The following is a 115,343-nucleotide window of genomic DNA, read 5'->3' on the forward strand; positions in this document are numbered from 1 at the left end:
TGGGCAGACCCGAGACGAGGTCGCGGCCGCGGATCTCGGTGTGCTCGTCCTTCTCCAGTTCGAAGGCCGAGCCGATGGTGATCTTGATCTGTTCGGCGGTGCGCTCACCGAGCAGGAGCGAGTACTCCTTCTTGATGTGCTGGATGATCGCGTTGTCCAGTTCGTCACCGGCGACCCGGATCGACTGGGCGGTGACGATTCCGCCGAGCGAGATCACCGCGACCTCGGTGGTGCCGCCACCGATGTCGACGACCATGTTGCCGGTGGCCTCGTGGACCGGCAGGCCGGAGCCGATGGCCGCCGCCATGGGCTCCTCGATGATGTGCACCTGGCGCGCGCCGGCCTGCGTGGACGCCTCGATGACGGCGCGTCGCTCGACCCCGGTGATGCCGGAGGGCACGCAGACGACGACCCGGGGGCGGGCCAGGTAGCGGCGCTTGTGGATCTTCAGGATGAAGTAGCGGAGCATGCGCTCCGTGATCTCGAAGTCGGCGATCACGCCGTCCTTCAGGGGCCGTACGGCAACGATGTTGCCCGGCGTACGGCCGATCATCTTCTTGGCCTCGGAGCCGACCGCGAGGATGCCGCCGGTGTTGGTGTTGATGGCCACGACGGACGGCTCGTTCAGAACGATGCCGCGCCCCCTGACGTACACCAGCGTGTTGGCAGTCCCGAGGTCGATAGCCATGTCACGGCCGATGAACGACATTGAGTTCCCCTTGTTCCCCATGAGGATGCGTCGGGCCTTCCCAAGCGAAAGCGATGGCTTGTTTTGGTAGGCGAGATGAGCGCTGCGGGCGTGGAAGCTTCCATCGTAGTGCCGGAGACACCGACTCAGCGCGAGGGTCCTTCGCCATGCTGAGCAGAACGGGTGGCTGTTCCACTCATGGTGACGTTACGTCGGGGGGATGCGTTCCCGCCATCGGGGACCCTATGCCGAAGGGCGACCGAATTACTTCGGTCGCCCCAGGTCATGAGCGCTGTTCGGCTGACCCGAGGTCAGGAAAGACCCGGGAAGAACAGCTTCATTTCTCGCTCTGCGGACTCCTCGGAGTCCGAGGCGTGGATGAGGTTCTCCCGGGTGATCGTACCGAAGTCGCCACGGATCGATCCGGGCGCGGCGGCGATCGGGTCCGTGGGGCCGGCCAGGGCGCGCACGCCCTCGATGACCCGCTCGCCCTCGGCCACCAGAGCGACGATCGGACCGGACTGCATGAACTCGACGAGCGGCTCGTAGAACGGCCTGCCGACGTGCTCGGCGTAGTGCTGCTCCAGCGTGGCGCGGTCGAGGGTGCGGAGCTCCAGCGCCGTGATCTTCCAGCCGGCCTTGCGCTCGATGCGGCCGACGATTTCGCCGACCAGACCGCGACGGACGGCGTCGGGCTTGAGAAGAACGAGGGTGCGCTGGGTCATGTGCGGCTCCTTGCAGGCATACGGGTGCGGTGAAGCGAGATTACAGGGGGACGGTGACGGGCCTGCGGCCGGGCTCAGCCGTCCGGCAGCCCGCTCCCTCAGCCGCCCGCTGCCGCCTGCGCCGCCTCCTGCGCGGCCCACCGGGCCTTCGCCTCGTCGATCTTCCGGCCGTAGTGCACCGAGGCCCACCACAGGGCGCCGAAGGCCACGCCGAGGATGAACATCATCGGTACGACGAAGCCACTGGCGACCAGGGCGATCTGGAGCGCCCAGCCGAGCTGTATGCCCCCGGGACGGGTGATCATCCCGCAGAGCAGCACGGAGAGCAGCATGCCGATGCCGCAGACCGTCCAGACCGTGGCGGAGGTCAGGTCGTCGGACTTCATCGCGACGAGTCCGGCGAACCCGATCACGAAGAACTCACCGATCAGCGTGGATGCACAGAGCGTACGCACGGAGGTCAGCCCCTTCCCAGAAGCAGCCGGGCCTCGCCGACCGTGATCACGGATCCGGTCACCAGCACCCCGGCGCCCGCGTACTCGTCCTCCTCCTCGGCGAGGGTGATCGCCGCCTCCAGCGCGTCGTCCAGCCGGGGTTCGACCTGCACCCGGTCGTTGCCGAAGACCTCGACGGCGACGGCGGCGAGCTCGTCGGCGTCCATCGCGCGTGCGGTGGAGTTCTGGGTGACGACGACCTCGGCGAAGATCGGCTCGAAGGCTTCCAGGAGCCCCCGCACGTCCTTGTCGCCGCTGGCGCCGACCACACCGATCAGCCGGGAGAAGCCGAACGCCTCGGAGAGCCCCTCGGCGGCGGCCAGGGCTCCCGCCGGGTTGTGCGCGGCGTCCAGGACGACGGTCGGGCTGGAGCGGACGACTTCGAGGCGGCCCGGGGAGACCACCGAGGCGAAGGCCTTGCGGACGATGTCGGCGTCGAGCGATCCGGTCTGCTCGGCGCCGATGCCGAAGAACGCCTCGACCGCGCAGAGCGCCACCACGGCGTTGCGCGCCTGATGGGCGCCGTACAGCGGAAGGAAGACGTTGTCGTACTCGCCGCCGAGGCCGCGCAGCGTCAGCAGCTGGCCGCCGACCGCGATCTCCCGGGAGGCGACGCCGAACTCCATGCCCTCGCGGGCCACGGTGGCATCGACCTCGACCGCCTTCTTGAGCATCACCTGGGCGGCGTCGACGGGCTGCTGGGCCAGGATGACCGTCGCGCCCTGCTTGATGATCCCGGACTTCTCGACCGCGATCTCGCCCGGGGTGGAACCCAGCCGGTCCGTGTGGTCGAGCGAGATGGGGGTGACGACGGCGACCGAGGAGTCGATCACGTTGGTCGCGTCCCAGGCACCGCCCATGCCGACCTCGACGACGGCGACGTCGACCGGCGCGTCGGCGAAGGCCGCATAGGCCATGCCGGTGAGCACCTCGAAGAAGGAGAGCCGGTAGGGCTGCTGCGCGTCGACCATCTCGACGTACGGCTTGATGTCCTGGTAGGTCTCGATGAACCGCTCGGGGTCCATCGGGGAGCCGTCCAGGCTGATCCGCTCGGTGATCGACTGGACGTGCGGCGAGGTGTAGCGGCCGGTCCGCAGGTCGAAGGCGCCGAGCAGGGCCTCGATCATGCGGGCGGTGCTCGTCTTGCCGTTGGTCCCCGTGATGTGGATGGAGGGGTACGCGTGCTGCGGGTCGCCGAGCACGTCCATCAGCGCGGCGATGCGCGTCACGGACGGCTCCAGCTTGGTCTCGCCCCAGCGCCCGGCGAGCTCCTGCTCCACCGCGCGCAGCGCCTTGTCCACCTCGGGGTCGGCGGGGCGGGCTGGGACGTCGTCGCCCTGGGGAGGTCCGGAGGCGGCGCGCAGCGTACGGCTCCCGGCCTCGATCACCGCCAGGTCGGGGTCGCGCTGGGTCGCTTCGTCGACGATCTCCGCGAAGGTCTCGTCGGAGTCGGACGCGTCGTGCCGGTCGGAAGGGCGGGGCTCACTCACGGGGCCCAGTCTACGGACCGGCACGGACATCGCGCGCAGCGCCCGGCGTCGGTGATACGGGGAAGCCCCCGGCCCCCTCGCGCGTGCGAGGGGGCCGGGGGCTTCAGCGGTCTCAGCTCTGCGGCAGGGCCGCGAGCTGGCCGGCGATCCGCTCGATGTCGGCCTCGGCCTTGGCGAGCCGGCCGCGGATCTTGTCGACCACGTTGTCGGGAGCCTTGGCCAGGAACGCCTCGTTGCCGAGCTTGCCGGTGGCCTGCGCCTTCTCCTTCTGCGCCGCCTCCAGGTCCTTCGTCAGGCGCTTGCGCTCGGCGTCGAGGTCGATCGTGCCGGACAGGTCGAGCGCGACCGTGGCGCCCGCGACCGGCAGCGACGCGGTGGCGTGGAAGCCGTCGCCGGCCGGCTGGAGCCGCGCGAGCTGGCGGATGGCCGCCTCGTGCGGGGCGAGCGCGGTCCCGGTCAGGTCGAGCTCGGCGGGGACCTTCTGGCCGGGCTGGAGCCCCTGGTCGTTGCGGAAGCGGCGGACCTCGGTGACGACCTGCTGGACGAGCTCGATCTCCTTCTCGGCCGCGTCGTCACGGAAGCCCGAGTCGGTCGGCCAGTCGGCGATGACGACGGACTCGCGACCGGTGAGCGCGGTCCAGAGGGTCTCCGTGACGAACGGGACGACCGGGTGCAGCAGTCGCAGCATCACGTCGAGGACCTCGCCCAGAACCCGGCCCGAGACCTCGGCCGGGCGGCCGCCGCCGAAGAACGTGGTCTTGGAGAGCTCGACGTACCAGTCGAAGACCTCGTCCCAGGCGAAGTGCCGGAGCGACTCGCTGAGCTTGGAGAACTGGTAGTCGTCGTAGAACGCGTCGACTTCGGCGACCGTCTTGTTGAGGCGGGACAGGATCCAGCGGTCGGTCACCGACATCTCGTCGGCGGACGGCAGTTCGCCCTCGATCGTCGCGCCGTTCATCAGGGCGAAGCGGGTGGCGTTCCAGATCTTGTTGGAGAACTTGGCGGAACCCTGGACCCACTCCTCGCCGATCGGGACGTCGGTGCCGGGGTTGGCACCGCGCGCGAGGGTGAAACGGAGCGCGTCCGAGCCGTACTTGTCCATCCAGTCCAGCGGGTTGACCACGTTGCCGAAGGACTTCGACATCTTCTTGCCGTGCTCGTCGCGGACCATGCCGTGCAGGACGATCGTCTCGAACGGCGGGACGCCGTCGTTGACGTACAGGCCGAACATCATCATCCGGGCGACCCAGAAGAAGAGGATGTCGTAGCCGGTGACCAGGACGGAGTTCGGGTAGAACTTCGCGAGGCTGTCGGTCTGTTCGGGCCAGCCGAGCGTGGAGAACGGCCACAGGCCGGAGGAGAACCAGGTGTCCAGGACATCACTGTCCTGGGTCCAGCCCTCGCCGGTGGGCGTCTCGTCGTCGGGTCCGACGCAGACGACCTCGCCGTTCGGGCCGTACCAGACGGGGATGCGGTGGCCCCACCAGAGCTGGCGCGAGATGCACCAGTCGTGGAGGTTGTCGACCCAGTCGAAGTACCGCTTCTCCATCTCCTGCGGGTGGATCTTGACCTTGCCGTCGCGGACGGCGTCACCGGCCGCCTGGGCGAGCGGGGCGACCTTGACCCACCACTGGAGGGAGAGGCGCGGCTCGATGGTGGTCTTGCAGCGCGAGCAATGGCCGACGGAGTGGACGTACGGCCGCTTCTCGGCGACGATCCGGCCCTCGGCGCGCAGGGCGGCGACGATGGCGGAGCGGGCCTCCAGACGGTCCAGGCCCTGGAAGGGGCCGGGGGCCGTGATGACGGCGCGCTCGTCGAGGACCGTGAGGAACGGCAGGTCGTGGCGCTTGCCGATCTCGAAGTCGTTCGGGTCGTGCGCCGGGGTCACCTTGACGGCGCCGGTGCCGAACTCGGGGTCGACGTGGTGGTCGGCGACGACCGGGATCGTACGGTCGGTCAGCGGCAGCTTGATCTGCTTGCCGACCAGGTGCTTGTAGCGCTCGTCGTCGGGGTGGACGGCGACCGCGGTGTCACCGAGCATCGTCTCGGCGCGGGTGGTGGCGACGACGATGGTCGCGTCGCCCTCGCCGTACTGCATGGAGACGAGCTCGCCGTCGTCCTCCTGGTACTCGACCTCGATGTCCGAGATCGCGGTGAGGCAGCGCGGGCACCAGTTGATGATGCGCTCGGCGCGGTAGATCAGCTCGTCGTCGTACATCTGCTTGAAGACGGTCTGGACGGCCTTGGACAGGCCCTCGTCCATGGTGAAGCGCTCACGGGACCAGGCGACGCCCTCGCCGAGGCGGCGCATCTGTCCGGAGATCTGGCCGCCGGACTCGTTCTTCCACTGCCAGACGCGCTCGACGAAGGCCTCGCGGCCCAGGTCGTGGCGGGACTTGCCCTCCTTGCCGAGCTCGCGCTCGACGACGTTCTGGGTGGCGATGCCGGCGTGGTCCATGCCGGGCTGGTAGAGCGCCTCGAAGCCCTGCATGCGCTTGCGGCGGACGAGGGCGTCGATGAGCGTGTGCTCGAAGGCGTGCCCCAGGTGCAGGGAGCCGGTGACGTTGGGCGGCGGGATGACGATGGAGTACGGCGGCTTGTCGCTGTTCTCGTCGGCCTCGAAGTAACCGCGTTCTACCCAGCGCTCGTACAGCTTCCCCTCTACATCGGCCGGCGTGTACTGGGTCGGCAGTTCGGGGGTGCTGGCTGGCTGCTGCGCTGGGTTCTCGGTCACGCCCCACAGTTTAGGGCCGTCACAAGCGTGCACTGAAACCGGTTTGTTCAGTAACGGTCCGCCTCCCGGTGCCCCACGCCCGCGGACCGTCCGTCAGGATGTTCGGAACGCATAAGAACTCATGAGCATCACGAACAGGGGACTCCGCAGATGAGCTACAACCAGCCGGGCCCGTACGGTGGCCAGCCGCCGCAGGGCCAGCCCGGACCGTACGGCGGCCCCCCGCAGGGCCAGCCGGGGCCGTACGGCCAGCCGCCGCAGGGCCAGCCCGGTTACGGCTACCCGCAGCAGGCTCCCCAGGGCGTCCCGCCCCAGCAGCAGCCCCCGCAGCCGGGCTACGGCTACCCTCAGGCCCAGCAGCCCGGCCCGTACGGCCAGCAGCCCCCCACTCCCCCGTACGGCGGCCAGCCGGCCTACGGCCAGCAGCCGGGATTCCCGCCGGCCCAGCCGCCGAAGAAGAAGACCGGCCTGATCGTGGGCGGCGTCATCGTCGCGCTCGCGGTGATCGGCGGCGGGGTGTACTTCCTGACGTCGGGCGGCGCCAGCAACAGCGATGTCGCGGACTCCACGAAGGGGTACAAGCTGACGCCGCCGAGCGCGGTGGACTCGTACAAGTCCAGCTCGGGCGCCAAATCCGTCAGCCCGCTGACCGGCGCCGAGAAGACCAAGATCGAGACCTCGGGGGTCAAGAACCCCAGCAAGACCACCGCCAACTACCAGGGGGGCTCGGAGAAGGACCTGAGCATGAAGGTCCTCAGCTTCCAGGGCTACTGGGGTGACGTCAGCGACCCGGCCTCGGTGATCAACCACTCGTTCGACGAGGCCAAGGCCAACATGGCGAAGGAGGACGACAAGACCACGGCCGAGCTGGTCGGTTCTCCCAAGGACGTCACGCCGGCCGGGTTCAAGGGCGCGCTGATGCGGTGCCAGAACCTGAAGATGGACAACCCCGAAGGCGACGGAAGCGTCGACAAGGGGCCGAAGTCCCTGGAGATGCCCATCTGCATCTGGGCGGACTACAGCACCGTCGGCATCGTCACCGGCCTCGACATGGGCCTGGCCATGACCAACAAGGCCATGTCGCAGGACGATGTCGCGGCCCTCGCCGCCAAGCTCTACAACACCTCCCGCACCAAGATCTGACCCACGCCACGCGAAGGGGCGCCCGGCCATTGGCCGGGCGCCCCTTCGCGTGGAGACCGAACGAACCGCTACGCGGACTTCTCGTGCCGCCCGTCGTCGCCCTTGCCGATCGTCCGCGGCTCGCGCGGGACCAGGGTCGGGTTGACGTTGTTGCGGACCACGTCCGCGGTGATGACGACGCGGGCGACGTCCTTGCGGGACGGCACTTCGTACATCACCGACTGGAGGACCTCCTCCATGATCGCGCGCAGGCCGCGCGCGCCGGTCTGGCGCAGGATCGCCTGGTCGGCGATGGCCTCCAGCGCCTCGCGCTCGAAGTCCAGCTCCACGCCGTCGAGTTCGAACAGCCGCTGGTACTGCTTCACCAGTGCGTTGCGCGGCTCGATGAGGATCTGGAGCAGCGCCTCGCGGTCCAGGTTGTGGACCGAGGTCAGGACGGGCAGACGGCCGATGAACTCGGGGATCATCCCGAACTTCACCAGGTCCTCCGGCATGACCTCCTGGAACTGGTCGCTCGCCTGGATCTCCCGCTTGGAGCGGATCGTGGCGCCGAAGCCGATGCCCTTGGCGCCGGCCCGGGACTCGATGATCTTCTCCAGGCCGGAGAACGCGCCGCCCACGATGAACAGCACGTTCGTCGTGTCGATCTGGATGAACTCCTGGTGCGGGTGCTTCCGTCCGCCCTGCGGCGGCACGGAGGCGGTGGTGCCCTCCAGGATCTTCAGCAGGGCCTGCTGGACGCCCTCGCCGGAGACGTCACGGGTGATCGACGGGTTCTCGCTCTTGCGGGCGACCTTGTCGATCTCGTCGATGTAGATGATCCCGGTCTCGGCCTTCTTGACGTCGTAGTCCGCGGCCTGGATCAGCTTGAGCAGGATGTTCTCGACGTCCTCGCCGACATAGCCGGCCTCCGTCAGCGCCGTCGCGTCCGCGATGGCGAACGGGACGTTGAGCATGCGGGCCAGCGTCTGCGCGAGGAGCGTCTTGCCCGAGCCCGTGGGGCCGAGCAGCAGGATGTTGGACTTCGCGAGTTCGATCGCGTCGTCGCGGTTCCCCCCGCCGTTCTCCCCGGCCTGGACCCGCTTGTAGTGGTTGTACACCGCGACGGAGAGCGCCTTCTTGGCGGGCTCCTGTCCGACGACGTACCCCTCGAGGAACTCGTAGATCTCGCGGGGCTTGGGAAGTTCTTCCCAGCGGACCTCGCTCGTCTCCGCGAGCTCCTCCTCGATGATCTCGTTGCAGAGATCGATGCACTCGTCGCAGATGTACACACCGGGTCCTGCGATGAGCTTCTTCACCTGCTTCTGGCTCTTTCCGCAGAACGAGCACTTGAGCAGGTCGCCGCCATCACCGATGCGTGCCACGAGGTGCTTCCCCTTCGCCTGGGAGACGCCTGGTTCAGCGGCTCCTGGTGCCTCTATCCGACGGTACCTTGCCTGGCCCCCCGTTCGGGCCCCCCTTGGCACGGTTCACACGGCCGGGGCCGGGTGACCCTGCCGTACCAAGGGGTAAAGACCGACGTCAGGCGGCCGCTCCGGCCGCGCTCTTACGGGTCGCAACGATCTGGTCGACCAGGCCGTAGGCCAGGGCGTCCTCGGCCGTCAGGATCTTGTCGCGCTCGATGTCGTCGCGGATCTTCTCGATCGGCGTGGTGGAGTGCTTGGCGAGCAGCTCCTCCAGCTGGGCCCGCATGCGCAGGATCTCGTTGGCCGCGATCTCCAGGTCGGAGAGCTGCTCCCGGCCGGTCTGCGAGGACGGCTGGTGGATCAGGACGCGCGCGTTCGGCAGTGCCAGGCGCTTGCCCGGCGTTCCCGCGGCGAGCAGCACCGCGGCGGCGGAGGCCGCCTGGCCCATGCAGACCGTCTGGATGTCCGGCTTCACGAACTGCATCGTGTCGTAGATCGCGGTGAGCGCGGTGAACGAGCCGCCGGGGCTGTTGATGTAGATCGAGATGTCCCGGTCCGGGTCCATCGACTCCAGGCACAGCAGCTGCGCCATGACGTCGTTGGCGGACGCGTCGTCGATCTGCACGCCGAGGAAGATCACGCGCTCCTCGAAGAGCTTCGCGTACGGGTCGTACTCGCGCACGCCCTGCGAGGTGCGCTCCACGAAGCGCGGGACGATGTAGCGGTTGTCCACCTGCGGGCCGGTGTAGAGGCCGCTCGCGGAGGCGCCGGGGAAGTTGTTCATGTGGGTGTTCACCATCCTGGTGGCGTTCTGTGGCTGGGTGTCTCGGCGTACGAGAGAAAGCGGTGCGGTGCGGCGCGATCCGGTGCTGACCGGGTCAGGCGCCGGTGCCGCCGCCGCCCGGAACGCCCGATGCGACCGTGATGATCTCGTCGATGAGGCCGTACTCCTTGGCCTCCTCCGCGGTGTACCAGCGGTCGCGGTCGCCGTCGCGGATGATCGTCTCGACGGTCTGGCCGGAGTGGCGGGCGGTGATCTCCGCCATCCGCTGCTTGGTGCGCAGCAGGTACTGGGCCTGGATCTTGATGTCCGAGGCCGTACCGCCGATACCGGCCGAACCCTGGTGCATGAGGATGTCGGTGTTCGGGAGCGCGAAGCGCTTGCCGGCAGCACCGCCGGTGAGCAGGAACTGACCCATCGAGGCCGCCATGCCCATACCGATGGTGACGACGTCGTTCGGGATGTACTGCATGGTGTCGTAGACCGCCATGCCGGCCGTCACCGAGCCACCGGGGCTGTTGATGTAGAGGTAGATGTCCTTGTCCGGCTCGGCGGCAAGGAGAAGCAGCTGTGCGGTGATCTTGTTGGCGATGTCATCGTCGACCTGCTGACCGAGGAAGATGATGCGTTCGCCGAGCAGTCGGCTGTAGACCTGGTCACCGAGGCCTCCACCGAGGGACGGCTCTCCGGCGGCGTAGGGCATCAGATTCGTCACGTATCCACCTGCTCGTCTCTGACGGCTCCGGCCGTCTCAGCGTCTTCGTACCGGGTGGGCCGGGACTCCCCGACCCTTCCTCTTCATGGACCCTAACGCGCAGGTGGGACAACGCCATCCCGCTTCCGCAACTGTTCGCTGGGAGCGCAAGGTCCGCAGTCCGCACAAGGGTTGTGGGGGCGTCCGCCGATACGACGACGGGCTCCGGACGCGCGTGGCGTCCGGAGCCCGTCGTGCGGGTTCAGCGCGAGGCTCAGGCCTCGGTCTTCTCCTCGGCGGCGTCGGTGCCCTCGGCGGCCTCGGCCGTCTCGGTGGCCTCGTCCGCCTCCTCGTCGTCCTCCAGCTCGACGACCTCACCCTTGGTGTCGACGACCTTGGCGGCCTCGACGACCACGGCCAGCGCCTTGCCGCGGGCGACCTCGCCGACGAGCATCGGGACCTGGCCGCCCTCGACGACGGCCTGGGCGAACTGGTCCGGGCTCATGCCGGAGGAAGCGGCACGCCGCATGAGGTGCTCGGTGAGCTCCTCCTGGTTGACGTTCAGCTTCTCCTTGTTGACGAGCTCGTCAAGGATGAACTGGGTCTTGATGCCCTTGACGGCCTGCTCGGACGTCTCCGCCTCGAACTCCTCGAGGGTCTTGCCCTGGATCTCCAGGTACTTCTCGAGGTCGAGACCCATCTGGCCGAGCTGGTGGTGCTCCAGGTTGTGCTTGCGGGTCTGGACCTCGTCCGCGAGCAGCTTTTCCGGGATCGGGACCTCGGCGAGCTTCAGCAGCTCCTCGAGGACGCGCTCCTGGGCCTGGGTGGCCTGCTCGTACTGCTTGGTGTCCTCCAGGCGCTTGCGGCTGTCCGCCTTCAGCTCGTCCAGCGTGTCGAACTCGCTGGCCATCTGGGCGAACTCGTCGTCCAGCTCGGGGAGCTCACGGGCGGCGACGGCGGTGACCTTGACGGTGACCTCGGCGTCCTTGCCCTCGGCGGAGCCGCCCTTCAGCTGGGAGGTGAAGGTGGCCTCGCCACCCGCCTCCAGGCCGGTGACGGCGTCGTCGATGCCTTCGAGGAGCTCGCCGGAACCGATGGTGTACGAGACACCCTCGGCCACGCCGTCCTCGAGGACCTCGCCCTCGACCTTGGCCTGCAGGTCGATCGTCACGACGTCGCCCTCGGCGGCGGCGCGCTCGACCGGGTTGGTCGAGGCGAAGCGCTCGCGCAGCTGCTCCACGGCCTTCTCGACGTCCTCGTCGCTGACCTCGATCGCGTCGACGGTGACCTCGATGCCGGAGTAGTCCGGGATCTCGATCTCGGGGCGTACGTCAACCTCGGCGGTGAAGGACAGCAGCTCGCCGTCCTTCAGCTCCTTGATGTCGACCTCCGGCTGGCCGAGGACGTTGAGCTCTCCCTCGTTGACGGCCTCGGTGTAGAACTTCGGGAGGGCGTCGTTGACGGCCTCCTCCAGCACTGCGCCACGGCCGAACCGCTGGTCGATGACCCGGTTGGGGATCTTGCCCTTGCGGAACCCCTTCACCGTGACCTGCTGGTTGATCTTCTTGTACGCCGCGTCGAGGCTGTCCTTGAGCTCCTCGAAGGGCACCTCAATGCTGAGCCGAACCCGGGTCGGGTTCAGGGTCTCCACGGCGCTCTTCACGGTTCGGTCTCCTTGGTGGCTGACTTCTTGGGGTTCTGCTCCACCGCACAGGAGGCGGCTTCGCGGACCGAGCCCGGTACATCAGACACACGGGCACGCATTTTGCATAGTAACGGCAAGGGGGAGAACTCCCACAATGCGATCTTGCCGGTGGTCGGGGTGGCCGGATTCGAACCGACGACCTTCCGCTCCCAAAGCGGACGCGCTACCAAGCTGCGCCACACCCCGTCGGTGCGACACGTAGGGTACATGCCGGCAGGCGGTGAGGTGGGCGCTTTACGCGGGCCCTCGCCGGACTCGGCGGCGCGCTCCGCCATCAGGTGTGCGGGCAGCCCCCGCGACCCGCTACGATGCTTCTCGTGCCGCGGTCCCGGTGACCTGCGTGCGCTGCATGCGGGCGTAGCTCAATGGTAGAGCCCTAGTCTTCCAAACTAGCTACGCGGGTTCGATTCCCGTCGCCCGCTCCATGCTTCGGGCCCGGCCCGGCGGATCCCCTCGGGGATGTCCGCCGGACCGGGCCCTTCGCGTTCCCGGGGCAGGTTGTCCGGAGTGCGTCCCCCGGTGCGGCGCGCCGCACCGGGGCCGGTGGCCTCAGAAGCTGATCTGGTTGATGGTCTCCGCTATCGAGTTCATGAACCTGTTGATCGACGGCGCCATGCCGGTCGATGCCAGGAAGAAGCCGAAGAGCACCGCGACGATCGCGGGTCCGGCCTTGATGGAGCCACCTCGGATCAGGACCACCAGGATGATCGCCAAAAGAAGCACCACGGACAGTGAAATGGCCACGACTGCTCACACCCTCGGTCGGTCCGCCTTGCCGGCCCGGAGGCGTGCGGCCGCGCACTCCTCCGTTCCGTCCATCGTGCCATCAACTCCCCCCTGGTCGCTGCCAGGTGACGAATCGATCTGGCGATATCGCGCCAACTTGCGCCCCCTGCGCCCCCTGTGCGCCCGGCACTCGGCGGTGCCGCACCCCGCTCCGGCCGCGTGATCGCGGGGCCGAGGGCCGCCCCTCGCACCGGCGGGCACTTCCGACGGAAAAGGAATTGCAACGGTGATCGTTTCTGTATCCACACAGTTCATTCACAGCCATTGCCGACGAATCGCCGAAGAGTAATTCACCCCCCTCAACTACCTGCGGATATGCACCATTTAAGGAGGATTAACACGGTCATACCGGACAGAATTTGCGGGTTTGGCATTCACTCGGACGGGCACGCGCGAAATCTGTCAGCAGTTTTACGAATGGCAATCGAGGCGTCTAGGGTGCTTGAAATGTTCCACGCTCCGAACGCATTCCAGAGGCCCACCCTCCCACCGGCGAGCCGGGAGTCGGAGCCCAGACACCACGCACCGGCGGCGACGGACGGCGGACCCGCACCGGCCTCGGGGCGGTCCGCCCAGGCGCCCGCGGCGAAGAGGCGCGACGCCTATTTCGACAATGCCAAGTTCCTGGCCATCGTGCTGGTCGCGGTGGCTCACTCGTGGGTGCCGGTCATGGACGGGAGCAGGGCCGCACGGGCGCTGTACATGGTGACGTACACCTTCCACATGCCGGCCTTCATCCTCATCTCCGGCTATTTCTCACGCTCGTTCGACATGAGCCCGGCCAAGGTGAAGCGCCTGATCACGGGCGTCGCCGTGCCGTACGTGGTGTTCGAGACGGCCTACTCGCTGTTCCGGCGGTACGCGGACGACCCCACCGCCGCGATCAGTCTCACCGACCCCTGGTACCTCACCTGGTTCCTGGCCGCCCTGTTCGTCTGGCGGCTCACCACACCGCTGTGGCGCACCCTGCGCCACCCTCTGGCGGTCTCGCTCGTCATCGCCTGCCTCGCCTCGCTCGCACCCGGCATCGGCGACGATCTCGATCTGCCGCGCGTCCTGCAGTTCCTGCCGTTCTTCGTTCTGGGGCTCCAACTCACGCCCGAGCACTTCCAGTTGGTCCGTCGCCGCGAGGTGCGGATGCTCGCCCTGCCGCTGTTCGCGGTCGCGGTGGTCTTCGCCTACTGGGCGGCGCCCCGGATGGAACTGGGCTGGTTCCTGCGTGATTCGGCCGCCCAGGACATGGGGAACCCCTGGTGGTCCGGCGTGGTGATGACGCTCGCGCTGTTCGGCTGCGCGACGCTCCTCACCGCCGCGTTCCTGTCCCTGGTCCCCCGGCGCCCCATGTGGTTCACGGTGCTCGGGGCCGGCACGATCTGCGGCTACCTGCTGCACGGATTCCTGGTGAAGGGCGCCGGCTACGCCGGTGTGTTCGACCGGAACGAGTGGATGATCTCGCCGATCGGCCTGGTACTGGTCAGCGTAGTCGCCGCGGCCGGGGTGACGCTGATGTGCACGCCGCCGGTACGACGCGTCCTGCGCTGCGTGACCGAACCGGACATGAACTGGGCCTTCCGGCGGGACGCCGCCAGGCTCTGAGGGCGGGAGCCACGGGGGAGCCCGGCCCGTCGCGGGCCGGGCTCCCCCGTGTTGGCTCAATCCCGTCGTCCGGCGTGCGGCTGCGGGGCGGCGAGGCCGAGCAGTGCCCGTACCAGCGCATACTTCTCGGCCAGCCGGGTACGGGTGGCCGGATCCAGGGCCGCGAGGCGGGCCGGGTCGGCGTTGTGCGCGAGGTCGGCCTCCTTGACCAGCAGGGCGCCGGGCGTGGCCAGGATGCGCCGGGAGTACGCCGCCAGGTCCTCGCCGTCCCGCTTGGTGAGGGCGAGGACCATGTCCTTGACCTGCTGCGGCAGCGCGGCCCCGGCCAGCCACCGCTCCGACAGCGCGTCGTCCTCGACCGCGTCGTGCAGCCAGGCCGCGGCGACCTGTTCGTCACTGCCGCCCCGGGCCCGCACCCCGTCCGCGACGGCGGCGAGGTGCTCGCTGTACGGCCTGCCCGCCTTGTCCCGCTGCGCGGCATGGGCCTCGCGGGCGAGGGCCTCGACCTCGGGCAGGGTCAGCTGTGCTCGTGATGGGGTCATGACCCGACCCTAGGCCGGTCGTGGCCGGCCTGCGGCAGACGGACGTGTTCGCGGGCGCTCCCGATCCACTGCCGTTCCCGACCGGTGGCGTTCCCGATCCGGTGACGGCGCGGCCTGCGTTGACGTGCGTCCGGTTCCACCCGGTTGCGGACGGTTCGGGGTTCAGGACTTGCGGGACAGCAGCAGCAGCGCCCGGTCGTCGTTGACGTCCTTGGCGCAGGCCTCGATGAGGTGCCAGGCCGCGCCCTCGAAGCCCGTGGTGACATAGCGGTCGGCGGCGCCCGTGAGCCGGTCGATGCCCTCCGCGATGTCACGGTCCGAGGCCTCCACCAGTCCGTCGGTGAAGAGCATCAGGACGTCCCCGGGGGCCAGATGGCCCTTGACCGCGTCGAACTCCGCCCCGTCGTACACCCCGAGCAGCGGGCCCTCCGCCGCCTTCTCCTCCCACTGGCCGCTGCCCGCGTGGAGCTGGAGCGCCGGCGGATGGCCCGCCGAGAGGATCTCGTAGTCGCCGGACTCCAGGTCCAGCACCAGATGGATCGAGGTGGCGAAGCCCTCGTCCCAGTCCTGGCGGAGCAGATAGCCGTTGGCCGCGGGCAGGAAGCCGTGCGGCGGCAGCGAACCGAGGAGGCCGCCGAAGGCGCCGGACAGCAGCAGCGCCCGGGAGCCCGCGTCCATGCCCTTGCCCGAGACGTCGGTGAGCACGGCCTCCAGGGTGCGGCCGCCGTTGGTGCGGGCCGCGACGACGAAGTCCCCGGAGAAGGACTGCCCGCCGGCCGGGCGCAGCGACATCTCGCGGTGCCAGCCCTGCGGGAGGCGGGGCAGCGCGCTCTGGACCCGGATGCGTTCGCGCAGGTCGAAGAGCATGGTGCCGCCGCGCCGCCACGGCACGCCGACCCTGGCGCGGAACTGGGCGAGGATCAGCCCCAGGAAGCCGCACGCGGCGACGGTGAGCACGGTGCCGGGGGTCACCCGGCCCGGGCCTTCCTCGTACGGACCGAGCCAGAGGGCTTCCACGATCAGGGCGGCGGCGGCGGTCGCGTACAGACCGAGCAGGCTGGCGGGCCGCAGCAGCAGGCCGCCGGCGACGATCGGCAGGACGAGCACGGTCGGCGAGCACCACAGCGGGTTCAGCAGGGTGCCGCAGGTGATCGCCGGGATGGTCAGCAGCAGACCGGCCAGGGCGATCCAGTCCGAGCCGTCGCCGCGGAAGTAGTCGACCCCGGACCTGCGCAGCGTGGTGCGCACCCGGTGCGCCGATTTCCGCCATCGGGCCGGGTACGTCTCTGCTCCTGCGCGTCGGGCCATTGCGGGGACCTTATCCACCCGGCGGGCTCCGGTGCAGGGGGACCCCTGTCACCGTGCGTGCGAAAACGGCTCGCCCGGCCGTCGAAGCCCTGGTAGGGATGGCCCATGACTACAGAGCTCCGTGTACTGCAACCGTCCGAGTGGGAGAAGTGGTTCTCGTCCCTGGAACTCGCGTTCGGAGGCGACCCGGAGGCTCCCGAACAGCGGGAACTGGACCAGGAGCTCACCGAGTGCGAGCGGTCGATCGGCTTCTGGGACGGCGACGACGTGGTCGCGACGGCGGGGGCGTTCAGCTTCCGGGTGGCCGTGCCCGGCGGGGCGCTGGTGCCGGCGGCCGGGGTCACGATGGTCAGCGTCGCGGCCACGCACCGAAGGCGCGGTCTGCTGACCGCGATGATGCGCCGCCAGCTCGACGACGTACGGGCCCTGGGTGAGCCGATCGCCGTGCTGACGGCGTCGGAACCCGCGATCTACGGCCGGTTCGGGTACGGGGCGGCGAGCCGCCAGATGTCGCTGGCGATCGACACGGACCGGGTACGGCTGAGCGTGCCGGAGGGCACGGACGAGGTCCGACTGCGGTACGCGAAGCAGGACGAGGCGGTCGCCGCGTGCGAGAGCGTGTACGCGCGGCTGGTGGCGGGCCGGCCCGGCACGCCGGCGCACGGCCCGGGCTGGGAGCGCAAGCCGCTGGTCGATCCGGCGAGTTCCCGCCAGGGCGGTTCGGCGCTGCAGTGCCTGCTGGCGGAGCGGGACGGCGAGCTGGTCGGTTACACGAATTACCACATCAAGCCGGAATGGGACAAGGCGGGCCCCAAGGGCCGCGTGGTGGTGAGCGATCTGGCGGCTCTGGACCCCGCGGCGTACGCGGCGCTCTGGCGGTTCCTGTTCGGGATCGACCTGACGTCGACGGTCGAGGCCCGGAACCGGCCGGCGGACGACGCGGTGCTGCACCTGGTGTCGGACCCGCGGCGCTGCGACATCCGGCTGCGGGACTCGCTGTACGTGCGGCTGGTGGACGTGGGCGCCGCGCTGGAGGCGCGGACCTACCGGGGGCCGCTGGACGTGGTGTTCGAGGTCGAGGACGCCTTCTGCCCCTGGAACGCCGGGCGTTGGCGGCTGACCGCGGACGCGAAGGGTGGCGCGTCGTGCAAGCGCACCGGGGACGCGGCCGACCTGGCTTTGTCGGTACGGGAGTTGGGGTCGGCGTACCTGGGCGGGGAGGCGCTGGGCGCGCTGGCCCTGGCCGGGCGGGTGAGGGAGCTGCGGCCGGGGGCGGTGGCGGAGGTGTCGTCGGCGTTCCTCTCCGACGTGGCGCCGTGGTTGCCGCGGGGGTTCTAGGGCGTGTTTCGTCCGGCGGCGGAGTCCGCTCCTCCCTCGCCGGGCGGGCCCGGAACGGCTGCTCGCGGCCTCGAAGCGGACGCCTGGGACACGCGTGCGGGCCCGTCCGGCGAGGGAGGCCGGCGCCGCCGGAAGCCGCAGCCGCTACGCGGACTGGCAGTCCGGGCACCAGAACAGGTTGCGGGCGGCCAGGTCCGCCGTGCGGATCTCCGTGCCGCAGATGTGGCAGGACTGGCGTGCGCGCCGGTAGACGTAGACCTCTCCGCCGTGGTCGTCCACGCGCGGCGGGCGGCCCATCGCCTCGGGCAGGTGCTCGGGGCGCACGGTGTCGATGCGGTTGTTCCGTACGCCCTCACGCATCAGCGCGCCCAGGTCCGTCCAGATCGCGTCCCACTCGCGGCGGGTGAGGTCCTTGCCGGCCCGGTACGGGTCGATGCCGTGCCGGAACAGCACCTCGGCGCGGTACACGTTGCCGACGCCCGCGACGACCTTCTGGTCCATGAGGAGGGCGGCCACGGTGATCCGGCTGCGGGAGATCCGCTGCCAGGCCCGTTCGCCGTCGTCGCCGGGGCGCAGCGGGTCGGGGCCGAGGCGGTCGTGTATCGCGCGCTTCTCGGCGTCGGTGATCAGGGCGCAGGTGGTGGGGCCGCGCAGATCCGCGTGGTGCGCGTCGCTCACGAGGCGCAGCCGGACGGTGTCGGTGGGCGGCGGCGCCGGGACCGTACCGAATCCGAGCTTGCCGAACAGGCCGAGGTGGATGTGGACCCAGCCGGTGTCCTCGAAGCCGAGGAAGAGGTGTTTGCCGTGGGCGTCGGCCCCGTCCAGCACGCGGCCGTCGAGCAGGGCGGCGCTGTCGGAGAACTTCCCCTGCGGGCTGCTCACCCGCACCGGCCGCCCGGCGAACCGGTCCCGGTGGTCGTCCGCGAGGCGGTGGATGGTGTGTCCCTCGGGCACGGCTGGGGTTCTCCTCGGTGAGGCGGTGCGGACATGGCTGTGCCGCCGGGGGTACCGGCGGCACGGTGACGGTGGGGGCTGGTCAGCCCTGCTGCGGGTGGTGGGCCGGGATCGGGGGGAGCTCGCCGGTGTTCTCGTACGCGGTGAGCATTTCGATGCGGCGGGTGTGCCGCTCCTCGCCCGAGTACGGGGTCGTCAGGAAGATCTCGACGAACTTGGTGGACTCCTCGGCCGTGTGCATCCGGCCGCCGATGGCGATCACGTTGGCGTCGTTGTGCTCGCGGCCCAGGGCGGCGGTCTGCTCGCTCCAGGCGAGTGCGGCGCGGACGCCCTTGACCTTGTTGGCGGCCATCTGCTCGCCGTTGCCGGAGCCACCGATCACGATGCCCAGGCTGTCCGGGTCCGCGGCCGTCTTCTCAGCGGCGCGGAGGCAGAACGGCGGGTAGTCGTCCTGGGCGTCGTAGAGGTGAGGACCGCAGTCGACGACTTCGTGGCCCTGTGCCTTGAGCCACTCGACGAGGTGGTTCTTGAGTTCGTAACCGGCATGGTCGGATCCGAGGTACACGCGCATGGGAGGAGTGTGGCACGTGCGGCCCGGGGTAGCCGACGACGGGGTGCGGCGTGCCCCTGATGTGCGGGCCTTGTGTGGGCAACGCCACTGAGGCAACGATCCGGTCAACTAATCGGAGTAAAGGGTTCCGCTTTCGGGGTTCGCCGGGCTTCAATGCATCGCTTGCCGCTCCACCACCGTGGGGCGGCCGGGCACGCAACCGAGTGATCCGAAACGTAAGGATTCGATCCATGACGTCGCAGACGACTCTGGCAGGGCCGGGCCACCAGCCCGACGGGCCGGACCGTTCGGGCCGGACGGAGACCCAGGACGGGCTCCAGGCCGGTCTCAAGAACCGTCACCTCTCCATGATCGCGATCGGCGGTGTCATCGGCGCGGGCCTGTTCGTGGGTTCGGGCGCCGGCATCGCCGCCGCCGGACCGGCCATCCTGCTGTCGTACGCACTGGTCGGCCTGATGGTCGTCTTCGTGATGCGGATGCTCGGCGAGATGGCGGCCGCCCGCCCCGCCTCGGGCTCCTTCTCCGCCTACGCCGACCAGGCCCTGGGCCGCTGGGCCGGTTTCTCGATCGGCTGGCTGTACTGGTTCTTCTGGGTCGTGGTGCTCGCCGTCGAGGCCACGGCGGGTGCCAAGATCCTGGAGAGCTGGGTGCCGGGCGTGCCGCAGTGGGGCTGGGCCCTGATCGTGATGCTGGTGCTGACCGCGACGAACCTGGTGTCCGTCGGTTCGTACGGCGAGTTCGAGTTCTGGTTCGCCGGGATCAAGGTGGTGGCGATCGGCGCGTTCGTCGTCGTCGGCCTGCTCGCCGTCTTCGGGGTGCTGCCGGGAACGGACCACGAGGGATCCGGCCTGGCCCACCTCACCGACACCGGCGGCTTCTTCCCGGAGGGCCCCGGCGCCATCCTCACCGGCGTGCTGATGGTCGTGTTCTCCTTCATGGGCAGCGAGATCGTGACCCTGGCGGCCGGCGAGTCCGAGAACCCGCAGCGGGCGGTCCAGAAGGCCACCAACAGCGTCATCTGGCGGATCGCCGTCTTCTACCTGGGCTCGATCTTCGTCGTCCTGACCCTGCTGCCGTGGAACGACCCGTCGATCCTCGAAAAGGGCAGCTACGTCGCGGCGCTCGACGTCATCGGCATCCCGCACGCCGGCCAGGTGATGGACGTCATCGTGCTGACGGCCGTGCTGTCCTGCCTGAACTCCGGCCTGTACACGGCCTCCCGCATGGCGTTCTCGCTCGGCGGCCGCGGTGACGCCCCCAAGGCGTTCGCCCGGACCAACAAGCGGGGCGTGCCGCAGGCGGCGATCCTCTCCTCCGTCGTCTTCGGCTTCGTCGCCGTCTTCTTCAACTACCAGTGGCCCGACACCGTCTTCGCGTTCCTGCTGAACTCCTCCGGCGCGGTCGCACTCTTCGTCTGGCTGGTCATCTGCTTCACCCAGCTGCGGATGCGCGGCATCATCCTGCGCGAGTCGCCCGAGAAGCTGGTCGTACGGATGTGGCTCTTCCCGTACCTGACCTGGGCGACCATCGCGATGATCTCGTTCGTGCTCGTCTACATGCTCACCGACGACGCCGGGCGCGAGCAGGTGCTGCTCTCGCTGCTGGTCGCGGTGCTGGTGGTGGCCGTGTCGCTGGTCCGCGAGGCGCGCAGGCGCCGGAGCGGTGAGCCGGCGGCCGTGCGCGGGGAGAAGTGACCGCCCCCTGCCGGGAGAACGTGAAGTGATCACCCATACCTGACGCTCCTTGTCAGGTATACCGGGGAGGCTCTCCGTCGTCAGCGCATCGAGCGAACGACTGGAGAGCCTCCGCCATGACTGCCGCCCCCACCGGTTTCCAGACCGGCTTCGCGATCCGCCCGGACCTCGTGGTCGAGGCCACCGGGCCCGAGGACGTACGCACCGCCGTCGCCCGGGCGGCCGGGGACGGGCTCCGGGTGGGCGTCCACGCCACCGGTCACGGCCTGGCCGGGCCCGTCGAGGGCGGAGTCCTGATCAGCACCCGGGCGATGGACTCGGTCCTGGTCGACCCGGCGCGCCGCACCGCCCGGATCGGTGCGGGCGTCACCTGGGGCCGGGTGATCGAGGCCGCGGCCCCGCACGGGCTCGCGCCGCTGAACGGCTCCTCCCCCGGCGTCGGCGCCGTCTCGTACACGCTCGGCGGCGGTCTCGGCGTGCTGGCCCGGGAGTTCGGCTACGCCGCCGACCTGGTCCGCTCCCTCGACGTGGTGACGGGGGACGGGGTCCTGCGCCATGTCACCGCCGAGGACGAGCCGGAGCTGTTCTGGGGGCTGCGCGGCGGCGGACACCGCCTGGGCGTGGTGACCGGGCTGGAGACCGCGCTGGTGCCGGTGGCCCGGCTGTACGGCGGCTCGATCGCCTTCGACGGGGACGGGGAGGCCGGTGCGCAGGTGATCCGGCGCTACCTGGAATGGACCCGGACCCTGCCCGCTTCACTGACCTCCTCGGTCGCCGCGCTGGTGTACCCGGACCTCCCCCAGCTGCCGCCGGAGCTGCGCGGCCGGTACGCGATCTCGGTGCGGGTCGCGTACACCGGCTCGACGGCCGAGGGCGAACGCCTGGTCGCACCACTGCGGGCGATCGGCCCCGCACTGGCGGACTCGCTGCGGGAGATGCCGTACACCGACAGCCACACCATCCACAGCGATCCCCCCTTCCCGCACGCCTACTACGGGGACGGGCTGGTGCTGAACGGGATCGACGCGGACCGGGCGGCGCGGGTGCTGGAACTGACCGGGCGTAAGGCGCCGATGATGACCGTGGTGCAGCTCAACCACCTGGGCGGCGCCCTGGCCCAGGCACCGGACCCCGGCAGCGCGGTGCCGTACCGGGACGCCGGTTTCCTGCTGCGTCTGCTGTCGCCGCTCAACGGTACGGACGTGGCGTCGGTCCGGGCGCTGTACGAGGAGGTGGCCGCGGTCCTGGGGCCGCTGGTCGCCGGCCGGTCGCTGAACTTCTCCTTCGGCGGCGGGGACCGCACCGAGGGCTTCCACGGCCCCGGGACGCGGAAGAGGCTCGCCGGTCTGGTGTCGCGCTACGACCCGGCGAGCCTCTTCGGAGGTGCTTACGGAAGCGGTGGCGTCAGCCGCGACGTCCGATGAGCTTCCAGGACGCCGGCAGCGCGCCCATGGCGAGCGCCGCCTTCAGCGCGTCGCCGAGCAGGAACGGCGTCAGGCCGGCCGCGATCGCGGCGCTCGCCGACATGCCGGTGGACAGCGCCAGGTAGGGCACGCCGACCGCGTAGATGATCGCCGAGCCGAGCACCATCGTGCCCGCGGTGCGCAGCACGGAGCGGTCGCCGCCCCGGCGGGCCAGACCGCCCACGACCGTGGCCGCGAGCAGCATGCCGAGCACATAGCCGAAGGACGCGCCGCCCGCGCCGGAGCTGCCGGCCGAGAACCACGGCATGCCGGCCATGCCGACGAGCGCGTACACGGCGAGCGAGAGGAAGCCGCGGCGCGCGCCGAGCGCGGTGCCGACGAGGAGCGCGGCGAAGGTCTGGCCGGTGACGGGGACCGGGGAACCGGGGACCGGGACGGCGATCTGGGCCGCTATGCCGGTCAGCGCCGCCCCGCCGAGCACCAGGGCGGTGTCCACGGCGTAGCGGTGCCGGACGGCGGGCAGCAGGTCGGCGAGGACCGCTCCGGTACGGACGGGGGCGGCAGCAGTGCTCATCAGGACTCCGCGGGGTGAGGGCAGGTGGGGACAGACTGAGGCTGACGTTAGCCGACGGAGTGTGGCTGGATCACCATCAGCGGTCCACAAAGGGGCGGTTGAGGGATTGGTGGGGTTCGCACAACTGTCGGCATGCAATCACGCCGGGGCGTGATGCTCGTCACTGAGGTGGGAGCGGATACCGCAGCCGTCGACCGGGAAGGCGCTGCGTGTCCGGACTGTGAATTCCCTCTAAAACGAGGGCGCGTGGCCGTACCCGGCCCCGCGCGGCCGGGTGTGCGCGGCGTGTGAGCCTGGTGACCGTATAGCGGACAGTCGTTCCCGGTGACCGGCGCGCGTGTTCAGACTGGGTACACGTTCCCGTCTCACCGGGCACACCTCCCCCGTCTCACCGACCGAACAGAGCTCGTCATGCCTCGGACCTCCGCGCCTCCCCCCACAGGCTCCCCGGCCGCCGCCTCCGGCACCGGAAGCGACTCGGCCCTCACCCGCGGTCTCAAGCAGCGCCACCTGTCGATGATCGCCCTCGGCGGGGTCATCGGCGCCGGGCTGTTCGTCGGCTCCGGCGCGGGCATCGCCGCCGCCGGGCCCTCCATCGTCATCGCGTACGCGGTCTCCGGGCTCCTGGTCATGCTCGTGATGCGCATGCTCGGCGAGATGTCTGCGGCCAACCCTGCCTCCGGTTCGTTCTCCGTGCACGCCGAGCGGGCCATCGGACCGTGGGCGGGATTCACGGCGGGCTGGGCGTTCTGGGTGCTGCTCTGTGTCGCCGTCGGGCTGGAGGGCATCGGCGCCGCGCAGATCGTCGGGGGCTGGCTCCCCGGCACGCCGGAGTGGGCCTGGGTGGCGCTGTTCATGGTGGTGTTCCTGGGGACGAACCTGGCCTCGGTGACGAAGTTCGGGGAGTTCGAGTTCTGGTTCGCGGCGCTCAAGGTCGCCGCGATCACGCTGTTCCTGGTGCTGGGAGTGCTGGCGATCCTCGGCGTGCTCCCGGGCACGGACGCCCCGGGCACCGCCCACCTCAGCGGTGAGGGCGGCTTCCTGCCGAACGGCTCCGACGGCCTGGTCATCGGACTCCTCGCCTCCGTCTTCGCGTACGGCGGCCTGGAGACGGTCACCATCGCCGCGGCGGAGTCCGAGAACCCGGTGCGGGGTGTCGCGAAGGCCGTGCGCACGGCGATGTGGCGGATCGCGCTGTTCTACGTCGGCTCGATGGCCGTCATCGTCACGCTGGTCCCGTGGGACGACCCGAAGGTGGTGGAGGTGGGCCCGTTCTACGCGGCCCTGGACCACCTCGGCATCAGCGGCGCGGCGGAGATCATGAACGTGGTCATCCTGGTGGCGCTGCTCTCGGCGATGAACGCCAACATCTACGGCGCCTCGCGCATGGCCTGCTCGCTGGTGGCCCGCGGCCAGGGCCCGAAGCGCCTGGGCCGGGTCACCTCCGGCGTGCCGCGCACGGCGGTCCTGGTCTCGTCCGCGTTCGGCTTCCTGTGCGTACTGCTGAGCTACTGGCGGCCCGACGACGTGTTCCCGTGGCTGCTCAACATGATCGGCGCGGTGATCCTGGTCGTCTGGATCTTCATCGCGGTCTCCCAGCTGATCCTGCGCGCCCGGCTGGAGCGCGAGGCGCCCGAGAAGCTGGTGGTCCGGATGTGGCTCTTCCCGGGGCTGACGGTGCTGGCGCTCCTCGCCATGGCCGGCATCTTCTTCCTGATGCTCCGCCAGCCCGGCACCCGCGACCAGCTGCTGGCCACGGGCGCGCTGACGGCGGTCCTGATCGTGGTCGGCGCCGTACGGCAGCGGCGCGCCGCGACCACGACGAACGCGTAACCCCGCCGCGCGGGACGCCGGGCGGGACGCCGGGCGGGACGGATCACTCCGGCCCGCCCGGCGTTTTCGTGCGCCCGGAGTGCGCCCCGAGCGCGCGGGGCCATGGGTCCTCCGCCGAAGGACTGATCCTTTCCCTCCCCTCCTGCTGTTAGCCTGCTCTTGCATATAGGTTGCAATAACAACTGTTCAGCAGCTGGAGGGTTCGATCATGGCCACGTACACGCTCCCGGAACTCCCGTACGACTACGCGGCGCTCGAACCGGTCATCAATCCGCAGATCATCGAGCTCCACCACGACAAGCACCACGCCGCGTACGTGAAGGGCGCGAACGACACCCTGGAGCAGCTGGAGGAGGCGCGGGACAAGGAGGCCTGGGGGGCGATCAACGGGCTCCAGAAGAACCTCGCGTTCCACCTCTCCGGGCACATCCTGCACTCGATCTACTGGCACAACATGACGGGTGACGGCGGTGGCGAGCCTCTCGCCGCGGACGGCGTCGGCGACCTCGCGGACGCGATCACCGACTCGTTCGGCTCCTTCGCGGGCTTCAAGTCCCAGCTGACGAAGGCCGCCGCCACCACGCAGGGCTCCGGCTGGGGCGTCCTCGCGTACGAGCCCGTCAGCGGCAAGCTGATCGTCGAGCAGGTCTACGACCACCAGGGCAACGTGGGCCAGGGCTCGGTCCCGGTGCTGGTCTTCGACGCCTGGGAGCACGCCTTCTACCTCCAGTACAAGAACCAGAAGGTCGACTTCATCGAGGCGATGTGGCGCGTCGTCAACTGGCAGGACGTGGCGAAGCGGTACGCGGCCGCCAAGGAGCGCGCGGACGTGCTGCTGCTCGCGCCCTGACGCCGGCGCGCGGAGAACGTCCTGCCTCGTGATCGTCTTCTCAGCCTTCACCGGGCAGGCGGAATGAAGGAAGGCCCCCCGCGAGGACGTGACTCGCGGGGGGCCTTCTGCGCGCGGGGGCCGGGACCGGCCCGTAAGCGGGCCGTCGAGGGACGGCGCGGGGACGACGACCGCGGCGTCCGGCGTACCGACGCCCCCCACGTCCGCACGTCGATGTCAGACCCCTGCCTCATGCTCAGCCCATGGACACCAAGGACTTCTGGAAGCTGATCGACGACGCGCGCACCCTGGTCGTCGACCCCTCCGACGCGGAAGACGTGGCCGGGCGGGTGGCGGCCCTGCTCGCCGAGCGGCCCGCCGACGACATCCTCGCCGCGCAGCAGCTGCTGTGGGACCTGATGGCGGCTTCCTACCGGGCCCCGCTCTGGGCCGCGGCGTACACGATCAACGGCGGCTGCTCGGACGACGGTTTCGACTACTTCCGGGGCTGGCTGATAGCGCAGGGCCGGGAGGTGTTCGAGCGGGTGGTGGCCGACCCGGACGCGCTGGCCGGTCTGCCGGTGGTCAGGGCGGCGGCGGCCGAGGGCGTGGACCTGGAGTGCGAGCGCGTGCTCGGGGTGGCGTGGGACGCGTACCGGACGGCGACGGGCGAGACGTTGCCGCCGGGTTCGTTCACGATCGACTACCCCGGCCTCGACCCGGAGTGGGACTTCGACTTCGACGACGCGGAGCGGGTGGCGCTGCGGCTGCCGGAGCTGGACGCGCTGTACGGGTGAGGGAGGCGGTGGGGTGCGGGGCCGGCCGGCCCCGCACCCCGCCGCGCGGGATCAGTCGAAGACCGGGCCCTGCGTACGGGTCCGCTTGATCTCGTAGAAGCCCGGGATCGACGCGACCAGCAGGGTGCCGTCCCAGAGCTTCGCCGCGTCCTCGCCCTTCGGGGCGGGGGTGACGACCGGGCCGAAGAAGGCGATCTGCTCGCCGTCCGCGCCGGGCACCGCGATGACCGGGGTACCGACGTCCTGGCCGACCTTGTCGATGCCCTCCTGGTGGGAGGCGCGCAGCTCGGTGTCGTACGCGTCGGAGTCGGCGTACTCCGCGAGTTCGGCCGGCAGGCCGACGTCCTTCAGCGCGCCCTCGATCGCCTCACGGGTGGGGCCCTCGCCCTGGTTGTGGAAGCGGGTGCCGAGCGCGGTGTACAGCGGGCCGACGATGTCGTCGCCGTGCTTCTGCTGGGCGGCGATCACGACGCGGACCGGGCCCCATGCCTTGTTCTCCAGCATGTCGCGGTACTCGTCGGGGAGCTCGTCCAGCCGGTTCTCGTTGAGGACGGCCAGGCTCATCACGTGCCAGCGGACCTCGACGTCGCGGACCTTCTCCACTTCCAGCATCCAGCGGGAGGTCATCCAGGCCCAGGGGCAGAGCGGGTCGAACCAGAAATCGGCGGGGGTCTTGCCGGTCACCGTGCTGTTGTCAGACATCTCTCTCCTCATAGGGACCGATCGCATGCCGTGACCCAGAACACCGGCGGGCGCTCCCGCCATTCCCGAGCGCCCGGCCGGAAGTCGGCATGGGAGGATCAAAGTATTCGAACGTGACACAAAGGAGTGTGCTCGTGCCCGGTGAGAACCTGTCCCGCGACGAGGCCCATGAGCGGGCCGAGCTGCTGAGCGTCGACGGTTACGACGTCGTGCTCGACGTCCGTTCCGCGATCGGCGGGCCCGACGGGGAGGGCGAGCAGACCTCCGGTCCGCGGACCTTCCGTTCGGTGACGACGATCCGGTTCCGCTCGGCGCGCGCCGGTGCGACGACCTTCGCCGATCTGATCGCCCCGTCCGTGAACGCGGTGACCCTGGACGGCACGACGCTGGACCCGGCCACCGTCTTCGACGGGACGCGGGTGGCGCTGACCGGCCTGACGGAGGGCGAACACGTCCTCGTGGTCGACGCGCAGTGCGCGTACAGCAGGACCGGCGAGGGCATGCACCGCTTCGTCGACCCGGAGGACGGCGAGGTCTACCTCTACACGCAGTACGAGCCGGCCGACGCGCGGCGCGTCTTCGCCAACTTCGAGCAGCCCGACCTCAAGGCCCCCTTCCGCTTCCAGGTGACGGCCCCCGAGGAGTGGACGGTCTGGAGCAACGGGGCCGAGGAGTCCCGCGAGGGCGGCGTGTGGCGGTTCGCCGAGACGAAGCCGATCTCGACGTACATCACGGCGGTCGTCGCCGGTCCGTACCACTACGTGACGGACTCCTACAGCCGTACGTTCGACGACGGCACGACGCTGGAGATCCCGCTCGGCGCGCTCTGCCGCAAGGGGCTCGCCCGGCACTTCGACGCCGACGACGTCTTCCTGATCACCAAGCAGGGCCTGGACTTCTTCCACGACCACTTCGACTACCCGTACCCGTTCGGCAAGTACGACCAGGCGTTCGTGCCCGAGTACAACCTCGGCGCGATGGAGAACCCGGGCTGTGTCACGTTCCGCGAGGAGTACATCTTCCGCGGGAAGGTGACGCGGGCGGCGTACGAGAGCCGGGCCAACGTCATCCTGCACGAGATGGCGCACATGTGGTTCGGCGACCTCGTCACCATGCAGTGGTGGGACGACCTGTGGCTCAAGGAGTCGTTCGCCGACTTCATGGGCGTCTTCGCCATGGTGGAGTCCACCCGCTTCGAGGACGGCTGGATCACCTTCGCCAACAACCGCAAGTCCTGGGCCTACCGCGCCGACCAGCTGCCGTCCACCCACCCGATCACGGCCGACATCCGTGACCTGGAGGACGCCAAGCTGAACTTCGACGGCATCACGTACGCCAAGGGCGCGTCGGTCCTGAAGCAGCTGGTGGCGTACGTGGGGCGGGACGCGTTCCTGGAGGGCGCGCGGCGCTACTTCAAGAAGCACGCGTACGGCAACACCCGGCTGGGTGACCTGCTGTCGGTGCTGGGCGAGACGTCCGGGCGGGACATGACCTCATGGTCGCGCTCGTGGCTGCAGACCGCGGGCGTCAACTCGCTGACCCCGGTGGCGACGTACGACGCCGCGGGCCGGATCACCGAGCTGGCGGTCCTCCAGGAGGCGGCCGAGTCGCACCCCGACCTGCGGCCGCACCGGGTCGCGGTCGGCCTGTACCGGCGCACACCCGCCGGTGACCTGGTGCGTTACGCCCGGGCCGAGGCGGACGTGGCGGGTCCGCGTACCGTGATCACGGAGCTGGCCGGGGCCGAGCGGCCCGAGCTGATCCTCGTCAACGACGACGACCTGACGTACTGCAAGGTCCGCTTCGACGAGGTGTCGCTGGCCACGCTGCGGGCGCACCTGGGCGACATCACGGACCCGCTGGCGCGGGCGCTGTGCTGGTCCGCGCTGTGGAGCCTCACCCGGGACGGGCTGATGCCCGCCCGCGACTTCGTCGCGCTGGTCCTGGACTTCTCCGGCCGGGAGACGGACATCGGCGTGCTCCAGATGCTGCACGCGTGGACGCGGACGGCGCTGACGCACTACGCGGCGCCGTCGTGGCGGGAGGAGGGCGGCCGGGCGCTGGCCGAGGGCGCCCTGCGCGAGCTGCGGCTCGCGGCGCCGGGCAGCGAGCCGCAGCTGGCGTGGGCCCGCTTCTTCGCGGCGGTCGCCGCCTCGGAGGCGGACTTCCAGCTGCTGTCGGGGCTGCTCGACGGGACCGCCCGGATCGACGGGCTCGACGTCGACCAGGAGCTCCGGTGGGCGTTCCTGTCCCCGCTGGCCTCGCACGGCGCGGCGGACGAGTCGGCCGTCGCGGCCGAACTGGCCCGGGACGACACGGCGTCCGGCAAGCGGCACCAGGTGCGCTGCCTGGCCTCGCGGCCCTCCGCAGCGGTCAAGGCGCAGGCGTGGGCGGGTGTCGTGGAGTCGGACGCGCTGTCCAACGCGCTGGTGGAGGCCACGATCCTGGGCTTCTCGCAGCCCTCGCAGCGGGAGTTGCTGGCGCCGTACGCGGCCCGGTACTTCGAGGTGATCGAGCGGGTGTGGGCCGAGCGGTCCATCCAGATCGGGATGGCCGTGGTGAAGGGCCTGTTCCCCGCCCTTCAGGACGATCCCGCGACCCTGGCGGCGACGGACGCGTGGCTGGAGGCGCACGCGGACGCGGCGCCGGCGCTGCGGCGGCTGGTGCTGGAGGCGCGGGACGACCTCGCGCGGGGGCTGCGGGCGCAGGAGTGCGACTCGGCCGCGGTCTGACGCTGCTCGCGTGTGACGCCCTCGCCGGCGTGCGGTTCTCCTCGGCGAGGGGTCCGTCCTCGCACGCCGGACGGGCTGGGATGCCGGTGCGGGCAGGGTGCCGCCGGAGTGAGGGCCGGACCGCCCGTCCGGCGTCACCGGCCCACTGAGCCGCCCGGCACCCCCCGCAACGGTTCCGTCCTCAAACGCCGGACAGGCTGGGTACGCCGAGTGCGGCCGGCAGCCTGCCGGCACGGGCTGGGTTCGCCGAGGGTGGGCCGGCTGGCCGCCGCACCGGCTGGCGGCCGGACCGCCCGTCCGGCGTCACCGGCCCACTGAGGCGCCCGGCACCCCCCGCAACGGTTCCGTCCTCAAACGCCGGACGGGCTGGGGAGGCCGAGTGCGGGCCGGCCGCCTGCCGCACGAGCTGGGTTACCGAAGGCGGAACCGGCTGACCGCCGCACGGCTGGGTTCGCCAAGTGCGGTCCGGCTGGCCGCCGCACCGGCTGGGGGCCGGACCGCCCGTCCGGCGTCACCGGCTCGCTGCGCCGCCCGGCACCCCCCGCAACGGTTCCGTCCTCAAACGCCGGACGGGCTGCGTGGGGTCGTCGGCCATGCCTGGCGCGGCCGCGCGTCGGCGCGGTGAGCCGTGCGGTGGGACGGTGAACCCACCGCGGGCGCGGTGACCGCGCGGTGGGGCGGCGCGCTCCGTTGCGGGGCGGCGCTCGTGGGGCGTGGTGCGCCCCCGGCGGGGGTTCGTCATTCCCGGCGGGTCCGTCCTTTTCGGTTGTCGAACATGCGTACTTTAGAACGGCGTTGTCCTGGAATGTCGACGGACCTGTAACAGGGGTTAAGGCCCCGGCCGTGAGCGGGATACACCGGAGCATGAACCAGAACACCCCGCCCTCCTCCTGTGACCTCCGCATCACCTCCGAGGTCCGTCAACGCGTCCTGACGACAGCCCAGTTGAAGGATCGCGGAGTCTCCCCCGCGCAGGCCGCCGAGCGGTGCCGGACCGGCGGGTCCTGGCAGCAGCCGTTGCCCGGCGTCTTCGTCCTGCACCCGGGGCCGCTCAGCGGCCGGGAGCGGCTGCGCTCCGCCCTGCTGTACGCGGGACGGCCTCCGGCCTCCGGCCGGCGGGGTGTTCCCGCGCAGCCGGCCGGCACGGAGGACCCCGGGTACGGCGAGGCGATGATCACCGGACTGGCCGCGCTCGCGCTGCACGGCTTCGCCGCCGCGCCGCCCGCCGTCTCCCTGGACCGCGTCGATGTGCTGGTGCCCCGCAACCGCCGGCTGCGCTCGGTCCGGTACGTGCGCCTGGTGCGCGGTTCCCGGCTGCCGCGGCCGGAGTGGCTGGACGGGACGCCGGTGGCGCCGGTGGCCCGCGCCCTGGCGGACGCCGTGGTCGGACTGGCGGACGCCCACACCGTGCGCCGGCTGCTCACCGAGGCGGTCCGCGGCGGCCACTGCGAACCCGCGGTCGTCGTCGGGGAACTGAACCGCGCCAAGGTGCTCGACCGCCCCCAGGTCGTGAACGCCGTGGACTCACTGCTCGCCGAGGGCCGGGCCCTGGCGGAGGAGCGGCTGTACGACATGGTGCGCACCCACGGCCTCCCGGAGCCGCTGTGGAACGTGGACCTGCGGCTGCCCGGCGGCCCGCACCTGGGCGCCGTCGACGCCTACTGGCCCGAGGAGGCGGTCGCCGTGGAGCTGGACACCAGGTCGCCGCGCCACAGCCGGCTCGACGACGACCGCCGCCAGGAGGAGCACGAGGCCGAGTGGTCCGCGTACGCCGCGCGGCGCGAGCACCTGGAGCGGCTGGGCGTCACCGTCGTCCACCTGACACCGAGGAAGCTTCGGGACACGCGGGAGCAGCAGGCGGCCGTGGTCCGGACGGCGTTGATGGCGGCGGCCGACCGCGAACCCGCCGCGTACGTGATGATCCTGCCGCGATGAGCCCGTGAGACGCCCCGCCCCTCACGTATCCACCGTTTCGTCCCGCGTGACGCTTCGGCCCCCTTGGCGGAAGTCCGCCATGTCCGCAACTCGCCTCTCACAAGTCTCCACAAACCCCTGTCATTTACGAAAGGGTGAGCGGTCATCCGGTACCGATTTCCGGACTCTCTCTTTCACATACAGGGATGCTGATGACCTCCGAATCCCCCAGTCCCATACCCGGGGCGAGACGCGTGGCCCGCGTCGCGGCCGCCGCCGGACTGGTGGCCGCCCTGGCCGCCACCGGCGTCGCCCCCGTCTTCGCGGCCGACGACCCGGCCACCACCCCCGTCAAGTCCGCCGGCAACAGCCGGGCGGACAAGCTCGGCACGGCTGACGCCGACGTTCTCGCCAAGGCCGAGGCCAAGGGCGAGAAGAACATCACGATGATGGTCGCCACCGCTCCCGGGGCGACCGAGCAGGTCACCGCGCAACTGGACGCCGTCAAGGGCTCCGTGCTGGGGCGTGCGTACGACAAGCTCGGCTACGTGCGGGCCACCGTGCCCACCGCGGGCGCCGAGGCCGCCATCAAGGCGGCCTCCAAGCTGTCCTCCGTGCACGGCATCGATCTCAAGCAGGAGATCGTGCTGGACGACCCGACGCCCTCGGGCGACCGGGCGGCCGGCAGCCGGGCAGCGGCGAAGTCGACGGGGACCTACCCGGCGCCCGGGAAGTCGACCCCGGCGAAGAACCCGTACAACCCGTCCTTCGAGACGGGTGCGGTCGACTTCGTCAAGCAGCACCCGAAGGCCGACGGCCGCGGCGTGACCATCGGCATCCTCGACTCGGGTGTCGACCTCGGCCACCCGGCGCTGCAGAAGACCACCACCGGTGAGCGCAAGATCACCGACTGGGTGACGGCCACCGACCCGGTGAGCGACAACGACGGCACCTGGCTGCGGATGACGGACGCCGTGTCCGGCCCGACGTTCACCTACGGCGGCCGCACCTATGCGGCCCCGGCGGGTTCGTACCGGATCAGCGTGTTCAAGGAAGCCGCCACCAAGGGCGGCGACATGGCGGGCGACCTCAACCGCGACGGTGACACCACCGACGCGTGGGGCGTCCTGTACGACCCGGTCACCGGCACCACCCGGGTGGACCTCAACGGCAACGCCGACTTCTCCGACGACGCCGTCCTGGAGCCGTACAAGGAGAAGCACCAGGTCTCCTACTTCGGTCAGGACGACCCGCGGACGGACGTCGTCGAGCGCATCCCGTTCGTCGTGGAGACCCGCAAGAAGGTCGTGTACAACGCGGCGGGCGACACCTCCGACTACGTCAGCATCGGCGTCATCGAGTCCGAGCACGGCACGCACGTCGCGGGCATCACCTCCGCGAACGGCCTGTTCGGCGGCCGGATGAGCGGGGCCGCGCCCGGCGCGAAGATCGTCTCCTCGCGCGCCTGCTCCTGGTCCGGCGGCTGCACCAACATCGCGCTCACCGAGGGCATGATCGACCTCGTCGTGAACCGCGGCGTCGACGTCGTCAACATGTCGATCGGCGGTCTGCCGCCGCTCAACGACGGCAACAACGCCCGCTCGGAGCTGTACAAGCGGCTCATCGACATCTACGGCGTCCAGCTGGTCATCTCGGCCGGCAACGACGGTCCGGGCGTCAACACCATCGGAGACCCCGGTCTCGCCGACCACGTCATCTCGGTCGGCGCGTCCATCTCCAAGGAGACCTGGGCCTCGAACTACGGCTCCGGCGTCACCAAGAAGTACGACATGATGCCGTTCTCCTCGCGCGGTCCGCGTGAGGACGGCGGCTTCGCGCCGACCCTGACGGCCCCCGGCGCGTCGATCAACTCGACGCAGACCTGGCTGCCCGGGGGTCCGGTCAAGGAGTCGGGCTACTCCCTGCCGGCCGGCTACTCCATGCTCCAGGGCACGTCGATGGCCTCCCCGCAGGCCGCCGGCGCGACCGCGCTGCTGCTGTCCGCCGCGAAGCAGAAGCACATCGAGCTGCCCCCGGCCGATCTGCGCACCGCGCTGACCAGCACCGCCACCCGGATCAAGGGAGTGCCCGCGCACGCCCAGGGCGCCGGTCTGATCAACATCATCGGCGCCTGGAAGCAGATCGAGAAGAAGGGCGCCCCGGCGCACGAGTACACGGTCAAGGCCCCGGTCGACACCGCGATCGACTTCGCGCTGAAGACCCCGGGCTTCGGCACCGGCCTGTACGACCGCGAGGGCGGCCTCAAGGCCGGCCAGAAGAAGTCCTACGACGTCACGGTCACCCGCACCACGGGCCCGGACAAGGACGTCAAGCACAAGCTGTCCTGGAAGTACGACGACGGCACCTTCCGCCTGACCGGCCCGGACACCGTCTCGCTGCCGCTGGGCAAGCCGGTGACGGTCAAGGTCCAGGCGAAGCCGGGCAGCGCGGGCGTGCACAGCGCGATCCTGCAGCTCGACGACGCGAAGACCTCCGGTGTGGACCAGCAGATCCTGACGACGGTCGTCGTCGCCAAGGACCTGGTGGAGCCGGCCTACGCGTACACGGCGTCCGGCTCGGTGCAGCGCAACAGCACCACCTCGTACTTCGTGAACGTGCCGGAGGGCGCCAAGACCCTCGAGGTCGCCATGAGCGCCCTGCGCTCGGGCAGCCAGACCCGCTTCATCTCCATCCACCCGTACGGGGTGCAGGTGGAGGACAGCGGGACGCCCTACTGCTACCCGAACTACGAGAACCCGGCCAACACCTGCCGCCCCGACGTGCGCTCGTACGCCGACCCGCAGCCCGGTGTCTGGGAGATCGAGGTCGAGGCCCGGCGTACGTCGCCGCTGCTGGACAACCCGTACAAGCTGGATGTCTCGCTGCTCGGCGCGACCTTCGACCCGGCGGTGCAGACCATCGCCGAGGCGAAGATCGGCACCCCGGCCGCGGTGGACTGGACGGTCACCAACAACGCCGGCGCCCTGACGGGCAAGCTCAAGGGCGGCTCGCTGGGCTCGGCCGACGTCGAGCGTCCGTCGATCTCCACGGGCGGCACGTACGTGAAGGAGGTCACCATCGGTGCGGGCGTCGAGAAGCTGGACGTCGCCATCGGCGGCACCTCCGACGCCAACGCCGACCTGGACCTGTACGTCTACAAGGGCACCGCTCAGGTGGGCGCCTCCACGACGGCAGGCTCCGAGGAGTCCGTCAGTCTGGTGAAGCCCGCCGCGGGCACGTACAAGGTCGTCATCGAGGGCTACGACGTGCCGGCCGGCACGACCGAGTACGACTACCGCGACGTGTACTACTCGCCGTCGCTCGGTGCGATCAACGTCGACGAGTCGAAGGCCGTGAACCTGGCCCCCGGCGCGTCGGCCCAGGTCGGCGCCGAGGTCGCGGTCGCCGGTGCGGCCCCCGAGGGTCGGCAGTTCTTCGGCGAGGTCCAGCTGGTGAACGCACACGGCACCGCCGCGGGCACCGGAAGCGTCGTGATCCAGAAGGTCACGCCGTAACGGCGTCGCCGTAGGCATGTGATGCGTACGACAGTGGGGCGGGCGCGCAACGGGCGCCCGCCCCACGGTGCTGCCCGCCGAGCGTCCGCTCCCCGTCCGCCGGCCGTCCGGCCTCCGTCCGCAGGTCGGACAATGGATTGGACAAGGAAGCCGTGGACAGACGCATCATGGAGGGCAACCGTGCCCGTTCGTACGTGTGAAGGAGTCCCCGTGAAGGTCGGAATCGTCGGCGCCACCGGTCAGGTAGGCACAGTCATGCGCAGCATCCTGGCCGAGCGGAAGTTCCCGGCCGACGAGCTGCGGCTGTTCGCCTCCGCGCGCTCGGCGGGTTCGACGATCGAGTGGCAGGGCCGGGACATCACCGTCGAGGACGCCTCCACGGCCGACTACACGGGCCTGGACATCGTGCTGTTCTCGGCCGGCGGGGCGACCTCGAAGGCGCTGGCCGAGAAGGTGGCCTCGCAGGGCGCCGTCGTGATCGACAACTCCTCCGCCTGGCGCAAGGACCCCGAGGTCCCGCTGGTCGTCTCCGAGGTCAACGCCCACGCGATCGCCGACCGCCCCAAGGGCATCATCGCCAACCCGAACTGCACCACGATGGCCGCCATGCCCGTGCTGCGCCCGCTGCACGACGAGGCCGGCCTGGAGACCCTGACCGTCGCCACGTACCAGGCGGTGTCCGGCTCCGGACTGGCCGGTGTGGCCGAGCTGCACGGCCAGGCGTCCAAGGTCGTCGCCGAGGCCGACAAGCTCACGCACGACGGCTCCGCGGTCGACTTCCCCGAGCCCGGCGTCTACAAGCGCCCCATCGCCTTCAACGTACTGCCGCTGGCCGGCTCGATCGTCGACGACGGGTCCTTCGAGACGGACGAGGAGCAGAAGCTCCGCAACGAGTCCCGCAAGATCCTGGAGATCCCGGAGCTGAAGGTGTCCGGGACCTGCGTCCGCGTCCCGGTCTTCTCCGGCCACTCGCTCCAGGTCAACGCCCGCTTCGCCCGTCCGATCAGCGTGGAGCGCGCGTACGAGCTGCTGAAGGACGCGCCGGGCGTCGAGCTCTCGGAGATCCCCACCCCGCTCCAGGCGGCCGGCCAGGACGCGTCCTTCGTCGGACGGATCCGGGTCGACGAGACCGTGGAGCACGGACTGGCGCTGTTCGTCTCCAACGACAACCTGCGCAAGGGCGCCGCGCTCAACGCGGTGCAGATCGCGGAGCTGGTCGCGGCCGAGCTCGCGGGCTGACGCGGCGGGGGCGGGCGGAGTGCCGGGGGGCGGCACCGCTGAGCGGTGCTCTCCCCCGCCCGCCCCCTCCCGAAACCGGGGCTCCGGGAGCGCTCAGGGGCGCCGTACCTCGAAGTGCCAGCAGCCGTACTCCACGGCCCGCACGTGCACCAGCGCCACCTCCGGATCGGCGAAGGCCTCCTCGAACGCCTCGTCGTACCCCCGTTCCCCGTCCGCCGGGATCTCCATCAGCCGGCCGCCCACGATGTGGCCCTCCGCGTTGTAGCGCCGGACCGTCCGCAGCGCGCCCGCCCGCGAGAACGGGTAGCCGGGCCCGTCGGCCGCGGGCCCCTCGCAGTCCTCGGCGTGGATGAAGACCGGGCCCTGCTCGTCGTACGCCCCGGGGCGGGCCCACGTCGCGGCCGCCCAGCGCCGCAGCGGCGCGTACGAGACGAGGGCGATCCGCTCCCCCACCTCGTTCCCGCGCAGGCAGCAGCGCAGGGGGTCGCCCGCGTCCGTGGCGGTGTACGGGACGCAGGCGCGTCCCGCGTCGTCGGTCTCGCGGAGTTCCTTCAGCGCGGCCGGATCGATCGCGCGTGGTTCGTAACGGGTCATAAGACGAGGATGGGCCGCCCCCGCGGCGTCGTCCGGCGGAAAACGGACATCGCCCTGGCCCCGGTCACGTGGAAGGATGACCGGAAACATCACAGATCAAGGAGATGACCGCGTGCCTGGCACGAATCTGACCCGCGAAGAGGCACAGGAGCGGGCGCGCCTGCTGACCGTGGACGCGTACGAGATCGATCTCGACCTCTCCGGAGCGCAGGAGGGCGGGACCTACCGGTCCGTCACCACCGTGCGCTTCGACTCCGCCGAAGCCGGTGCGGAGACCTTCATCGACCTGGTCGCCCCGGCGGTCCACGAGGTGGAGCTGAACGGCAAGGCCCTGGACGTCGCGGCCGTGTTCCGTGACTCCCGCATCACGCTGCCGCACCTGGCGGCGGGCGCCAACGAGCTGAAGGTCGTCGCCGACTGCTCGTACACCAACACGGGCGAGGGCCTGCACCGCTTCGTCGACCCGGTCGACGAACAGGCTTACCTGTACACCCAGTTCGAGGTCCCGGACGCGCGCCGCGTCTTCGCGAGCTTCGAGCAGCCGGACCTGAAGGCGACCTTCCGGTTCACCGTGAAGGCCCCCTCCGGCTGGACCGTGATCTCCAACTCGCCGACGCCGGAGCCCGAGGACGACGTGTGGTCGTTCGAGCCGACGCCGCGCATCTCCACGTACATCACCGCTCTGATCGCCGGCCCGTACCACTCGGTGCACAGCAGTTACGAGAAGGACGGCCAGACCGTCCCGCTCGGCATCTACTGCCGTCCCTCGCTGGCCGAGTACCTCGACGCGGACGCGATCTTCGACGTGACGCGGCTGGGCTTCGACTGGTTCCAGGAGAAGTTCGACTACGCGTACCCCTTCGCCAAGTACGACCAGCTCTTCGTCCCGGAGTTCAACGCGGGCGCGATGGAGAACGCGGGCGCGGTCACCATCCGCGACCAGTACGTCTTCCGCTCGAAGGTGACGGACGCGGCGTACGAGACGCGGGCCGAGACGGTCCTGCACGAGCTGGCCCACATGTGGTTCGGCGACCTCGTCACCATGGAGTGGTGGAACGACCTGTGGCTGAACGAGTCGTTCGCCACCTACACGTCGATCGCCTGCCTGGCGTACGCCGACGGGTCGCAGTGGCCGCACTCCTGGACCACGTTCGCCAACTCCATGAAGACGTGGGCGTACCGCCAGGACCAGCTGCCGTCGACGCACCCGATCATGGCGGACATCCGTGACCTGGACGACGTCCTGGTCAACTTCGACGGCATCACCTACGCCAAGGGCGCCTCTGTCCTGAAGCAGCTGGTGGCGTACGTCGGCATGGACGCCTTCTTCCAGGGCGTCCAGGCGTACTTCAAGGCGCACGCGTTCGGCAACACGCGCCTGTCCGACCTGCTGGGTGCGCTGGAGGAGACCTCCGGACGCGACCTGAAGACCTGGTCGAAGGCGTGGCTGGAGACGGCCGGGATCAACATCCTGCGCCCGGAGATCGAGACGGACGCGAACGGCCACGTCACCTCGTTCACCGTCCTGCAGGAGGCCCCGGCGCTGCCGGCGGGAGCGAAGGGCGAGCCGACGCTGCGGCCGCACCGCATCGCCATCGGCTGCTACGACCTCGACGCGTCCGGCAAGCTGGTCCGTACGGACCGGATCGAGCTGGACGTCGAAGGCGAGCGCACCACCGTGCCCTTCCCGGCCGGCACGGCGCGTCCCGCCGTCATCCTCCTCAACGACGACGACCTCTCGTACGCGAAGGTCCGCCTTGACGAGGAGTCGCTGCGGGTCGTCACGGAGCACCTGGGCGACTTCACCGAGTCGCTGCCGCGCGCCCTGTGCTGGGCGTCCGCCTGGGACATGACCCGCGACGGCGAACTGGCCACGCGCGACTACCTCTCGCTCGTCCTGTCCGGGGTGGGCAAGGAGTCGGACATCGGCGTCGTGCAGTCGCTGCACCGCCAGGTGAAGACGGCGCTGGACCTGTACGCGGCGCCGGAGTGGCGCGAGGCCGGTCTGACCCAGTGGACCGAGGCGACGCTCGCGCACCTGCGCGCGGCGGAGCCGGGCAGCGACCACCAGCTGGCCTGGGCCCGCGCCTTCGCGGCCACGGCCCGCAACCCTCAGCAGCTCGACCTGCTGCAGGCGCTGCTCGACGGCACCGAGGCGATCGAGGGCCTGGCCGTCGACACCGAGCTGCGCTGGGCCTTCGTCGAGCGGCTGGCCGCCACGGGGCTGCTGGACGACGAGGAGATCGACGCGGAGTACGCGCGCGACCGGACGGCGGCGGGCGAGCGCCACGCGGCGGCCGCCCGTGCGGCGCGGCCCTCGGCGGAGGCGAAGGCGGAGGCCTGGGCCTCGGTCGTCGAGTCCGACAAGCTGCCGAACTCCCTCCAGGAGGCGGTCATCGGCGGGTTCGTCCAGACCGACCAGCGCGAACTGCTGGCCCCGTACACGGAGAAGTTCTTCGCCGCGGTGGGTGACGTCTGGGAGTCGCGGAGCCACGAGATGGCGCAGCAGGTGGCCATCGGCCTCTACCCGGCGCTCCAGGTCTCGCAGGAGACCCTGGACGCCACGGACGCCTGGCTGGCCTCGGCCGAGCCGGGCGCCGCGCTGCGCCGGCTGATCTCGGAGTCCCGGTCGGGCGTGGAGCGGGCGCTGAAGGCCCGGGCCGCGGACGCTGCGGCCGCCACCGCGTAGCTGCCACACCGACGCACAGGTGAGGGGCGCCTCCTTCGGGGGCGCCCCTTCGCGTTCGTGCCTCCGGGCGTGGAAACCGCCCGGCGGGCGGGCGCTTCGGCGCAGCCGTCCGCCGGGCGGGAGCCTGGGAACCGCCGGTTACGCGCCCGACTCCTCGTACCGGCGGGCCAGTTCGGCCGCTCCGGATTCCGTCAGCGAGCCGTGCAGGCGCATCCTGGCCACGCCGCCGTCGGGGAAGGCGTCGAGGCGGACGTGGGTGACCACGGCCTGGGCGCGGAGCGGGAAGCGGTGCGGGGTGTCGGGCTGGAGCCTGGTGCGCGGGATGATCTCGAACCACTCGCCGGTCTCGCCGTTGCGGCCCTGGAGGGCGATCCAGCCGGCCGCGTTGCCCTTGAGGCAGGCGGTGTCGATCTCGACCGCGCGGACCGCGCCCTGGGCGGGCAGCCGGAAGCGGACCCAGTCGTTGGTGTCGCGGACGCGGCGGCGGCGGTTCTCCCAGCCCTCGTCCATCTTGCGGGAGGTGCCGGGCAGGATGATCTGGGTCGGCGAGGAGTAGAAGCGGTCCGAGGCGTCCTCGTAACTGCCGCCGTTCAGGACCGAGACCAGGTCGAACGTGCCGAGCGTCGCGAGCCACGACGGGTCGGGGACCACCTCACCGTGCACCCGGAGGCGGGCGATGCCGCCGTCGGGGTGCTGGCAGAGGCGGAGGTGGGTGTAGCGGCGTCCGCCGGTGATCTCGAAGCCGTTGGCGGCGTGACCGCGTACGGGGGTGGGCGGGACGATCTCCTCCCACTTCACGTCGTCGGCGAGGAGCTCGGCGGGGCCGGGCGAGCCCTTGACGGACGTCGCCTGGACCGAGACGCGCTGCGGGTAGTTGCCGCGGAAGTGCGCGGTGTCGACGACGATGCCGCGGATGATGCCGGGGGCACCGAGCCGGATCAGGGCCCAGTCGTGCTCCTCCGGGGCGGGGAACGGGTGGGCGGCGTCCGCGCCGCGCCGGCGGCGGGTCTCCCAGCCGTCCATGATCTTGCCCTTGTGGCCGAAGTGTTCGGGGTCGAACGCGGCACGCTCCCGGGCCAGGAGGTTCTCGCGCTCGGCGAAGAACTCGTCGTTGGCGGCGATCACGCCCGCGCCGAGACGGCGGTCGGCGAGGTCGACCAGCTCGGTGAAGGGGAGGTCGGCGGTGCGGTAGTCGGCATACGGGTCACCGCCGCCGTACGGGGCCGCGTCGTTGGCGTGGGGATCGTCGTGGTGGTTCTCATTCTGTCCGAAGGTCATGCGGTCACTGTCGTACGAGCGGAGGTGTTAGGTCCATCGAAAGTTTTCGCATGGATTGTTAAGTCCGACTGAACGGTTCGGCCGCCTCGCGCAGTGCCGTGAGGACCCGGGCCACCGCCGGCCCGTCCTCCGCGCCCTGCCGGACGGCGGCCACCACGTGGCGGCGGGGCCGGTCCGCTTCCAGGACCCTCATCACGACACCGTCCCGGGCCTGCCGTTCGGCCGACGCCATGCGCGGGATCAGGGCGATGCCCATGCCCGCCTCCACCATGGCGAGGATCGAGGTCCAGCCGGAGGCGCTGTGCGCCTGTTCCGGGACGAAGCCCGCGGCCTCGCACGCGGCCGTGGTGATCTCCGACCAGGGACCCGAGCCGCCGAAGATCCACGGCTCGGCGGAGAGGTCCGCCAGCCGCAGGCCGGGGGCGGCGGAGAGCCGGTGGCCGGCCGGCAGGGCCACGTCCAGGGGATCGGCGAGCAGCGGCAGCACGGTGAACCGGGGGTCGTGGGCGGTCGGGGCGTGGGCGGCCAGGGAGAGGGCCAGGTCCGCCTCGCCCGCGACGAGGAGTTCGTACGCCTGCGCCGCCTCCGCCTCCCGGACCCGCACGTCCGGCCCCGGGCGGTCCCCGTCACGCAGGGCCTGCACGGCCGGGACGACCAGGGCGGGCACGGCGGTGGCGAACGCCGCGATCCGCACCTCGCCCGCCTCGCCGTGCAGATACCCGGTCAGTTCGGCGTCGGCCCGCTCGAGTTGGGCGAAGACCGCCTCGGCGTGGCGCAGCACCAGATGGGCCGCGTCGGTCAGGCGCACGCGCCGGCCCTGGGCCTCCAGCAGCGGTACGCCGAGTTGCCGGGAGAGGTTGGAGAGCTGCTGGGAGACGGCCGAAGGGGTCATCACCAGCGCTTCGGCGGCCGCGGTGACGGTGCCGCGGTCGCGCAGGGTGCGCAGGATGCGGAGCTTCTTGACGTCCCACTCGGTCATGGCCGGAACCTACCCGGTCGCGGGGGACGGGGGCCGGCTGCTCCCTCGGGGTCCAAAGCCGCGTCCGTTCGCGTCCTTCCGCGTCCGGACATGCGAGTGCGCCGCGCGGTACCTCGGTACCGGCGGCGCACCCCCGAGTTCCTGGGCGGGGACTAGACCTGCTTCTTCGACTTGTCGAGGACCATGACCAGGCCCGCGATGACCGCGAACAGGACGATGGGGGCCACGACGTACAGCCCGATCGTGTCGATCACGCTCAGGCCGGAACCCGGGTCGTCGCCGTCGTCGCGGGTGAGCGCGAGCGCGGGGGACGACATCAGCAGCATCATCAGCGTCGTTCCGGCAGCGACGGCGCCGGCGCGCATAGCGTTCTTCTTGTCCACGGTGCAAACGTAGCGAACGCCTATGAGCGCCGCTCGCCCGGGGGTGCCGTACGGGTCCCCGGCGGCTTGGGAGCGGGCCTGAGGACCTCCATCAGACGGTGCAGCCGGGGTGAGGCGGCCAGTTCCTCCAGGGTGACCGGATGGCCCTCGGCGTCGGCGATGGGCAGCCGCCAGTTGGGGTACTGGTCCCAGGTGCCCGGCAGGTTCTGCGGGCGGCGGTCGCCGATCGTGTCCGGGAGCCAGACCCCTGCCATGCGGGCGGGGGTGCGCAGCAGGAAGCGGTGGACGGCGCGGACGGCGGCCTCCTCGTCGTCGCCGCCCTCGGGGAGCAGGCCGAGGCGGGAGAGCAGACCGAGCCACTCCGCCCGGTCGGCGCCGTCCTCTGTGCGCTCCTCCGCCAGCGAGCGGGTGAGCAGGCCGAGGCGGTGGCGCAGCGTCACGTGGTCGCCGGTCAGCCGGGCGGCGGTGGACGGCAGGTCGTGGGTGGTGGCGGTGGCCAGGCAGTCCTCGCGCCACTGCTCGGGGGCGAGCGGGCGGCCGGTCCCCGACCAGTCGCGCTCGAACCAGAGCACGGAGGTGCCGAGGACGCCGCGTCGGGCGAGCGCCTCCCGGACGCCCGGCTCCACGGTGCCGAGGTCCTCCCCTATGACGACGGCCCCGGCGCGGTGGGCCTCCAGGACGAGGACGGCGAGCATCGCCTCCGCGTCGTGGCTGACGTAGGTGCCCTCGGTGGGCGGGCGCCCCTCGGGCACCCACCAGAGCCGGAACAGGCCCATGACGTGGTCGATGCGCAGGGCCCCGGCGTGGGCGAGGAGCCCGCGCAGCAGTCCCCGGTACGGGGCGTAGCCGGACGCGGCGAGCGCGTCGGGTCTCCAGGGCGGCAACCCCCAGTCCTGGCCGCGGGCGTTGAAGGCGTCCGGGGGCGCGCCGACGGACATGCCGTGGGCGAAGGCGTCCTGCTGGGCCCAGGTGTCGGCCCCGCCGGGGTGCACGCCCACGGCCAGGTCGTGGACGATCCCGACGGCCATCCCGGCGTCCTTCGCGGCACGCTGGGCGGCGGCGAGCTGGGCGTCGGTCAGCCAGGCGAGCCGGCAGTGGAAGTCGACCCGGTCCAGCAGTTCGGTGCGGGCGCGGGCGGTCTCCTTGGAGCGGGGGTCGCGCAGACCGGCCGGCCAGGTGTGCCAGTCGGAGCCGTGCACTTCGGCGAGGGCGCACCACAGGGCGTGGTCCTCCAGCGCCTGTCCCTGCTCGGCGAGGAAGTCACAGTAGGCGGCGCGGCGGCCGGGGGTGAGGGGCACGCCGGCGAGGAGGCCGAGGGCCTGCCGTTTGAGCGCCCAGACGGCGTCCCGGTCGATCAGGGCGCCCTTGTTCAGCACGGCGTCGCTGAGCTGCGCGGCCCGGCGGCGCAGCTCGTCGAGGGCGGCCGGGTCGGGCGCGTGCCCGTATTCCGGGACGGACTCGATGTGCAGGTGCACGGGGTCGGGGAAGCGCCGCGAGGACGGGCGGTAGGGCGAGGGGTCGGTGGGGGTGCCGAGGACCGCGGCGTGCAGCGGGTTGACCTGGACGAAGCCGGCGCCGAGGGAGCGCCCGGACCAGGAGGCGAGGTCGGCGAGGTCGCCGAGGTCGCCCATGCCCCAGGAGCGGGCGGAGAGCAGGGAGTAGAGCTGGACGAGGAAGCCGTGGGTGCGTCCGGGCGGCTGCGGGACCCGGGCCGGGGCGACCACGAGTGTGCAGGCCGCGGCCGGTCCGCCCGGGGGCCTGACGGTCAGCCGGTGCACACCCAGCGGCGGCTCGGTCCACCAGCCGGGCGCGGCGGGGGCGGACGGTGCGGAGGCGGTCGGTGCGGGAGCGTGCGGCGCGGAGGCGGACGGTCCGGAGGCGTGCGGCGCGGAGGCGGAGGAGGCGGAGGCGGTCGGTGCGGGGGCGGCCCCGCCGTGCGATCCGGGGTCGGGCTGTTCGGCGCCCGCCCTTCCGGCGCCCCCTGCGCCCCCAGGCCCGGAAACGGCCGGAACCGTACCCGTGGGTCGGACGCGCATCGGGGTCGGCGGGGTCGCCGTGGGCTCTTCCGGACGGACCGTCAGCTCCGTGCCGGGCGGCAGCGCGGTCAGGGCCGGGGGCAGAGGTTCCCCCGTCCACACCACCACCGTGGCCGGGAGGAGCCGGGATTCGGCGGCGGACTCGGCGGCGGCGAGCGCCTCGCGCACCGCTTCCGGCGTGGCGGCGTCCACACCGAGCGCGGCGAGCACATCGACGACCGTGCCCTCGGGGACGGGCACCGTGACGCCGGCGGAAGGGGAGAAGGAGGTGGCGACGCCGTGCAGTGCGGCGAGCCGGGTCAAACCCATTCAGACTCCTGGGGACTCCATGCCCCGAGCGCTGCCGGAAGAAGCCGGCTCGCTGGTCAGCGGGGCGAGGACGGCGAGCGGGGGTTCGCTGGTCAGAGGTGTGGCGTCGGCGAGCGGGGGCTCGCTGGTCAGGGGTATGGCGTCGGCCAGCGGGCCTTCGCTCGTGAGCGGGCCGGGCGTGCTGAGGGTGGCCGGGGGCGCGCTGATGAACGGGGCGGGACCCGGTGCCTGTTTGGACAGGGCGGAGAGCAGAAGCTGCGCTGCGGCGGGCATGGTGGCCTCCTGGCCGTGGGGAACAGGACACAGCAGACCTACCCAGCGGGACGCGGCCGCAGACGTAGGCGTTATGACAACGAGTTCAACGTGCCCGGGGTCACAATCCGTTCCCCGAAGGCCGATTATCCGCAAGACGTCCGCTCGTTTCGGCCATGCGACGCCATCTTTCGCGCGGACCGACGCCCGTGCCAGACCCGTCACCAGAGTGGCCATATCGGGCATTCACCCCAGAGTGGGCCCGCGCATTGACACCCTCGCGCGCGGGTGGTGGGCTCTGAGCCCACCGGCGGGAGCGAGGGAGACAGGGATGCGGCTCAGGCGCAGGAAGCACGCGACGGCCGTCGCCGTGGCTGTGCTCGGCGGTCTGCTCTCCGCGGGAGTCCCGGCCGCCGTCGCCGCCCCTTCAGCCCCTGGCGCCCCCGCCGTCTCCGCACGGGACCGCCACGACGACGCCGCGCCGCCCGCCGTGTGGCCGCGGCCCCAGAGCATCAAGGTGTCCGGGGCCTCGGTCCCGCTCTCCGGCGAGGTGACGCTCGTCGCCGGCGACGGGGCAGACCCCTCCGCGGTCGAGGCACTGCGCCAGGTGCTGCGCGACGCGGGTGGCCGGTCCGTCCACGAGGCGCTGCCCGGCGGCGGACCCGTGATCCGGTTCGGCGGGGACGGGGCCGTGGACGCGCTCCGCACGCTGCGTGCGCCCGACCGTGCCGATCTCCCGTCGGGCGGCTACCGGATCGCGGTCGGCCGGGTCGCGGGCCGGGACACCGTCGCGGTGGACGGCCTCGGCGAGGACGGCCTGTTCCACGCGGCGCAGACGCTGCGTCAGCTGACCTCGGGCGGCCGGATCGCCGGCGTCACCGTCCGGGACTGGCCGGCCGGCGCCGTGCGCGGGATGACCGAGGGCTTCTACGGCCGGCCCTGGTCCCACGAGGAACGGCTCGCCCAGCTCGCCTTCATGGGGCGCACGAAGCAGAACCGCTACCTCTACGCGGCCGGCGACGACCCGTACCGGCAGGCCCGCTGGCGGGAGCCGTACCCCGCCGAGCGGCGTGCCGAGTTCCGCGCGCTGGCCGAACGGGCCGCCGCCGAGCATGTGACGCTCGGCTGGGCGGTGGCTCCGGGCCAGTCCATGTGCCTGTCCTCGGACCGCGACGTGAAGGCGCTGACCAAGAAGATCGACGCCATGTGGGCGCTGGGGTTCCGGGTCTTCCAGGTGCAGTTCCAGGACGTCAGCTACAGCGAGTGGCACTGCTCGGCGGACGCGGACACCTTCGGCAGGGGCCCCGAGGCGGCGGCCAGGGCGCAGGCCCGGGTCGTGAGCGCGGTGGCGCGGCATCACGCGGAGCGTCATCCGGGCTCCGAGCCGCTGTCCATGATGCCGACGGAGTTCTTCCAGGACGGGGCGACGGACTACCGCACCGCGCTCGCGAAGGAGCTCGACGAGCGGGTGCAGGTCGCCTGGACCGGTGTCGGCGTCGTCCCGCGAACCATCACCGGCGGCGAGCTGGCCGGCGCCCGCTCCACGTTCCGTCATCCGCTGGTCACGATGGACAACTACCCGGTCAACGACTACGCGCAGGACCGGATCTTCCTGGGCCCGTACACCGGCCGGGACCCGGCGGTCGCCAGCGGTTCGGCGGCGCTGCTGGCCAACGCGATGGAGCAGCCGTCCGCGTCCCGGATCCCCCTGTTCACCGCCGCCGACTTCGCCTGGAACCCGAGGGGGTACCAGCCCCAGGAGTCCTGGCAGGCGGCCCTGGACGATCTCGCGGGCGGCGACGCCCGCAGCGGGGACGCGCTGCGCGCGCTGGCGGGCAACAGCGCGGGTTCGGTGCTGGGCGGTGACGAATCGGCTTATCTGCGGCCGTTGTTCGCCGCGTTCTGGACGTCCCGTACGGCGGACGGCGCCCCGGCGCGCGACGCGGCGGCGCGCCGGCTGCGGGCCGCGTTCACGGTGATGCGCGAGACCCCCCAGCGCCTGGCCGGACTGGCCGACGGGCGGCTCGACGACGAAGTGCGTCCGTGGAGCGAGCAGTTGGCCCGTTACGGCCGGGCGGGCGAGCTGGCCGTGGATCTGCTCCAGGCCCAGGCGCGCGACGACGGGGCGAGCGCCTGGGAGTCCTCGCTGGCCCTGGAACCGGCGCTGAAGGCCGTGAGGACGGGCGGCGCGACGGTCGGCAAGGGAGTGCTCGGCCCGTTCTTCGAGCGGGTGCGCAAGGAGGCCGCCGCCTGGACGGGGGCGGACCGGCGCAACGGCACGGTGACCGAGGCCGCGGGCAGCTACACGGTGCGGTTCGGCCGGGTGCGGCCGCTGGAGACCGTCACCGCGATGACGGTGCCCGGCGAGGACGCGACGGTGTCGGGCGCGACCGTCCAGGCGCATGTGCCCGGCGAGGGCTGGCGGAGCCTCGGCACCCTGTCGGCGCGGGGCTGGACCCAGGCGCCGGGTCAAGGGGTGCGGGCGGACGCGGTCCGGGTCAGCTGGCCGACCGCCACCCCGGCGGTCACCGGCGCACCGCCCCTGATCATCCCCCCGCTCGCGGGCACCGCGCCGTCCGCCGGCACGGCCCCCCGGGTGCGCTCGCTGGTGCCGTGGTTCGGCGACGAGCCCCCCGCTCGGCTCGCTCTCGCGCGGGGCGAGACGGATGCCGAGATCGGCGGCGGACCGTCGCGGATCGGGGCCCGGCTCTCCGCGCGCCGCCCGGCCGAGGTGCGCGGCGCGCTGACCGCGAAGGCGCCCAGGGGCATCAAGGTGCGGGTGCCGAAGCACACGACCGTGCCGCGCGGCTCCCGTACGGAGGTGCCCGTGGAGATCACCGTCCCGGCGGGCACCCCGGCGGGCGAGTACGAGGTGCCGTTCTCCTTCGGGACCGAGGAGACGACCCTGACCGTCCGGGCGTTCCCCCGCACGGCGGGCCCGGACCTGCTGCGTGCGGCCACCGCCACCTCTTCGGGTGACGAGACCCCGGACTTCCCGGCTGCTTACGCCTCGGACGGCGACCCGAAGACCCGCTGGTCCTCGCCGGCCGAGGACGGCGCCTGGTGGCAGGCCGAACTGCCCGCCCCGGCCCGGGTCGGCCAGGTGGTGCTGGACTGGCAGGACGCGTACGCCTCCCGCTACCGCATACAGGTCTCCGCGGACGGCAGCACCTGGCGCACGGCCGCCACCGTCCGCGACGGCGGGGGCGGGCGCGAATCGGTCCGGATGGACGCGAAGGACACCCGTTTCATCCGGGTCCAGGGCGACGGGCGGGCCACCGAGTACGGCTACTCGCTCTGGTCGGTGCGGGCGTACGCGGTCGCGGACCAGCGGCTGTCCGAGCCTGATCCGTCCGGACGAACCCACTCCTGATCCGCCCCGGCGGTCCGGCCCTGAGCCGTCCGACGGTCCGACTCTGAGCCGTCCGCACAGGCCCGGGCCCGGGCGGGCCCAGCCGTCCGCTCAGCTCCCGTCCGCTCAGGTCCGGTCCGGTCCGGTCCGGTGGAAGCCTTGGGCGTCAGGCCGAGATGCCGTCGATCCGGGCCATCGCGTCGTCCGCACCGAACGGTTGCAGGTAGGGCAGCCAGCGCGGGTCGCGGTGTCCCGTGCCGATGATCCGCCAGGCCAGCCCGGTCGGCGGCGCGGGCTCCTGGTGCAGCCGCCAGCCGAGCTCGGGCAGGTGGCGGTCGGCCTTGACGTGGTTGCAGCGGCGGCAGGCCGCCACCACGTTGTCCCAGGCGTGCTGCCCGCCGCGACTGCGCGGAATGACGTGGTCGACGCTGGTCGCGGCGGCGCCGCAGTACATGCAGCGTCCCCCGTCCCTGGCGAAGAGCGCCCGGCGGGTCAGCGGGACGGGCCCCCGGTAGGGGACGCGCACGAACCGCTTCAGGCGGACGACGCTGGGGGCCGGGACGGCGCGGGTGGCACTGTGTACGAAGGCCCCGGACTCCTCGAGACAGACAGCCTTGTTCTCGAGGACGAGGACGAGCGCGCGGCGGAGCGGTACGACGCCGAGTGGCTCGTACGACGCGTTGAGAACCAGGACATGCGGCACGTGGACGCCTCCTTGTACGCCGGCGGCGCGTGGCTCGCGCCGGGACGATCCGGTCTCAGTCTCCCCTCCTGCCTGGTCGGAGCGCCACCACGTGCGCGTAACGGGCCGGAAGGATTTTTCTCTCCGGGCCCCGCCGCCCGGCCGCCGGGACGCGCCGGAGCAGGCGCTTCGGGAGCCTGCCGCCGCGGGCGCGCGCGGTGTGCGATCGGCCACAGACCGCCCGCACACAGCGCCGCCACCACCGGCCGGTCCTCCCTCGTCGCCCTCGCCGGGTGAGACGCGTCTCTCCCCTCCCTCACGGCAAGGGAGCATTCCGGATGCCCCGTTAGTGTGGTCGTTCAGCGTTCGCCCAACCGGAGGTTTCGCCGTGTCCCTGTCCGCCCTGTTGGCCGCTGCACCGTCGCCCGAGCCCGGTGGCTCGCTGGACGAAGCCGCGAAGCAGGCCGGCAACGCCGCGAGCTGGGTGGAGCAGAACTGGTCCACCTGGCTGAACACCGGTCTGCGGATCGTGCTCATCGCCGCCATCGCGATCGCGTTGCGCATAGCCGTCCGCCGCACCCTGACCAAGCTCATCGAGCGGATGAACCGCAGCGCCCAGGCGGTGGAGGGCACCGCGCTCGGCGGCCTGCTGGTCAACGCGGAGCGGCGCCGGCAGCGCTCGGAGGCGATCGGTTCCGTACTCCGTTCGGTTGCCTCGTTCCTGATCCTCGGCACGGCCGCCCTGATGATCCTGGGTGCGTTCGAGATCAATCTGGCGCCGCTGCTGGCCTCCGCGGGAGTCGCCGGGGTGGCGCTCGGCTTCGGTGCGCGCAACCTGGTCACCGACTTCCTGTCCGGCGTCTTCATGATCCTGGAGGACCAGTACGGCGTCGGCGACACCATCGACGCCGGCGTCGCCTCCGGCGAGGTCATCGAGGTCGGCCTGCGGGTCACCAAGCTGCGCGGCGACAACGGCGAGATCTGGTACGTGCGCAACGGCGAGGTGAAGCGGATCGGCAACCTGAGCCAGGGCTGGTCCACCGCCGGCGTCGATGTGCAGGTACGCCCCACGGAGGACCTCGACCGGGTCCGTGCGGTGATCACCGAGGCCGCCCAGCTGATGGCCAAGGACGACCCGTGGACCGAGCGCCTGTGGGGCCCCGTGGAGATCCTGGGCCTGGACAGCGTGCTGCTGGACTCGATGACGGTCCGGGTGACCGCGAAGACGATGCCGGGCAAGGCCCTGGGCGTGGAGCGCGAGCTGCGCTGGCGCATCAAGCGTGCCTTCGACGAGGCGGGCATCCGCATGGTCGGCGGCGTTCCGGGGCAGCCGGACGAACCCTCGGCGGCCGACCCGACGGCCGCGATGGCCGCCCCCTCCGCGTACGCCTCGGCCACCTCGCCCCAGTCCCTGGCGACGACCCCGATCCCTCCGGCGACGCCGAACATCACGAAGTAGCTCATCAGCACGTGCCGAGGGGCACCCCGCGAGGTCTGCGGGGTGCCCCTCGCACATGTCCCGCCCCCGGTGGGGAATCCGGCACGGGGACCGCGCGATGCTTCCGCGACGAGCACGCGGGAAGCCCACGGTGTGAATAATCTGCGAAATCTACGCGCATCGGACCAAGTGCGATATGCCCGAGCATCCGGGGCGAGCCAAAAGCCGCATACCCGCGCACTGTCCGACGATACGCTTCGCACGCCCTCCCACCTGCAAGGGAGCGCGTTCACGAGCACGTCAGAAAGCATTGTCCGCCGTTTTCCCCGGGTGTTATCGTCTTGATCATTGCGAGGGGGGCATCCCCGCATGCACGGGGGTGGGAATGACGCATGCGCACGCTCCACCTTTCGTGCTGGATGGCATTCCAGAATGGAAGATTCGTGAAGCTTTCTGCCCGTGCAGCCATGACAGCCGGCACAGCCGCAGTTATCGCTCTTGTTCTCGCACCCACCGCCGAGGCGAACTGGTCGAGCAGCATCACAGCCGCGAGCGTTTCCTTCGAGTCCCGCCGCTGGTCCGACGAGCTGTACTCCCAGATCCTGTTCACCGGCTGCCACACCGACTCGGGTGTCACGAAGAGCACCGACGTACAGATGTGGCACGACATCAGCTTCCAGAGCGACGACTCCTACGACAACAAGACGTTCACCGCGTGCTTCAACGGCGGTACCAGCAACGGCGAATGGACCGATCTGGGCTCCGGAATGAAGGACGTATACTTCAAGATCATGAAGATCGGGGGCTCGACCTTCGGGCCGCAGCTCACCGTGAACAGCGTCAGCATCGACACCACCAAGGCCGACGGCTGACCTGATTCCCGCCCCGGGGGCCGCAGCCGCGCCCCCGGGGCACATCCTTATCCTCTGTGAGTCGCGATGAAATTCACCACCGCATTGAGAAGCAGCAGTGCGCGTTGGGCCGGTCCCGTCGTTCTGCTGATTTCGGCCTTTTATTACATGTCAGCAGAAACCGCACCGCCAAGTCAGTACCACCACTGGTCTCCGTCGATAATCGCGGCTCCACTCGTGGTTCTCTACGCACTCGCCTATGCCGCTGCCGCCGCTCTCGCCGTGTGGGAAAGCGGGCGACTCCGCCAGGCGCGCATCTGGGAATCCCTGCCCACCAGAAGCCGTTACCGGGTAGCGGCCAACGTGCTGCTTCCTGTGGTAATTCTCGCGTGGGCCGCCCTGCTGCTGCCACCGGCCATCTCTTTGGCACGGACGGGCACCGTCCCGAGCCTCGACTCCCTGCGGCTGCCCTTGATGGGCATGCTGATAGTCGTCGCCCACGCCATTGCCGGATTCGCCATCGGTGCGGTGCTGCCGCGCCTGATCGCCACACCCGTGGTCGCGGTCGTCGACTGGATCGCGGTCAACTTCACGCGAGGCACACAGCCCTACTGGCTGCGTCATGTCTCCGGCCAGTACTCGGACGTCGGCTTCGGCGAGGTCCCCCGGTTCGTGTCCGTCGCGGTTCCCGTCCTGATGGCGGGCGGCGTGGCCGTCGGCCTGCTGCTGCTGTGGCTGCCGCTCGGGCCCCGGGTGCTGCGCGGTGTGGTCGCGCTCGGCGTCGCCGCGGCCGGAGTCCTCGGTGCCCAGCACCTCGCCCGGGACTGGCCGCACGACCCTCCCACGGCCACCGGCCAGGCACCCGTCGACTGCACGGGCGTCAACCCCCGGGTGTGCGTGCCGCGCATCGCCTCCGGGAGCCTCGACCGCAGCCAGCGCGAGGCCTCTCAGGCGCTGAGCACCCTGCGTGCCGCCGGGGTCCCCGTCGTCGCCCCCAGGCAGATCGACGACCTGTACAACGGGTCGGGCGCGGCCGGCACCAGTGAGCAGGTGTGGCGGCTGGGCCTCATGTCGGCCAACCGGCCGCACCAGGTCGGCTACCAGGTCATGGTCCGCGCGCTGAAGTTCCGTTGCGCCGAGGTCCCCGCCGTCCGGGCCCACTCGGTGTGGCTGTGGGCCGCCACTCGCACCGGCCAGGTCGACATGTACCAGGAACGCCGCAGGAGCGAAGGCATCACACCCGAGAGCCGGAAGATCGAGAAGCAGGTGAACGACCAGGTCCGTGAGGTGCTGAGCAAGTCTCCCGCCGAGCAGAAGACCTGGATCCGCAGCAACCTCGACTCCTGCTCCAAGAGCGCCACGGGGAGCACGGCGTGAGGTGGTGGATCGGTGCCCGACGGGCGGGGATCACCGTCCCGCTGGCTCTGGCCGTCTTCCTGCTCCCGTTGCTCGCGGTGCAGAACACCGAGGTCGCCCTGCCCGGCATCGTCGGTACTCCCCGGGTCGCGCTGACCGTGTTCGTGCCCGTACCGCTCGTCGCCTGCCTCATGCACCTCCTGGAGTCACGGGTGCCCGCCCCCGAGGATTCCGGGGTGCGGCCCGTGGCCAGGTACGACGCCTTGCTCGTCACCGCGGTGGCCGCCGCGGCACTCTGCTGTGCGCTGCTGGTGGCCGCCGTCAGCGATACGCAGCAGGCCGCCGCCACGGGCCGCAACGTGCTGTTCCTGGCCGGGCTGCTTCTCCTCGGGCGCGCCGTGTTCGGCCCCTCCGCGGTGCTGGTCCCCGTGGCCTGGCTCGTCCTCGTCGTCGGCATCGGCTTCCGCGGCAACGTGCCCCGGGCGTGGACCATCGTGCCGGAGGCGGCTCGTGACGTCCCGGCGGCCATCGTCTCCCTGCTGGTGTTCGCCGCCGGCCTCACCGTTCTGATCTTCGCCCCGAGGAAGGCCTCGTGACCCTCGAACTCACCCGCTGCACCTACCGCTACCGGCGTGGGCGCAAGCCGGTCCTCCAGGACTTCGACTACACGCTCCCCGACGGACTCTCCATCCTGCTCGGCCCCAACGGCGCGGGGAAGTCGACCCTGCTGAAGCTCGCGGCCTCGGTGACGAAGCCCCAGCGCGGCAGCGTCCACCTCGACGGGATCCCCGCGGGAACGCGGCAGTACCGGCAGGACGTGGCGTGGATGCCGCAGGACATCACCCCGATGCCCGGGCTCACGGCGCGCGAGTACGTCGCGTACATCGGCTGGCTCAAGGGCATGAGCCGTCCGGACGCCTGGAAGCGGGCCCGGCAGGCACTCGCGCAGGTCGACCTCGCGGACCGGATGAACGAGCGCAGCGACCGCCTCTCCGGGGGCCAGCTGCGACGCGTCGGGGTGGCCGGCGCACTCGTGCACGGCGCCCGCGTCCTGCTGCTGGACGAACCGACCGCCGGGCTCGACCCGTACCAGCGGCGGGTGTTCCGCGACATGCTCGCGGGTCTGACCGGCGACATCCGGGTGCTGCTCTCCACGCACGACGTCGCCGACCTCGCCGAGGAGGCCGATCACGTGACCGTCGTCTACGACGGACGGATCATCCACCACGGGGACACCGGTTCCTTCCTCGCCCTGGCTCCTGACGGCACCGTCGCGGGGCGGGCGGCCGAGGGCGCGTACACGGCCCTGCTGCGCGGCAGCGGGGCCCGGGCCTGACGGGCCGGCCGGCGCCACCGGCCATGAGGGGCACGACGCGAGGTCGGCGGCGTGCCCCTCACCCGTGCCACGACCCGGCCCTGCGCCCAGGTAACGCTTTGGTTGCCACCGCGCCCCCGGCCATTGACGCCCCGGTGGCGTGCGCCCTACGGTCCTCTCACCGAATAGGAAACTTTCCTAACAGAGGGCAGGTGCAGTGAACATGGCCGGAACCACACCGGGCACCCCCCGCGTTCTGCGCGCCATGAACGACCGCGCCGCCCTCGATCTGCTGCTGGAGCACGGGCCCCTGTCGCGGACCCGGATCGGGAAGCTGACCGGGCTCTCCAAGCCCACCGCCTCCCAGCTGCTGGCCCGGCTGGAGGCCGCCGGGCTGGTCGTCGCGACCGGGACCGCCGCCGGACGGCCCGGGCCCAACGCGCAGCTGTACGCCGTCAACGCGTCGGCCGCCCACGTGGCGGGGCTCGATGTGAACGCCCACCGGATCGTCGCCGCGGTCGCCGACGTGACGGGCGGGACGGTCGGCGAGTTCGAGCTGCGGACCCCGGGGCGGCGCGCCGACAGCGTGGTCCGGCAGGTCGCGGAGGCGCTGGACGGGGCGGTGAAGGAGGCGGGGCTGACCCGCTCCGACGTGCACCGGGTCGTCATCGGCACTCCGGGAGCCTTCGACCCGGGCACGGGCCGGCTGCGGTACGCCTCCCACCTGCCCGGCTGGCACTCCCCCACTCTGCTGGACGAGCTGGCCGCCTTCCTGCCGATGCCCGTGGAGTACGAGAACGACGTGAACCTCGTCGCGGTGGCCGAGCAGCGGCTCGGCGCGGCACGGGGGCACGAGGACTTCGTGCTGCTGTGGAACGAGGAGGGCCTCGGCGCCGCCCTCGTCATCAACGGCCGGCTGCACCGCGGTTTCACCGGCGGCGCCGGTGAGGTCGGCTTCCTGCCGGTGCCCGGCGCCCCGCTGGTACGCCAGGTCACCAAGGCGAACGCGGGCGGTTTCCAGGAGCTGGCGGGCGCGCAGGTGCTCGCCAGGCTGGCCCGCGAGCTCGGCATCGACGACGAGGCCGTCCGCGGTCCGGGCACCCATCACGAGATCGCGGCCGGGCTGGTGGGCCGGGCGGCCGCGGCGGTGGAGCGGGGCGAGGGCGGGCCGTACGGCCGCCTGCTCGATCGGTTCGCCACCGGCCTGGCGACCGGCCTCGCCTCCATGATCGCCGTCCTGGACCCCGAGGTCGTCGTGCTGTCCGGCGAGCTGATCGCGCGCGGCGGGGAACCGCTGCGCGGCCGGGTGGCGGCCGAGCTCGCCGAACTGGCTGCGTCCCGTCCCCGGCTGGTCAGCGGCGAGGTGACGCACCGGCCCGTCCTGCGCGGCGCGCTGGAGAGCGCGCTCGCCACCACGCGCGACGAAGTGTTCGACACCTCGCGCTGAGCCTTCCCACCCCCTCACGTACGCCCTTCATCGCCCCAACCCCTCATCGGGAGAGACCACCATGTCCGGAAATCGCCGGAAGCCCGCCGTCGTGCTCGCCGCGACCGCCGCGATCGCCCTGTTCGCCTCCGCCTGTACCGGGCAGAGCAGTTCCGGTGCCAGTGATGACGCGTCCAAGGAGACGACCATCAACTTCTGGCACGGCTGGAGTGCCCCGAACGAGGTGAAGGGGATCGAGGCCACGATCGACGCCTTCGAGAAGGCGCACCCCAACATCCATGTGAAGGTCGTCGGCAACATGACCGACGACAAGATCAACCAGGCGCTGCGGGCGGGCGGTTCCAAGGCCCCGGACGTCGTCTCCTCGTTCACCACGAACAACGTCGGCAAGTTCTGTTCGTCGAAGGCCTTCGTCGACCTCAACCCGTTCCTGAAGAAGGACGGGATCGACGCGGACGCGACGTTCCCGAAGGCGATGAACGAGTACACGCAGTTCGAGGGGGTGCGCTGCACGGTGCCGCTGCTGGGTGACGCGTACGGGCTTTACTACAACAAGGACGCGTTCGAGGACGCCGGCATCACCACCCCGCCGAAGACGTGGTCCGAGTTCGCCGCCGACGCCAAGAGGCTGACGAAGAGCAAGGGCGACTCGTACGAGCAGCTCGGCTTCATGCCGAACTACCACGGCTACGAGTCGACGACCGAGCACTACCTCGGTGGCTGGAACCCGACGTACTTCGACGCGGACGGCAAGTCGAACATCGCCAAGGACCCGGCGTTCGCCACGATGCTCACCAACCAGAAGAAGCTGGTCGACTCGCTGGGCGGCTACCGGAAGCTGGAGAAGTTCCGTACGGGCTTCGGCGACGAGTGGGGCGCGAAGCACCCGTTCCACACCGGCCAGGTGGCCATGCAGCTGGACGGTGAGTGGCGGCTCGGCATGGCCGAGGACACCAAGCCGGAGTTCGAGATCGGCGTGGCCCCGATGCCCGTCGCCGACGACCAGGCCGACACCTACGGCAAGGGCTACCTGACCGGCACGATCGCGGGGATCGCCGCCACGTCCGGCAAGCAGAACGCCGCGTGGGAGCTGGTGAAGTTCATGACGACCGACACCGACGCGGTGGTGAACTTCGCCAACGCCATCCACAACGTGCCGTCCACGCTGGCCGCGCTGAAGTCCCCGAAGCTGAAGTACGACCCCCGCTTCAAGACCTTCCTGGACATCGCGGCCCACCCGAAGTCCACCACCACCCCGCCCTCGGTGAACGGCGGCGCGTACCTGGTGTCCCTGCAGAACCTCGGCTTCGCCGTCGAGAAGGGCGCCCAGAAGGACATCGGGGCGGGTCTGGAGAAGACCGCCCAGGAGATCGACGCCGCGACCGCACAGGCGAAGTAGCACCGCGATGAGCACGTACACACTCCGCTCGAAGCGCCGCCGCGCGGCGCTCCGTACAGCGGCCTTCATGTCGCCGTGGCTGATCGGGTTCTGCGTCTTCTTCGCCTACCCGCTGATCTCCACGCTGTATTTCTCCTTCACGAGCTACGACGGTTTCACCGCCCCGGAGTTCAGCGGGCTGCAGAACTGGTCGTTCGTCTTCAACGACTACCCGCTGTTCTGGCCCGCCCTGCGCAACACGCTCTGGCTGGTCGTGGTCATGGTCACCTGCCGGGTGGTGTTCGGACTCGGCGTGGGCCTGCTGATCACCAAGATCAAGACGGGTGCCGGGGTTTTCCGGACGCTGTTCTACCTGCCGTATCTTGCCCCTCCGGTGGCCGCCACGCTGGGCTTCGTCTTCCTGCTCAACCCGGGCACGGGGCCGGTCAACTCGATCCTCGGCGGCCTCGGCATGGGGACCCCCGGCTGGTTCACCGACGCCGCCTGGTCCAAGCCGGCGCTGACCGCGCTCGCGGTGTGGGGGGTGGGCGACCTGATGGTGATCTTCATGGCCGCGCTCCTCGACGTCCCCAAGGAGCAGTACGAGGCGGCCGAGCTGGACGGGGCGTCCTCGTACCAGCGGTTCCGCTTCGTCACGCTGCCGAACATCTCGCCGATCATCATGTTCGCCGTGGTCACCGGCATCATCCAGACGATGCAGTACTACACCCAGCCCCTGGTGGCGGGGAAGGTCGCCTCGGGCGTCATGGGCGGCTCGGGACAGCAGTTCGAGCCGGGCTATCCCGACAAGTCGACACTGACGCTTCCCCAGCTGGTCTACAACCTCGGTTTCCAGCGCTTCGACTACGGCTCCGCCTGTGTGGTCGCGCTCGTTCTCTTCGTCCTCGCCATGGCGTTCACCGCACTGCTGATGCGGCGCCGCAGCGGACTGATCCAGGCAGGTGAGTGACGTGGCTCAGGTTCTCGACACCCCCAAGGCCGCCGGCCCGGTGAGTGACCCCGTCACCCCGGCCCAACGCACCGCACGCCGCAAGACGCTCCTGCACTGGATCGCCGTGCACTCGCTCGGCGTCGCGGCCGCGCTCTTCTTCGTGCTGCCGTTCGTCTTCCTCTTCCTCACCTCGCTGATGAGCGACCAGCAGGCGCTGACCCGTGACCTGTGGCCGCACCCCTTCGAGTGGGGCAACTACAAGAAGGTGTTCGACACCCCGGGCTTCCTGACCTGGTGGAAGAACACCCTGCTGTACGCGGGACTGGGCACCGTCCTCACGGTCGTGTCCTCGCTGCCCGTGGCGTACGCGCTCGCCAAGTTCCGCTTCCGCGGCCGGCACCTGTCGCTGATGCTGGTCATCTCGATGATGATGCTGCCGCCGCAGGTCGTCGTGATCCCGATGTACCTGTTCTGGGCCAAGCAGCTGGACATGTCCGGCACGCTGTGGCCGCTGATCATCCCGATGGCGTTCGGCGACGCGTTCTCCATCTTCCTGCTGCGGCAGTTCCTGCTGACCATCCCGAACGAGTACGTGGACGCGGCGAAGGTCGACGGCTGCGGAGAGTTCCGCACCCTGCTGCGCATCGTGATCCCGATGGCCAAGCCGGGGATCGCCGCCGTCGCCCTCTTCCAGTTCTTCTACGCCTGGAACGACTACTTCGGCCCCCAGATCTACGCCTCCGAGAACCCGGCGGCCTGGACGCTGAGTTACGGACTGGAGTCCTTCAAGGGCGCACACCACACCGACTGGAACCTGACCATGGCCGCGACCGTACTGGTCATGGCCCCTGTGATCGTCGTCTTCTTCTTCGCACAGAAGGCATTTGTCGAGGGCGTCACACTGACCGGAGTAAAGGGCTGATTCATGAAGCTCGCAGTAGTGGGTGGCGGGTCCACCTACACACCTGAACTGATCGACGGATTCGCACGGCTTCGGGACACCCTGCCGGTCGAGGAGCTCGTGCTCATCGACCCGGCGGCCGACCGGCTCGAACTCGTCGGCGGCCTCGCCCGGCGGATCTTCGCCCGGCAGGGCCACCCGGGGAGGATCGTCACCACCTCCGACATCGACGCGGGCGTCGCCGACGCCGACGCGGTCCTGCTCCAGCTGCGCGTGGGCGGCCAGGCGGCCCGCAACCAGGACGAGACGTGGCCGCTGGAGTGCGGCTGCGTCGGCCAGGAGACCACCGGCGCCGGCGGCCTCGCCAAGGCCCTGCGCACCGTCCCGGTCGTCCTGGACATCGCCGAGCGGGTCCGGCGCACCAACCCGGACGCCTGGATCATCGACTTCACCAATCCGGTCGGCATCGTCACCCGGGCACTGCTCCAGGCCGGGCACAAGGCCGTCGGCCTGTGCAACGTGGCGATCGGCTTCCAGCGCAAGTTCGCAGCTCTGCTCGACGTGACCCCCGCCGAGGTGCACCTCGACCACGTCGGGCTGAACCACCTGAGCTGGGAGCTCGGGGTGCGTCTCGGCGGCCCCGAGGGCGAGAACGTGCTGCCGCGGCTGATCGCCGAGCACGGCGACGCCATCGCCGACGACCTGCACATGCCGCGGGCGATCGTGGACCGCCTCGGCGTCGTCCCCTCGTACTACCTGCGCTACTTCTACGCGCACGACGAGGTCGTGCGGGAGCTCGGCACCAAGCCCTCCCGGGCCGCCGAGGTCGCCGCGATGGAGAAGGAACTCCTCGCGATGTACGGGGACCCGGCGCTGGACGAGAAGCCCGCGCTGCTCGCCAAGCGGGGCGGCGCCTTCTACTCGGAGGCGGCCGTGGACCTGGCGGCCTCGCTGCTCGGCGGCGGCGGCTCCGCGGTGCAGGTGGTCAACACGTACAACCGGGGGACGCTTCCGTTCCTGCCGGACGACGCGGTGATCGAGGTGCAGGCGAGGGTCGACGGGACGGGCGCGACGCCGCTCGCCGTGCCGGAGCTGGACCCGCTGTACGCCGGACTGATCGCCCACGTGACCGCGTACGAGGACCTGGCGCTCCGGGCCGCGCTGCACGGCGGCCGCGACCGGGTCTTCAAGGCCCTGCTGGCGCACCCTCTGATCGGCCAGTTCGAATACGCCGAAGCGCTCACCGACAAGCTGGTCGCGCACAACCGGGAGCACCTCGCGTGGGCGTGAACGGATGCGTCCTCGCGATCGACGCGGGGAACAGCAAGACCGATGTGGCCCTCATCGGTGAGGACGGCGGCGTGCTGTCCACGGCCCGGGGCGGAGGCTTCCAGCCTCCGGTGGTCGGAATCGGCGCGGCCGTGGACGTCCTCGGCGCGGCGGTGGAGCAGGCCCTGGCGGCGGCCGGCGTGGACGCGGGTTCCGTGGCCCATGTGTCCGCCTGCCTCGCAAACGCCGATCTTCCGGTCGAGGAGGCGCAGTTGACCCAGGCGCTGCACGCCCGCGCCTGGGGTCGCACGGTGGAGGTGCGCAACGACACCTTCGCGATCCTGCGCGCCGGGGCCGACGAGCCGCGCGGGGTGGCCGTCGTGTGCGGTGCGGGGATCAACTGCGTCGGCATGGTGCCGGACGGGCGGACCGCGCGTTTCCCCGCGATCGGCAGGATCTCGGGTGACTGGGGCGGTGGTTCGGGGCTCTCCGAGGAGGCGATGTGGTACGCCGCGCGTGCCGAGGACGGCCGGGGCGAGCCGACGGAACTGGCCCGTACGCTGCCGGCGCACTTCGGGCTGGCCTCGATGTACGCGCTGATCGAGGCCGTGCATCTGGGCCGGATCGCCTCCGCGCGGCGGCATGAACTGACACCGGTGCTGTTCGCGACCGCGGCCTCCGGCGACGCGGTGGCGCGCGGGCTCGTGGACCGGCTGGCGGAGGAGGTCGTGGCGCTGTCCTCGGTCGCGCTGTCGCGCCTCGGACTGCTCGACGAGGTGGCTCCGGTCGTGCTGGGCGGCAGTGTGCTGGCCGCCCGGCACCCGCAGTTGGACGAGCGGATCGGTGAACTCCTCGCCGTGCGCGCCCCCAAGGCGGTGGTGCGGGTGGTGCAGGAGTCTCCGGTGCTGGGCGCCGGGCTGCTGGGCCTGGACCACACGGGGGCCGCGCCGCAGGTGCACGCGAGACTCCGGGCGCAGTTCATCTGACGGCCGCGCGACGCGAGTGTCAGGGGCGTCCCGTAGCCTTCGGGTTGCGGGACGCCTGCTGCGCAGGGGGAACCGATCAGTTGTTCCGGACGTGTTCATGAGTGGGGAGATCGATCCGCTTCGGGGATTGCGCCGCCGATCGCCTTGATCGGTGACGCCGGCCTTGATCGAATGCTGTGTGACCGCGGCTGACGACAGTCGGCCGCTTCGTGGACCGGTGCAGGATCCGGGTGTTCGCCGTGTGGGCGCCGGTCCCTGCGGCCATACTTCTGGCCGGGTACCAGTCCCCCCGATCGGCCGGGGGGCGGGCCACCGTCAGTGACCGAGGGGGAGGTCAAGTGACATACCCGCCGACGATGCCTCCGGCGCCGCACCGCGCGCCGGGGCAGCAGGCTGCGCCGACGGCCGTACCCGCACCGCATGCACCACCGCCACCGCCGCCGGCCGGCGTCCGGGCGGTCGCCACACAGCGGCTGCGTGCCGCGGCGACCACCGAGCCGGGCCGGCTCCAGATCATCGGGGCCGTGCTGGCGCTGCTCGTCGTGGCGTTCGGTGTGGTGACGGCGTTCGAGATCAGCGACCGCGCGGCCGCGGCCAATGACGTGGTGGAGCGCAGCCAGCCGCTCAGCGCGGACGCGGCGGGCATCTACCGCTCGCTGGCCGACGCCGACGCGGCCGCCGCGAGCGGCTTCCTGGCCGGGCCGCAGGAACCGCGCCCGGTCCACGAGCAGTACGTGAAGGACATCGAGGAGGCCTCCCGGCTGCTCGTGAAGGCCGCGGCCAACACGGACGCGGCGACGGAGTCCGGCCACGAGATCACCACGCTCAGCGAGGAACTCCCGCACTACACCGGGCTCATCGAGCGCGCCCGCGCCAACAACCGGCAGGGGCTGCCGCTGGGCGGCGCCTATCTGCGGTACGCGAACCAGAAGATGGCGAACGAGCTGCTGCCGGCCGCCGAGCGGCTGTACACGGCGGAGACGGACCGGCTCGACCAGGACTACCGCTCCGCCAGGACGTGGCCGTTCTTCTCCCTCGCCGTCGGCGTCATCGCGCTGGCCGTGCTGTTCTGGGCCCAGCGGCGCAACTACCGCAGGACGAACCGGGTGTTCAACCACGGTCTGCTCGCGGCGACCGCGGCGGCGACCGTGGTGCTGCTGTGGCTGGCGGTGGGCCACACGGTGGCGCGGTCCGACCTGGCCGAGTCGAACACGCACGGACAGCAGTCCCTGGACGTGCTCAACCGGGCCCGCATCGACTCGCTGAAGGCCCGCTCCAACGAGAACCTCACGGTGGTCGCCCGCGGCGCGGTGCTCACCGCGGACGGCAAGAAGGACAAGTACGAGACCGACTACGGCACGGGCATGAAGGCGCTCGGCGCGGAGCTGGGCAAGGCCGCGAAGCTCGCCGAGGACACCGGCGACGCCGAGGGCGGCAAGCCGGTCGCGGACGCCATGGCGGCGGTCACCGAGTGGCAGAGCCGCCACCGGACCGCCCGGAAGACGGACGACAGCGGCGACTACGACACCGCCCTGGAGCAGATCATCGGCTCGCAGAACTCGACGGGCGAGTCCTTCGGCCGGGTGGACGAGGCCCTGCGCAAGGCGCTCGCCCACGAGCAGAGCCAGTTCACCCGGGCCGCCGAGGACGGGCGCGGGGCCCTGGGCGGGCTGCCGATCGGGGCCGCGGCCCTCGCCGTGCTCGGTGCGGTGGCGGCGATCGTCGGAGTCAACCGCAGGCTCTCGGAGTTCCGGTGACAGGGGGAGCGATGACAGCGAAGGACCCGAGGACGGGCCCGGGGACGGCCCGCAGGGGCCGGCTGCGCGGCTGGGGCGGGGTGACCGCCATGGCCGCCGCCTGTGCGGTGACGGCATCGCTGACCCTGCTGCCGCTCTCTCACAGCGGCAAAGGCGCCTTCGACGACCGGGCGGGGGCCGGGACGGCGCACGCCGTTCAGACGCGGGCCGACGACTGCAAGGACCCCGAGGCCAGCGTGCCGCCCGGAAAGCCGGAGGGCGACGCGATCGAGCGGATCAAGAAGCGCGGCAAGCTGATCGCCGGCGTCGACCAGAACAGCTTCCAGTGGGGATTCCGCAACCCGGAGTCCGGGAATCTCGAAGGCTTCGACATCGACCTGGTGCGGGCCATCGCCAAGGACATCCTCGGCAGCGAGGACAAGGTGATCTTCCGGGCGATCCCCACCAACCAGCGCATCGCCGCACTGGAGAACGACAAGGTCGACGTCGTCGTCCGGACGATGACGATCAACTGCGCCCGGCTGGACCAGGTGTCGTTCTCCACGGCCTACTTCCAGGCCGGTCAGCAGGTCCTCGCGCCGAAGGGGGACAAGGACGCGGACGACGTGATCACCGGCTTCAACTCCTCGCTGGCCGGCAAGCGGGTCTGCACCGCCGAGGGATCCACCGCGTACGAGGCGCTGGAGAAGGAGTCGTTCGGCTCCGTGTTCAAGGACGAGCACGACGGCACCGCGGCCGACGAGGACAAGCTCACCGTCCCCAACCAGCTGGACTGCCTGGTGCGGCTCCAGATGGGCGAGGTCGACGCGGTCGTCACGGACAACGCCCTCGCGGCGGGCCAGGCGGCCCAGGACCCGGCCGTGGAGCTCAAGGGCGCCCCCTTCACCACCGAGTACTACGGCGTGGCGGCCAAGAAGGGTGCGGACGACCTGGTGTCCCGGGTCAACAAGGTCCTGGTCGACTACCGCGCCGGTGGAAGCGACAGCCCCTGGATGACTTCGTACCACGCCTGGCTGGAGGACGGACTGCCCGGGATATCGGCGCCGCCGGCACCCAAGTACCGGAACGACTAGTGGCCCCGCCGCCAGGGCCGGCCCGTGGGGCCGGCCCTGGCGGTCACGGCACCAGCACGTTGCGTTCGGATCATGGCCGGACCGGGGAGACCGACACCCGGACGGCGGGTTGGCAGCACTGATCCTGCCGGGCCCCCGCCCGGCAGGAAGAGCGGAGAGGTGATCGATGGGCGTCGCGGGCCCCTTCCCCAGCTACGCGGCCCGGCCCCCGGGCCCGGTCATGGACCGGGACGAGGCCGACCGTGCGCTGGCCCGGCTCGGCGCGGAGCACGAGGCGATCGAGACCTCGCTCCTCGCCCTCCAGGACCACGCCGGGCGCCGGCTGCTGGAGGGCGCCGACCTCACCGGTGTCACCAAGGAGCGCTGGAGCGCCACCGAGCAGTCGATCGCACTGCTGTGGACCTACTTCGACGCGTACGCGGGCGCGCTGCACCGGGCGCGCGAGGTGCGCGCCCGGCGCCGTCAGCCCAACCGCGAGGACCTCGTGGCGCTCACCGGACTGCTGCGCGACCAGGGGGTCACGGTGGCGCACGCCGCCGCCGGCCACGATCCGTCCGTCACCGGCCCGGCCCGGCTCTCCGAGCGCTTCTCGCTGGAGGAGCTGGTCCACCGGATGAACGAGCTGTACGCGCGCTCGCTCGACATGGTCGTCGCCTCCGACTCCGTGTGGTCGGCGATGCCCGCCCGGATAGACCTGCTCGCCGCCGAGCTGCGCCGCACCCATTCGCTGGCGCACTCGGTCGGCGTCCGGCCCGGGGAGCACCCGGCGGGCGACGAGCTGGAGGCGATCGTCCAGGAGCTGACCACGCTGCGGGCGCAGGTGATCTCCGACCCGCTCGCGTTCTGGCTGCCCGGGCCCGGGAGTTCCGCGCCCGGCGGCGGACGCCCGGACACGACGCGCTACGACCGGGCGGCCCGGGCGCTGGACGACGTGCGGCGCGAGGTCGAGGCGGTGCTGGCGGTCCGGCAGGACGCCGAGCAGCGCCTCGTCCAGCTGCGCGACGTCCTGTCCCGCGCCGACCGCACCCTGGCCGAGGCCAGGGCGGCGCGTGGTGAGGTGCTGGCGAAGATCGCCGCGTCCGAGGTGCCCGCGGTCAACGGCCCGCCGACGGCGCTCCAGGAGCGGCTGGCCGCCGCGTCGGAGTACCGCAGGCACGCCCAGTGGCACCGGCTGTCCCCGCTGCTGGAGTCCTTGGAGCGGCAGGCCGACGAGGAGTTGCTGAGGGCCCGGGAGCAGCTGACCGCGGTCACGGCGCCGCTGGCGGTCCGGGCCGAGCTGCGGGGCCGGCTCGACGCGTACAAGGCGAAGGTCGCCCGGCACGGCCTGGCGGAGGACCCGGTCCTCATCGAACGATACGACGCGGCGCGCCGGATGCTGTGGAGCGCGCCGTGCGATCTGCGGGTCGCCGCGCTGGCGGTGCAGCGCTATCAGGACGCGGCGCTGGACCTGATGGGCGGGCGCGGGCCTTCGGGCCCCGAGGACCGGCGGGGGAACCCATGAGGGGGACGAGGCCCTTGGGCCGGAGGGTGTGCGGGAGCAGGGACGGAACATCGTGGCCGCCGCGGCGGCGGGGCGAACAGGAGGAACGACCGTGAGTACGCAGTGCCAGCGCCCCGCATGCGAGGGCAGTTACGAGGACATGGGCGGCGGTGAGCTGTACTGCGACACCTGCGGTCTGGCCCCGGTGGTCTCGCCGAACGGGATGGTGAGCTCGCCCCCCACCGGGATCGCGGGTGGCGGGAGGGGCAGCCGGGGCAGTAACAGCGCCTCGGCCCGCAGCAGTTCCCAGGGCTCGTCGAGGGCGTCCTCGCGGTCCTCGTCCCGCTCGTCGACGTCGCGGCGTTCGGTGTCGGGGCGGCTCTCGCGCGCGCTGTCCGGAAGCTCCGCCTCGCGTTCGGTCTCGGTGCGTTCCTCGGCCAGGTCGACCGGCACGTCGAGCCGCAACCGGCTCGGCGCCGGGCTCGTGCTCGTACCGGACGTGCCGCGTCCCGATCCGCGCACCGCCGTGATGAAGAACCCGGAGGTCCCCGAGCGCAAGCGGTTCTGCTCGCGTTCGGACTGCGGGGCGCCGGTGGGCCGGTCCCGGGGCGATCGGCCGGGGCGTACGGAGGGGTTCTGCACCAAGTGCGGCCACCCGTACTCCTTCGTGCCCAAGCTCCAGGAGGGCGACATCGTCCACGGCCAGTACGAGGTCGCGGGCTGCCTGGCGCACGGCGGGCTCGGCTGGGTCTACCTCGCGGTGGACCGTGCCGTCTCCGACCGGTGGGTGGTGCTCAAGGGCCTGCTCGACACCGGGGACCAGGACGCCATGGCGGCGGCCATCTCCGAGCGCCGCTTCCTCGCCGAGATCGAACACTCCAACATCGTCCGCATCTACAACTTCGTCGAACACCTCGACCAGCGGACCGGTTCGCTCGACGGTTACATCGTCATGGAGTACGTCGGCGGCAAGGCCCTCAAGGAGATCGCCAACGAGCGCCGCACGCCGTCCGGCAAGCGGGATCCGCTGCCGGTCGAGCAGGCGTGCGCGTTCGGCATCGAGGCGCTGGAGGCCCTGGGCCATCTGCACAGCCGCAACCTGCTGTACTGCGACTTCAAGGTCGACAACGCGATCCAGACCGAGGACCAGCTCAAGCTGATCGACATGGGCGCGGTGCGCAGGATGGACGACGAGGAGTCGGCCATCTACGGCACGGTGGGCTACCAGGCGCCCGAGGTCGCGGAAACGGGCCCTTCGGTGGCCTCCGACCTGTACACGGTCGCGCGGACGCTCGCGGTGCTGACCTTCGACTTCCAGGGGTACACGAACGTCTTCGTCGACTCGCTCCCGGACCCGGACAACATCGAGGTGTTCCGGACCTACGAGTCGTTCTACCGGCTGCTGGTGCGGGCGACCGACCCCGACCCGGCACGGCGGTTCGCCTCCGCGGCGGAGATGGCGGAGCAGCTGACGGGCGTGTTGCGCGAGGTGGTGTCGTTGCAGACGGGGCGTCCGCGCCCGGCGCTGTCGACCCTGTTCGGTGCGGAGCTGCGCGTGACCGACACCGAGCTGTTCTCCACCCGGACGGACGAGGTCTCGCGGCTGGGGGCCCGAGCGCCGGAGCCCGCCCGGACCGGGCTCTTCGGGCGGCGGCGGGGCAGCGGACCGCCGGTGGCGCCGGCCGTGTCCCCGCCGGCCGCGGTCGCGCCCCCCGGTGGTGTCCCGGGCGCCCTGCCCGCGGGCCCGCCTCCTTCTCCGGCGGGCGCCGCACCGCTGCCCTCCACCACCACGCACGTCCGCGGCGGCGCCCCGGGCGGAGGGAACAGCACCCCGCCCCCGTACGGGCAGCCGCAGGCGGTCATCCCGGCACCCCGGGTCCCGGTCGTGAGTCCGGGCGGCGCGCCCGGGCCGCACAGCGCGAACGGCCCGAGGCTGGCCGGGCTCGACGTGCGCGGGACCGCGCTGGCGCTTCCGGTGCCCCGGGTCGACGCGAGCGACCCCAACGCGGGTTTCCTGGCCGGGGTGATGGCCTCGGCGCCCTCCGAACTCATCGCCGCGCTGCAGGCCGTTCCGACCGCCTCGCTGGAGACCCGGCTGCGGGAACTGCGGGCGGCCCTGGAGATGAACGACCTGGCCGGCGCGACGGAGACCCTGACCGCCCTGGAGGCGCAGCACTCGGACGACTGGCGTGTGGTCTGGTACCGCGGGCTCACCTCCTTGGTCTCCGGCGACAAGGAGAACGCGGCGCTGTCCTTCGACGCGGTCTACGACGCGTTCCCCGGGGAGCCCGCGCCGAAGCTCGCCCTCGGCATCTGCGCGGAGGTCCTGGGCCAGCTGGACAACGCGGCGGAGTACTACCGCCTGGTGTGGATGACCGACCCGAGTTTCGTCAGCGCGGCGTTCGGCCTGGCGCGGGTGCAGCTCGCCGCCGGGGACCGGGGCGGTGCCGTCAGGACGCTGGAGTCGGTGCCCGAAGCCTCGATCCACTTCACGGCGGCCCGGGTCGCGGCGGTACGTGCCCGGCTGCGGGAACGGGCCCCGGACGATCCGCTGATCAGCGATCTGACGGCCGCCTCGGCCCAGGTGGCGGGGCTGGCGGCGCTCGGCCTGGACGCGGTGCGCCGCGAGCAGTTGTCGACCGAGGTGCTGGGTACGGCGCTCGACTGGGTACTCTCCGGTAGTCCCACGGCTCGGCCCTCGGACCCGCACGCGGTCCCGTACGCCGGGGCGCAGGGGCCGAAGACGCTGCTCGGCAGTGAACTGGACGAGCGCGGCCTGCGTTTCGGGCTGGAGCGGTCGTACCGGATGCTCGCCCGGCTTGCGGAGCCCGGTGACGAGAGGATCGAGCTGGTGGAGCGGGCCAACCGTTTCCGCCCCCGAACGTGGGTGTGAACATGTCGCGGAATCACCAGGAGACTGCCGTGCCGAGGTGTCCGGGCTGCGAGGAGCCGCTGGAGCCGGGGGACCTGTTCTGCGGTGCGTGCGGGTACGACCTGTCGGCCGTGCCCGAGCCGCCGCAGGACCGCCCGACGATCCCCATCGTCACCACCCCGGCCGGGCAGCCGGCGCCCGGTGCGGGCACCGGCTTCGGCCAGGCGGCCCCTGCCCCTGCCCCTGCCGGGGATCCGGTTACGGGTGCGGGCGCCGGCTTCGGCCAGGCCCCTGCCCCCGCCCCTGCCGGGGATCCGGTTACGGGTGCGGGTTACGGCCCCGGCGCGTCCGGCGACTTCGAGCTGGCCGCGCCCGCCGCCGCGAGGGTGGCGCCCGATCCCCGTACCTCCCCCGACCTCGACCCGGGACCCGCCCCCGCCCCGGCCCCGCCGGCCGGCGCCAAGGTGTGCGTGGCCTGCCGGGCCGGCCGCGTCGACGACGACGGCTACTGCGAGAACTGCGGCCACGCACAGCCCCGCGAGCGCGACCACATGGAGCAGGAGCTCGGTTCGGTCGCCGCGGTCAGCGACCGGGGACTGCGTCATCACCGCAACGAGGACGCGTTCGCCGTGTCGACGACCGCGTTGCCGGACGGCTCACCGGCCGTCGTCGCGATCGTCTGCGACGGGGTGTCGTCGGCGAGCCGGCCCGACGAGGCCTCGGCGGCCGCGGCGCACGCCGCCAACGAGGCGCTGCTGGAGTCGCTGCCGCGCGGAACCCATCCGCAGCAGGCGATGCACGAGGCGATCGTGGCCGCGGCCGAATCGGTCAACCGGCTGGCGAACGACGCCGGTCAGGCCCCGGAGCAGGACCCGCAACGCCATCAGAACGCCCCGGCCTGCACCCTGGTCGGCGCGATCATGGTGAGCGGGCTGCTGGTCGTCGGCTGGGTCGGCGACAGCCGCGTGTACTGGGTGCCCGAGGACCGCGCCGGTGCGCCGGCCCGGCTCACCGAGGACGACTCGTGGGCCGCGCAGATGGTCGCGGCCGGCCTGATGAACGAGGCGGAGGCGTACGCCGACGAGCGCGCCCACGCCATCACGGGCTGGCTCGGTGCGGACGCCTACGAACTGGAGCCGCACACCGCGTCGTTCAAACCCGACCGGCCGGGACTCGTGGTGGTCTGCACGGACGGCCTGTGGAACTACGCGGAGTCCGCGTCCGACATGGCCGCCGCCGTCCCCGAGGACGCGTACGAGCGGCCGCTGCACGGTGCCCAGGTGCTGGTGGGTCACGCACTCGACGGCGGGGGCCACGACAACGTAACAGTGGCCCTGGTGCCGTTCGCCGTACCACCGCAAGGGGCAGGATCCGCCTGAAGCCGCAGGCAGAAGGGACCACCCCGTCCGCCCCTTGTTCTTCCCATGCCGTTGTCCGCATATCTGTCTTCATCTGACACGTGGAGCCTCAAGGAGCCGATCAGATGGCCAACTTCTCCAAGTCCAACGTGCCGCAGTTCTCCGTCGAGGTGTATCAGAACGAATATCTGCCCGAGGGCGGCCGTGAGGTCAACGGCATCATCACGGTCACCTCGACCGGCGGCGGCACCACAGGCGGCGTTCCGCTGACCGGTGCGACGCCCTCCCGCCCGCCGGCCGGGGCCGCCGACGCGGCGGTGGTGATCATGGTGGACTGCTCGGGTTCGATGGACTACCCGCCGACGAAGATGCGCAACGCCCGTGACGCGACGGCGGCGGCCATCGACACCCTGCGCGACGGCACCTCCTTCGCCGTGGTGAGCGGTACGCACGTCGCCAAGGACGTCTACCCGGGCAACGGGCGGCTCGCCGTCGCCGATGCGCAGACCAAGGCCCAGGCGAAGGAGGCGCTGCGCCGGCTCGGCGCGGGCGGCGGGACGGCGATCGGGACCTGGCTGCGGCTGGCCGACCGCCTGCTCGGCGCCGCCGATGTGGAGATCCGGCACGGAATCCTGCTGACGGACGGGCGCAACGAGCACGAGGCGCCCGAGGACCTGCGGGCGGCGCTCGACGCGTGCGCGGGCCGGTTCACGTGTGACGCCCGCGGGGTCGGCACCGACTGGGAGGTGAAAGAGGTCACAGGGATAGCCTCCGCGCTGCTCGGGACGGCCGACATCGTCGCCGATCCCTCGGGGCTGGCCGCCGACTTCACGCAGATGATGGAGAACGTGATGGGCAAGGAGGTCGCGGACGTCGCTCTGCGGCTCTGGACCCCGGTCGGCGTGGAGATCAAGTTCGTGAAGCAGGTCGCTCCGACGGTGGCCGATCTGACCGGCCGCCGCACGGAGGCCGGGCCCCGCGCGGGCGACTACCCCACCGGTTCCTGGGGGAACGAGTCCCGCGACTACCACGTGTGCGTACAGGTGCCCGAGGCCGGCATCGGGCAGGAGATGCTGGCGGCCCGCGTCTCGCTGATCCTTCCGGACCCGGCGGGCGGGACGCCGCAGACGCTCTCGCAGGGTCTCGTGCGGGCGGTCTGGACGGACGACATGGTGGCGTCGACCTCGATCAATCCGCAGGTCGCGCACTACACGGGCCAGGCGGAACTGGCACAAGTCATCCAGCAGGGCCTCGATGCACGCAAGTCGGGAGACTTCGACGGCGCGACGGCCAAGCTCGGCCGTGCGGTGCAGTTGGCATCGGCGTCCGGGAACGAGGACACTGCGAAACTGCTTTCGAAGGTGGTCGACGTCGTCGACGCGGCGACCGGTACTGTGCGACTGAAAGCCAAAGTCGCGGAAGCGGACGAGATGACACTCGAAACGCGCTCCACGAAGACAGTTCGCGTCAAGAAATAACCACATATCCGCACTGATGAGCCGCCCGACCGGCCAGGTCCGCCGGGCGGCGACGCAAGAAAAAATGACGGCCCCCGGGGCCGGACGAGGAGAGGGGGAAGCGCCGACATGCCGACCTGCCCGAACGGACACCAGTCGGGTTCCGAGGACTGGTGCGAGGTCTGCGGCCACCGCATGGCCGGGGCGGGCGCGCCCGCGGGCGCCGTTCCCCCGCCGCCTCCCCCGCCCCCCGCGCGCGGCTACGGATACCCGCAGGGCTCCGGCCCCGATGCGACCCAGCAGGCCGAGCTCTGCCCCCAGTGCCGTACCCCCCGGGAGGCCATGGCGCCGTTCTGCGAGGAGTGCCGCTGGAACTTCCTCACGAACACCGCCACCTCGTACACGCCGCTGGCTCCGCAGCACGGCGCCCCGGGCGGTCCGGTGCCCGGACTCAACCTGCCGCCGGGCTTCCAGGCCCAGCAGCCGCCCGGCCCGCCGCAGCAGCGCGAGCCCCGCGATCCGTTCGAGTACCAGGGCTCGCGCCCCTCGCAGGTGAACCGGTCGGCCGAGCCGCTCTCCTCGGGCCCGGACCGGCCCGGCCCCCCGGGACCGGGTCAGCAGCCCCCTCACCCGTTCCCGCCGCAGGGCCAGCAGGGTCCGCCGCCCCCGCCGCCGTTCCAGCAACAGGGACAGCAGCACGGACAGCAGCCGGGACAGCAGGGCGGCCCGCAGGGCTTCCCGCAGGGCCAGCAGCACGCCCAGCAGCAGAATTCGCCGCAGGGCTCGCCTCCGCCGCCGTTCCAGCAACAGGGACAGCAGGGCCCGCCCCCGCCGTTCCAGCAGCAGAACCCGCCGCCCTTCCAGCAGCAGCAGAGCGCGCCGCCCGCGTTCCAGCAGACGGCTCCCCCGGTCTTCGAGCAGCCCGGCCCGCCGGCCCCGCCGCAGCCGCAGGCGCCGCAGACCGGCGGTGACGACTGGCTGCTGTCGCCGCCCTCGCAGGCCCAGGGCCCGCAGTCGCCGATGCAGCAGCAGCCGTACCCCGGCCAGAACCAGAACCAGGGACCCGAGCAGGGTCAGGGCCAGGGTCCGCAGTCCATGAACTGGACTGCGGTCATCGCGCCCGACCGCGAGTACTTCCTGGCGATGATGCAGCGCAGCGGCCCCGAGGCCACCGGGCTGAACCTCCCGGCGTACTCCCCGGAACAGCAGCTGCCGCTCACCGGCAACCAGATCACCATCGGCCGCCGCCGGCACAGCACGGGCGAGTCCCCGGACATCGACCTGTCCGTGCCGCCGGAGGACCCGGGCGTCTCGCACCAGCACGCGGTGCTGGTGCAGCAGCCGGACGGCAGCTGGGCCGTCGTCGATCAGAACTCGACGAACGGCACCACGCTGAACGGAGCCGAGGAGCCGATCCAGCCCTACGTCCCCGTACCGCTCCAGGACGGCGACCAGGTCCACGTCGGGGCGTGGACCACGATCACGATCCGCAGGGACTGACCCCCCGCGGACAGCGCGCCGGCCGGTGAGGGAACGCCCCCTCACCGGCCGTCGCCGTATCCGTCTTCCCCGGCCCCCCGTGCCCGGCCGGCGCGTCTGCGACCATGGACGGGTGACTGAGAATCCGCGCGACACGCTGCAGGAGCTGACCTTCTACGAGCTGGTCGGCGGCGAGGACACCTTCCGGCGCCTGGTCCACCGCTTCTACCAGGGCGTGGCCGGGGACCCGCTGCTGCGGCCGATGTACCCGGAGGAGGATCTGGGTCCCGCCGAGGAGCGGTTCGCGCTCTTCCTGATGCAGTACTGGGGCGGCCCCCGCACCTACAGCGAGGAGCGCGGACATCCCCGGCTGCGGATGCGGCACGCGCCGTTCCGGGTGGACCGCGCCGCGCACGACGCCTGGCTGAGCCACATGCGGGAGGCGCTCGACGAGCTCGGGCTGGACCCGGAGCACCACCGGCAGCTGTGGGACTACCTCACCTACGCGGCCGCCTCGATGGTGAACACCGAGGGCTGAGCGGCGGTCGGATGTGTGCGGAATCCGGAACTCCGTCTTCGCATATCGATCACAATCCCATCAAGGTATGCCTGTAAGCGGTTTCCAGCGGTGACTCCCGTCTGAAAGCATCCGTACGAACGCACCGGGGGCGCAGGTGCGCGTAAGCGGTGATCAGGGGGTCAGGTGACGGGGTTCGTCCTTCTGCGGGTGCGGGCCCACCGGCTCCTGCTCGCCGCGGCCGTCCTGGCCGTCCTCCTCACCACCTCGGTCCTGGCCGCTCTCACCGCCTTCTCCGGCTCCATCGGTGACGCCGCACTGCGCCACACCCTCACCCACCGGTCGGCCGCGCCCGCCGCACTGGTCGTGTCCGTGCAGGTGGACCACGACCGGCGGGACGCCGCCGAGGCGGCCGTGCGCCGGGCCGCCCGCGACACGTTCGACGGGCTCCCGGTGACCGTACGGAAGCTGGAGTCCTCGGGGCCGTACGCCCTGCCGCGCGGCCTGCAGGAACCCGCCGCCCGGCGCGGCGATCCCGACCTCACGCACTTCGCCTCCCTCGACCGCGGCCGGGTCCGGCTCACCGCGGGCAGGATGCCCGCCGCCGGGGCGGCAGCGGCCGGCGCCCCGGTCCAGGTGGCGCTCCCCGCCACCGCCGCCGAGGCCCTCGGCCTGAAGCCCGGCGCCCGGCTGAAGGTCACCGACCGACTCGGCGGCACACCCGTCCAGCTCCTGGTCACCGGTCTCTACAAGGCCGCGGACCAGTCCGACCCGTACTGGAAGCTCGACGCGCTCGCAGGGCGCGGCATCCGCAAGCTCGTCTTCACGACGTACGGTCCGCTGCTCACCGATCCGGCCGTGCTCGGCTCCGGCCGGCTCAGCTCGGGTGAGATGTCCTGGCTGGCCTCCGCCGACTTCCGGACCGTCACCACCGGCCGGATGGACGCGCTGCGCCGGTCGGCGACCACCGGCCCCAAGGCTCTGCTCGCCGCTCCGGAGTTCAAGGACGGGGCCAGTGCGCAGACCTCGCTGCCCACGGTCCTCGACCAGATCGACCGGGCGCTGCTGGTCTCCCGCTCGACGCTGACGATCGTGGCGGTGCAGCTGGTCCTGCTCGCCGGGTACGCCCTGCTGCTGGTGGCACGCCTGCTGAGCAGCGAACGCGCCGGCGAGACCGAACTGCTGCGGGCACGCGGTGGATCACGGCTCAAGATCACCTCGCTGGCCGCGATCGAGGCGCTGCTGCTGGCGTTGCCCGCCGCCGTCGTCGCCCCGCTGCTCGCCGGACCGCTGACCCGGCTCCTGGCGGACCGCAGCGAGCTCTCCCGGATCGGCCTGAGGCTCGACGGGGGCGTCACCGGCCAGGTGTGGCTGATCGCGGCCGCCACCGCGCTGGCCTGCGCGCTCGCCGTCGTCGCTCCGGCCCTGGCCGCCAGTGCGGGGGGCCGGCGCTCCACACGTTCCGCGGCGCTGCCGGCGCCGGTGCGGGCGGGGGCGGACATCGCCCTGCTGGCGATCGCGGCGGTCGCGTACTGGCAGCTGGACCGGCAGACCACGGGTGCGGGCGGTGGCGCGCTCAGCGGCGACCGCGAGGGCCGGCTCGGCATCGATCCGCTGCTGGTCGCCGCCCCCGCCCTGGCCCTGCTGGCGGGCACCGTGCTGACGCTGCGCCTGCTGCCGCCCGCCGCCCGGCTCGCGGAGCGCCGGGCGGCGGGCGGCCGGGGACTGGCGACGGCGCTGGCGGGCTGGCAGTTCAGCCGCCGCCCCCTGCGGGGGGCCGGGCCGGTGCTGCTGCTGGTGCTCGCGATGGCGATGGGGATGCTGGCGATCGGGCAGAGCGCGTCGTGGAACCGTTCCCAGAGCGACCAGGCGGACTTCAGGTCCGGTGCGTCGGTGCGTGTGACCGGCGGTGTCAACGCGGACCCGGCGAAGTCCGGTGCGTACGCGAAGCTGCCGGGCATCCGGGACGCCGCACCCGCGTTCCGCGCGTCGGTGGAGCTCTCCGACGAGCGCACCGCCGAAGTCCTCGCGCTGGACACGGCGCACGCCGACGAGCGGATGCTGATGCGCGGCGACCTCGGCGACGGGCCCGGGAACCGGCTGTTCGACACGCTCGCCCCGCCGAAGGCGGCCCGGCCGGGACTGCTGCTCCCGAAGAACAGCACGCGGCTCCGCTTCGACCTGCGGATCTCCGACCTGCACGCGCCCGGCCACGTCTCGCCGTCCGGCATGGCGCCGCGGGTGACGGTGACGCTGGAGGACCGCTACGGCCTCCCGTACCAGGTGGTCGTGGGTTCCGTCCCCGTCGACGGCAAGGCGCATCCCGTCTCGGTCGACGTGGGCGCCGCCGGTGAGCCGGCCGTCACCGGGATCGAGCTGGACGACCAGCAGCCCGTCGGCGCCGGGCAGTCGCACCGGCTCACCGTGAGCGCCCTGCGCACCGTCGCCCCGGACGGCGCCGAGCAGCCGGTCCCGGTCCCCGACGGCTTCCGCTGGCAGGCGGCGGTGACCGCCGACGCGTTCGGTGAGGTGCGGCCCGGCGAGGCCGTCCACCCGGCCGCCTCTGCCACGGCCCCGCTGAGCCTCGACTACGCCACCGGTTTGGTCACCCCCGAGGACGCGGTGTACGCCGTACCCGCCCTGAATGTGCGGATCACCGCGGTCCGCGCCAAGGCACCGGCCCTGAACGCCGTCGCCACGGACGCCTATCTGAAGGCGACCGGGGCGAAGCGGGGGGAGGACGTCGACGTCACCCTGGCCGGGGAGACCGTCCGGGTGAGGATCACCCGGACCGTGCACCGGCTGCCCACCACCGGCCCCGGCTCGGGCTCCTCCGCCTCCACCGGGGAATCGCAGCGGGCCCGGGACGGCGGGGCCCTGCTCCTCGACCTGCGGGCGCTGGGCCGGGTCTTCGCCGAGCGCCCCAACGCCCGGCTCACCGCCACCGAGTGGTGGCTGAGCACCGACCCGGGCCGGACCGCTGACGTCGCGGCCGCGCTCCGCAAGCAGCCCGACACCGACCCCGTACAGGTCCAGGTGCGCGACGAGGTCGCCGAGGACCTGGTCAGCGATCCGCTGGGAGCCGGTCCGCAGTCCGCGCTCCTCGCGGTGGCGGTCATCGCCGCCGCCCTGGCCGCGGTCGGCTTCGCGGTGGCCGCGGTCGGTTCGCAGCGGGAGCGTTCCGCCGAGTTCGCCGTGCTGCGGGCCCTGGGCACGCCGCGCCGGCAACTGGCCCGGATGACGGCCGCCGAACAGGGCGTACTGATCACGATCGCCCTGCTGGCCGGGACCCTGCTCGGCGCCCTGCTCACCCGGGCGGTGGTGCCGCTGATCGTGCTGACCGGCCAGGCGTCCCAGCCGGTGCCCTCCGTGCTGGTCCAGCTGCCGGCCGGGCAGGTGGCCGTGCTGATGGCGGGGGTGGCGGCCCTGCCGCTGATCGTCGTCGCCGCTCTCACGCTGCGCCGCGCCGACCCGGCGATATCGCTGCGCACCCAGGGGGACCACTGACATGAGCCCGCGAGCGACAACTCACCGGACCGCGTCCGCCTGCGCCCCCTGGGTACGCACCCGGCTGCGGACCGCACCCGGTGCCGCCTGCGCCTTCGCCCTGCTCGTGCTGGTGACGGCCTTCCTCGCGGCGGCCTTCCCCCGGGCCGTCGACAGCTACGAGGACAGGGGGCTGCGCCACGATCTCGGGGACGTCGACCCCACGCGCAGCGTCCTCGAACTGAGCGGGCCCCAACCCGGCCTCGAACTGCCGGTCGCCGCGCGCGAGTCCATGGTGCGCGAGGCCGCGCTGGCGTCGGTGCAGCACAAGGTCCTGGCCGGACTGCCCGACCCGGTGCGGGCCGACGCCTCGCAGTCCGCGTACGGGGTGCGCACCTCGGAACCGATCCTGGCGGGCGAGCCGTGGCTCCCCCGCCCCTACGGCCTCGACCCCGCGTTGACGTACGTCACCCAGTCGGCCCTGCCCGACCACGCCACCCTGCGTACGGGGACGTGGCCGGCCGCCCGCGGCAAGGTGTCGCTCACCACCCGGGAGGCCGAGGCCGCCGTCACCGAGCAGACCGCGAAGGCGCTCCGGATCAAGGCCGGCGCGACGGTCTCCGTCCCGACGCGCGGCGGTGAGGCGCTGACCGTACGGATCACCGGCATCGTCGCCCCGCGGGACCCCGAGGCCTCCTACTGGTCGGCCGAACCGCTGCTCCGTACGCCGTCCCTGGTCCCCCGGCCCGGCAAGGAGACGCCGCGCTACTACTGGATCGCCGCGCTGCTGCTGCCGCCGGACGCCGCGCCGGCCCTGCTCTCCACCACCGGCCAGCCGGAGCTGTACTGGCGGATCGCGCCGGACGGCTCCCGGCTGACCGCGCGCGACGTGCCGCGGCTGCGGACGGCGGTGGCTTCCCTGGAAGGCGGTCCGGGGCTGCTGAAGATGCGCCGGGTGGCCGGTGACACGGTCACGGTGACGACCGACCTGGACGAGATCCTGACGGCGTACGACGGGATGCGTGCCGCGATCAAGCCGGTCGTCACGGTCGCCGCCGTCGGCATCGGGGCCGTCGCCGCCGTCGTCCTGCTGATGACGGGCGGTCTGATGGCCGGCCGCCGGCACGCCGAACTGGCCCTGCTCCGGGCCCGCGGGGGCTCGCTGGCCGGCATCGGGGGACGGCTGCTGGGCGAGACCGCGGTGACGGCCGTGCCTGCCGGGGCGCTGGGCCTGCTGCTCGCGGTCCTCGCCGTCGGTGAGGGGAGGCTGTGGCCCGCGGTGACCGGCGCCGCCGGCGTCGTCGTCCTGGTCTGCGCCGCGCTCCCCCTGCGCACGGCGCTGCGCCACCGCGCCCCGCGACTGCCCGGCGCCCGCGACGACCTGGTCGCCGCCCGCCCGTCCCGGCGGCGTACCGTCGCCGAACTCACCCTGCTGGTGCTGGCCGCCGGCGCCGTCGCCGCGCTGCGGCGGCGCGGTACGGACGGCACGGGCGGCACGGACCTTCTGATCAGCTCGGCCCCTGTGCTCGTCGGGCTGATCGCCGCCGTGGTCCTCGTACGGCTCTACCCGCTGCCGCTGCGGCTCGCCCTGCGCTCCGTGGCCCGGCTCCGCGGGGCGATCGGCTTCCTCGCCCTCGCCCGCGCCGGGCGGACCTCGGCCGCCGGGACCCTGCCGCTGCTCGCGCTGCTGGTCGCCCTGACGACGGCGGCGTTCGGCGGCTCGGTCCTCGCCGGGGTCGCGGACGCGCGGGACGGCGCTGCGGTGCGCGCCGTGGGCGCCGACGCCCGGGTCAGCGGCCAGGCCGACTCCGTACCCTTGCCGGCCGCTCTGATCCGTGCGGTGCGCAAGGCGGACGGGGTACGGGACGTGGCCCCGGTCCAGATCGAGTACGGGGTGGCGCTCCCGGCGCCCGCGAGCGGCTTCGAGGACGCCAAGGGGGCCACGCTGATCGGCGTGGACCCGGTCACGTACGCCCGGCTGGCCCGCTCCACCGGGCTCGGCGCCTTCCCGGCCGACCGGCTCGAGGCGACCGGACCGGCGGTACCGAAGGGCACGCTGCCCTCGAAGAACCGGGTGCTGCCCGTCCTCGCCTCCCCGTCCGTGGCCACGCGCCTCGGCGACCGGCCGCGCGAGCTCCAGTCGCTGGCCGGGGACCTCAAGGTGCGGGTCGCGGGCACGGTGACGGGCACGCCCGCCGTCAGCGACACCTCGTTCCTCATCGTGAACTCCGCCTCGCTCACCCACCGGCAGACCACCGCGCTGCTCCTCACCGGCGACCGGATCGACGCCGGGGCGCTGCGCACGACGGCCCGGCACGCGGGCAAGGATCTCGCCGTGCAGATGCGCGCCGAGGAACGTGCCACGTACGTCGACACACCGATGCAGACGGGAGCCGAGCGGATCTACCTGGCCGCGATCGCGGCCGGCGCGGGCTACGCCCTGCTCGCCGTCCTCCTCTCGCTGCTGCAGACCGCCCCGGAACGCGCCACGCTGCTGGCGCGGCTGCGCACCATGGGCCTCACCACCCGGCAGGGCGGCCGTCTCCTCGGCTTCGAGGCCATGCCCCAGGCAATGTTGGCCGCCGGAGGCGGACTCCTCGTCGGCTGGGCGACCATCGTGCTGCTGTCACCGGGCATCGATCTGGTGCGCCTCGCACTCGCGTCCAGTCCCGGCTCGGGGCTGCTGGACACCGCACCGCTGCGGACCGATCCGTGGTCGCTGGCCCTCCCGGCCCTGGGCGTGATCGTCCTCGCCGCGGCGGTGGCCGGCGTTCAGGCCTGGTGGGCCGGCCGCCGTGGATCGATCACCGAACTCAGGGCAGGAGACTCCCGATGACGCCGTCGACCGATTCCACACTGGCGGAGCTCGAACAGCGGGCGACCGCCCGCCGCGACCGGCCCTCCTACGGCCACGACGCGCTGATCGCCTGCGACCGGCTGGTCCGCATCTTCACCACGGACGGGGTGGAGGTGCAGGCCCTTCAGGGCCTGGATCTGCTGGTCACCGAGGGCGAGTTGCTGGCCCTGGTCGGCGCGTCCGGCAGCGGCAAATCGACCCTGATGAACATCCTGGCGGGCCTCGACGAACCCACGGCGGGGGCGGCGAAGGTGGCGGGCTGCGATCTGCTGTCCATGGGGCAGAAGGAGCGCCTGCGCTACCGCCGGGACGTCGTCGGATTCGTCTGGCAGCAGACCTCCCGCAACCTCCTGCCCTATCTGACGGCCCTCCAGAACGTCACGCTGCCCATGCAGTTGCGCGGCCGCGGCCGCGGTCGCGAACGGGCCGCGCGCGCGGAGTCGTTGCTGAAGATGCTGGAGGTGGCCGACTGCCGTGACCGGCGCCCCCAGCAGATGTCCGGGGGCCAGCAGCAGCGCGTGGCGATCGCCGTCTCGCTGGCCAACTCCCCCTCCGTGCTCCTCGCCGACGAGCCGACCGGTGAGCTGGACTCGGCCACCGGTGAGCAGGTGTTCGCCGCCTTCCGCCGCGCGAACGAGGAGCTCGGCACGACGATCGTGATCGTCACCCACGACCAGGCGGTCGCGAACGAGGTCCGCCGCACGGTGGCCATCCGGGACGGCCGCACCTCCTTCGAGGTGCTGCGCCGCACGGAGGTCGACGCGGCGACGGGCCAGGAGTCCCAGGTGGCGCGCGAGTACGCGATGCTCGACCGCGCGGGCCGGCTCCAACTGCCCGCCGACTACACGGAGGCGCTGGGCATGGAGCACCGCGTGATGCTGGAACTGGAGCAGGACCACATCGGCGTGTGGCCGGACGGCGCCGGGCCCAAGCCCGAGTAGACGGAGGGCGTGCCCCCGGCACACACGCGAGCGGACGCCGGGCATGCGGCCGAGGACGTCCACGTACGCGGGCGCCATCCGGCAGAGGACGCCCGCGTGCGCGAAGGTGGCATCCGGCCCAAGGCGTCCACGCACGTGGGCACGACATCCGCGCCCGAGGAAGTCCACGGGCGCGGGTGGGACGCGCCTACCCGCCCACGGAGACGGCGAGCGCCCCCAGGCCCCCGGCCGCTCCGGCCCGCCGCAGGGCGATGGATCCGTAAGGGGTACGCAGCCGCATCCAGGAGCCCGTGGCCAGCAGGGCCACGGGGAAGTCCGGGGCGGCCCGCAGGAAGCCGAGGGACTGCGCCGCGTGCACGGCCCGCAGCGGAAGCTCCGTACCGCCGACGGTCCGCGACCAGACGTCCCGCCCGATCCGGTCCCGCTCCGCGCGGGTGCGCCGCTCCTCGGGCAGCCCCGCGTCGCGCGTACGGAACTCCGCGACGGCGGCGCTCAGTGCGGTGCGCAGGTCGAGGGGCCCCGGCAGCCCCGGCCGTTCCTGCCAGCCGCCGCGCGGAGGCAGGACACCGGTCCAGGGTGGCCCGGTGACGGCCGCGGGGACGGCCCCGCTGCCCGTCGACTCCTCCAGGGACTCCAGAAGCTCACCGGCGGACACGGTCGCGTCGAAGGCGTACGGATCCGCCAGCCGCACGGCCCGGATCGCCAGGACGTCGAACGACGGCGGCCGGCCGAACACGGCCAGCGCGCCACCGCCCGCCTGCAGCCGTACGGCCGCGGCACGGTCGTAGTGGAGCAGCCGCCCGAGGAAGGCCGCGAGATCCGCGGCCTCCCTCGCGTCGGCGAACCGCAGCGTCTGCACGGGAGCGGTCATACCGCCGCCGGCTCCTCGGCCAGGTACTCCTGGAGGAAGAGCTTCTCCTCGGCGGAGATCCGCCGGGGCCGCTCCTCGGCCAGGTTGTACGGGACGACCACGGTCGACGCCCGTACGTACACCTGCTCCGGGTCCTTGATCTCGTACGCGATCGTGAGCGAGGCGGCGCCTATCTTCGTGACCCAGGACTCGACGGTCACCGGGGCGTGCCGGTGGACCAGCGGCCGCACGTAGTCGATCTCGTGCCGGGCCACGACGGAACCGCCCGCGAAGGACGGCGAGCCGTCCCCCGGCGCCAGCCGGAACATGAAGTCGATGCGCGCCTCCTCCAGGTAGCGGAGGAAGACCACGTTGTTGACGTGGCCGAAGGCATCCATGTCCGACCAGCGCAGCGGGCAGCTGTAGATGTGACGTGCCAAGACGATCAGCCTCGCGTGAGCTTCTTGTACGTGGCACGGTGCGGGCGTGCCGCGTCCGCGCCGAGACGCTCGACCTTGTTCTTCTCGTACGACTCGAAGTTGCCCTCGAACCAGTACCACTTGGAGTCGCCCTCGTACGCCAGGATGTGCGTGGCGACGCGGTCCAGGAACCAGCGGTCGTGGGAGATGACCACGGCCGCACCGGGGAACTCCAGCAGCGCGTTCTCGAGCGAGGACAGGGTCTCGACGTCGAGGTCGTTGGTGGGCTCGTCGAGGAGCAGCAGGTTGCCGCCCTCCTTGAGCGTCAGCGCCAGGTTGAGGCGGTTGCGCTCACCACCGGAGAGCACACCGGCCGGCTTCTGCTGGTCCGGGCCCTTGAAGCCGAACGCGGAGACGTACGCGCGCGACGGCATCTCGACCTGGCCGACGTTGATGTAGTCCAGCTCGTCCGAGACGACCGCCCACAGCGTCTTCTTCGGGTCGATGTTCGCGCGGGACTGGTCGACGTAACTGATCTTGACCGTGTCGCCGACCTTGATGGCGCCGGAGTCCGGCGTCTCCAGACCCTGGATCATCTTGAACAGCGTGGTCTTGCCCGCGCCGTTCGGACCGATGATGCCGACGATGCCGTTGCGCGGCAGCGTGAACGACAGGTCGTCGATGAGGACCTTGTCACCGAAGGCCTTCGAGAGGTTCTCGACCTCGACGACGATGGAACCGAGCCGCGGGCCCGGCGGAATCTGGATCTCCTCGAAGTCCAGCTTCCGCATCTTGTCCGCCTCGGCCGCCATCTCCTCGTACCGGGCGAGACGCGCCTTGGACTTGGTCTGACGCCCCTTGGCGTTGGACCGCACCCACTCCAGCTCTTCCTTGAGCCGCTTCTGCCGCTTCTCGTCCTTGCGGCCCTCGACCTTGAGGCGGGTGGCCTTCTTCTCCAGGTACGTGGAGTAGTTGCCCTCGTACGGAATGGCGCGGCCGCGGTCGAGCTCGAGGATCCACTCGGCGACGTTGTTCAGGAAGTACCGGTCGTGGGTGACGGCGACCACGGCGCCCGCGTACTTCGAGAGGTGCTGCTCCAGCCAGTTCACCGACTCGGCGTCGAGGTGGTTGGTGGGCTCGTCGAGCAGCAGCAGGTCGGGCGCCTCGATGAGGAGCTTGCAGAGCGCGACACGGCGCTTCTCACCACCGGACAGGTTGGTCACGGGCCAGTCGCCGGGCGGGCAGCCCAGGGCGTCCATGGCCTGCTCCAGCTGCGCGTCCAGGTCCCACGCGTTGGCGTGGTCCAGGTCCTCCTGCAGCTTGCCCATCTCGTCCATGAGGGCGTCGGAGTAGTCGGTCGCCATGAGCTCGGCGACCTCGTTGAAGCGCTTGAGCTTGCCCATGATCTCGGCGGCGCCGTCCTGGACGTTCTCCAGGACGGTCTTCGACTCGTCGAGGTGGGGCTCCTGCATGAGGATGCCGACGCTGAACCCGGGCGACAGGAAGGCGTCACCGTTGGACGGCTGCTCCAGGCCCGCCATGATCTTCAGCACCGTGGACTTACCGGCACCGTTGGGACCCACCACACCGATCTTCGCGCCGGGCAGGAAGCTCAGCGTCACGTCGTCAAGGATGACCTTGTCGCCGTGCGCCTTGCGTGTCTTGCGCATCGTGTAGATGTACTCAGCCAAGAGAAACCGTCCGGCAATCGATGAGTGGGCAGATACACCCCATCTTGCCTGACTGCTACCTCTTGACGGAAACCCGTATCGATGGGTGGCCCTGAGCTGGGACTACGCCCGGCCACGGCTGTAACCGACCGGTCACCGAATGTCCCGACCGATCGCCGGGGGTGCTGACGCGGTCCGCCGCCGCCCCGCGTACCGGGATCGCCCCGCCGATCGTCCACAGGACGTGGGCGGGGCGCCCGATGCCGAGACCCGCCGTGTCCTCAGCCGACCTGCTGCGGTGTCCAGAAGTGCGGATCGATGGGGGCCTGCCTCACCACGATGCGGCCGGTGACGCCGGGATCGTCCACCAGCTTCCCCCACGAGCCGGATCCGTCGCTGGGGGTGTGCTCGATGTCGGCCCACACCACGCTGCCCGGTCCGGCGGAGCCGACGGAGACGGTCCACTCGGCGTACCTGCCGTCACAGGTGTTGGCCACCACCCGGTAACTGTCATTCAGGCGCAGACAGGTACGGGGGTTCGAGCCGGCCGTGGAGACCTCCATCGTTCCGTTGGGGCGCTGCCGTACCTGCCAGTTCGCCGAGGTGTTCGCGTTGTCCGTGCAGTCACCCAGCGACACCGCGCCCCGGTACCCGCCCGGTTTCGGGTAGGTCAGGCACTTGCCGTCCTGGAGGGCCGCGAACCGGTAGACCCCGTCGACCAGCGGGGCGGCGTGGGCGGGTTGGGCGAGTACCGCGGTGGCCGCGGCCGCGGCGGCCATGACAGCGATGACGCGTGAACGCATGGGATGGGACTCCTCGAACAGCCGTCGCCGCACCGCTCGCGCGGCACGGACCCGGTCGATGTCTATTCCGCCGGAGCCGGCGGCGGCACCGATCCTGGAGCACCGGCCGGCCCCGGAGCAGCCCACGAGGGCGGCAGTCACCCGCCTGGCTGACCCACATCACCCGATGGCGTCGCCGCTCAGGGGCTACGGCTTCGCCGCATCGCCCGGATGGCAGGTCGAGCACGGCCGGGTCGCGCCGCGCGAGGAACCTGTGGGGGAAACGGAGCCCGACACGCAGCCGAAGCACCGCCGCTCCCTCTCGCGGATGCCCTGGCCCGCGGCACCCGCTCGGTGACCGGTGCGGTGCCGGCCGCCTACGCGCACACCCACGGGGTTCGCGCCCTTGACGGGCATATGCCCACCCCACGCTAAGGGCTGTCCCGCAATTCCTGGCGGGCGCGCGACGCCAGCTATGGCACCTCGCCGCGTTGTCGAAACGCCCGCATACCTCCCGTATGCGGGCGCCTCTCCGCCTTGCGATGCACCGCATCTGACGCCGCGCGCTGATCCACCAGGAATTGCGGGACAGCCCTTAGGGTCGAGCGGTGAGCCGAATCGAGAGGACCGCCGAGGGTGCGGGGCCGTTCACGACGCGGCTGACCTGGCGCCTCGGCGATGGGGGTACCGCGGTCTGGGAGTCGCGGCGAGCGCGCAAGCGCGGCCTGCTCACCGTGCGGGCGGCCGGCGATTCCGGGTCCCGCTCACGCAGGGCGGACCACGCGTCGGTCGGTCGTCTCCGCAGGCTGAACGCCATCGCGGCGATCGCCTTCACGGTGGGCGGGGGCCTGTTCGCCGCCGGGGCCGCGGTGGCACAGTTCGGGCCGGGTGACGCGACGGGGGCCTGGATCTACTTCGTCGGCGGCCTGTTCTTCAACACGGGCGGCTATGCGTCGCTCCTCCAGGCAGTCAACGCTCCTCGCCAGACCAACGGAATCGGGGCGCTTGCCGCGCGGCGCTGGAGATGGTGGAGCTACGAACCCGGCCGGATCGACTGGCTGAGCACCTTCGTGCTGTTCGTCGGCACGCTCGTGTTCGGCGTCAACCTGCTGAGTTCCTTGTTGCAGGGGCTTTCGACGCAGCAGGTGAACCGGCTGATCTGGGCCCCCGACATGGTCGGATGCACCCTGTTCCTCATCTCGGGGCATCTGGCCCTGGTGGAGGTCTGCCACGGCCGGCCGGGAATCAGGGCCGGCGATCTCGGCTGGTGGATCGTCGCGGTCAACCAACTCGGGTCCGTGCTCTTCATGGTCGCGGCCGTGGCCGACTTCACCCGCCCCACGACGGCAAGCGTCGTGAACGTCGACATCGCCGACTGGGGCACTCTCGCGGGAGCCCTGTGCTTCTCCGCCGGCGGAGTGCTCCAGTACTTCGAGCGTCCATGAGCCCCCGCTCACGGACGGCGCCCGCCAAACGCCGGTGAGGGCGGGGGCGGTGTCCCTGGGCGCGCCGGCCCGTCAGCGGCCTTGAGAACCGCCCAGCCGGTCATCCCTCCGGCCGGTTCCTGGCGACTTCGTACCGCGTAGGCCCCGGGCCGCGTCGCGAGCGAGGTGGTCCCCGCCGGTACGCCACGGCCCCGGCCGGCCGAAGCCGTACCGGGGCCGTGAGCGGGACGTGAAGGCCCGTGCGCCCGCCGCGCGTTACTCGCTCGCGGACTGGCCCTTGCGGCGGCGAAGGAAGAAGACCGCGCCGCCGCCGATGACGACCAGGGCGATCGCGGTACCGGCGATGACCGGGGTGGCGTTGGAGCTGCCGGTCTCGGCCAGGTTGCCCCCGGTGCCGGCCGTGCTGCCGCCGGCGGTGGCGGTGAGCGTGGTGGGCTGCTCGGCGGTCTGGGTGGTGAGGCCGCTGTCGGTGCTCTTGCCCGTGGTCAGGCAGTCCAGGACGCCCTTGAACGTCCGGGTGAACCCGGCGGGTCCGGTGACCGTGACGTCGTACGCCTGGTCCTCGGCGACCGGCACGGTCACCGTGTCGGACTTGCCGGGTGCGACGGTGTGCTCCGCGCCCGCCAGTTCGTACGTGAAGGGCTCGTCGCCCTTGTTGCTCGTGGTGACGTCCACGCCGCCCTTGGCGCAGTTCTTCTTGGCGGTGACCGCCGGGATGGCGCCCTTGCCGGCCCAGGTCGCGGTGGCGCTCGCGGAGACCGTGGACTCGCTGGAGCCGGCCAGGATCTGGGTCTGGCTCTTGGTGGCGCCGGCGAAGGCACGGCCGACGGGGACCGAGGTGGTGGCCTGGACGGTCAGCGAGGCGGAGCCGTCGGCGGCGCCTGCCGGGATGTCGAACCAGAGCTGGGAGCCGTTGACGGCCGTGGTGACGGCCTTGCCCTTCTCGTCGGTGATCCTGACGCCGCTCGCGGAGTCGGCGGGCGGGGCCACCGAGACCTGGCCGGCGTTGGTGTGGACGGTGACGGGGCCGACGCGCCGGCCGGAGTGGCCGGACACCGCGACCGGGTCCAGGGCGAGGGACGCCTGGGGCTCGGCGGCGTCGACGGCCTTGTCCTTCAGCCAGTCGGCGAGCTTCTCCGCCTGGGGGTCGGAGGCGGTGACGTCGGCGTCGTCCGAGTAGCGCCAGATGGCGACCTGGGTGCCTGCCGCTGCCGTCCGCTCGGTGAGCGCGCCCGTGCCGGCCGCCTTGGCGAGCGCCTGGAGGTCGTCGATCTTCGGGTAGGAGTGCTCCAGGATCCAGCGGATCTTGCCGGCGTTCTTGTTCGTGCCGAGCGAGGTCTGGTCCCAGGGGGTCTCCAGGTACTTCGCCTGGTCCTGGGTGGGGTTGTGGATGTCGATGCAGTACGTCTTGAACTTGCCGCCGCCGTCGACGGTCATCTCGAAGAGTCCCGCGGAGACCTTCTGGTCCTCACCACCGGTGTGGATGACCGCGTCGTCGTACGTCTTCAGCCCGTCCAGGGTCGCGGTGGCGCCGCCCTGGTGCGGGGGCGCCTCGTCAGCGGCCGCCCCGCTCGCGCCGGTGAGGACTCCGGCCATGACGAGGCCGGACGCCACCACGGACGCGGCCAGCCGGGCCATGCCCCGGCTCCGTCGGGGGTGGGCCGTCGTCGCGGATGACGAGGCGGTCGCTGAAGAAGCAGAAAACACAGAATTCCCCTCCGGGCGAGACCCTCGCGTCCGTTACGCGTGTGGGGATTGTCCCGCCAGCCGACTCAAGTGCCGTATGAGTACTGAGGAATCCTAAGGAACGAGCGAAGCACAGTCCCCCGTCATACCGTCCGACAACCATTCCGAATCGGAATCGTTATCCCGGGTAACGACCCGGCGGAGTACGGGGACGCGTCCCTGGTCCCGGTCCCCGCCTCCTCCGCCGGGTGCTCCGTCAAGGCGCCGACACCAGTTCGGGCTCCGCCTTCTGACGCACCGTCCGGCGGCGGGCGGCGGGACGCTGCGCCCGGTCGGGCGCGGCCGGCCGGCGCTCCGCGTCCCGTGGTTCCGCCTGGTCCGCGGGCTGTTCACCGTCCGACGGGCGCTCCCGTACGGCCCACTGGTCCGGCTCGTCGTTCTCCCGGGCGCCGGGCCGCGCCGTCAGCCCGGGATCGCCCCTGACCACGCGCCGGAAGGCCGACGTCCCCCGGGTCAGGTCGTGTCCCACCGCCACCGCCTCGATGTCCACGAAGGTCCGGCGCTGCCCCTCCCGTTCCTCCTCGCGCACCTTCAGCCTGCCGTGCACCACCAAGGGCTCCCCGACGGCCACCGAACCCGTCAGGTTCGCCGCCAGGGTGCGCCAGGCCCACACGGTGTAGAAGCTGGTGTGCCCGTCCGCCCAGAGTTGTTTCTCCCGGTCCCACCGCCGCGGCGTCACCGCGAACCTGAAGCGTGCCATCCCCCCGCTCGCGGTCTCCCGGAACTCCACGCCGGTCGCCGCGTTCCCCACCAGCGTCACCAAGGTCTCGTTCATGACTCCGCCTCCCCTTCGGTCCGGATACCAGTGACCGCGTCCTGCGCTGCGGCCACGGGTCCCATGCTGAAGGGGAGGCGGAATTCCTGCTGAGGCCTGTGGACTAACGGCCCGTTGTGGAGAACTCCGTCACCGCCACGAAGCGCTCGCGCACCTCCCGGTACCGCACCAGCTCGGCCGACACCGGATCGAGCACCCGGGCCCGCCCGCAGGCCGCCGCCGCCTCGCGCAGCCTTCGTTCGGCCTCCTGGCCGTACCGTCGCGCGGGCCCCCGGGCGGCCGCCGCGCACGACCACTCCACAAGCGGGCCGCCGATGATGCCCGCCAGCATCACCAGAGCGGGCGTCAGCAGACCGGGCGGCAGCACACCGATGATCTGGCCGGCCAGCCACAGGCCGCCGAAGATCTGCAGCAGGGTCATCGCCACTTGCGCGAGTACGGCCGCGGGCCACCAGGCGGGCCGTGGCGGCCTCGCGCTCGTACGTGCCCCTGGCTCCGGTTCCGTACGGCCCCGAGCCCCGGTGCCGCCGTCCGCACCCGCCGGGCCGGTGACCGTGGCCCGTTCCTCCGCCCCCGTGGCCCGCCCGGCGAGTTCATCGAGTGCCTCGGACAGCCCCTGCGCCCCGTGCACCGCGGCTTCGCGCACCGCCTGGGCCCACGGCCCGGGCAGTCCGTCGGCGGCGTCGTCGGCCACCGTGCGCACGGCCTGTTCGACCCGCTGGCGGGCGGTGAGCTGCTCTTCGGGGGGTGCGGTGGAAGCGCCCCGGTCCAGGCCTCCGGGCTGCCGGGTGGACTCGTACCAGCGCCACAGCCGCAGCCACGGGGTCCCGCAGGCCCGTCCGGCGTTGCGGCGCCATTCGCGTTCGGCGGCCTGTCCGGCGGCCGAGGCGCCGACGGCCTCCGCCAGCCGGTCGGCGAACTCCTCCCGGGCCCGCTCCCCCAGGCCCGGCCGCCCCTCGGCGACGTAGACGGGGCGGAGCCTCGCCGCCGCCGCGTCGACGTCCGCGGACAGCCGGCGGGTCGCCGCCGTGCGGTCCTGGACGAACCGGCCGAGCAGTTCCCGCAGTTCGCCCACCCCTTCGCCGGTGAGGGCGGACAGGGGCAGGACGGTGGCACCGGGTTCACCGTGTTCGCCGAGCGCCATTCCGTCCTCGTCGAGGAGCCGGCGCAGATCGTCCAGGACCTGGTCGGCGGCCTCGCCGGGCAGCCGGTCGATCTGGTTGAGGACCACGAAGGTGACCTCCGCGTGCCCGGCGAGCGGCCGCAGATAGCGCTCGTGCAGGGCCGCGTCCGCGTACTTCTCCGGGTCCACCACCCAGATCACCGCGTCGACGAGCGCCAGCACCCGGTCCACCTGGTCGCGGTGTCCCCGCGCCGCCGAGTCGTGGTCGGGCAGATCGACGAGGACGAGGCCCTGGAGCGCCTCGTCGGCCGCCGTGCCGCAGGGCTGCGGCCGGCGCCTGAGCCGTCCGGGGATCGCGAGCCGGTCCAGGAGACCCGCGGCGCCGTCCGTCCAGGAGCAGGCGAGGGGTGAGGAGGTGGTGGGCCTGCGCAGCCCGGTCTCGGAGATCTGGGCGCCGGCCAGGGAGTTGAAGAGGGTCGATTTGCCGCTGCCGCTCGCTCCGGCGATGGCGACGACGGTGTGACGGGAGGAGAGCCGCTGCCGGGCCGCCGCCTCGTCGAGGACGCGGCCCGCCTCGGCGAGGGCGGTCCTGCCCAGGCGGGCCCTGGAGAGGCCGACGAGTTCGCGCAGGGCGTCCAGGCGCGGGCTGAGCGGGCTGCCGGACGGCACGTACGCCTCGACCTGGGGCCGTACGTCGTCCTCCGGCACTGCGGCGGGGGTTTCGCCGCGCGTGCTCTCCTCGGTGGCGGCGGCCGCCCGGCGGGCGATGAGGCCGTCGTCCCAGCCGCGCGACGCGTCCTGGTCCTGCCCCGCCGGCGGGTCGCCGTCCGGGGCCCGCCCGGGGGCCGGCTCCTGGGGGCGGTTCCTGCCCCGGCTCTGTCCCGGACCTTCGTCAGTGACGGCAGTCATCGCTGCCACCTCTCCTTCTGCAGTACGGACAGCGCGGCGATCAGTTCGGCCTGCGGTTCGGGGGCCACGTCCAGCGCGTCCAAGGGGGCGAGCCTGCGGTCGCGTTCACCGCCGAGCACCTGGTCGAGATAGGTGGTGAGCAGCGCGCCGCCCTTGTCGCGCAGCCGCAGGGCGCCCTGCGCGCCGATGCGTTCGGCCAGTTGCTCCCCGGCGACACGGGCCCGGCGGCCGCCGAGGAGGGCGGCGGAGAGGAGGGTGGCGACGGTCTCGGGGTCGGGTGCGGCGTTGCGCTCCATGAGGCGCACCTCTTCCTCGGCCAGTTCCTCCAGGACCCGGCGCCACCGCCGTACGGTCATGTCGATCCGGCCGCGGATGTCCTCGGCCGGCCCCCATCCGCCGGCTTCCCGGCCGGCCGCCTCGTAGGCGAACGCCCCGGCCGCCGGCTCCCGTCGCCAGGTGGCGCGGATCGTCTCGTCCGCGGCGGCCACCGCGCATTCCAGGAGCGCGGCGAGGGACTCCACGAGTGCGTCGAGCACCTCCTCCGAGGTGCTGTAGAGCGGGTAGCCGCGCCACCGGGTCCGGGCGTCCCCGGCGAGCGCCCCGCCGCTCTGGATCCGCCGCCGGACGCGTGCGCCCTCCTTTGCGTACGCGTCCTCCACCACACCGGTCAGCCGGACGGCGGCCGCGTACTGCGCCGCGACGGCTGCGGCCAGGGCGGGCATCCGGACGTCGAGGGAGTCGATGACCCCGGCCGCCGTCCGCCCGACCGCCTGCTGACGGGCCGCCGGGTCCTGCGCCCGGTGGGTGAGCCAGGCGCGCAGGGGGGCGACCGCGGTGGTGGGGAGCAGTCCGCTGCCTCCGCCGGCCGACTCGGGCAGTTCGGGGATGGTGAAGCGAGGCACCTCGCCGAGCCCTGCCTTGGTGAGCAGGGCGCCGTACTGCCGTGACACCTCGGAGATGACCTGGTGCGGCACCCGGTCGAGGACGGTGACGAGGGAGGCGTCGTACTCCTTGGCCGTACGCAGCAGATGCCAGGGCACGGCGTCGGCGTAGCGGGAGGCGGTGGTCACCATGACCCAGACGTCCGCCGCGCAGATGAGTTCGGCGGCCAGGACGCGGTTGCGGACGACGAGCGAGTCGATGTCGGGGGCGTCCAGCAGGGCGAGGCCGCGCGGCAGCCCGGCGGCGGTCTCGACGCGCAGGGCGGTCCCTTCCTCGGCCGCGTTCCCGTCGAATCCGTCGAGGTCGTCGCACTGGCCGGGGTCGGCGGACTCCTCGGGCGGCAGCCAGACGCGGGTGAGCTGCGGCAGCACCCGGACGTCGGCGAACCAGTGGTGATCGTCGGGGTGGCAGACGAGCACCGGCGTACGCGTGGTCGGGCGCAGCACCCCGGCCTCGCTGACGCGGCGTCCGACGAGGGAGTTGACGAGGGTCGACTTGCCCGCCCCGGTGGATCCGCCGATGACCGCGAGCAGGGGCGCGTCGGGGTCCTTGAGCCGGGGCAGCAGGTAGTCGTCGAGCTGGGCGAGCAGTTCGATCCTGGTCTGCCGGGCGCGTGGAGCTCCTGGAATCGGGAGTGGAAGACGCACGGCAGCGACACGGTCGCGCAGGGCGGAAAGTGCGTCGATGAGCTGAGGCCGTACGTCCAAGGTCACCACATGCGAAGAATGCCCAATTTTGGAGCCTTTTTGAAGCGTATAGCCACGTCTGCGCGCCGGTTCCTCCGTCCGGACAGAGGGGACGAGTGGGGCGCAGGCATAACGAGTGCACAACACCCGGGGCGCGAGGCGTCAAAAGCGATGCACGAATCGCACCCACCTGCGATTATCGTCTCGCTTCACCGAACCTCCACAACGTGCCACGCAGGTGAAGCAACCGGACCGAGTCAATCGGAGCCCTATCCTTGTCCCGGCAAGGTCGCGGACCGCCCGGGGTCCAGGGCTCCAGGCCACCGAGGCCTACACCCGGCCCCCGTAGCTCAGTGGATAGAGCAGGCGCCTTCTAAGCGCTTGGCCGCAGGTTCGAGTCCTGCCGGGGGCGCAAACATAGCCTCACCTGCGGAAACGCCGGTGAGGCATTTTCTTGGCCTGATGCACATCGCTTAAGGGCCAAGCGCCTTGACTGTCCACGATAGTGGGCAGCATGGTGGGCCGCATGACGGAAACGCGATTGAACCTCGCCCCCATGTCGGCCTCGTGGCTGCGTGCGCTCAGGTCGCAGAACAAGAGCGACAACACGATCCGGATCTACGGCCAGGCGGCCAAGAGCTTCGGTGCTTTCCTGCTCGACGCCGAGGGCGGCTACCGCCCGGCCGTCGACGAGGACGGCAACGAGGGACGGCCGGCCCCTGCCGAGCTCACCGACGTGCACCGCGAGCACGTCGAGGCGTACATCACGGCGACGATGCAGCGCACCTCGGCAAGCAACGCACACCAGCACTTCCGCTCACTGAAGACCATGTTCAACTGGCTGGTGGACGAGGAGGAACTGGACCGCTCCCCCATGCGCACGATGAAGCCGCCGGCACTGCCCGAGGTCGAGGTGCCCGTGATCCCGGAGGCCGACCTGAAGGCGCTGTTCGCGACATGCAAGGGGAAGACGTACGCGGACCGGCGCGACATGGCGCTGCTGATGCTGCTGCTGGACACAGGCGTTCGCCTGTCGGAGCTGACCGACCGGCACGTCGGCGATCTCGACCTGGACATGAAAGTGCTGCACGTGCTCGGCAAGGGCGGGAGAGCCCGACCCGTGCCGTTCGGCAACGCGTGCGCGACCGCCCTGGACCGGTACCTGCGGGCCGCCGCCAAGCACAAGGGCAAGCCGCTCGACGACGACGAGATGTGGCTGTGGTGGGGAGACCGCAACAAGATGCAGCGGCTCACCATCTGGGGGGTGGGGACCATGCTCAAGCGACGCTGCGCGCAGGCCGGCATCGACGAGCTGCACCCGCACCAGTTCCGGCACACGTTTGCCCATCAGTGGAAGGTGGCCGGCGGGAACGAGGACGACCTGATGCGCATCACGGGGTGGAAGAGTCGACAGATGCTCTCGCGGTACGCGGCGTCGGCCGGCGGGGAGCGGGCGCGGCTCGCCCACAAACGCATCAGCCCCGGCGACCGGCTCGGGTAAGCCGCCGGGGCGAGCGATCCACGGGTTAGCCGCTCAGCACCGAACTATGCGAAGGGCGCCCAGGAGCCGCGGCACGTGCAAGCACAGCAGCGCAAGCGCCGCGGCTTCCTCCATCTGCGCAGGGTCATGGGCCATGCGGACATACGCCCCGAAGTCCCGAAACATCATGGGCGTACCACGGTCGAGACCCACCGACTCCACTCTCACATCCGGCACATGACCCCCTATCCCGCCATCCGAATTCGGGCACGCCAAATTCGTACAGGCGTTCGCAACGCGCGAGGTCACGCCACCATACGTCCCTCCTGGCCACACGCGCAGCGTTCATGCGTGTAAGCGGTAGGTAATCGTCCGGCTGTGACAATACAGAGACGCGGCGTTCGATTGGAGCGGGGCGGGGCGAGCCCTACGCCTCGGCGTCCCAGCGCTCAGCGACGGCGGCGGCCTTGGGCCCGTCGGAGGCCGCATGAAGCATGCGGATCACGGTCGCCGGCGCGCCCTTGGTGAGCTCCTCGGCCGCGTACCCGATCGTCTGCAGGTGAGCGGCGGCTGCGACGATCTCCCGGGGCAGGTCGAGGCCGGCGGCGATCGCGGACACCAGCTGGGGCGTCACGGCGTAGCCCTCCCCCTTCGCGATCTTCGCAACGAGGCTCTTACTGGGGCTCCACCCGGACTCACTGTCCACGGCGGCGGCGGCGAACTCACGCGTGGACATGCGGCGCCCGGAGCCCACGCTGGCTCGAACGAGCTCCGTCAGTGCGTTGCGCTGCTCCGGCATTTCGCCCCTTCCGAACCCGTTTAGTCCACACCGATGTTCGACGCGTACTGGAAAAGATGCAGGTCAGCGAACGCAACCTTTTCCGGTCACGCGCCATTGTCCACGACTGGGGGCACTGACGGGGCCCCCACCCCCGGGGAAGACCGATATTTGCCCTAAGCAAGACCTGCCCACGATCGTGGACATCGCTCAAGCGATGTGCTTATCTATGGGTGTCCACGACCGTGGGCAGCACGACGGAGGCGCCGAATGACCCCTGCCCGACTTCATCTGACGAGCGGCACAGTGCTGCGAGAACTGATGCGGTGGGCGCCTCGCGGCAGGTCACTGACCATTCGCCAGTTCGCAGCGGACATCGGCGTCTCGAAAAGCAAGGTGGAAGCCCTGCTCTCAGAGGAACGCCCGACCGTGACGCATGCAGTCGCCAGACGCATATGCGAGGTCCTCGACGTTCGGCGGGACGCACTCTTTTTCGAGCCACTGCCCACGCCCACGGGCGTGGGCACAACAGCGGAAGGTGAACGAACGCCATGAGCGAGACCGAGACCCCGACCGAGCGGTCCATGCGTATGCGGCTGGCCTCTCACAAGAGCTGGGCCGGCACGCCGGACCGGTCGGCCCGTACGGCGGCCGCCCGCAAGGCGTCGCACCACACCCGGTTCCTGAAGGCGGCGCGCGAGCTCCACCCCGACGCGACCGACGAGCAGATCACGGCGGTTGCCGAGTCTCTGCGGTCGGCGCACTACACCGAGCTCGCACTGCGGTCCGCGAAGGCCCGACGGCTCAAGGCCGCGACGCGCGACACCAGTGCCGCCGCCGCCTGAAAAACGAAGAAGGCTGCTCCGACTTGCCGGCCCGAGCAGCCCCTCCTGCACCTCAACCATCAGAAATCGAGGGCGTTATGCAGCACCTTACCCATTCCCGTATCGCCGCGGCGCTCGCCGCTGCGACGCAGCCCGAGGGCGAGCGCCCCTGGCGTCTGCTCCTCACCAAGGCCCCGATGACGTACGCCGACACTCGCCGGTGGGTCGTCCTCGAGCAGAACGCCGACCTTCGCCAGCTCGCCGGCATCGATGAGGCAACCTGCCGCGCCGAGGCGTCCAGGGCCCGGATCATCAACGACCTGGCCCGTCGCGACGCCTACATGCACGCCCTGTCCGTCAGCGAACAGTTGATGAGCAGCACCCCCGTCCTGCCGACTGCGATGCGGGTCGACATGGCCCCCTGGAACGACGGCCCGACGATCCTCTGGAGCTTCCACAGGGACCGCGACGCGGTCGCATCGTTCGCTGCGCACTTCGGCATTTCAGTGACCGAGCGCCCGCACGACGACGAGGGCACCAGCACCTACGTGTCCACGACCGGTGTCATCGACGGTGTTCAGGTCGAGGCGTACGCCCTGGTCGACGCCGCCCCGGAGCAGGTGGCGGCATGACGACCACGACCGTCACCATCACGGCGACCGCCACGGCCGCGGGCTGCGAGTTCGCCCTGGACCGGGACTGGATCGACACATACGGCGCCCGCTGGACCTGGACCGGCGAGACGGACGAGACCGGCATGGCCCTGATGCAGACCGGCGACGACACCCCGCAGACCCTGAACCACGTCTACTGGTGGTTCGGCCCCCTCATCCCCGCGCCCCGCCCGGTCACCGTCGCCGACCGGCACGCCTGGCTGACGACCCCGGCCTGCACCCAGCCGGACGAGCAGGACGAGCACCCGACGCCGCGTACCGTCGCCGGGCTCCTCGGCCGGCTGCGCGGGCGGTCGGCATGAGGAACCACCTCGAGACCGCGATCCGCACACAGCTCCTGGCCGTCGCCGAGGACCGCGACCTGGACATCACCACGGGCGACGTCGCCGCTCTCACTGACGCTGCCGTGACCGCCGCCTACGCGCCGAGCCTGCTGGCCGGGCCGACCGAACTGACCAACCAGCAGACGGGCGTGCTTGTCGGCCTGGCGCTCGGCGACTCGGTCAAGGTCACCGCCCGGCGGATGTGTCTCAGCGTCCACACCGTGAAGACGCACCGCCGCCAGCTGTACAAGGCGCTCGGCGCGAGGACCGCTCCCGAGGCTGTCGCCATCGCCATGTCGCTCGGCCTCCTCCGGCTGCAGCGTCCGCTCGCGGTGCCTGGCCAGCGTGACGGGAGCGCGGCATGACGACCACGCACGACACCATCGCTACCGCCATCCTGGGCACCGTCCCCGGTGCCCGCCGCAACCTGACCCGGATCACCGTCGAGCACGCCTACGCGCCGTACGGGCACAGCACCCGGGACACCTGGTCCGGCTCGATCGACGGGCTGATGGACCGCATCGACGTCGCGTTGGAGAAGACCACCCCGCCCGGGGCCGAGGTCACTGCAGCGGTAACCACGGCGCGCACCGTCGTCCTGACGGCGCTGGCCCGGGCGCTGCGGGAGCAGCCCACCGCCGGGCGCGTACTGGACGGCCTGGACGAGCTCGGCGAGGCGGTAGTCCAGGAGGACCAGGACGCGGCCCGGTCCTGGGTGGACGGCATCAGCCTGCTCGTGGGCCTGCCGACCGCTCCGGACACCGGCCTGACGTACTACCGGGCCTCGCACGAATCGATCGTCGTCGGCCGGTACACCACCGAGGCCGTGGCCCGCCGCCGCTGCGAGTCGCTGCTGAGTGACGAGCACCCGGAGGACTCGGTGCTGCTCTTCGACTGGATCGGTGACGAGTCCGAGCCGGAGGAGCCGTGGGAGCTCACCGTCCAGGTCGACGGCGGGGACGAGCAGCCCACCGGCTATGTCGTCCACCCGCTGCGCATCGAGGCGGAGTTCGACCCGGACGCCGAGTGGTGACTGAGGAGTGGTTACTCCTCACGCTCATCGCTCTCGGCCTGCTGGACCTGGCCGCCATCGTCCTCGGCTGGATCGCCGACCGCCACATCACCCGCACCGCTCACCACCGCAAGGAGGGCTGATGGCCCCCGGATTCAACACCCCGCCCCCGCTCAAGACCCGTTCCCCGCGCAAGAAGCCCCTCGACGTCTTGGAGAACCTGCCGCGCCTGGGCCTCCACCCGGTGGCCCCCGGCACGTGTACGACCCCGATCTGCGGCGACGTCGCCGACCTCACGGACGAGGCCGACCTGCAGGACGGTTGGGTGCGCGCCGGGGTCTACGGTTCCGCCGATCCGGACCGCGTCTGGTGCTCCGGCCTGTGCGCCACGTACGGCATCGCGCTCGCCGAGCTCCGCGTGACGTCGAAGAGGGTGGCACCCGGTGCCTGACGCGATCGTCGCCCTGGCGCTCGTCCTCGTCGTCGGGGCGGCCCTGGTCCTGGTGAGCACGTACACCCGTGGGCACCGGGCCCCCACGGCCGGCCCCGACGGCGACCCCACCGGCGCGCCGCCGGACAGCGGCCTCTACCTCGCCTGCCACTCCCTGGTGTGCGGGCATCTCGAGCAGCTGCACGACGTCACCGCGTCAGGCCTCGTCTGCAGGCGCTGCGGCCAGGCCCCGAAGTGACCGCGCAACCCTCACCGTCCACCCCGGATCGCCCGGCGTGGACGCCGCGGGTGCGCCCGATCCCGTGCCAGGACCTCGACCCCAGCCACGGCCTCGCCTACACCCGCCGCTACCTCACCGGCCTGAAATGCGACCGCCATACCCCGTCCGCGTGGAAGGGCCGACCGGAATCCCCGCCCGGGCCCGGCTGGCCCGCCGGGTCCTACCTCAACCAGAACACCGAACCGCCGGCAGAACAGGAACCGTCATGAGCACAGCCGCGACCCGCCGCCCGAGCCCGGCGAGCATGCCCGCCCGCCGCATCGTGTCCGCCGCCGACCGGGCCCTGATCGCCCCCGGCATCCCGGCCCCGGGCACCGACTTCCGGGCCATGTACGAGCGGGCCATCCTCGGCTCCCGCATGCTCGACAACCACCGGTACGTCGGCCTCGCCCTGGCGATCCACGCCGACGCAGACGGACAGATCCCGCCCGGCAAACAGCCGCGCCTGGTCGGCCTCGTCCACGACACCGGCCTGCACGCCGGACAGGTCGTCGTCGCTCTCAACACGCTCTGCCAGCGCGGCTGGATCCAGAAGGCCGATCGCCGCGCCCGCTACGAGACCGCGGACCTGGTCCTGACGATCCCCCACCGCATCATGGCCCGCCTCCTCAAGCCCACCACCGCCCTCGCCCCCACGGAACGGACCACTGACGATGCCTAAGAGGACGACGCAGCACTGGACCGATTCGCTGTTCGACAGCGTGTACGCGCTGTACGAGACGGCCCACGAGTACCAGACCGCCCACCGCGCCGCGCAGGTCGCAGAGCAGATGGTGGGCATGGACCGCCGCCAGCTCCACCCGGGCCGCATCGCTCTCGAGGGACGCGTCAACGCCTACGGGCGGACCTTGACGCGGGAACCCCACGAGAAGGCGATCTACGACCTGGGCAGCGTGTACCGCCAGGCCGAGCGCCAGATGCATCGCCAGTACGAGGAGGCGGCGATCCTGTACGCCTCCGGCGCCGCGTGGGCCATCAGGTCGGTGCAGCGGGACGACACCCCGCCCGTCGTCGCGTTCCAGACGGACGAGGACGGCGACATCGTGCCGAACCTGATGGAGATCCCCGGCCTGGACACGTACCACGGCGGCCCTGCTCTGGACGCCGCGTACGCCGCGCTCGTCCGATGCGCGGGCGCTTCGGAGCACGCCGAGGACCTGGCTAGCCGGGACTACGTCAGCGACCACGAGGCTGGCGAGATGTTCAGCGCGGGCGAGGTTGCCGAGGGCCTGGCGGACGCCGCGTTCGCGTACGGCCTCCTCGCCCAGCGCGCCCTCAACTACGTGCTCATCGAGCCGCGCCGCGCCCGCGAACGCGAGCTCGCCGTAGCGCGGGCCGCGGCTCAGGCCGCCCAGCCCAGCAACTGACCAAGCCCTCACGACTGGAGTCCCGTTGACCACCGCCGTCGCGTACGCAGCAGCCCCCGCTGCTGCTGCGCCGTGCCCGCAGCCGCACCGCGCGGCCGCCTCGGCACGGCCGCGCCTCGGCGGTGGTACGCGGGTTCGGACACCCCTGCGCCTGGTCGTGGGTGCTCAGTACGCCGATGCGGCCCTGAGCACCTACGTCAAGATCGCAGCGTTGAGCATGCGGCCCGAGAACTGCCGGGCCGAGGTCGCGACGATCGCCCAGTACCTCGGCCTGTCCAAGACGGCGGTGGAGCGCGCACTGACGCAGCTCAACACGGCCGGCACTGACGGCATCGCCGAGGTCATCACCGTCCGGCACACCTCCCGCGATGGAGAGGGCGAGTCCGCGGAGCGCTGGGTTCGCACCATGGACGAGGACGAGCTGTTCGTGTGGCTGCCCGCCCGGGCCGCCACGTCGCTCCCGCCGCGCCAGCTGCGCCTGTACGCCGTCATCGCCTACGCCCAGATCCGCCGCATGCCGCTGTCCCTGGCCGAGCTCCGCGACGTCGTACGCCACCAGTACGGCGACAGCGCGGGTGAACCGCTGGGCGAGCGGCAGGTCATGCGGCTGCTGGACGAGCTCGAGGACTCCGGCTGGATCACCATCCACCGCCGCCAGGGGCCGCGCGGCCGCCACGCCTACGAGGCCCACCTGCGCCCGCTCCACCCCGTCCTCGACGACGTCGACGAGGAGCCGGCCGCGCCCGCGGCCGCCGCCGCTCCGGCCTCCGCGACCCCTGACATACATGACGGATCGGCTCCCCGCACAGCTGACGGATCCCCGTCTAGGGATGACCACAGGACTGACCGACCGTTGATGAGCGCGGGGGTGGGTGGTGGGATCCGCCGTAGGCGAGACGCGGGCAGTTACGGGCCTGCCCCTGCGGACAACCCGGCTGGGCCGACGTTCCGCCCTGCGGGTCACGGCGAAAAGCGCAGCAACAACAGCGGGGCCACGAACCCGGCTTACACCGGTCCCGGGCTGCAGCTCTCGCCCCGCGTCTGGTCCGTCCTCGAGCCCGTCCGCCACGAACTCCCCACGATCCGGCCGTACGTGCTGCGCCGCATCGCTCACGAGATCGGCCGCCAGCTGCAGGCCGGGGCCGGGGCCGAGCGCCTCACCGCCCGCCTGACGACCCGCTACGCCTCGACCGACGACCCGCGCCGCGGCGACGTCGGCCGGTGGATCCTCGGGGCCGGTCTGGTCCGCCGCGGGTGCGGCCTCGAGTCGTGCGAGTCCGGCACGACCTGGCACACCGGTGAGCGCTGCCCCGTCTGCCACGACAACGCCATGCACGCCCTGCAGGCCGCCGGGGCGCAGCAACTCGAGGTCGAAGAGCAGCACACGGCCGAGGTCGAAGAGCAGCTGCAGCCGCCCCGGCCCACCCCTGTACCGGCGGCGTGGGTGGCGGTGCCCGCCCCGGCGGTGAGCAGCAGCCCACCGGCACTCAGCCGGGCCGAGCTCGCCGAGCTCCGCGCGGCCGCGACACCGGCAGTGATCCGCCAGGCCATCACCGCCCACGGACGGGCCCGGGCCACCTACCTCTACGGCCACGCCCTGGTTCTGCCGCACCTCGCCCGCCTCGACGACGACTCAGGAGATCACCATGCGACCCAGTAGCCACCACGTCACCCGCTGCCGACGTTGCCACGCCGCGATCTGCTGGGCACTCACCAGCGCGAACGGCCGCCGGCAGCCGGTCGACGCCGAGCCCACCGCGGAGGGGAATCTCGCCGTGATGCAGGGCGCGGACGGGGTGCTGTACGTCCGGGCCGTCACCGTGGCCCGGCCCGGCATCCGCCCGGGCGAGTGGCAGGCCATGCCCCACCACGCCACCTGCAGCAACCCGCCGCCCAGGCGCAGTGCCCGGACGCCGGAGCGCAGCACCGTGGGAGTGAGGCCGGTCCCGTGGCAGCGGTGAAGCGCCGGCGGCGCCTGGTCGAGCCCCGGGTGTTGTCGGAGGAGTGGCCCGACGGCACGTTCGGCGGTGTCCGGCTGGTCCCGGGCCGCCCGTCCGAGCCGATCCGGTGCCCCCGCCCCGACCCGCACGCAGCCGAGCACCGTGCCGAGCTGGTCGCCGAGCTCGACCTGGCCCGCGCACCGCAGCGGCGGGGCCGGCCATGACGATCGCCGCCCTGCGCCGCCTCCTCGAGGACGAGCCCGCAGCCGTACCGACCCCCTCAGATCACCGCCAGAAAGGGGAACCCATGCCCCAGCCCGCCGCCCCGCACCCGTCGGCCAGCACCACCGCGCCGATCCACGTTGGCCAGCTTCTCGCCTGGGCCGAGGCGCACGACAACAAGGCCGTGTTCCGCATGGGCCAGCAGGCCGTGGAGCTCCTGCGGGAGCTCCACGGCCTGTACGTCACGGGCGAGGAGGCGCAGCGCCCCGAGACGGGCCTGCCTGCCGAGCAGCCGTGCACTGACCCGCGTCACACCGGCGCTATCCGGGAGCGGCTCGGCTGCTCGGGCCCCGACCCTGCCACCACCTGACTGACCGCACGGAGCACCTCATGGACAACACCTGCGACATCTGCCACCACACCACCGGTGCCGACCGCTACCTGTGCGAGGCCTGCGAGTACCGGGCCCGGTCCTGGCTGACCGGCCTGCCCCGGCAGGCCGAGCTCCTGCGGGACTGCCTCGAGCCGACCGTAGGCCCGGCGCAGCGTGGTGGCAGCGGCCGCGCTCACTCACCCCTGCCCGTCGACCTCCGCGTCCTGGACCTCCTCGGCCCCGGGCGCCCCGTACCCCTGGACGACCCGCACGGTGACCAGACCGCCGGCGTCCCGATCAATGCGCTGCTCACCGGGTGGGCGCACTACATCGCCACGGACGTCCCGATCGTCTACACCGACCTCGGCGGCGTCCTGCGTACTGGGGCGTACCTGCATGCCGCTGCCGTGCCCCGGTCCGGGACGGGCATCACCGCCTGGTCGACGTGGCTGGCGCGGCATCTCCCGTACGCCGTCACGCGCCCGTACGCCGCCGAGTTCTACGAGCAGCTGCAGCACCTGCAGGACCGGATACAGCGGATCACCGATGCCCGGCCAGGCCGACGCCACAAGCAGGCCCCGTGCCCGGGCTGCCAGGCGTTCGCCCTGATCGAGCAGGACGGCGAGCTCCACATCGCGTGCGATGCCTGCGGGCACCGCCTCACCGCCGCCGAGTACACCGAGCACCGCAACCAGGTCATGCCGGCGCTCACCGCCCTGGCCCTCCGCATGATCACCCCACGCAGAACCGCCGCGGCCTGACCGTCGGCACCCGGACGCAGCTGCGCCCCGCCCGACTGTCACGGGCGGGGCGCAGCTGTTACTGCTGGGGCGGGGGTTTGAGGTCTGTGCGCTCCCCGGGCCGGAGCTCACGGGCCTTGTAGTAGGCCCGGGCCTCGGTGAGGTCCCAGAGTTCCCGAGTGCTCCCCGGGCGCCGCCGCGAGGCCGGGAAGGCCGGGTCCTTGGTGCGCAGTGCGTGCAGCCACTGGCGTGTGACGCCGAGCTCCGCAGCCAGTTGCGACAGGTTCACCAGCTCTCCCTCGTCCGACGGTTCCGGCTCCCTTTTCTCCGGCATAGGCGTCATCCTGCCCTAACCTTGTTGACACTGTAAAGCAGGTTCCCTACGGTGGGGCCTGCAACGGAACGGCCCCGGCCGGCGCTCGCAACGCCATTGGCCGGGGCCAGTCATCCACCTGCACTACCAGGAGGACAACCATGCGCGATCGTATCCGCGCCACCGCCGTCTGCGCCTCGGCCCCCGACATGGACGTGGCCCTCGCTCAGGCCCGCAACACCCCCGACCAGGCCACCCGCACGCTCCTGGCCGACATCGGCAGGGCGCTCTGCGGGACCAGCCCGACGCTCCTCATGCGAGAGGTCACCCGCCTCGCGTACGCCGGACGGGCCGCGGCCGACGTCTACGGCCTCGGCACCCCGCACGCCGTGGCCGCCACCGGCCGCCTGCTGCGCCACATGCCGCGCGTCGACTGGCCGACCACCGAGGCCCCCATCACCCGCGCCGAGTACGGCATGCGCCTCCTGAAAAAGGCCGGCGCCTGATGCCCGCCGGACACCCGGCCGTGGACCCTGCCGAGGCCGCGGCCGCGTACCAGCGCGCCCAGGACCTCATGCGCGCCGAGGCCGAGCGCCGCCGCGCCGTCGACGAGGCCACCGCGGACGCCCGAGCGGCCGCCGCCAACGCCGCCGCCCGCTGACCCGCCCCGCACTCCCCTGCGGCCCGGCCACCCTTCACCGGGAGATCGCCAGTGCATCCCCGCCCCGCCCTCACGCGCCTGCAGCGCCGCCTCGTTGGCGCCGTCATCGTCCTCGCCGTCCTCCTCGCCGGGATCGGATTCGCCGGCTCGTACGCCGCCGTCCGCTCACTCGCCGCGCAGAAGGGTTTCGGCCGGTTCGCGCTCGTCTTCCCGCTCGGCCTGGACGCCGGCATCGTCGTGCTGCTCGCCCTGGACCTGCTGCTCGCCTGGATCCGCATCCCGTTCCCGCTGCTGCGCCAGACCGCATGGCTCCTGACCGCGGCCACGATCGCGTTCAACGCCGCAGCGGCCTGGCCCGATCCGGTCGGCACCGGCATGCACGCCGTGATTCCGATCCTGTTCGTCATCACAGTCGAGGCCGGCCGCCACGCCGTCGGCCGCCTCGCCGACATCACCGCCGACCGGGACATGGACACCGTCCGCCTCTCCCGCTGGCTGCTCTCACCCATCCCCACGTTCCGGCTGTGGCGCCGCATGAAGCTCTGGGAGCTCCGCAGCTACGAGCAGGTCATCCAGCTCGAGCAGGACCGCCTCGTCTACCGGGCCCGGCTGCAGGCCCAGTACGGGCGGCGGTGGCGCTGGACTGCACCCGTCGAACTACGGCTGCAGCTCCGCCTGGCCCGGTACGGCCGCACCCTGCCCGCACTCGATGCGCAGCCGGATGCAGCCGGACACCCGCAGCCGGACGCCGCCGCATTCGACCGGGCTGCAGCCGAGGCCGTCGCACTCGCCCCGCCTGCATCCGCACTCGCACTCACCGCCGCACCCGCAGCCGTGCAGCCGACTGCACAACCGGCTGCGCCCGCACCCACCAACACCGTTCCCCCCGGCGTGCAGCTGCTCCCCGTCGTGTGCCGGCCGCAGCCCGCACTCGGCAGCACCGGGCTGCACCTCGACCTCGTACAGCTGCCTGACCTGCACCCCGACGTCACCGCGGATGCGCACCCGCAGCCGCAGCCGCACCCGCAGCCCCGGCTGCGCACGCAATCGGCTGCACGCCCCGACGACGCAGCCGTCATCGAGGAGGCCGCCGCACTCGCCCGCACCGGCCCTCTGACCCTCCGCCGAATGCAGTCGGAGCTCAACATCGGGCAGCGCCGCGCGCAGCGCATCCTCCCCGCAGTCCAGGAGCACATCCGGGCGACTGCATCCGCATCCACCGGCTGACCGCAGCCGCACCCACCGCATCCGGCTGCACCCGGCTGCGCATCCGCATCCACCCGAGGACTGACTGCACCGTGAGCAAACCGATCATCCCGACCCGGATCATCCCCGGCGGCGCGCAGCTGCCCGACCGGCTGCCCGAGCCCGGCGAGCTCCCCCCATGGTGGGAGACGCCCGCCCCGCCCCTGCAGCCGCCCCCGCTACCCGCCCCCGCGCCCACGCCGGAGCCCGAGCCGCGGCCGCTGCAGGTGTACGTCACCGTCCAGACCGAGCCCTACTACGAGGAGCCCGAGCCCACCCGGTGGCAGCGCCTCTGGGCCGGGCTCCACCGCATCGGCCGGCCGTGGCAGATCTGCGGGGCGCTGCTCCTGGCCGTCCTCCCCGTCCCCGGGACCGGATTCAGCGCCGCTACGACCTGGGCGTACGCCGTCGGCCAGGCCCGCGACGAGTGGGGGGCCGCCCACGGCTACGTCCTGGCCCTGCTCCCGCTCGTCTGGGTCATCGCCCGCACCGCCCGCCACGGCGGCACCCTCCTGCGCGTGTGGGGGATCACCGTCGCCCTGGCCGGCCTCCTTGGCGCCCTCGACCCGTTCGACATCGTCACGATCCTCACCGGAGTACACCGATGAACGCCACCACCCTCAGCCTCGCCGGAGTCGCCACCGCCCTCGGCATCATGTGGGCCAACGCACGGCCCTGGTGGAAAGGGAACCGCGACCCGAAAGCCCTCCTGCCGTACGGGGCCGGTTGGCTGCTCGGCGCCCTCGCCACGCTCTGCGCCGGCGGGGCACTCGGATGGGGCGCAGCAGGCATCACCGGCCTGCTCAGCAGGGGCTCCAACACCGCTGTAGGCAGCATCATCGGGACCGGCCCGGCCGCCCTCGCAGCCCGCCGCATGGGTGCCCTCACCCCCGAGGGCGGCATCGTCGTCGCCCTGGCCCTGCTCTGCGTAGTCCTCCTCTACAGGGCCTCCGGCAAGCTCGACCGCCGCCGCATCCTCGGCGGCATCCTCACCGGGGCAGTCCTCGGGTTCGTCCCCGGCATCGCGACCGCCATGGACTGGCTGCCCGACGTCGTCAACCAGGCCGGAGCCTGGGGCCGCGACCTCGCCAACGGACAGACCGCATGACGCGCGCCGCGGCCATCTGGGCCGCCCGCACCAGCGCCCTGCAGCGCCTCGCCACCGGCCACACCGCCCTCCAGCACCGCATCACCACCGCCCTCACCGCCTGGGTACGCCGCGGCCGCCGCGACGACCTCGAGGGCCTGGCCGCCGCCCTCGGCTGCTGGCTCCGCCTCGCCCTCCTCACCGCGGCCGGTGCCGGCGTCTACCTCGCCGTCCGCTCCCGCCCCCGCCTGATGTGGCTCCTCGCCGCCGTATGGGCCATCGCCGCATGGCGCGCAGCAGCTGCTCCCCGCCCGGCCGAGGAGACCGCCCCGGCCACCCCCGAGGAGCCCCACCAGCCAGACCCCCGCGACGCGGTCCTGCGCCTGCTCTACGAGGCCCTCGACGACCGCCCCGCAATGTTCCTCTCCGAGCTCCTGCAGTCCCTCCAAAGGAGGGGCCACCTGGAGGGCGTGACGGTGGCCGGCCTGCGGGCCCGTCTTGAGGCCCTCGACATCCCCGTAGAGATGAGGCTCAAGTTCGGCGGCCGCGGGCCGACACGGGGGGTCGTCAGAAGCCAACTCCCGCCCCTTCCCCCGCTCGAGGGGACCGAGGCGTCTCCCACCCCGTCTACCGCCGCCTGACCTGCACATCTACCGCAGCGTCCCCCGGTATCCACCCACCATCTACCGGCCCATCTACCGCCGGTCCACCAGCCCCGGGGCGGGCGTCATCCGCCAAGACACCGCCCGCCCCGGTCCCATCCCGCAACACGAGACAGGACACGATCATGGGCCTCTTCAGCCGCAAGAGCGAGACCACCGAGAGCACCGAGACCCCCAAGCCCCTCGGCAAACTCCCCACCATCCCGACGACGCGATACCCCAACGACCCGCGCGGCAAGGGCCACGAGACCACCTACCAGGCCTCCCGCGGCGGCTGGTTCAAGCCCAACAACTGACCCCGCTGTCAGACCCACCCGGCCCCGTCCCGCTCCCGACAGGACGGGGCCTCGACGCGTCCAGACCGATCCCGCTGGACATGATCACCATTTGGCGTCACACTGCTGCCAGCACCACACGTATGTCCAGCGAGCCCCTGACCGGCGGTCAGGGGCTTTCGTACGTCCGGACGGAGGCCCATGACCACAACGTGGCTTACCGCCGCCGAGGCCGCCGCCCACGCCGACCGCGCCCGGCAGACCCTCACCGCCGGCGCCGCCCACATCAAGCCCGCCACCATCCGCCAGTGGGCCAGCCGCGGACACCTGCAGCGCACCGGCCTCACAGAACGCGGCCACCCCCTCTACTCCCTCGCAGACGTCGCCCGCGCCGAGGTAGCAACCCGCAGCCGCGCGCTACGCCTGGCCGGCATCCCAGAGGCGCTCACCACTCCCACGCATCCGTGACACGATTCCCCCTCATCACGACATCCCAGGGGGGATCATGCGCACCCGCACCACCGCCATCGTCACGGCCGGCCTGCTCCTGACCACGCTCACCGCGTGCGGCAGCAGCGACAAGGAGGACACCAAGGTGGACACGCCCAAGCCTCCCGCCTACACCGTGGCGAACAAGAAGGAGAAGACCAAGACCGGCAGCGCCGACCTGGTCATCCCCAACGCCACCGTGGCCGGCGCCAAGGCCGCGATCCAGGACTACGCCAAGACCATCGACGGCCTGCTGAACTACAGCATCACCGTGGTCCGCTCCAACGCCGACAAGACGTACGTATGCCGAGGCGAGTGGGTCAAGGACGAGCAGGCCGCCGAGATCTACACCGGCGGCCGCATCACCTCAGACACCTGGCCCGCCCTCGACATGAACTGCCCCGACCCCAAGGGCAGCTGACCCACCCCACCCCGAGCCCGGACGCAGACGCTGCGCCCGGGCTCACGCACGCCCAGGAGGACCGCATGGCCGCCATATCCACAGCGTCGGGGTTCCCGCGATGGGTCGGAGCGCGCGTCACCTACTCCTGGCCTGGCATCTACGCCACGACCGCCACGCGCGCCCCTGACGGCTCCCTGCGCATCCAACTGCAGGTCGACGTCCCACCCATCCGGGGAGCCCTGTACGGCGCATGGCTGGCCCTGCGGCTCAGGTGCAAGGGCTACTGACCCGCCATGCCGACACGAGCACCCAAGCGGTGCACCACCGGCGGCTGCAACGGCACCCCCACCCCTGGGTCAGGCAAGTGCCCCCGCTGCGCCCGACCCCGCCCCCGCCCCTCCGCCGCTGCGCAGGGCTACGGGCGAGAGCACGAGCAGCGGTTCCGTGCCGGCGTCCTGGCCCGCGACACCGTGTGCGTGCTCTGCCGCAAGGCGCCAGCCGTGCACGCCGACCACTGGCCACTGTCCAAGCGCGAGCTCGTCGCCCGCGGCCTGGACGACAACGACCCACGGCGCGGCCGCGGCCTGTGCCACTCGTGCCACTCCTCGGAGACCGCCACTCATCAGGCCGGCGGATGGAACCGACGCGGCCCGGAGTACTGAGCGTGACCGGGGTAGGGGGGCCTAGATCCCTGGCCCGGGGCCCCGCGGAACGCGGGGGGGAGCCCTGTCTCGCGCTGACAGGTTTCAGGATCCGCCGTACCAGGCCGCCCGCCGTAACAATGTGTGACCACTGGGGGTGATCATGGGGAAGCGTGGGCCCGCTCCGAAACCGACGGCGCTGCGCGTCCTGCACGGCGACCGTCGCGACCGGATCAACACCGCCGAGCCCCGGCCGGACGAGCTCGAGGTCCGGCCCCCGGCCTGGCTGAACGCGGCCGGCCTCGAGGTGTGGGAGCAGCTCGCCGACGACCTGGCCGCCAAAGGGGTGCTCACCGCCTGGGACGTGGAGGCGTACGCCAACTGGTGTGACGCCGTGGTCCGTCGGCGCGACGCTGCCGAGCACGTCGCCACTGAGGGGGCCGTGGTGGAGATCCCCGTCTACAACAAGAACGGCGACCTGACCGGCCACCGCCAGGGCAAGAACGCGTGGCTCCTGGCGCTGGATGCAGCGGACGCGCAGGTCCAGCGGTACGGCGCCCGGTTCGGCCTGACCCCGTCCGACCGCAGCCAGCTGAACATCGCGCCAGCGAAGGATCCTGCAGGAGCGGAGCGGCTGCTGTCCTGAGCACCCGGGGGTGGTGATGGCTGCGCAGACCACGGCCAGGCCCGCCCGCTCAAAGGCCGCCACTCGCCCGCCCGGGCGTCGTCGGGCGCTGCGCATCGACCACACCAAGCGGTGGCGGCCGCGCTCTCGCAAGGGCGGGCGCTGCGGTTACACCCTGGACGGCAAGACGTGCGAGCGCACGGGCGCGCACTACTGCGAGCCGCGGGCTGATCGCGTCGTCCGGTTCTTTGCCGAGCTCCTGGTCCACCCTGCCGGCGCGCTGGCCAATCACCGGTTCGAGCTCGCACCGTGGCAGGAACACGAGATCATCCGGCCGCTGTTCGGCGAGGTCCACTGGTCTGACCAGTGGGGCCGGTACGTCCGCCGTTACACCCGGGCCACGATCGTCATGGCCCGCAAGAACGGCAAGTCCGCGCTGCTGTCCGGCATCGCGCTGTACATGCTGGTCGGTGACGGCGAGGAGTCCGCCGAGATCTACGGCGCGGCCGCCAACACCCGCCAGGCCGGGAAGGTGTTCGAGCCCTGCACCAAGATGGTTCGCAAGAGCCCGATCCTCGCGGCGCGGCTGGACCACATCAAGAACCAGCGGCGCCTGGTCGACGAGCAGACCGGCTCGCACTACGAGGTCATCCCGGCCGACGCGGACAACGAGCTCGGCCACAGCCCGCACTGCTTCATCCTGGACGAGGTCCTCTCCCAGCCGGACGACTCGCTGTGGAAGGCCATGCGTACGGCCGCCGGCGCGCGCACGCAACCGCTGATGATCGCGATCACGACCGAGACGTCCGACCAGGTCTCGTTCGGTGCCGAGTTCATCGACGAGGCCGACCGGGTCATGGAGGACCCGGCCCGGGCACCGCACCACTTTGCGTTCGTGCGGAAGATGCCTCGCACGGTCGACGAGCTCGAGCGCCTGTGGCGGCTGTTCCCGGCCCGGCCCGAACTCCCGGTCTCCACCGATCCGTGGGACGAGGCGAACTGGGCCTGGCCCAACCCGGGCCTGGGCAACTTCCTGTCGATCCAGTCGCTGCGCGAGGAGGCCGAGGAGGCACAGACCAACTCCTCGGCAGAGAACGGGTTCCGGCAGTTCCGCCTCAACCAGCGGGTCTCGCAGATCACCCGCTGGATTCCGATGGACCTGTGGGACATGAACGCCCGCGAGATCGCCCCGAACCCGGGATGGATCGCGGGCCGGCTCGAGGCTCAGCGCTGCTGGGCAGGGTTGGACCTCTCCTCGAAACTGGACCTCACCGCCTGGTCGCTGCTGTTCCCGGACGGGTCGATGACGTGGCGTTTCTGGGCGCCGGAGTCCGTGGCCCCGCACCTGGACGAGCACACCGGCGGGGCGTTCAGTGACTGGGCCCGGGACGGTTGGATCACGCTGACCGATGGCGACACGATCGACTACGACACGATCTACGACGACATCGAGACGGACCACCAGCTGTTCCGGATTGTCGACATCACGTACGACAAGTGGTGCGGCGAGCCGGTCCGCCAGGAGATCGAGAAGCGGACCCGGCTCAAGACGATCGAGTCCGACACCACGTACAGCCGGATGACGCCCCCCATGGCTGAGTTCATGCGCGGCCTCAAGGCCCGCGAGTACGCGCACTACGGCAACCCGGTCGCCCGGTGGATGGCCGACAACCTCGAGTGCAAGAGCCCTCGGGACGACCCCGACCGCATCCGCCCGGTGAAGCCCGACCGCGGGAAGTCCGGCAAACGAATCGACGGCATGCCCGCGCTGCTGTTCGCCATCGACGGCGGCATGCGCGGCATGCCCGCCCCGTCCATCTACGAGTCGCAGGGCATGGCCCTGTGACCCCCAAGGAGGCCCGCGTGGACCGCTGGGACGTCCTGGTCCTGCTCGGTGTCAGCGCCACCGGTACGGGCCTGTACCTGCTCGCCCCCTGGCTCGGCATCACCATCGCCGGGCTCGTGCTCCTGGCCGTCGGTGTCGCCGGGGCGCACAGCGCGAACCGCGCCCCTGACGGCAAGTCGCAGAAGGGAGCCTGACGTGGGTCTCATGCGCAGCGCCCTGTCCGGGATCGCGACCCCGGAGAAGTGGGTGGAGGACTGGATGCGCGGCGGGTCGGTGAACTCTGCCGGCATCCGTGTTGACGAGGACACCGCCCTCACGTACTCGCCGTTCTTCGCCGGGGTGCGGGTCCTGTCGGAGGACGTCGCCGCGCTGCCGCTGTTCCTGTACGAGCGGATGCAGCCGCGCGGCAAGCAGCGCGCCACCGACCATCCGCTGTACGCGCTGCTGCACGACCAGCCCAACCCGATGATGTCCGCCGTTCAGTTCAAAGAGACCCTCATGGGTCACGCGATCACCTGGGGCAACGGCGTCGCGTACGTCGTCAGCAACAAGCGGACCGGCGTGGTCGAGGAGCTGTGGCCGCTGCGGCCGGACCGGCTGACCATCGGCGTGAAGCGCACCGGCCCCGGGAAGTTCGAGCGCCGCTACCGCTACGACGACGACGTGAACGGCATCCACACCGTGCTCCTGCCGCACGAGGTCCTGCACGTGGCCGGCCTCGGGTTCGACGGAGTCCAGGGCTACTCCGTCGTCACGCTCGCCGCGAACGCCATCGGGCTGGGCCTGGCCACCGAGCACCACGGGGCGAAGGTGTTCAGCAACGGTGCCGCCCCCGGCGGCGCCCTGTCCCACCCGGGAAACCTGTCGCCCGAGGCGCGCCGGCGCATGGCCGACGACTGGGAGAACATCCACAAGGGCATCGACCGCGCGCACCGCGTGGCGATCCTCGAGGAAGGCGTTTCCTGGCAGCAGGTCGGCGTGCCCAACGACGCCGCCCAGTTCCTCGAGACCCGCAAACTCCAGGTCACCGAAATGGCCAGGTGGCTGCGCCTGCCCGCGCACAAGATCAACGACCTCGAGCGGGCGACGTTCTCCAACATCGAACAGCAGCAGCTGGACTACATCTCCAGCGGCCTGAACATCTGGCTTGTGCGGTGGGAGCAGGCAGTCCTGACACAGCTGCTGCTGCCCGAGGAGCGGAAGCAGTACTACGCCGAGTTCCTCGTGGACAGCCTGCTGCGCGGTGACACCCTCACCCGCTACCAGGCGTACGCGATCGGCCGCCAGTGGGGATGGCTGTCCGCGAACGACGTGCGGGACAAGGAGAACGAGAACCCGGTCGACGGCGGGGACGACTACCTGGTGCCGCTCAACATGGTGCCGGCCGGACGTGCCGCCCCGGCCCGGGACTCGGTGGCCGCCAGGTGGGCGCGCATCATGCGCGGCCGCAGCGGCGCGCTGCGGGACAAGCTCGCCGACCAGTACGGGCCAAAGATCCGAGAGTCCGTGGACGAGGTCCTGGCCCTCGAGACGGAACGGGTCACGGCCCTGCTCGAAAAGCACTTCGAGCCGGAGCGCGGCCGCCGCTCCCTGTCCGGGTTCCTCACCGGCCTCGGTGCCCTGTACGCGGATGACGGCCCGGTGATGACGCGGCTGGCCGAGTTGTGGGTGCCGCTGTTCCAGCTGTTCGCCGCCGACGTCGCGGACGATGCGGCCGAGGAAGTCGGCCACGACGAAGACGTCGACCTGTCCGTGTGGGCCCGGGCCTACGCCCTGGCCCACGCCGCCTACCAGGTCTCCTCGTCCTTCGGCCAGCTGCGCAACGTGGCCGAGAAGGCAGACACCCCCGAGGCGATCGTCGCCGACGTGCTGGGGCGACTGGCCAAGTGGCAGGAAGAGAAGGCCGACAAGGTCACCCGGTGGGAGAGCACGCAGCTCCCGAACGCGGCCGCGCGCGAGGCCTGGCGCGACGCCGGGGTGAAGCAAGTCAAGTGGGTGACGCGGGGCTCCAAGCACTGCCCGTACTGCATCAAGTTGGACGGCGCGCTGCGCGACATCGAGAAGCCGTTCGTCGGCAAGGGCGACGAGATCGACGGAGACGAGGACGGGGAGAAGCTCGTGGCGAAGCGCGACACATTCCACCCACCGGTTCACGCCGGCTGTCAGTGCCAGGTGGTGCCCGTTGTCCAGTGACCGGGAGATCGAGTACGGCACCTGCTCGGCCTGCGGCGGCGACGCCATGCGGGTCAAGGACAGCACGACCGGCGCCTGGGTCCACCTGGACCCGCTGTGCGGGGACCCGAACTACGCGTTCCAGCCGCGCGCCCAGGACGCGCCGCCGCGTGACCGGCAGATCAAGGAACCCAGGAGGAACCGATGAAGGGACAGCGGCACTACCTGCGCGGGTACGTCGCCCGCGCGGACGGCGACGACGACGCGGCAGGCAAGCCGCTGTCGATCATCGCCGCGACCGAGGGGCGCAAGGGCGACGGCCTGAACCTGACGATGAAGGGGGCCGAGCTCGGCCGGTTCCAGTCCAACCCGGTCGTCGGGTACGGGCATTCCTACTGGGGCCGCGACGGCCTGCCGATCGGCCGCTCCGACAAGACGTGGATCGACGACGACAAGCTGCGCATGAACGTCGTGTTCGACCAGGACGACGAGTTCGCCGTCAAGGTCGAACGCAAGTACCGGGCCCGGATGATGAACGCTTTCAGCATCGGGTTCGACGTCTGGAACATCGACGACTCCGGCACCCCCGAAGGGTGGGAGCTGTTCGAGGTTTCCGCCGTGCCGCTCCCCATGGACCCCAACGCGATCGTCGAGTCCGGGCGCAGCGCCCTCGAGCTGGTCCGCGGCCTCGACGTCCGGGGTACGCCGGACGAGTTCGCGCAGGCGGTCATGTCCAAGCTCGCCGAACTCGACGCCGCCGGCACACGCGCCGGGGCGGTCCTGTCCAAGAAGAACAAGACGCTCGTCACGAACGCCCGCGACGCCCTGCAGGAACTCCTGGACGGCGCCGGCGGAACCGGCGACGAGGACGACGACGAGCGCCAGGCGCCCGCCGTCGACAACGCCCGGCTGCTCCGGCTCGCCGGTATCTGACCCCCGCGCCGCGCAGCCGCGCGGGGCACCTCATCACACCGAAACGGAGACACCCGTGGCGAACATCCGGGAGCTGCGCACCAAGCGCACCAAGCTGGGCGCCGACGCCCGCGCGATCATGAAGACGGCCGAGGACGATGGCCGCTCGATGACGCCGGAGGAAGAGACTCAGTTCGACAAGCTGATGGACGCGCGCGACGGGGTGGACGCCACCATCGCGCGCGCCGAGCGCCTCGACGACGAGGCCCGCCAGGACGACGTGGAGGACGACCAGCCCGGAGGCCGCGGGGGCGACGCCGCCATGGGTGCGCTGCGCGCCTACCTGCTGGGCGGCCGATCCGTCCTGACGGAGACGCAGGCCCGGGCGCTGAACGCCGGGCACGACCCCGAGGGTGGATTCCTCGTCGCGCCGCAGCAGTTCGTCAAGGACCTCCTCAAGGGCGTGGACGACATGGTCGCGCTGCGCGGCCTGGCGACCGTCCACCAGCTCACCCAGGCCGAGTCCCTCGGCGTGCCCACCCTGGACAACGACCTCGGTGACGCCGAGTGGACGAGCGAGCTGTCCACCGGCAGCGACGACGACGGGCTGCGGTTCGGCAAGCGGGAGCTGCGCCCGCACCCCCTGGCCAAGCGAGTCAAGATCAGCCGCAAGCTGCTGCGCGCCTCGGTCATGAACCCCGAGACGCTGGTCCGCCAGCGCATGGAGTACAAGTTCGGCGTCACCGCCGAAAAGTCGTACATGGTCGGCGACGGAAACCAGAAGCCCTTGGGGCTGTTCACGCCGAGCTCGGACGGCATCCCGACCACCAGGGACGTGGACGTGTCCACCTCCGGATCCGGGTTCGTCAACACGGCCGGCGGGAGCTCGGCGGACGACCTGATCACCGCCAAGTACACGCTCAAGAGCGCGTACCACGCCAAGGCGCAGTGGCTGTTCCACCGGATGATGATCGCCTCCGTCCGCAAGCTCAAAGACGGTGACGGCAACTACATCTGGCGTGCCGGCCTGGCCAACGACCAGGGCGACCGCATCCTCGACCTGCCGTTCATCACCTCCGAGTTCGCCCCGGCGACGTTCGGCGACGGCGACTACGTCGGCATGCTCGGCGACTTCTCGTACTACTGGATCGCCGAGGCCCTCTCGTTCGAGGTCCAGCGCCTGAACGAGCTGTACGCCCTGTCCAACCAGGTCGGGTTCATCGGCCGCCAGGAGGCCGACGGCATGCCCATCCTGGCCGAGGCCTTCGTACGCCTGCAGTCCAACGACGTCGTCGCCTGACCCGCGCCCCGCGCAGGCCCACCCAGAGAAGGAGCAGCACCCATGCGCACGGACATCAAGAACAGCCTGGACGTCATCACGACGCTGACCCCCGCCGCCCGGACCGCCGCGGCAACCGGGACAGCCGTCGACCTGGCGAACTACGACGCGGCCGCGGTGGTCATCACGACCGGGGCCGTGGCCAACGGCGCGTTCGCCGTGGAGATCCAGGAGTCGGACGCGTCCGGCTCCGGTTACACCGCGGTGGCCAACGCCGATCTGGACGGCACCGAGCCCGCCACGCTCACCGCGTCCACGGTCACCGTCATCGGGTACCACGGCATCAAGCGGTACCTGCGCGTCGTTACCACCGGCACCGCCGATGCGTCGTTCGGTGTGACCGTCATCCGCGGCAAGGGCCGCGTCAAGCCCTGACCCTGTCACTGCCGCACCGTACGCCGCCCGGGCGCCCACCACGGTGGGCGCCCGCGGCGTATCCCCATCCACAGGAGGACCCGTTCATGCGCGTACAGATGCTGCGCCTCATGGCCAACCCCGACCACGGCACCGTCCAGGCCGGGGCAGTGGTCGACCTCCCCGCAACGGAGGCCCGCAAGCGGATCGCCGCCGGTGACTGCAAGCCCCTCGAGGGCGACGCACCCCGGGGCGGTGCGCCGGGACCGGACCGCACTCCGGCCGCCCCGCAGACCACACCCCTGACCCCGGCGGACACCCCTGACGTCCCGGTCGAGGCGATGACCGTGGAACAGCTCAAGGCCTACGCCGACGAGCAGGACATCGACCTCGGCGACGCCAAGAAGAAAGACGACATCCGCGCCCTGGTCGCCGCCGAGCTCGAGCGCCGCCGCGACGCCGACGAGAACAGCGACGGCTGATGGCGTACGCAACCGCGGACGAGCTCCGCCGGATGCTGCGCGAGGAGTCGTTCACCGAGGACGAGACGGCCACGGCGGAGCTCTACATCGAGCT

General features: G+C 71.7%; 107 protein-coding genes and 3 tRNA genes (2 of these 110 running past the window's edge). 76 read left to right on the top strand and 34 right to left on the bottom strand.

All coding sequences use genetic code 11. From position 1 onward, the window contains the following. The 5 genes from E6R60_RS05340 to E6R60_RS05360 all read right to left on the bottom strand — a co-directional run. On the bottom strand, positions 1-709 hold the 5' portion of the coding sequence (locus E6R60_RS05340; protein ID WP_136325231.1) for a rod shape-determining protein. The gene continues 311 nt to the left of window position 1, outside the view; only the first 709 of its 1,020 coding nucleotides appear in the window; it begins with the start codon at positions 707-709; its stop codon lies off the left edge, out of view. 290 nt (positions 710-999) lie between these two features. Further along, complete coding sequence (ndk, locus tag E6R60_RS05345; protein ID WP_018103190.1) at positions 1,000-1,413, bottom strand: nucleoside-diphosphate kinase; 414 nt, start codon at positions 1,411-1,413, stop codon at positions 1,000-1,002. Between the two features lie 98 nt (positions 1,414-1,511). After that, positions 1,512-1,868 (bottom strand): DUF4233 domain-containing protein, encoded by a 357-nt coding sequence (locus E6R60_RS05350; RefSeq protein WP_136325232.1) that lies wholly within the window; start codon positions 1,866-1,868, stop codon positions 1,512-1,514. 5 nt (positions 1,869-1,873) lie between these two features. Beyond that, the gene (locus tag E6R60_RS05355) at positions 1,874-3,397 is read right to left on the bottom strand and encodes a folylpolyglutamate synthase/dihydrofolate synthase family protein (RefSeq protein WP_136325233.1); all 1,524 of its coding nucleotides are present in this window, start codon (positions 3,395-3,397) and stop codon (positions 1,874-1,876) included. Positions 3,398-3,509: 112 nt separating this feature from the next. After that, on the bottom strand, positions 3,510-6,131 hold the full coding sequence (locus E6R60_RS05360) for a valine--tRNA ligase (RefSeq protein ID WP_136325234.1): 2,622 nt from the start codon (positions 6,129-6,131) through the stop codon (positions 3,510-3,512). Between the two features lie 150 nt (positions 6,132-6,281). Between E6R60_RS05360 and E6R60_RS05365 the strand changes: the two genes are divergently transcribed. Further along, complete coding sequence (locus E6R60_RS05365) at positions 6,282-7,274, top strand: hypothetical protein (RefSeq protein ID WP_136325235.1); 993 nt, start codon at positions 6,282-6,284, stop codon at positions 7,272-7,274. Positions 7,275-7,342: 68 nt separating this feature from the next. Here E6R60_RS05365 and clpX read toward each other — a convergent pair whose 3' ends face one another. The 5 genes from clpX to E6R60_RS05390 form a co-directional block, all read right to left on the bottom strand. After that, complete coding sequence (gene clpX / locus E6R60_RS05370) at positions 7,343-8,638, bottom strand: ATP-dependent Clp protease ATP-binding subunit ClpX (RefSeq protein ID WP_136325236.1); 1,296 nt, start codon at positions 8,636-8,638, stop codon at positions 7,343-7,345. A 157-nt stretch (positions 8,639-8,795) separates the two neighbouring features. Continuing rightward, complete coding sequence (locus E6R60_RS05375) at positions 8,796-9,479, bottom strand: ATP-dependent Clp protease proteolytic subunit (protein WP_136325237.1); 684 nt, start codon at positions 9,477-9,479, stop codon at positions 8,796-8,798. A 79-nt stretch (positions 9,480-9,558) separates the two neighbouring features. Beyond that, positions 9,559-10,164, bottom strand: a complete 606-nt coding sequence (locus E6R60_RS05380) for an ATP-dependent Clp protease proteolytic subunit (protein WP_168713553.1) — start codon at positions 10,162-10,164, stop codon at positions 9,559-9,561. A gap of 265 nt (positions 10,165-10,429) precedes the next feature. After that, positions 10,430-11,818: a trigger factor gene (gene tig, locus E6R60_RS05385; protein WP_136325239.1), complete on the bottom strand. Its 1,389-nt coding sequence runs from the start codon at positions 11,816-11,818 to the stop codon at positions 10,430-10,432. 151 nt (positions 11,819-11,969) lie between these two features. Then, positions 11,970-12,046, bottom strand: a tRNA-Pro gene (locus E6R60_RS05390). Between the two features lie 165 nt (positions 12,047-12,211). Between E6R60_RS05390 and E6R60_RS05395 the strand changes: the two genes are divergently transcribed. Next, a tRNA-Gly gene (locus tag E6R60_RS05395) sits at positions 12,212-12,285 on the top strand. A gap of 124 nt (positions 12,286-12,409) precedes the next feature. Here E6R60_RS05395 and E6R60_RS05400 read toward each other — a convergent pair. After that, positions 12,410-12,604, bottom strand: a complete 195-nt coding sequence (locus E6R60_RS05400; protein WP_136325240.1) for a hypothetical protein — start codon at positions 12,602-12,604, stop codon at positions 12,410-12,412. 489 nt (positions 12,605-13,093) lie between these two features. Between E6R60_RS05400 and E6R60_RS05405 the strand changes: the two genes are divergently transcribed. Then, a complete protein-coding gene (locus tag E6R60_RS05405) occupies positions 13,094-14,242 on the top strand; it encodes an acyltransferase family protein (protein WP_206309318.1) in 1,149 nt (382 codons plus the stop codon). A gap of 56 nt (positions 14,243-14,298) precedes the next feature. Here the strand turns inward: E6R60_RS05405 and E6R60_RS05410 are convergent, their stop codons facing one another. Then, complete coding sequence (locus tag E6R60_RS05410) at positions 14,299-14,784, bottom strand: HD domain-containing protein (RefSeq protein ID WP_136325242.1); 486 nt, start codon at positions 14,782-14,784, stop codon at positions 14,299-14,301. Positions 14,785-14,946: 162 nt separating this feature from the next. Then, positions 14,947-16,092, bottom strand: a complete 1,146-nt coding sequence (locus E6R60_RS05415; RefSeq protein WP_136325243.1) for a PP2C family protein-serine/threonine phosphatase — start codon at positions 16,090-16,092, stop codon at positions 14,947-14,949. Between the two features lie 105 nt (positions 16,093-16,197). Between E6R60_RS05415 and E6R60_RS05420 the strand changes: the two genes are divergently transcribed. Further along, positions 16,198-17,430, top strand: coding sequence for a GNAT family N-acetyltransferase (locus E6R60_RS05420; RefSeq protein ID WP_136325244.1), 1,233 nt, complete (start codon positions 16,198-16,200; stop codon positions 17,428-17,430). A gap of 144 nt (positions 17,431-17,574) precedes the next feature. Here E6R60_RS05420 and E6R60_RS05425 read toward each other — a convergent pair whose 3' ends face one another. Together E6R60_RS05425 and E6R60_RS05430 are read right to left on the bottom strand one after the other, a co-directional pair. After that, a complete protein-coding gene (locus E6R60_RS05425) occupies positions 17,575-18,384 on the bottom strand; it encodes a DNA-formamidopyrimidine glycosylase family protein (RefSeq protein ID WP_136325245.1) in 810 nt (269 codons plus the stop codon). 82 nt (positions 18,385-18,466) lie between these two features. Continuing rightward, positions 18,467-18,955, bottom strand: coding sequence for a ribose-5-phosphate isomerase (locus tag E6R60_RS05430; RefSeq protein WP_136325246.1), 489 nt, complete (start codon positions 18,953-18,955; stop codon positions 18,467-18,469). Between the two features lie 230 nt (positions 18,956-19,185). Between E6R60_RS05430 and E6R60_RS05435 the strand changes: the two genes are divergently transcribed. Together E6R60_RS05435 and E6R60_RS05440 are read left to right on the top strand one after the other, a co-directional pair. After that, positions 19,186-20,649, top strand: a complete 1,464-nt coding sequence (locus E6R60_RS05435) for an amino acid permease (RefSeq protein ID WP_136325247.1) — start codon at positions 19,186-19,188, stop codon at positions 20,647-20,649. A gap of 116 nt (positions 20,650-20,765) precedes the next feature. Further along, entirely contained in the window at positions 20,766-22,073 is a 1,308-nt protein-coding gene (locus E6R60_RS05440; RefSeq protein ID WP_136325248.1) for an FAD-binding oxidoreductase, read from the top strand. On the opposite strand, the gene E6R60_RS05445 is transcribed toward E6R60_RS05440, so the two are convergent. Next, positions 22,054-22,647: a biotin transporter BioY gene (locus E6R60_RS05445; RefSeq protein WP_136319841.1), complete on the bottom strand. Its 594-nt coding sequence runs from the start codon at positions 22,645-22,647 to the stop codon at positions 22,054-22,056. The genes E6R60_RS05440 and E6R60_RS05445 overlap by 20 nt on opposite strands. 411 nt (positions 22,648-23,058) lie before the next feature. On the opposite strand from E6R60_RS05445, the gene E6R60_RS05450 reads away from it, so the two are divergent. The 3 genes from E6R60_RS05450 (at position 23,059) to E6R60_RS05460 (ending at position 26,106) form a co-directional block, all read left to right on the top strand. Continuing rightward, entirely contained in the window at positions 23,059-24,480 is a 1,422-nt protein-coding gene (locus E6R60_RS05450; RefSeq protein WP_136325249.1) for an amino acid permease, read from the top strand. 208 nt (positions 24,481-24,688) lie between these two features. Then, positions 24,689-25,330, top strand: a complete 642-nt coding sequence (locus tag E6R60_RS05455; protein WP_136325250.1) for a superoxide dismutase — start codon at positions 24,689-24,691, stop codon at positions 25,328-25,330. A gap of 242 nt (positions 25,331-25,572) precedes the next feature. Then, positions 25,573-26,106 (top strand): DUF4240 domain-containing protein, encoded by a 534-nt coding sequence (locus E6R60_RS05460; RefSeq protein WP_136325251.1) that lies wholly within the window; start codon positions 25,573-25,575, stop codon positions 26,104-26,106. A gap of 51 nt (positions 26,107-26,157) precedes the next feature. Here E6R60_RS05460 and E6R60_RS05465 read toward each other — a convergent pair whose 3' ends face one another. Continuing rightward, positions 26,158-26,808, bottom strand: coding sequence for a DsbA family protein (locus E6R60_RS05465; protein ID WP_136325252.1), 651 nt, complete (start codon positions 26,806-26,808; stop codon positions 26,158-26,160). Between the two features lie 134 nt (positions 26,809-26,942). Here E6R60_RS05465 and pepN (E6R60_RS05470) point away from each other — a divergent pair, with 134 nt between their 5' ends. The 4 genes from pepN (E6R60_RS05470) (at position 26,943) to E6R60_RS05485 (ending at position 36,208) form a co-directional block, all read left to right on the top strand. Continuing rightward, positions 26,943-29,540, top strand: a complete 2,598-nt coding sequence (gene pepN, locus E6R60_RS05470) for an aminopeptidase N (protein WP_136325253.1) — start codon at positions 26,943-26,945, stop codon at positions 29,538-29,540. 864 nt (positions 29,541-30,404) lie between these two features. After that, positions 30,405-31,475 carry a hypothetical protein gene (locus tag E6R60_RS05475; protein ID WP_136325254.1) on the top strand — a complete coding sequence of 357 codons (1,071 nt, stop codon included), beginning with the start codon at positions 30,405-30,407 and terminating at the stop codon, positions 31,473-31,475. A 185-nt stretch (positions 31,476-31,660) separates the two neighbouring features. Next, positions 31,661-34,969: a S8 family serine peptidase gene (locus E6R60_RS05480; protein WP_206309319.1), complete on the top strand. Its 3,309-nt coding sequence runs from the start codon at positions 31,661-31,663 to the stop codon at positions 34,967-34,969. 210 nt (positions 34,970-35,179) lie between these two features. Continuing rightward, a complete protein-coding gene (locus tag E6R60_RS05485; protein ID WP_136325256.1) occupies positions 35,180-36,208 on the top strand; it encodes an aspartate-semialdehyde dehydrogenase in 1,029 nt (342 codons plus the stop codon). Between the two features lie 93 nt (positions 36,209-36,301). On the opposite strand, the gene E6R60_RS05490 is transcribed toward E6R60_RS05485, so the two are convergent. Continuing rightward, positions 36,302-36,802 carry a DUF1203 domain-containing protein gene (locus E6R60_RS05490; RefSeq protein WP_136325257.1) on the bottom strand — a complete coding sequence of 167 codons (501 nt, stop codon included), beginning with the start codon at positions 36,800-36,802 and terminating at the stop codon, positions 36,302-36,304. A 112-nt stretch (positions 36,803-36,914) separates the two neighbouring features. On the opposite strand from E6R60_RS05490, the gene pepN (E6R60_RS05495) reads away from it, so the two are divergent. Continuing rightward, positions 36,915-39,491 (top strand): aminopeptidase N, encoded by a 2,577-nt coding sequence (pepN, locus tag E6R60_RS05495; RefSeq protein WP_136325258.1) that lies wholly within the window; start codon positions 36,915-36,917, stop codon positions 39,489-39,491. 138 nt (positions 39,492-39,629) lie between these two features. On the opposite strand, the gene alc is transcribed toward pepN (E6R60_RS05495), so the two are convergent. The 5 genes from alc to E6R60_RS05520 form a co-directional block, all read right to left on the bottom strand. Then, complete coding sequence (gene alc, locus E6R60_RS05500; protein ID WP_136325259.1) at positions 39,630-40,769, bottom strand: allantoicase; 1,140 nt, start codon at positions 40,767-40,769, stop codon at positions 39,630-39,632. 58 nt (positions 40,770-40,827) lie between these two features. Next, a complete protein-coding gene (locus tag E6R60_RS05505; RefSeq protein WP_136325260.1) occupies positions 40,828-41,748 on the bottom strand; it encodes a LysR family transcriptional regulator in 921 nt (306 codons plus the stop codon). 152 nt (positions 41,749-41,900) lie between these two features. Then, a complete protein-coding gene (locus E6R60_RS05510; RefSeq protein ID WP_136325558.1) occupies positions 41,901-42,113 on the bottom strand; it encodes a hypothetical protein in 213 nt (70 codons plus the stop codon). Positions 42,114-42,151: 38 nt separating this feature from the next. Beyond that, positions 42,152-44,476, bottom strand: coding sequence for a 4-alpha-glucanotransferase (gene malQ / locus E6R60_RS05515; protein ID WP_136325261.1), 2,325 nt, complete (start codon positions 44,474-44,476; stop codon positions 42,152-42,154). Continuing rightward, positions 44,477-44,749 carry a hypothetical protein gene (locus E6R60_RS05520; RefSeq protein WP_136325262.1) on the bottom strand — a complete coding sequence of 91 codons (273 nt, stop codon included), beginning with the start codon at positions 44,747-44,749 and terminating at the stop codon, positions 44,477-44,479. It abuts the gene before it with no gap. Positions 44,750-45,059: 310 nt separating this feature from the next. Between E6R60_RS05520 and E6R60_RS05525 the strand changes: the two genes are divergently transcribed. After that, complete coding sequence (locus E6R60_RS05525; protein WP_136325263.1) at positions 45,060-48,101, top strand: beta-N-acetylglucosaminidase domain-containing protein; 3,042 nt, start codon at positions 45,060-45,062, stop codon at positions 48,099-48,101. 145 nt (positions 48,102-48,246) lie between these two features. Here the strand turns inward: E6R60_RS05525 and E6R60_RS05530 are convergent, their stop codons facing one another. Next, entirely contained in the window at positions 48,247-48,783 is a 537-nt protein-coding gene (locus E6R60_RS05530; protein WP_136325264.1) for an HNH endonuclease, read from the bottom strand. Positions 48,784-49,150: 367 nt separating this feature from the next. Between E6R60_RS05530 and E6R60_RS05535 the strand changes: the two genes are divergently transcribed. The 22 genes from E6R60_RS05535 (at position 49,151) to E6R60_RS05640 (ending at position 79,932) form a co-directional block, all read left to right on the top strand. Beyond that, positions 49,151-50,221, top strand: coding sequence for a mechanosensitive ion channel family protein (locus tag E6R60_RS05535; RefSeq protein ID WP_136325265.1), 1,071 nt, complete (start codon positions 49,151-49,153; stop codon positions 50,219-50,221). A 446-nt stretch (positions 50,222-50,667) separates the two neighbouring features. Beyond that, positions 50,668-51,072 carry a hypothetical protein gene (locus E6R60_RS05540; RefSeq protein WP_136325266.1) on the top strand — a complete coding sequence of 135 codons (405 nt, stop codon included), beginning with the start codon at positions 50,668-50,670 and terminating at the stop codon, positions 51,070-51,072. Between the two features lie 216 nt (positions 51,073-51,288). Next, a complete protein-coding gene (locus tag E6R60_RS05545; protein WP_136325267.1) occupies positions 51,289-52,428 on the top strand; it encodes a hypothetical protein in 1,140 nt (379 codons plus the stop codon). Continuing rightward, positions 52,425-53,003, top strand: a complete 579-nt coding sequence (locus tag E6R60_RS05550; protein ID WP_136325268.1) for a hypothetical protein — start codon at positions 52,425-52,427, stop codon at positions 53,001-53,003. Before E6R60_RS05545 ends, E6R60_RS05550 begins: the two co-directional genes overlap by 4 nt. Continuing rightward, positions 53,000-53,743 (top strand): ATP-binding cassette domain-containing protein, encoded by a 744-nt coding sequence (locus E6R60_RS05555; protein ID WP_136325269.1) that lies wholly within the window; start codon positions 53,000-53,002, stop codon positions 53,741-53,743. Before E6R60_RS05550 ends, E6R60_RS05555 begins: the two co-directional genes overlap by 4 nt. A 202-nt stretch (positions 53,744-53,945) precedes the next feature. Beyond that, positions 53,946-55,169: an ROK family transcriptional regulator gene (locus E6R60_RS05560; protein WP_136325270.1), complete on the top strand. Its 1,224-nt coding sequence runs from the start codon at positions 53,946-53,948 to the stop codon at positions 55,167-55,169. Positions 55,170-55,230: 61 nt separating this feature from the next. After that, complete coding sequence (locus E6R60_RS05565) at positions 55,231-56,568, top strand: ABC transporter substrate-binding protein (protein WP_136325271.1); 1,338 nt, start codon at positions 55,231-55,233, stop codon at positions 56,566-56,568. Between the two features lie 7 nt (positions 56,569-56,575). Beyond that, a complete protein-coding gene (locus E6R60_RS05570) occupies positions 56,576-57,517 on the top strand; it encodes a sugar ABC transporter permease (protein WP_136325272.1) in 942 nt (313 codons plus the stop codon). Between the two features lies 1 nt (position 57,518). Beyond that, entirely contained in the window at positions 57,519-58,421 is a 903-nt protein-coding gene (locus tag E6R60_RS05575) for a carbohydrate ABC transporter permease (protein WP_136325273.1), read from the top strand. Positions 58,422-58,424: 3 nt separating this feature from the next. Then, entirely contained in the window at positions 58,425-59,690 is a 1,266-nt protein-coding gene (locus E6R60_RS05580; protein ID WP_136325274.1) for a 6-phospho-beta-glucosidase, read from the top strand. Beyond that, positions 59,681-60,655: a BadF/BadG/BcrA/BcrD ATPase family protein gene (locus E6R60_RS05585; RefSeq protein WP_136325275.1), complete on the top strand. Its 975-nt coding sequence runs from the start codon at positions 59,681-59,683 to the stop codon at positions 60,653-60,655. The genes E6R60_RS05580 and E6R60_RS05585 overlap by 10 nt, the downstream gene beginning before the upstream one ends. Positions 60,656-60,993: 338 nt before the next feature. Next, a complete protein-coding gene (locus tag E6R60_RS05590) occupies positions 60,994-62,412 on the top strand; it encodes a hypothetical protein (RefSeq protein WP_240802397.1) in 1,419 nt (472 codons plus the stop codon). Between the two features lie 89 nt (positions 62,413-62,501). Next, the gene (locus E6R60_RS05595; RefSeq protein ID WP_136325560.1) at positions 62,502-63,485 is read left to right on the top strand and encodes a glutamate ABC transporter substrate-binding protein; all 984 of its coding nucleotides are present in this window, start codon (positions 62,502-62,504) and stop codon (positions 63,483-63,485) included. A 166-nt stretch (positions 63,486-63,651) separates the two neighbouring features. Next, the gene (locus E6R60_RS05600) at positions 63,652-64,986 is read left to right on the top strand and encodes a hypothetical protein (protein WP_136325276.1); all 1,335 of its coding nucleotides are present in this window, start codon (positions 63,652-63,654) and stop codon (positions 64,984-64,986) included. A gap of 91 nt (positions 64,987-65,077) precedes the next feature. Beyond that, entirely contained in the window at positions 65,078-67,858 is a 2,781-nt protein-coding gene (locus E6R60_RS05605) for a serine/threonine-protein kinase (RefSeq protein ID WP_136325277.1), read from the top strand. Then, positions 67,855-69,216: a PP2C family serine/threonine-protein phosphatase gene (locus E6R60_RS05610; RefSeq protein WP_136325278.1), complete on the top strand. Its 1,362-nt coding sequence runs from the start codon at positions 67,855-67,857 to the stop codon at positions 69,214-69,216. Before E6R60_RS05605 ends, E6R60_RS05610 begins: the two co-directional genes overlap by 4 nt. Before the next feature lie 104 nt (positions 69,217-69,320). Then, positions 69,321-70,673 (top strand): VWA domain-containing protein, encoded by a 1,353-nt coding sequence (locus E6R60_RS05615; RefSeq protein ID WP_136325279.1) that lies wholly within the window; start codon positions 69,321-69,323, stop codon positions 70,671-70,673. 108 nt (positions 70,674-70,781) lie between these two features. Further along, complete coding sequence (locus tag E6R60_RS05620) at positions 70,782-72,152, top strand: FHA domain-containing protein (RefSeq protein ID WP_136325280.1); 1,371 nt, start codon at positions 70,782-70,784, stop codon at positions 72,150-72,152. Between the two features lie 112 nt (positions 72,153-72,264). Then, positions 72,265-72,669 (top strand): globin, encoded by a 405-nt coding sequence (locus tag E6R60_RS05625; RefSeq protein WP_136325281.1) that lies wholly within the window; start codon positions 72,265-72,267, stop codon positions 72,667-72,669. A 165-nt stretch (positions 72,670-72,834) separates the two neighbouring features. Continuing rightward, complete coding sequence (locus tag E6R60_RS05630) at positions 72,835-76,155, top strand: FtsX-like permease family protein (RefSeq protein ID WP_136325282.1); 3,321 nt, start codon at positions 72,835-72,837, stop codon at positions 76,153-76,155. A gap of 1 nt (position 76,156) precedes the next feature. Then, the gene (locus E6R60_RS05635; RefSeq protein ID WP_136325283.1) at positions 76,157-78,970 is read left to right on the top strand and encodes an ABC transporter permease; all 2,814 of its coding nucleotides are present in this window, start codon (positions 76,157-76,159) and stop codon (positions 78,968-78,970) included. Further along, positions 78,967-79,932 (top strand): ABC transporter ATP-binding protein, encoded by a 966-nt coding sequence (locus E6R60_RS05640; protein WP_136325284.1) that lies wholly within the window; start codon positions 78,967-78,969, stop codon positions 79,930-79,932. Before E6R60_RS05635 ends, E6R60_RS05640 begins: the two co-directional genes overlap by 4 nt. Before the next feature lie 187 nt (positions 79,933-80,119). Here E6R60_RS05640 and E6R60_RS05645 read toward each other — a convergent pair whose 3' ends face one another. The 4 genes from E6R60_RS05645 to E6R60_RS05660 all read right to left on the bottom strand — a co-directional run bounded on the left by E6R60_RS05645 (position 80,120) and on the right by E6R60_RS05660 (position 83,674). Beyond that, complete coding sequence (locus E6R60_RS05645; protein WP_136325285.1) at positions 80,120-80,803, bottom strand: hypothetical protein; 684 nt, start codon at positions 80,801-80,803, stop codon at positions 80,120-80,122. After that, on the bottom strand, positions 80,800-81,222 hold the full coding sequence (locus tag E6R60_RS05650) for a thioesterase family protein (RefSeq protein ID WP_168713538.1): 423 nt from the start codon (positions 81,220-81,222) through the stop codon (positions 80,800-80,802). Before E6R60_RS05650 ends, E6R60_RS05645 begins: the two co-directional genes overlap by 4 nt. A gap of 5 nt (positions 81,223-81,227) precedes the next feature. Next, positions 81,228-82,892, bottom strand: a complete 1,665-nt coding sequence (gene ettA, locus E6R60_RS05655) for an energy-dependent translational throttle protein EttA (protein ID WP_136325286.1) — start codon at positions 82,890-82,892, stop codon at positions 81,228-81,230. A 260-nt stretch (positions 82,893-83,152) separates the two neighbouring features. Next, complete coding sequence (locus E6R60_RS05660) at positions 83,153-83,674, bottom strand: hypothetical protein (protein ID WP_136325287.1); 522 nt, start codon at positions 83,672-83,674, stop codon at positions 83,153-83,155. Positions 83,675-84,261: 587 nt separating this feature from the next. Here E6R60_RS05660 and E6R60_RS05665 point away from each other — a divergent pair. Beyond that, positions 84,262-85,098, top strand: a complete 837-nt coding sequence (locus E6R60_RS05665; protein ID WP_136325288.1) for a hypothetical protein — start codon at positions 84,262-84,264, stop codon at positions 85,096-85,098. 255 nt (positions 85,099-85,353) lie between these two features. On the opposite strand, the gene E6R60_RS05670 is transcribed toward E6R60_RS05665, so the two are convergent. From E6R60_RS05670 to E6R60_RS05685, 4 genes are all read right to left on the bottom strand, one after another. Further along, a complete protein-coding gene (locus E6R60_RS05670; protein WP_240802399.1) occupies positions 85,354-86,805 on the bottom strand; it encodes a Cys-Gln thioester bond-forming surface protein in 1,452 nt (483 codons plus the stop codon). A 235-nt stretch (positions 86,806-87,040) separates the two neighbouring features. Beyond that, on the bottom strand, positions 87,041-87,619 hold the full coding sequence (locus E6R60_RS05675) for a single-stranded DNA-binding protein (RefSeq protein WP_136325290.1): 579 nt from the start codon (positions 87,617-87,619) through the stop codon (positions 87,041-87,043). 103 nt (positions 87,620-87,722) lie between these two features. Further along, a complete protein-coding gene (locus E6R60_RS05680; RefSeq protein WP_136325291.1) occupies positions 87,723-89,651 on the bottom strand; it encodes a YfjP family GTPase in 1,929 nt (642 codons plus the stop codon). Then, entirely contained in the window at positions 89,648-91,300 is a 1,653-nt protein-coding gene (locus E6R60_RS05685; RefSeq protein ID WP_136325562.1) for a dynamin family protein, read from the bottom strand. Before E6R60_RS05685 ends, E6R60_RS05680 begins: the two co-directional genes overlap by 4 nt. 318 nt (positions 91,301-91,618) lie before the next feature. Between E6R60_RS05685 and E6R60_RS05690 the strand changes: the two genes are divergently transcribed. After that, positions 91,619-91,691: transfer RNA gene (locus tag E6R60_RS05690), tRNA-Arg, on the top strand. Positions 91,692-91,805: 114 nt separating this feature from the next. Further along, on the top strand, positions 91,806-92,780 hold the full coding sequence (locus E6R60_RS05695) for a tyrosine-type recombinase/integrase (RefSeq protein ID WP_136325292.1): 975 nt from the start codon (positions 91,806-91,808) through the stop codon (positions 92,778-92,780). A gap of 406 nt (positions 92,781-93,186) precedes the next feature. Here the strand turns inward: E6R60_RS05695 and E6R60_RS05700 are convergent, their stop codons facing one another. Further along, a complete protein-coding gene (locus tag E6R60_RS05700; protein ID WP_240802400.1) occupies positions 93,187-93,558 on the bottom strand; it encodes a hypothetical protein in 372 nt (123 codons plus the stop codon). A 530-nt stretch (positions 93,559-94,088) separates the two neighbouring features. On the opposite strand from E6R60_RS05700, the gene E6R60_RS05710 reads away from it, so the two are divergent. The 15 genes from E6R60_RS05710 to E6R60_RS05780 all read left to right on the top strand — a co-directional run bounded on the left by E6R60_RS05710 (position 94,089) and on the right by E6R60_RS05780 (position 101,764). Next, positions 94,089-94,382, top strand: a complete 294-nt coding sequence (locus E6R60_RS05710; RefSeq protein ID WP_136325294.1) for a hypothetical protein — start codon at positions 94,089-94,091, stop codon at positions 94,380-94,382. Positions 94,383-94,459: 77 nt separating this feature from the next. Next, entirely contained in the window at positions 94,460-94,993 is a 534-nt protein-coding gene (locus E6R60_RS05715; RefSeq protein WP_136325295.1) for a hypothetical protein, read from the top strand. Continuing rightward, entirely contained in the window at positions 94,990-95,337 is a 348-nt protein-coding gene (locus tag E6R60_RS05720) for a phiSA1p31-related protein (RefSeq protein ID WP_136325296.1), read from the top strand. Before E6R60_RS05715 ends, E6R60_RS05720 begins: the two co-directional genes overlap by 4 nt. Beyond that, complete coding sequence (locus E6R60_RS05725; protein ID WP_136325297.1) at positions 95,334-95,723, top strand: helix-turn-helix transcriptional regulator; 390 nt, start codon at positions 95,334-95,336, stop codon at positions 95,721-95,723. The genes E6R60_RS05720 and E6R60_RS05725 overlap by 4 nt, the downstream gene beginning before the upstream one ends. Further along, positions 95,720-96,391, top strand: a complete 672-nt coding sequence (locus E6R60_RS05730) for a hypothetical protein (RefSeq protein WP_136325298.1) — start codon at positions 95,720-95,722, stop codon at positions 96,389-96,391. The genes E6R60_RS05725 and E6R60_RS05730 overlap by 4 nt, the downstream gene beginning before the upstream one ends. Beyond that, positions 96,385-96,513 carry a hypothetical protein gene (locus E6R60_RS37755; protein WP_276613940.1) on the top strand — a complete coding sequence of 43 codons (129 nt, stop codon included), beginning with the start codon at positions 96,385-96,387 and terminating at the stop codon, positions 96,511-96,513. The genes E6R60_RS05730 and E6R60_RS37755 overlap by 7 nt, the downstream gene beginning before the upstream one ends. Further along, a complete protein-coding gene (locus E6R60_RS05735) occupies positions 96,513-96,821 on the top strand; it encodes a hypothetical protein (protein WP_136325299.1) in 309 nt (102 codons plus the stop codon). The genes E6R60_RS37755 and E6R60_RS05735 overlap by 1 nt, the downstream gene beginning before the upstream one ends. Beyond that, positions 96,814-97,059 (top strand): hypothetical protein, encoded by a 246-nt coding sequence (locus E6R60_RS05740; RefSeq protein ID WP_136325300.1) that lies wholly within the window; start codon positions 96,814-96,816, stop codon positions 97,057-97,059. Before E6R60_RS05735 ends, E6R60_RS05740 begins: the two co-directional genes overlap by 8 nt. Before the next feature lie 247 nt (positions 97,060-97,306). Next, on the top strand, positions 97,307-97,762 hold the full coding sequence (locus tag E6R60_RS05750) for a hypothetical protein (protein ID WP_136325302.1): 456 nt from the start codon (positions 97,307-97,309) through the stop codon (positions 97,760-97,762). Further along, positions 97,755-98,468, top strand: a complete 714-nt coding sequence (locus E6R60_RS05755) for a hypothetical protein (RefSeq protein WP_136325303.1) — start codon at positions 97,755-97,757, stop codon at positions 98,466-98,468. Before E6R60_RS05750 ends, E6R60_RS05755 begins: the two co-directional genes overlap by 8 nt. Before the next feature lie 211 nt (positions 98,469-98,679). Beyond that, on the top strand, positions 98,680-100,128 hold the full coding sequence (locus tag E6R60_RS36560) for a hypothetical protein (RefSeq protein WP_168713539.1): 1,449 nt from the start codon (positions 98,680-98,682) through the stop codon (positions 100,126-100,128). Beyond that, positions 100,115-100,429, top strand: a complete 315-nt coding sequence (locus E6R60_RS05765; RefSeq protein ID WP_136325304.1) for a hypothetical protein — start codon at positions 100,115-100,117, stop codon at positions 100,427-100,429. Before E6R60_RS36560 ends, E6R60_RS05765 begins: the two co-directional genes overlap by 14 nt. Beyond that, positions 100,417-100,632 (top strand): hypothetical protein, encoded by a 216-nt coding sequence (locus E6R60_RS05770; protein ID WP_136325305.1) that lies wholly within the window; start codon positions 100,417-100,419, stop codon positions 100,630-100,632. Before E6R60_RS05765 ends, E6R60_RS05770 begins: the two co-directional genes overlap by 13 nt. Positions 100,633-100,715: 83 nt before the next feature. Continuing rightward, positions 100,716-101,000 (top strand): hypothetical protein, encoded by a 285-nt coding sequence (locus tag E6R60_RS05775; protein WP_136325306.1) that lies wholly within the window; start codon positions 100,716-100,718, stop codon positions 100,998-101,000. Positions 101,001-101,020: 20 nt separating this feature from the next. Then, on the top strand, positions 101,021-101,764 hold the full coding sequence (locus tag E6R60_RS05780; protein WP_136325307.1) for a hypothetical protein: 744 nt from the start codon (positions 101,021-101,023) through the stop codon (positions 101,762-101,764). Between the two features lie 58 nt (positions 101,765-101,822). Here the strand turns inward: E6R60_RS05780 and E6R60_RS05785 are convergent, their stop codons facing one another. Next, complete coding sequence (locus E6R60_RS05785; protein WP_136325308.1) at positions 101,823-102,077, bottom strand: hypothetical protein; 255 nt, start codon at positions 102,075-102,077, stop codon at positions 101,823-101,825. Between the two features lie 140 nt (positions 102,078-102,217). On the opposite strand from E6R60_RS05785, the gene E6R60_RS05790 reads away from it, so the two are divergent. The 21 genes from E6R60_RS05790 to E6R60_RS05875 form a co-directional block, all read left to right on the top strand. Beyond that, positions 102,218-102,562, top strand: a complete 345-nt coding sequence (locus E6R60_RS05790; protein WP_136325309.1) for a hypothetical protein — start codon at positions 102,218-102,220, stop codon at positions 102,560-102,562. Next, positions 102,562-102,717 (top strand): hypothetical protein, encoded by a 156-nt coding sequence (locus E6R60_RS36565; protein WP_168713540.1) that lies wholly within the window; start codon positions 102,562-102,564, stop codon positions 102,715-102,717. Before E6R60_RS05790 ends, E6R60_RS36565 begins: the two co-directional genes overlap by 1 nt. A 51-nt stretch (positions 102,718-102,768) precedes the next feature. Continuing rightward, a complete protein-coding gene (locus E6R60_RS05795; protein ID WP_240802401.1) occupies positions 102,769-103,944 on the top strand; it encodes a DUF2637 domain-containing protein in 1,176 nt (391 codons plus the stop codon). Between the two features lie 71 nt (positions 103,945-104,015). Continuing rightward, a complete protein-coding gene (locus E6R60_RS05800) occupies positions 104,016-104,570 on the top strand; it encodes a hypothetical protein (protein WP_136325310.1) in 555 nt (184 codons plus the stop codon). Continuing rightward, positions 104,567-105,070 (top strand): hypothetical protein, encoded by a 504-nt coding sequence (locus E6R60_RS05805; protein WP_136325311.1) that lies wholly within the window; start codon positions 104,567-104,569, stop codon positions 105,068-105,070. The genes E6R60_RS05800 and E6R60_RS05805 overlap by 4 nt, the downstream gene beginning before the upstream one ends. After that, positions 105,067-105,690, top strand: coding sequence for a hypothetical protein (locus E6R60_RS05810; protein WP_136325312.1), 624 nt, complete (start codon positions 105,067-105,069; stop codon positions 105,688-105,690). The genes E6R60_RS05805 and E6R60_RS05810 overlap by 4 nt, the downstream gene beginning before the upstream one ends. 146 nt (positions 105,691-105,836) lie before the next feature. Further along, a complete protein-coding gene (locus E6R60_RS36570) occupies positions 105,837-106,007 on the top strand; it encodes a hypothetical protein (RefSeq protein WP_168713541.1) in 171 nt (56 codons plus the stop codon). A 180-nt stretch (positions 106,008-106,187) separates the two neighbouring features. Beyond that, entirely contained in the window at positions 106,188-106,454 is a 267-nt protein-coding gene (locus tag E6R60_RS05815; protein ID WP_136325313.1) for a MerR family transcriptional regulator, read from the top strand. 37 nt (positions 106,455-106,491) lie between these two features. After that, entirely contained in the window at positions 106,492-106,896 is a 405-nt protein-coding gene (locus E6R60_RS05820) for a hypothetical protein (RefSeq protein ID WP_136325314.1), read from the top strand. A 65-nt stretch (positions 106,897-106,961) separates the two neighbouring features. Continuing rightward, positions 106,962-107,165, top strand: coding sequence for a hypothetical protein (locus E6R60_RS05825; RefSeq protein WP_136325315.1), 204 nt, complete (start codon positions 106,962-106,964; stop codon positions 107,163-107,165). A gap of 6 nt (positions 107,166-107,171) precedes the next feature. Beyond that, positions 107,172-107,540, top strand: coding sequence for a holin (locus E6R60_RS36955; protein WP_206309320.1), 369 nt, complete (start codon positions 107,172-107,174; stop codon positions 107,538-107,540). A gap of 142 nt (positions 107,541-107,682) precedes the next feature. Then, positions 107,683-108,165, top strand: coding sequence for a phage terminase small subunit P27 family (locus E6R60_RS05835; RefSeq protein WP_136325316.1), 483 nt, complete (start codon positions 107,683-107,685; stop codon positions 108,163-108,165). 16 nt (positions 108,166-108,181) lie between these two features. Continuing rightward, positions 108,182-109,990 (top strand): terminase TerL endonuclease subunit, encoded by a 1,809-nt coding sequence (locus tag E6R60_RS05840; RefSeq protein ID WP_136325317.1) that lies wholly within the window; start codon positions 108,182-108,184, stop codon positions 109,988-109,990. A 17-nt stretch (positions 109,991-110,007) separates the two neighbouring features. Further along, positions 110,008-110,184 (top strand): hypothetical protein, encoded by a 177-nt coding sequence (locus E6R60_RS36575; RefSeq protein WP_168713542.1) that lies wholly within the window; start codon positions 110,008-110,010, stop codon positions 110,182-110,184. A gap of 10 nt (positions 110,185-110,194) precedes the next feature. Beyond that, on the top strand, positions 110,195-112,183 hold the full coding sequence (locus E6R60_RS05845; protein ID WP_240802422.1) for a phage portal protein: 1,989 nt from the start codon (positions 110,195-110,197) through the stop codon (positions 112,181-112,183). Further along, positions 112,173-112,370, top strand: a complete 198-nt coding sequence (locus tag E6R60_RS05850; protein ID WP_136325319.1) for a hypothetical protein — start codon at positions 112,173-112,175, stop codon at positions 112,368-112,370. Before E6R60_RS05845 ends, E6R60_RS05850 begins: the two co-directional genes overlap by 11 nt. Continuing rightward, complete coding sequence (locus E6R60_RS05855) at positions 112,367-113,095, top strand: hypothetical protein (RefSeq protein ID WP_136325320.1); 729 nt, start codon at positions 112,367-112,369, stop codon at positions 113,093-113,095. Before E6R60_RS05850 ends, E6R60_RS05855 begins: the two co-directional genes overlap by 4 nt. 55 nt (positions 113,096-113,150) lie before the next feature. Then, positions 113,151-114,374, top strand: a complete 1,224-nt coding sequence (locus tag E6R60_RS05860; RefSeq protein WP_136325321.1) for a phage major capsid protein — start codon at positions 113,151-113,153, stop codon at positions 114,372-114,374. Between the two features lie 42 nt (positions 114,375-114,416). After that, positions 114,417-114,788 (top strand): hypothetical protein, encoded by a 372-nt coding sequence (locus E6R60_RS05865; RefSeq protein WP_136325322.1) that lies wholly within the window; start codon positions 114,417-114,419, stop codon positions 114,786-114,788. An 86-nt stretch (positions 114,789-114,874) separates the two neighbouring features. Continuing rightward, positions 114,875-115,249, top strand: a complete 375-nt coding sequence (locus E6R60_RS05870) for a hypothetical protein (RefSeq protein ID WP_136325323.1) — start codon at positions 114,875-114,877, stop codon at positions 115,247-115,249. Further along, positions 115,249-115,343, top strand: the 5' portion of a protein-coding gene (locus E6R60_RS05875; RefSeq protein ID WP_136325324.1) for a hypothetical protein. Its footprint extends 490 nt past the window's final position; 95 of the gene's 585 nt are visible here — the first part of the coding sequence; its start codon is at positions 115,249-115,251; its stop codon lies off the right edge, out of view. The genes E6R60_RS05870 and E6R60_RS05875 overlap by 1 nt, the downstream gene beginning before the upstream one ends.

It is taken from the genome of Streptomyces sp. A0642, from assembly GCF_004795105.1.
Classification (GTDB): domain Bacteria; phylum Actinomycetota; class Actinomycetes; order Streptomycetales; family Streptomycetaceae; genus Streptomyces.

Coding starts and splice junctions, on each gene's coding strand:
- E6R60_RS05450 (WP_136325249.1), top strand. CDS start 23,059: ATGCCTCGGACCTCCGCGCCTCCCCCCACAGGCTCCCCGGCCGCCGCC.
- E6R60_RS05570 (WP_136325272.1), top strand. CDS start 56,576: ATGAGCACGTACACACTCCGCTCGAAGCGCCGCCGCGCGGCGCTCCGT.
- E6R60_RS05525 (WP_136325263.1), top strand. CDS start 45,060: ATGCGGCTCAGGCGCAGGAAGCACGCGACGGCCGTCGCCGTGGCTGTG.
- E6R60_RS05750 (WP_136325302.1), top strand. CDS start 97,307: ATGAGCACAGCCGCGACCCGCCGCCCGAGCCCGGCGAGCATGCCCGCC.
- E6R60_RS05845 (WP_240802422.1), top strand. CDS start 110,195: ATGCGCAGCGCCCTGTCCGGGATCGCGACCCCGGAGAAGTGGGTGGAG.
- E6R60_RS05840 (WP_136325317.1), top strand. CDS start 108,182: ATGGCTGCGCAGACCACGGCCAGGCCCGCCCGCTCAAAGGCCGCCACT.
- E6R60_RS05835 (WP_136325316.1), top strand. CDS start 107,683: ATGGGGAAGCGTGGGCCCGCTCCGAAACCGACGGCGCTGCGCGTCCTG.
- E6R60_RS05620 (WP_136325280.1), top strand. CDS start 70,782: ATGCCGACCTGCCCGAACGGACACCAGTCGGGTTCCGAGGACTGGTGC.
- E6R60_RS05720 (WP_136325296.1), top strand. CDS start 94,990: ATGACGACCACGACCGTCACCATCACGGCGACCGCCACGGCCGCGGGC.
- E6R60_RS05455 (WP_136325250.1), top strand. CDS start 24,689: ATGGCCACGTACACGCTCCCGGAACTCCCGTACGACTACGCGGCGCTC.
- E6R60_RS05410 (WP_136325242.1), bottom strand. CDS start 14,784: ATGACCCCATCACGAGCACAGCTGACCCTGCCCGAGGTCGAGGCCCTC.
- ndk (WP_018103190.1), bottom strand. CDS start 1,413: ATGACCCAGCGCACCCTCGTTCTTCTCAAGCCCGACGCCGTCCGTCGC.
- E6R60_RS36565 (WP_168713540.1), top strand. CDS start 102,562: ATGCCCGCCGGACACCCGGCCGTGGACCCTGCCGAGGCCGCGGCCGCG.
- E6R60_RS36955 (WP_206309320.1), top strand. CDS start 107,172: ATGCCGACACGAGCACCCAAGCGGTGCACCACCGGCGGCTGCAACGGC.
- E6R60_RS05475 (WP_136325254.1), top strand. CDS start 30,405: ATGAACCAGAACACCCCGCCCTCCTCCTGTGACCTCCGCATCACCTCC.
- E6R60_RS05675 (WP_136325290.1), bottom strand. CDS start 87,619: ATGAACGAGACCTTGGTGACGCTGGTGGGGAACGCGGCGACCGGCGTG.
- E6R60_RS05505 (WP_136325260.1), bottom strand. CDS start 41,748: ATGACCGAGTGGGACGTCAAGAAGCTCCGCATCCTGCGCACCCTGCGC.
- E6R60_RS05780 (WP_136325307.1), top strand. CDS start 101,021: ATGGACAACACCTGCGACATCTGCCACCACACCACCGGTGCCGACCGC.
- E6R60_RS05710 (WP_136325294.1), top strand. CDS start 94,089: ATGAGCGAGACCGAGACCCCGACCGAGCGGTCCATGCGTATGCGGCTG.
- E6R60_RS05460 (WP_136325251.1), top strand. CDS start 25,573: ATGGACACCAAGGACTTCTGGAAGCTGATCGACGACGCGCGCACCCTG.
- E6R60_RS05785 (WP_136325308.1), bottom strand. CDS start 102,077: ATGCCGGAGAAAAGGGAGCCGGAACCGTCGGACGAGGGAGAGCTGGTG.
- alc (WP_136325259.1), bottom strand. CDS start 40,769: ATGACCTTCGGACAGAATGAGAACCACCACGACGATCCCCACGCCAAC.
- E6R60_RS05755 (WP_136325303.1), top strand. CDS start 97,755: ATGCCTAAGAGGACGACGCAGCACTGGACCGATTCGCTGTTCGACAGC.
- E6R60_RS05510 (WP_136325558.1), bottom strand. CDS start 42,113: ATGCGCGCCGGCGCCGTCGCTGCCGGAACGACGCTGATGATGCTGCTG.
- E6R60_RS05415 (WP_136325243.1), bottom strand. CDS start 16,092: ATGGCCCGACGCGCAGGAGCAGAGACGTACCCGGCCCGATGGCGGAAA.
- E6R60_RS05445 (WP_136319841.1), bottom strand. CDS start 22,647: ATGAGCACTGCTGCCGCCCCCGTCCGTACCGGAGCGGTCCTCGCCGAC.
- E6R60_RS05520 (WP_136325262.1), bottom strand. CDS start 44,749: ATGCCCGCCGCAGCGCAGCTTCTGCTCTCCGCCCTGTCCAAACAGGCA.
- E6R60_RS05820 (WP_136325314.1), top strand. CDS start 106,492: ATGCGCACCCGCACCACCGCCATCGTCACGGCCGGCCTGCTCCTGACC.
- E6R60_RS05580 (WP_136325274.1), top strand. CDS start 58,425: ATGAAGCTCGCAGTAGTGGGTGGCGGGTCCACCTACACACCTGAACTG.
- E6R60_RS05375 (WP_136325237.1), bottom strand. CDS start 9,479: ATGGTGAACACCCACATGAACAACTTCCCCGGCGCCTCCGCGAGCGGC.
- E6R60_RS05855 (WP_136325320.1), top strand. CDS start 112,367: ATGAAGGGACAGCGGCACTACCTGCGCGGGTACGTCGCCCGCGCGGAC.
- E6R60_RS05440 (WP_136325248.1), top strand. CDS start 20,766: ATGACTGCCGCCCCCACCGGTTTCCAGACCGGCTTCGCGATCCGCCCG.
- E6R60_RS05365 (WP_136325235.1), top strand. CDS start 6,282: ATGAGCTACAACCAGCCGGGCCCGTACGGTGGCCAGCCGCCGCAGGGC.
- E6R60_RS05480 (WP_206309319.1), top strand. CDS start 31,661: ATGCTGATGACCTCCGAATCCCCCAGTCCCATACCCGGGGCGAGACGC.
- E6R60_RS05790 (WP_136325309.1), top strand. CDS start 102,218: ATGCGCGATCGTATCCGCGCCACCGCCGTCTGCGCCTCGGCCCCCGAC.
- E6R60_RS05615 (WP_136325279.1), top strand. CDS start 69,321: ATGGCCAACTTCTCCAAGTCCAACGTGCCGCAGTTCTCCGTCGAGGTG.
- E6R60_RS05660 (WP_136325287.1), bottom strand. CDS start 83,674: ATGCGTTCACGCGTCATCGCTGTCATGGCCGCCGCGGCCGCGGCCACC.
- E6R60_RS05735 (WP_136325299.1), top strand. CDS start 96,513: ATGGCCCCCGGATTCAACACCCCGCCCCCGCTCAAGACCCGTTCCCCG.
- E6R60_RS05565 (WP_136325271.1), top strand. CDS start 55,231: ATGTCCGGAAATCGCCGGAAGCCCGCCGTCGTGCTCGCCGCGACCGCC.
- E6R60_RS05730 (WP_136325298.1), top strand. CDS start 95,720: ATGACGACCACGCACGACACCATCGCTACCGCCATCCTGGGCACCGTC.
- E6R60_RS05805 (WP_136325311.1), top strand. CDS start 104,567: ATGAACGCCACCACCCTCAGCCTCGCCGGAGTCGCCACCGCCCTCGGC.
- E6R60_RS05680 (WP_136325291.1), bottom strand. CDS start 89,651: ATGACTGCCGTCACTGACGAAGGTCCGGGACAGAGCCGGGGCAGGAAC.
- E6R60_RS05775 (WP_136325306.1), top strand. CDS start 100,716: ATGCCCCAGCCCGCCGCCCCGCACCCGTCGGCCAGCACCACCGCGCCG.
- E6R60_RS05715 (WP_136325295.1), top strand. CDS start 94,460: ATGCAGCACCTTACCCATTCCCGTATCGCCGCGGCGCTCGCCGCTGCG.
- E6R60_RS05635 (WP_136325283.1), top strand. CDS start 76,157: ATGAGCCCGCGAGCGACAACTCACCGGACCGCGTCCGCCTGCGCCCCC.
- E6R60_RS05870 (WP_136325323.1), top strand. CDS start 114,875: ATGCGCGTACAGATGCTGCGCCTCATGGCCAACCCCGACCACGGCACC.
- E6R60_RS05725 (WP_136325297.1), top strand. CDS start 95,334: ATGAGGAACCACCTCGAGACCGCGATCCGCACACAGCTCCTGGCCGTC.
- E6R60_RS05435 (WP_136325247.1), top strand. CDS start 19,186: ATGACGTCGCAGACGACTCTGGCAGGGCCGGGCCACCAGCCCGACGGG.
- E6R60_RS05420 (WP_136325244.1), top strand. CDS start 16,198: ATGACTACAGAGCTCCGTGTACTGCAACCGTCCGAGTGGGAGAAGTGG.
- E6R60_RS05540 (WP_136325266.1), top strand. CDS start 50,668: ATGACAGCCGGCACAGCCGCAGTTATCGCTCTTGTTCTCGCACCCACC.
- E6R60_RS05600 (WP_136325276.1), top strand. CDS start 63,652: ATGGGCGTCGCGGGCCCCTTCCCCAGCTACGCGGCCCGGCCCCCGGGC.
- E6R60_RS05560 (WP_136325270.1), top strand. CDS start 53,946: ATGGCCGGAACCACACCGGGCACCCCCCGCGTTCTGCGCGCCATGAAC.
- E6R60_RS05645 (WP_136325285.1), bottom strand. CDS start 80,803: ATGACCGCTCCCGTGCAGACGCTGCGGTTCGCCGACGCGAGGGAGGCC.
- E6R60_RS05490 (WP_136325257.1), bottom strand. CDS start 36,802: ATGACCCGTTACGAACCACGCGCGATCGATCCGGCCGCGCTGAAGGAA.
- E6R60_RS05810 (WP_136325312.1), top strand. CDS start 105,067: ATGACGCGCGCCGCGGCCATCTGGGCCGCCCGCACCAGCGCCCTGCAG.
- E6R60_RS05865 (WP_136325322.1), top strand. CDS start 114,417: ATGCGCACGGACATCAAGAACAGCCTGGACGTCATCACGACGCTGACC.
- malQ (WP_136325261.1), bottom strand. CDS start 44,476: ATGGGTTTGACCCGGCTCGCCGCACTGCACGGCGTCGCCACCTCCTTC.
- E6R60_RS05825 (WP_136325315.1), top strand. CDS start 106,962: ATGGCCGCCATATCCACAGCGTCGGGGTTCCCGCGATGGGTCGGAGCG.
- E6R60_RS05700 (WP_240802400.1), bottom strand. CDS start 93,558: ATGCCGGAGCAGCGCAACGCACTGACGGAGCTCGTTCGAGCCAGCGTG.
- E6R60_RS05765 (WP_136325304.1), top strand. CDS start 100,115: ATGCGACCCAGTAGCCACCACGTCACCCGCTGCCGACGTTGCCACGCC.
- E6R60_RS05430 (WP_136325246.1), bottom strand. CDS start 18,955: ATGCGCGTGTACCTCGGATCCGACCATGCCGGTTACGAACTCAAGAAC.
- E6R60_RS05465 (WP_136325252.1), bottom strand. CDS start 26,808: ATGTCTGACAACAGCACGGTGACCGGCAAGACCCCCGCCGATTTCTGG.
- E6R60_RS05380 (WP_168713553.1), bottom strand. CDS start 10,164: ATGCCCTACGCCGCCGGAGAGCCGTCCCTCGGTGGAGGCCTCGGTGAC.
- E6R60_RS05595 (WP_136325560.1), top strand. CDS start 62,502: ATGGCCGCCGCCTGTGCGGTGACGGCATCGCTGACCCTGCTGCCGCTC.
- E6R60_RS36570 (WP_168713541.1), top strand. CDS start 105,837: ATGGGCCTCTTCAGCCGCAAGAGCGAGACCACCGAGAGCACCGAGACC.
- E6R60_RS05640 (WP_136325284.1), top strand. CDS start 78,967: ATGACGCCGTCGACCGATTCCACACTGGCGGAGCTCGAACAGCGGGCG.
- E6R60_RS05405 (WP_206309318.1), top strand. CDS start 13,094: ATGTTCCACGCTCCGAACGCATTCCAGAGGCCCACCCTCCCACCGGCG.
- E6R60_RS05815 (WP_136325313.1), top strand. CDS start 106,188: ATGACCACAACGTGGCTTACCGCCGCCGAGGCCGCCGCCCACGCCGAC.
- E6R60_RS05695 (WP_136325292.1), top strand. CDS start 91,806: ATGACGGAAACGCGATTGAACCTCGCCCCCATGTCGGCCTCGTGGCTG.